This is a genomic window from Streptomyces tuirus, assembly GCF_014701095.1.
Lineage (GTDB): Bacteria > Actinomycetota > Actinomycetes > Streptomycetales > Streptomycetaceae > Streptomyces > Streptomyces tuirus.
Window position 1 is genome coordinate 1095344 of the sequence record NZ_AP023439.1, and the last position, 112058, is coordinate 1207401.

Here is a 112058-nt window from a genome sequence, read left to right on the forward strand (position 1 = left end):
GTGGGCGGGGCGGAAGCCGGTCCCGGTCCCGGTCCGGGCGGGGGCGCCGGATATCCGGGCGCCGGGGGCGGTGGGGGCACGGGCACGGGGCCCTGGTGCGCGCCCGCGTGCTGCGGGCCCGGGTGATGTGCGGCCGGCGACCAGCCCGTGGCCGGTCCGTGCCCCGGCTGATGGGGCGGCGGCAGCGGAGAACCCACTGCGTGCTGCATCCGGTGCCACTCCGTCTCGTACAGGCGATGGGCGCTGACAGCGGGGCGGAACCCGCTTGCTACCGAACGGTACCGCCCCCGGTCGTCGATGTGTGAACGGCCGGGGGCGGTCCGAAGTGCCCGGCCCCGTAAGGCGATTTCGGGCGGAAGGCGCGCCGGAGGACTTACTGCCCCACTTCGCCGTACGCGGCGAGCAGCACGGCCGGGTCGGGTCCCTCCAGGACGGTGGGCTTGGCCAGACCGTCGAGGACGATGAAGCGCAGCAGGTTGCCGCGCGACTTCTTGTCGACCTTCATGGTCTCCAGCAGCTTGGGCCACTGGTCGTACCGGTAGTGCAGGGGCAGCCCGACCGCTTCGAGGATCGTGCGGTGGCGGTCGGCCGTCGCGTCGTCCAACCGGCCCGCCAGGCGCCCCAGTTCGGCGGCGAAGTGCATGCCGACCGAGACCGCCGCGCCGTGGCGCCACTTGTAGCGCTCGTTCTTCTCGATGGCGTGGCCCAGCGTGTGGCCGTAGTTGAGGATCTCGCGCAGGCCCGACTCCTTGAGGTCGGACGACACGACGTCGGCCTTGACCCGGATGGAGCGCTCGATGAGCTCGGCCGTGTGCGGGCCGGCCGGGGTGCGGGCGCCCTGGACGTCGGACTCGATGAGGTCCAGGATCACCGGGTCGGCGATGAAGCCGGCCTTGATGACCTCGGCGAGGCCGGATACGTAGTCGTTGACCGGCAGGGAGTCCAGCGCGGCCAGGTCGCAGAGCACACCGGCGGGCGGGTGGAAGGCGCCGACGAGGTTCTTGCCCTCGGCGGTGTTGATGCCGGTCTTGCCGCCGACGGCCGCGTCCACCATGGCGAGCACGGTGGTGGGGATGGCGATCCAGCGCACCCCGCGCAGCCAGGTGGCCGCGACGAAGCCGGCCAGGTCGGTGGTCGCGCCGCCGCCGACGCCGACGATGACGTCGCTGCGCGTGAATCCGGACTGGCCGAGCGCCTTCCAGCAGTACGCGGCGACCTCGGCGGTCTTGGCCTCCTCCGCGTTGGGCACCTGGACGGCGACCACGTCGTAGCCCTGCTCGGCCAGGTCGGCGCGCAGCGCGTCACCGGTCTCGGCCAGCGCCTCGGGGTGGACGATCGCGACCCGCTGGGCCTTCTCGCCGATCAGCCCGCCGAGTTCACCCAGCAACTGCCGGCCCACCAGGACCTCGTACGGGTCGGTCCCCGCGGTGCCGCCGACCTGGATCCGCGTGACTGCCTCGCTCATGCTTTCTTCAACTCCAGTGCGTCCAGGGCGGCTTCGGTGACCTCTTCGGGGGTCCGGCCGTCGGTGGCGATCACGGCAGTGGCGACCCCCTCGTACAGGTGACGACGGGCCTCCATGAGCTCGCGCCACTGCTTGCGCGGGTTGACCGCGAGCAGCGGGCGGGCCGTGTTGAGGCCGGTGCGCTTGACCGCCTCCTCGACGTCCATCGACAGGTACGCCACGCGCTGCCCGGCGAGCAGGGCGCGCGTGTCGGTGTCGAGGATCGCTCCGCCGCCCAGGGCCAGGATGCCGTCGTGCTCGCCGAGCGCCCGCCGCACGGCCGCCTTCTCGATCGCCCGGAAGGCGGACTCGCCCTCGTCGACGAAGATCTCGGCGATGGTCCGGCCCTGCTCGGCGACGATGTCGTCGTCGGTGTCCCGGTAGGAGACGCCGAGCCGCTCGGCCAGCAGCTGTCCGACGGTGGACTTGCCCACGCCCATCGGACCGACCAGGACGACCAGCGGGCCGCTCATCGGATGGCGAGGTTGTCGAGGTACGACGTCACGTTGCGGCGCGTCTCGGCCACCGAGTCGCCGCCGAACTTCTCCGCCACCGCGTCCGCGAGCACCAGGGCCACCATGGCCTCGGCGACGATGCCGGCAGCCGGGACCGCGGACACGTCGGAGCGCTGGTGGTGGGCCTGCGTGGCCTCACCGGTGGTGACGTCCACGGTCCGCAGGGCGCGCGGCACGGTCGCGATCGGCTTCATCGCGGCACGCACGCGCAGCAGCTCACCGGTGGTCAGGCCGCCCTCGGTGCCGCCGGAGCGGCCGGTGGTGCGGCGGATGCCGTCGTCGGTCTTCACGATCTCGTCGTGCGCCTTGGAGCCGGGCACCCGCGCCAGTTCGAAGCCGTCACCGATCTCGACGCCCTTGATCGCCTGGATGCCCATGAGGGCACCGGCCAGGCGGGCGTCCAGCTTGCGGTCCCAGTGCACGTGCGAACCGAGGCCGACGGGCACGCCGTACGCCAGGATCTCGACCACGCCGCCGAGGGTGTCGCCGTCCTTGTGGGCCTGGTCGATCTCCGCGACCATCGCCTTCGAGGCGTCCGCGTCCAGGCACCGCACCGGGTCCGCGTCCAGCCTCTCGACATCGGCCGGGGTCGGGTGGACGCCCCGCGGGGCCTTCGCCGCCGCCAGCTCCACCACATGCGACACGATCTCGACGCCGGTGGTCTCCTTCAGGTACGACCGGGCCACGGCGCCCAGGGCGACGCGCGCGGCCGTCTCACGCGCCGAGGCACGCTCCAGGATCGGCCGGGCCTCGTCGAAGCCGTACTTCTGCATGCCCGCCAGGTCGGCGTGGCCGGGCCGGGGCCGGGTCAGCGGGGCGTTGCGGGCGAGCCCGTCGAGGATCTCCGGGTCGACCGGGTCGGCGGCCATGACCTGTTCCCACTTGGGCCACTCGGTGTTCCCGACCATGATCGCGACCGGGGAGCCGAGGGTCAGGCCGTGCCGGACGCCGCCGAGGAAGGTGACCTCGTCACGCTCGAACTTCATCCGGGCACCGCGCCCATAGCCCAGGCGCCGCCTCGCGAGATGGTCCGCCACCATGTCCGTGGTGATCGGCACGCCGGCGGGAAGACCCTCCAGCGTCGCCACGAGTGCGGGACCGTGGGACTCCCCCGCGGTCAGCCAGCGCAACCTGCTCAACGGTGCTCCTCAGTGCTCGCGCTCTGGTACTGCCCTGCGTACGCGCCTCGTCGCGTACGGCGACGGCGGGCCCGGGTGCGCGGCCCGGTCCGCCACCTCCGATCCTCCCACGCCGGGGCCGCTCGCCCGGCGGCCGGTCCATCAAGCGGACGCGTTCGCGGACGGGCCGTCGCCCTGACGCTGCTGCGGCGCGTACGCCCCGAGGAAGTCGGCACCGCTCGGCTGCTGTGCGGGCTCGGCCTGCCGCTGCGGGGCGTACGCCCCCAGGTGGTCGGCCCCGCTGCCCTGCTGCCGGTCGGGCTGTGTCTGCTGCGGCGCGTACTGGCCGAGGTAGTCCGCACCGCGCCCCTGCCCGTACTGGGCGGCGGCATGGACCGGCTGCCCGGTGCGCACGGCGCGCCGGTGGGCGATCTTGCGCTTGATCTTGACGACCCAGGACGCCACCACCGCGAGCACGATCAGGGCGAGCACCGTGATCTGCACCCAGTCGGGCAGGAATCCCAGGAGGGACTCGAATATCTGGGACTTGACGGATGCCTGAGGCAGGCCTGCGGACATGACGGACGTTCCCCTCCCCTGTTCCGCCCCCTGCGGAACCGAGAGCGGATCTTAGCGGGCCGCGAGAGCCCGCTCGCCCGCTTTTCGCATGGCGTCCAGGGGTGCCGGTGCCCGCCCCGTCATCTGCTCGACCTGGAGCACCGCCTGGTGCACCAGCAGGTCGAGGCCGCTGACGACGGCACCGCCGTACGCCGACCAGCGGGCGGCGAGGTCGGTCGGCCAGGGGTCGTAGAGGACGTCGAAGAGGGCCGCCGGGCGCTCCGGCACGGACCGGGCGAGGGCGTCGGTGACACCGGCCGGCGTCGTGCTGATCACCAGGGGGGCGTGCAGGGCCTCCTCGGCGTCGGCCCAGTCGGCGATCCGGACGGCGACGTCGAGCCGCTCGGCCCACTGCCGCATCTCGGTGGCCCGGGCCTCGCTGCGCACGTACACGGCGATCTCGCCCGGGCAGATCCGGGACAGCGCGGCCAGCGCGGAGGAGGCGGTGGCACCCGCGCCGAGGACGGCGGCGGCGTCGACGTTGTCGATGCCGTGCTCACGCAGCGCGGCCACCATGCCGGGGATGTCGGTGTTGTCGCCGATCCGGCGACCGTCGTCGGTGCGGACGACGGTGTTGACGGCGTCGACCGAGGCGGCGGTCTCGCTGATCTCGTCGAGCAGCGGGATCACGGCCCGCTTCAGCGGCATGGTCAGCGAGAGCCCGGCCCACTCGGGGCCGAGCGTCTCGAAGAACGCGGGCAGACCGGACTCGCCGACCTCGAACCTGTCGTACGTCCAGCCGGCCAGGCCCAACTCCTGGTAGGCGGTGCGGTGCAGGACCGGGGAGAGGGAGTGGGCGATCGGGGAGCCGAGTACGGCGGCCCGGCGTGGTGCGGCCATCAGGGTGTCCTCAGTTGTTCCGCGAGGCGTTGAACTGGTCGACCAGCTTCTGGTGTTCGGCGTTCGTCTTCGTGAACTTGCTGGTCTTGCCGTCGAGCGAGATGAAGTAGTACCAGCCGTCGTCCGTCGGCTTGAGGGCGCCCTTGATCGCGTCCTCGCCCGGGTTGTCGATCGGACCGGGCGGCAGGCCCTTGTGGAAGTACGTGTTGTACGGGTTGTCGTAGTTCCGCAGTTCGCTCAGGCTCAGGTCGATCTTGCTCTGGTTCTTGATGTAGTTGTAGGTGGAGTCGAACTCCAGCATGCCGTTGGTCTGCGGGTTGCCGGGCTTCATCCGGTTGTAGACGACCTCGGCCATCTTGCGGAAGTCGCTGTGGCTCGTGCCCTCGGCCTGGACCAGGCTTGCGATGGTGACCAGTTGCCACGGGTCCTCGAGTCCGAGGCTCGCGGCCTTCTTCTCGATGCCGAGCTTCTCGTACGTCGTGGTGGCCCTCTTGACCATCTGCTTCAGAACGTCCTCGGGCTTCTGCCCCTCGCTGACGCCGTAGCTGGAGGGGTAGAGGAAGCCTTCCAGCGGATCCTTGACGTTTGCGTGGTTCTGCGCCCAGGCAGGCAGACCGAGCTGCTTGTAGTCCTTCTTGGCCACGGCGGCAGTGGTGCCTTCCTTGACCTTGAGGCGCTTGTCGATGAGCCGGTAGATGTCGGCGTTGCGCCGGCCCTCGGCGATGATCAGGTTGTCGCGGCTCTTCGGACTGAGCATCAGTTCGACCGCGCTCGCGGCCGACATTTGCTTCTGCAGCGTGTACACGCCGTCCTGGATGCCCTTGCCGTTCGGGTTGTCCTCCTGGGCGGCGACGAACGCGTCGACGCTCTTGACGACCCCCGCGCTCTTCAGCACCTGGCCGATCTTGTAGCCGAGGGCTCCCTCGGGGATCTCGACGGACACCTGCTGCCCGTTTCCGTCACCCGCGAAGTCCGGGGCGTCGCCGAAACGATCCTGGTAGAACTGGTAGCCGAAGTAGCTGACGCCTGCCAGGCCGCCGCCGAGGATCACGACGACCAGCAGACAGGCCATGCCGTTGCGGCGCTTCTTCGGTTTGCCGCCGCCGCGCCCCCGCTTGTCCTCGCGCCCGCGGCGCTCCCCCGGGTCGTCGTCGTCATCGTCGTCGCCCGCGAAGAAGGCGTGCTCGCCCTGATCGGGGCCGGGATCCCAGTCGGTCACCGGTTCCTGGGCGGGCTCCTGAGCGGGCGGGACCCCTCGCCGGCCGGGCGGCTCCGGGGGCGGATACGCGTCGGGGGTGCCGTAGTAGTCCTGCTGGCCCCCGCCGTACGCCCCGGTCTGCTGCCCGTACGGGTCCGACGGGTCGCCGGGGTAGGAGACCTGCTGGTGCGGGTCGTTCACCCAGCCGCCGGTGTCGTACTGCTGCTGGTGGTAGCCCTGAGCCTGCTGGTGTCCGGGGTCCTGCCGGCCGGGGTACTGCTGATGGCCGTGGGCCTGTGCCGCGTAGTGCTGGTCGTACGGGTACTGCTGCTGCGCCTGACCGTATCCGGCCTGGTCACCCGTGCCCCAGTCGCCGTACTGCGGCTGCTGCGGCTGCTCTGGATAGTGCTGCGGCTGGCCGCCGTAGGGGGGCTGCTGACCCTGATGGGCCTGCTGCCCGCCCCATCCGCCGTCCCCGTACAACGGGTCCTCCGGATGCCACGGTTCGGAGCCTTGGCCCCGGCCATACTCAGTCATCGATCCCCTAGAGCCGCGAGGCGGCGGTCGCGCGGCTTCCGGCCCGGCTCCCGTCCCGCCTCTTGCTGTGCGGTGGCTGTTCGAATGCCGCCGCATCGCGCGGAACGTTACCGTATCGCGATCAGATGACCACTTCGACGCCTTCGCCGGGTGCTTTACCTGACACCCGTTCGGATTCGAGGGCTTGTTGCAGGATGACCACGGCCGCCGCCTGGTCGATGACGGACCGGCCCTTCTTGGATTTCACGCCCGAGGCGCGCAGTCCCTGGCTGGCCGTGACCGTCGTCATGCGCTCGTCGACGAGCCTCACCGGAACCGGTGAGATCATGCGGGCCAGGTCCTGGGTGAAGCCCCGGACCTTGACCGCGGCCGGGCCCTCGCCCCCCTTGAGGGAGCGCGGGAGACCGACCACGACCTCGAGGGGCTCGTACTCCTCGACGAGTTGCTTCAACCGTCTCTGAGCTGCCGGGATGTCACGCCCCGGGACCGTCTCCACCGGGGTGGCGAGGATCCCGTCGGGGTCGCACGAGGCGACCCCGATGCGGGCGTCCCCGACGTCGATCGCGAGTCGACGTCCTCTGCGCATGCTGTCCGACCCGTCTCTTACTTGGCCGTCTCGGCGACCAGACGCTCCACGGCGTCCACGGCGTCACCGATGGCGGCCGGGTTCTGGCCGCCGCCCTGGGCGACGTCCGGCTTGCCGCCACCGCCGCCGCCGAGGGTCTTGGCGGCCGTACGGACCAGTTCGCCGGCCTTCAGGCCGCGCTCGCGGGCGGCCTCGTTGGTGGCGATGACCGTGAGCGGCTTGCCGTTCGCCACCGTGAACAGGGCGACCACGGCGGCCCGCCCGCCCTGGATGCGTCCGCGCACGTCGAGGACCAGCTTGCGCAGGTCGTCGGCGGTCGTGCCGTCCGGGACCTGACCGGTCACGACAGCAACGCCACGGATGTCCTTGGCCGACTCGGCGAGACCGGCGGCGGCCTGGAGGACCTTCTCGGCGCGGAACTTCTCGATCTCCTTCTCGGCGTCCTTCAGCTTGCCGAGCATGGCGGAGACCTTCTCGGGGAGCTCCTCCGGGCGGCCCTTGATCAGCTCCTGGAGCTGGGCGACGACCGTGTGCTCCCGGGCGAGGAAGTTGTAGGCGTCCACGCCGACCAGGGCCTCGATCCGGCGGACACCGGAGCCGATGGAGGATTCGCCGAGCAGTTTGACCAGACCGAGCTGGGCGGTGTTGTGCACGTGGGTGCCGCCGCACAGCTCCTTGGAGAAGTCGCCGATGGTGACCACGCGGACGCGCTCGCCGTACTTCTCGCCGAACTCGGCGATGGCGCCCTGCTTCTTCGCCTCGTCGATGCCCATGACGTCGGCGCGGACGTCGAGGTCACGGGCGAGCACCTCGTTGATCTTCTGCTCGACGTCGGTCATCACGGCCGTCGGCACGGCGGACGGGGAGCCGAAGTCGAAGCGGAAGCGGCCGGGCTGGTTCTCGGAACCGGCCTGGGCGGCCGTCGGGCCGAGGGCGTCGCGCAGGGCCTGGTGGGTCAGGTGCGTGGCCGAGTGGGCGCGGGCGATGGCCTTGCGGCGGCGGTCGTCGATCGAGGCGTGGGCCTTGGCGCCCACGGTGACCTCGCCGACCTGGACGACGCCCTTGTGGACGTAGACCCCGGGGACCGGCTTCTGGCAGTCGCGGATCTCGATGACGGCACCGGTGTCGACCTTGATGCGGCCGGTGTCGCCGATCTGGCCACCGCCCTCGGCGTAGAACGGGGTGCGGTCGAGGACGATCTCCACCTCGTCACCCTCGGTGGCGGCCGGGGAGGAGGCGCCGTCGACGAGGATGCCGACGATCGTGGACTCGGACTCGGTGTCGGTGTAGCCGATGAAGTCGGTGGCACCGGCCTGGTCGGCGATCTCACGGTAGGCACCGGCTCCGGCGTGCCCGGTCTTCTTGGCCTGGGCGTCGGCCTTGGCGCGCTCCCGCTGCTCCTTCATCAGGCGCCGGAAGCCGTCCTCGTCCACGGAGAGGCCCTGCTCGGCGGCCATCTCCAGGGTGAGGTCGATCGGGAAGCCCCAGGTGTCGTGGAGCAGGAAGGCCTTGTCCCCGGGCAGGACGCTGCCGCCGGCGGCCTTGGTGTCGCTGACGGCCGTGTCGAGGATGTTGGTGCCGGCCTTCAGCGTCTTGAGGAAGGCGTTCTCCTCGGCGAGGGCGACCTTCTCGATGCGCTCGCGGTCGGTGATGAGCTCGGGGTACTGCTGGCCCATCATCTCGATCACAGTGTCGACCAGGTCCTTCACGACCGGACCGGTGGCGCCGAGCAGGCGCATGTTGCGGATGGCGCGGCGCATGATGCGGCGCAGCACGTAGCCGCGGCCCTCGTTGCCGGGGGTGACGCCGTCGCCGATGAGCATCACCGAGGTACGCATGTGGTCGGTGACCACGCGCAGGGAGACGTCCGAGTCGTGGGCGTCGCCGTAGGCCACGCCGGTCAGCTCGGTGGCCTTCTTGATGACGGCCATCGAGGTGTCGATCTCGTACATGTTCTGCACGCCCTGCAGAATCATGGCGAGGCGCTCGAGGCCGAGGCCCGTGTCGATGTTCTTGCTGGGGAGCTCGCCGAGGATCTCGAAGTTGTCCTTGCCGATGCCCTCGCCCCGCACGTACTGCATGAAGACGAGGTTCCAGATCTCCACGTACCGCTCGTCGTTGACGGCGGGGCCGCCCTCGACGCCGAACTCGGGGCCGCGGTCGTAGTTGATCTCGGAACACGGGCCGCAGGGGCCGGGGACGCCCATGGACCAGAAGTTGTCCTTCATGCCGAGGCGCTGGATGCGCTCCTTCGGCACACCGATGACCTCGTGCCAGATGCGCTCGGCCTCGTCGTCGTCCTTGTAGACGGTGATCCACAGGCGCTCGGGGTCGAGGCCGTAACCGCCCTTGTCCTGGGCGCTGGTGAGCAGCTCCCAAGCGTACTTGATGGCGCCTTCCTTGAAGTAGTCGCCGAAGGAGAAGTTGCCGCACATCTGGAAGAAGGTGCCGTGCCGGGTGGTCTTGCCGACCTCTTCGATGTCGGGCGTGCGCACGCACTTCTGCACGCTGGTGGCGCGGCTGAAGGGCGGCTTGACCTCACCCAGGAAGTAGGGCTTGAAGGGCACCATGCCGGCCGGGACGAGGAGCAGAGTCGGGTCGTCCGCGATGAGCGACGCCGAAGGGACGACGGTGTGACCGCGCTCCTCGAAGAAGCTCAACCAGCGGCGGCGAATCTCAGCCGACTCCATCAGTGGTCCTCATTCCGGTTGTACGGGTACGTCTGGTACGTCGAACCCTCGACGTACTTCGGGTTGTTGCGGTTCTCGATGGCGATGTGACGCCGGGGTGCGGGGAGCTCGGGATTCTCATTGATTCCGAGGGCGTCGCCCAGTTCGGCCTCCCGCACGGCCATGTTGTCCCGGACGTCGAGCGCGAAGCCCACGGCACGGTCCTTGATGCGGTGACCGGCCTCGATCGCCTTGTTCCCGGCGGTTCTGGCGAGGCTCTCGGGGGTCAGCTGCTTCAGCTTGCGATTGACCTTGGTGGTGGCCCACACACCGGCGGCGACGCCCGTGGTGAACCAGAAGGTGCGGCGGAACATCGCTGGCTCTCAGTCCCTCTTCCCTCGGGCGCTGCGCCGGGTGACCGTGCGGCCCACGATCACGGTACGCCTGGACGCCTTGGCGGGCACGTCCTCCTTGCGGCCGCCCAGGGCCCGGCGCACGCCGTAGCCGAAGGCCGCGACCTTGACCAGGGGGCCGCCGAAGGTGGAGGCGACGGTCGTCGACAGCGCCGAGGCGTTCGACGTGACCTCCTGGACGTCGGAGGCGATCGAGTCGACCCGGTCGATCTGGGTCTGCGCGGAGCGCACCGCCGCGGAGGCGTCGGCCAGCAGCGGGACGGCCTGGTCGGTCACGTCCGCCACGAGCTTGGTGGTCGCCTTGAGCGTCTGGGCCACCCTCGCCAGCGCGACGGCTAGGAAGGAGACCAGGATCGCCCAGAAGACGGCCACCAGGATCCCGGCAACCTCTCCACCGGACACTGTGTGCACCCGCTCCCTGAAACGTGCCTGAACATCAAAAAGTCGTGCGACGAGCCTATCGCGCCGGAGGTTGCGCTCCGTACCGGTTTCCCGCGCGGGAGCAGGGGAATCGCGAAGCCCGCCGGCTCGCCCACCCGGACGGGTGGGGAGACGACGGGCTGGGGTACCGCGTGCCTGCCGAGGATCAGCGGGCGTAGTACTCGACGACGAGCTGCTCGTCGCAGATCACCGGGATCTCCTTGCGGTTCGGCTCGCGGTCCAGGCGGAACGCCAGGCCCTTGAGGTTCACCTGGAGGTAGCGCGGGGTCTCACCGTCGGGGGCGAAGCCACCCTCACGAGCGATCGTGAAGAGGGTCTTCTCCTTGGAGCGCTCGCGGACCTGCACGACGTCGTCCGGACGGACACGGAAGGAGGGCTTGTCGACCTTCTTGCCGTTGACGGCGATGTGGCCGTGCACGACCATCTGGCGGGCCTGGTAGATCGTGCGGGCGATGCCCGAACGCAGGACCAGGGCGTCGAGACGGCGCTCGAGCTCGATGATCAGGGCCTCACCGGTCTTGCCCTGGACCTTGGAGGCACGCTCGTAGGCGCGGACGAGCTGGCGCTCGGACACGTCGTACTGCGCGCGCAGACGCTGCTTCTCGAGCAGACGGACCTTGTAGTCCGAGTTCTGCTTGCGGCCGCGGCCGTGCTCACCCGGCGGGTAGGGGCGGGCCTCGAAGTACTTGACGGCCTTCGGGGTCAGCGCGATGCCGAGGGCACGCGACTTCTTGACCTTGGGGCGGGACTGGTTCGCCACTGTTTTTCGCTTTCCTTGTATCGGCTTGTCAGGGTTGAGGGAGGTCGCATCCGCAGCCGGGGAAACCCGCCTGGGGCCCTGAGGGGCACCGGGTGGGCAGCCGCTCCCTGGTCTGGGCACATACGTGCAGCACGCGAGTGGCCCACCGACCGCTCCCGTCGTGCGACGGGTGGTGGTGGGCTGCCCGCGACACCGTTCGACGGTGCGCGACGCTCCTGGAGCCGGTCCCGGGGGACCGGGCTCCGGCCGACTGCCCCGTTCTGACTGCACGGGACGCGGCACTCCGGTCGAGTTTACAGGGTGCTCAGGACCGCTTTCGACCGAGGTTCTTCCGGGTCCACTCCACCGCGTCCGCGTAGCGGGCCTCCGCGCCGTGCCGGGTCGGCTCGTAGTACTCGCGGCCCTTCAGTTCGTCGGGGGCGTACTGCTGGGCCGCGATGCCCTCCGGCAGGTCGTGCGGATAGATGTAGCCCTGGCCGTGGCCGAGCTTGGTCGCGCCCTTGTAGTGGCTGTCGCGCAGGTGGGCGGGGACGGGTCCGGCCAGGCCCTTGCGGACATCCTCCAGGGCCGCGCCGATCGCGGTGGTCGCGGCGTTGGACTTGGGGGCCAGGGCGAGGGCGATCGTGGCGTGGCTGAGGGTGAGGGCGGCTTCGGGGAAGCCGATCATGGCGACGGCCTGCGCGGCGGCGACCGCCGTCTGCAGAGCGGTCGGGTCGGCCAGGCCGATGTCCTCGCTGGCGGAGATCATCAGGCGGCGGGCGATGAAGCGGGGGTCCTCGCCGGCCTCGATCATCCGGGCCAGGTAATGCAGGGCGGCGTCGACGTCGGAGCCGCGGATGGACTTGATCAGGGCGCTGGCCACGTCGTAGTGCTGGTCGCCGTCGCGGTCGTACTTCACGGCGGCCCGGTCGACCGTCTCCTCCAGGGTGGTCAGGCCGATCTCCGCCTCGCCCTTGTCGAGGGCGGCTCCGGCGGCCGCCTCCAGGGCGGTGAGGGCGCGGCGGGCGTCGCCGCCGGCGATGCGCAGGAGGTGGTCCTCGGTCTCCTCGGGGAGGGTGACGGCCTCCTTGAGGCCGCGCTCGTCGGTGAGGGCGCGGCGGATGAGGCTCCTGATGTCCTCGTCCGTGAGGGGTTCGAGGGTGAGCAGCAGGGAGCGGGACAGCAGGGGGGAGATCACCGAGAAGTACGGGTTCTCCGTCGTCGCCGCGATGAGCGTCACCCAGCGGTTCTCGACGGCCGGGAGCAGGGAGTCCTGCTGGGCCTTGCTGAAGCGGTGGATCTCGTCGAGGAAGAGGACGGTCTCCTTGCCGTAGCCGCCGGAGGCGCGGCGGGCGCCGTCGATGACCGCGCGGACCTCCTTGACGCCCGCGGTGATCGCGGACAGCTCCACGAAGCGGGCGTCGGTCGCCTTGGAGACGACGTAGGCCAGGGTGGTCTTGCCGGTGCCGGGCGGGCCCCAGAGGAGCACCGAGGAGGGGCCGGCCGGGCCGGACGCCTCCCCGACCAGTCTGCGCAGCGGTGAGCCCGGCTTCAGCAGATGCTGCTGCCCCACGACCTCGTCGAGGGTACGCGGGCGCATGCGCACGGCCAGGGGGCTGCTGGACGGCTCCTTCTCCTGGCGTTCTTCGGCTGCGGCAGTGAACAGGTCGGGCTCCACGTCAGAAACCCTAAATCACGGCACTGACAATCCGGCCGGGCCCCGGAACCAGGGGCTCAGCTCAGCCAGAAGTCCCACCAGCGGGTCAGGATCAGCATGCCGATGATGCCGATGTGCAGCACGGGCATGACCCAGGTGAACTCGCCGAAGAAGCTCTTGAGCCAGGTCGGGGCGGGCAGGAAACCCTTGCGGATGTTGAACGACGTCACGTACCAGAACATCAGGATCGTGGCGACCCAGGCGAGGCTGCACCACAGGCAGAGCGCGTTGATCCGGTACAGGGACTGGAACATCAGCCAGGCGCAGAAGACCACGCCGAAGAGGCAGCCTGCGTTGAAGGTGAGCCAGTACCAGCGCGGGAAGCGGGCGCGGGCGAGCAGCGCCACGCCGACGCCGATGACGATGCCGTAGCAGACGAGGCCGAGCATCGGGTTCGGGAAGCCGAAGACGGCGGCCTGCTTGCTCTCCATGACGCTGCCGCAGGAGACGACCGGGTTGAAGCTGCAGCCGGGCGTGAACGTCTTGCCCTCGACCTTGGCCTCGAGGATCTTGAACTTGTCGATCGTGATGACCCACGCGGCGAGCAGTCCGGCCGCGCCGGTGATCACCAGCAGCAGGGCGAGGGCCCGGCTGCCGCCCTCCGCGCGCGGTGCGACCGCGGCGCGCTCCGGCTCGGATTCCGTGGAGACGTCCCTGACTGTCGTCTTGCTCATCACGCCGATTCCGTCACTTGAGACCTGAACATCTTCGGGCAGGGCCATTGTGCCGCACAGGCGCCCGTGTCCACCGTTCAGTGAACATAAGGACGTCCGCCCGGTCGCCCCTGAGGGGTGCGTTCCGGCCGACGCTCGTCGCAGGGCGGCACAGGGGTACGAACGCGCCGTGGACCTGCGGGGCTGCGCAAAGGAGTTCCTGCTCGGGTCGGACCCGGCGACCGGCACGCGCGCGTGGCGCTCCCGTCCCGGAATCGTCCGGCAGGACGAATCGGCGCTCGCCGAGTTGACGTTCATGGAGACCGGGCGGCACTTCCCCCGCTGCCACCCCCGGCCGCGTGACGGCAAGATCTGGCCGGTTCTGTTCATCAACGGCCTCGGCCTCCACAGCCGCGTGGGCTGTGGAGGCCGAGGCCGTTCTCGTCCGGGCCGCTGATCAGCCCAAGCGCGCTTCCAGCTCCGCCACGATCTCGTTCACGCCCACCGCCGTCTGTTCGCCGGACTCCATGTCCTTGAGCTGGACGACGCCCTCGGCGAGGTCGCGTTCGCCGGCGACGACCGTGTACCGGGCTCCGCTGCGGTTGGCGTTCTTCATCGCGCCCTTGAGGCCCTTGCCGCCGTAGGCGAAGTCGGCCGCGATGCCGTTCTTGCGCAGTTCGGTGACCTTGGCGAACAGGACGCGGCGGGCCTCCTCGCCGAGCGGGACGGCGAACACGCTGGTGGTGGCGGGCAGTTCCAGCTCGACGCCCTCCGCCTGCAGGGCGAGGACCGTGCGGTCGACGCCGAGGGCCCAGCCGACGGACGGCAGCGCCGGGCCGCCGATCATCTCGGAGAGGCCGTCGTAGCGGCCGCCGCCGCCCACCGCGGACTGCGAGCCGAGACCGTCGTGGACGAACTCGAAGGTGGTGCGGGTGTAGTAGTCCAGGCCGCGGACCAGCTTCGGGTCGTCCTCGAAGGTCACGCCCGCCGCCGTGATCAGCTCGCGGACCTCCTCGTGGTACGCCTTGCACGCGTCGCACAGGTAGTCACGCAGCAGCGGCGCGTCCCCCAGCTGCTTCTGGACCGACTCGCGCTTGTCGTCCAGGACGCGCAGCGGGTTGATCTCGGCGCGGCGCAGGGTGTCCTCGTCCAGGTCCAGGCCGCGCAGGAACTCCTGCAGCGCCGACCGGTAGACGGGGCGGCACTCCTGGTCGCCGAGGCTGTTGAGGAGGATCCGGAAGTTGCGCAGGCCCAGCGAGCGGTACGCCTGGTCGGCCAGGATGAGCAGCTCGGCGTCCAGCGCCGGGTCCTCGGCGCCGATCGCCTCGGCGCCCACCTGGGAGAAGTGGCGGTAACGGCCCTTCTGCGGACGCTCGTAGCGGTAGTACGAGCCGGAGTACCAGAGCTTGACCGGGAGATTGCCGGCCTTGTGCAGGTTGGCCTCCAGCGCCGCGCGCAGGACGGAGGCCGTGCCCTCGGGGCGCAGGGCGAGCCGGTCGCCGCCCTTGGTCTCGAAGGCGTACATCTCCTTGGTCACGATGTCGGTGGACTCACCGACCCCGCGCGCGAAGAGTTCGACGCTCTCGAAGCCCGGCGTCTCGATGTAGCCGTAGCCGGAGTTGCGCAGCGGGGCGGCGATCGCCTCGCGGACGGCGAGGTAGGCGGCGCTGTCCGGGGGGATCAGGTCGTACGTGCCCTTGGGGGCCTTGAAGGTGCTCACGGAAGGTCTCGTCACATTCCTCGTCGGGGAGCCCGGGCGGGTCCCTGGCCGGCGGCCACCTGCCGCAGATACGGGTTGGTGGAGCGCTCCTGGCCGATGGTCGTCTGGGGGCCGTGGCCGGACAGCACCACGGTCGAGTCGTCGAGCGGCAGGCACACGCGGGCCAGCGAGTCGAGCATCTCGGCCATGTCACCGCCGGGCAGGTCGGTGCGTCCGATGGAGCCGGCGAACAGCAGGTCGCCCGAGAAGAGGATCGGCGGGATGTCCGCCGCCTCGGGCATGCCGAAGGTCACCGACCCCTTGGTATGGCCGGGTGCGTGCGCGACGGACAGCTCAAGGCCCGCCAGCTCCAGCTTCGCCCCGTCGGCGAGCTCCTTGACGTCGTCGGGCTCCCCCACGGTCAGCTCGCCCAGCAGCGGCATCCCGATGGACCGGCCGAGCGCCTTCTCGGGGTCGCTCATCATGTACCGGTCGTCGGGGTGGATCCAGGCCGGCACGTCATGCGCGCCGCACACCGGGACGACCGACGCCACGTGGTCGAGGTGGCCGTGGGTGAGGACGACGGCGACGGGCTTGAGCCGGTGCTTGCCGATCGCCTCCGCGACGCCGTCGGCGGCCTGATGGCCGGGGTCGATGATCACGCACTCCTCACCGGCGGCGGGGGCGACGAGGTAGCAGTTCGTCCCCCAGGCCCCGGCGGGGAACCCGGCAATGAGCACGATCGTCCTTCGTTGTGTCGATACGGGCGGCTACGGCTGCTCACAGAGCCTACCGGCGCTGCCGATTCCTCAGCGAACCCATATACGGTACGGGGCACACGCGGGCGCTCGTCACACAGGACGCACGCGTACCGGTCGACGTAACGGACCCATGAGGAGAGAACCCGGTGGTCAGCCAGGAACAGCGGCGGCGTCAGCTCGCCCGGGAGAAGTTCTTGCGGCAGCAGCAGCGACGCACTGACGCGCGACGCAAGGCCCGTATCCGCAACTCCGTGATCGCCTCGGTTCTCGGCGTGATCGTGGTCCTCTCGGTGACGGTCTTCCTGACCAAGCCGTTCGAGGACGACGGCAAGAAGGAGAACGCGAACGCGGAGGTCACGCCGAGCGCCACGCCCAGCAAGGTCCCGGACCCGTGCGAGAAGCCGGCCCCGGGCAAGGTCAAGTCGCAGACCTGGAAGAAGGAACCGGCGATGACCGTCGCCGAGTCGGCGAAGTACACGATGAAGCTGGACACGACCTGCGGCGAGATAGACGTCGCGCTGAAGGCGTCGGCGGCGCCGCACACCGTCAACTCGTTCAACTTCCTTCTCGGCAAGGGCTATCTGGACCACAGCAAGTGCCACCGGCTCACGGACCAGGGCATCTACGTCCTGCAGTGCGGCGACCCGCAGGGCACCGGCATGGGTGGACCGGGCTACACCATCCCGGACGAGAACCTCAAGGACAAGAGCCTCAAGGGCGGGACGTACCCGGCGGGCACGGTCGCGATGGCGAACCAGTACAACGCGCAGACGAAGCAGGGCCGCGACAGCGGCGGCAGCCAGTTCTTCCTCGTCTACCAGGACAGTCAGCTGCCGCCCGACTACACACCGTTCGGCACGGTGTCCGAGGCGGGCATGAAGGTCCTGAAGAAGATCGCGGACGCCGGGGCGCAGGCTCCCGACCCTCAGACGGGCAATACGGCGCCCAACGCGACGGTCGTGATCAACAAGGCCACGATCACGAAATCCTGACCCCCAACTGCGAAATTTCGGTCGCGCGGGATGCGGACACGCCCCCCGCCGGTCGCCTATGTTGGCCGTGACGAAACTGTGGACGATGCCCGGGGGAGCTTCAGGCCCCTCGCAGGCATCATGTGGAGGAGGCGCTGTGAGCAGCGACCCGTGGGGCCGCGTCGACGAGACGGGGACCGTGTACGTGCGTACGGCCGACGGCGAGCAGGTCGTCGGTTCCTGGCAGGCAGGCTCCCCCGAGGAGGCGCTGGCCTATTTCGAGCGCAAGTACGAGGGCCTGGTTGTCGAGATCGGCCTCCTCGAGAAGCGAGTGAAGACCACCGACCTGTCGGCCAAGGACGCCCAGGCCGCCATCGACCACATCCGCGAGCAGGTCGACGCGCATCACGTGGTGGGCGACCTGGACGCCCTGCGGGTCCGGCTGGACAAGCTCGTGGAGCTGGTGGAAGCGCGCCGTGAGGAGCGCAAGGCGCAGCGTGCGAAGCAGTCCGACGAGGCCCGGCACGCCAAGGAGGCGCTGGTCACCGAGGCGGAGGAGCTGTCGCAGTCCGACCAGTGGCGGGCGGCCGGTGAGCGGCTGCGGGCCCTGGTGGACACCTGGAAGGGTCTGCCGCGCCTGGACCGCAAGTCCGACGACGAGCTGTGGCACCGGTTCTCGCACGCGCGGTCGGCGTTCTCCAAGCGGCGCAAGCAGCACTTCGCGCAGCTGGACGCGCAGCGCGAGGAGGCCCGCAAGACCAAGGAGCGGCTGGTCTCCGAGGCCGAGGCGCTGTCGAACTCGACGGACTGGGGCGTGACGGCGGCGCGCTACCGCGAGCTGATGGCGGAGTGGAAGGCCGCGGGCCGCGCTCAGCGCGAGCACGAGGACGACCTGTGGAACCGCTTCCGCGGCGCCCAGGACGTCTTCTTCGCGGCCCGCAGCTCGGTCTTCGCCGAGCGGGACGCCGAGCAGTCGGAGAACCTCAAGCTCAAGGAGGAGCTGGCCGAGGAGGCCGAGAAGCTCCTGCCGGTCACGGACCTGAAGGCGGCCCGTGCCGCGTTCCGGAACGTGAACGAGCGCTGGGAGGCCATCGGCCATGTGCCGCGCGACGCCCGGCCGAAGGTCGAGGGCCGGATGCACGCGGTCGAGCGGGCCATCCAGGAGGCCGAGGAGGCCGAGTGGCGCCGGACGAACCCGGAGGCACGTGCGCGTGCCGAGGGTCTGACCGGCCAGCTCCAGGCGGCGGTGGACAAGCTGCGGGGCCAGGTCGAGCAGGCCCGTGCGCAGGGCAACAACGCCAAGGCGGACAAGCTCCAGCGTGAGCTCGACGGCCGCCAGGCGCTGCTGGACCAGGCGCTGAAGGGCCTGCAGGAGTTCGGGGGCTGAGCAGTCCGTCGAAAGGGGCTCCCGTACGAGGTGTACGGGAGCCCCTTTCGTGTGGTCGTGCGCGACGACCGGGTTACGACCTGCTGCGCGCCGACGTCACCCGGTACACGTCGTAGACGCCCTCCACGCCCCGGACCGCCTTGAGCACATGGCCGAGGTGCTTCGGGTCGCCCATCTCGAAGGTGAAGCGCGAGGTGGCGACGCGGTCGCGGGAGGTCTGGACGGCCGCGGAGAGGATGTTGACGTGCTGGTCGGACAGCACGCGGGTGACGTCCGAGAGGAGCCGGGAGCGGTCCAGGGCCTCGACCTGGATGGCGACCAGGAAGACCGAGGACTGGGTGGGCGCCCACTCGACGTCGAGGATGCGCTCGGGCTCGCGCGACAGCGAGTCGACGTTCACACAGTCGCTGCGGTGCACCGAGACGCCGCTGCCGCGGGTGACGAAGCCGATGATGGGGTCGCCCGGGACGGGGGTGCAGCAGCGGGCCAGCTTGACCCACACGTCCTCGACGCCCTTGACGACGACGCCCGGGTCGGCGCTGGAGCGGCGCTTGCGGCTGCGGCCACGGGCCGGCGGGACCGACTCGTCGATCTCCTCGGTGGCGGCCTCCTCACCGCCGAGGGCCTGGACCAGCTTCTGCACGATGTTCTGTGCGGAGACATGGCCCTCGCCGATCGCCGCGTACAGCGCGGAGATGTCGGCGTAGCGCATCTCGTGCGCGAGGGTCACCAGGGAGTCGCCGGTCAGGATGCGCTGGATCGGCAGGTTCTGCTTGCGCATCGCGCGGACGATGGCGTCCTTGCCCTGCTCGATGGCCTCGTCGCGGCGTTCCTTGGAGAACCAGGCGCGGATCTTGTTGCGGGCGCGCGGTGACTTGACGAAGCCGAGCCAGTCGCGGGAGGGGCCTGCGCCGGCCGCCTTTGAGGTGAAGACCTCCACCAGGTCGCCGTTGTCGAGGGTGGACTCCAGCGGGACCAGCCGGCCGTTGACGCGGGCTCCTATGGTGCGGTGCCCGACCTCGGTGTGCACGGCGTAGGCGAAGTCGACCGGGGTGGCGCCGGCCGGGAGCGCTATGACGTCGCCCTTGGGGGTGAAGACGAAGACCTCGTTGCGGGACAGGTCGAAGCGCAGGGACTCCAGGAACTCGCCCGGGTCCTCGGTCTCCTTCTGCCAGTCCAGGAGCTGGCGCAGCCACGCCATGTCGTTGAGGTGGTCGTCCTTGCCCTTGCCGGAGGACTTGGGGGCGTCACTGCGCACCTTTGAGGCGCCGGCGACGGCCTCCTGCTTGTACTTCCAGTGCGCGGCGATGCCGTACTCGGCGCGGCGGTGCATGTCGAACGTGCGGATCTGCAGCTCGACCGGCTTGCCGCCGGGGCCGATGACCGTGGTGTGCAGCGACTGGTACATGTTGAACTTGGGCATCGCGATGTAGTCCTTGAACCGGCCGGGGACCGGGTTCCATCGCGCGTGCACCGTGCCGAGGGCCGCGTAGCAGTCGCGGACGGTGTCCACGAGGACGCGGATGCCCACCAGATCATAGATCTCCGCGAAGTCCCGGCCGCGGACGATCATCTTCTGGTAGACGCTGTAGTAGTGCTTCGGGCGTCCGGTGACGGTCGCCTTGATGCGGGCCGCGCGCAGGTCCTGCTGGACCTCGTCGGTGACGATGGCCAGGTACTCGTCACGCTTCGGTGCCCGCTCGGCCACCAGCCGTACGATCTCGTCGTACATCTTGGGGTAGAGGATCGCGAAGGCGAGGTCCTCCAGCTCCCACTTGATGGTGTTCATGCCCAGGCGGTGGGCGAGGGGCGCGTAGATCTCGAGGGTCTCGCGCGCCTTCTTCTCCTGCTTCTCGCGCTTGAGGTAGCGCATGGTGCGCATGTTGTGCAGGCGGTCGGCGAGCTTGATGACCAGGACGCGCGGGTCCTTGGCCATGGCGACGACCATCTTGCGCACGGTCTCGGCCTGGGCGGCCTCGCCGAACTTGACCTTGTCCAGCTTGGTGACGCCGTCGACGAGCAGCGCGACGACGTCGCCGAAGTCGCGGCGCAGGTCGTCCAGGCCGTACTCGGTGTCCTCGACCGTGTCGTGCAGCAGGCCGGCCATCAGCGTGGCCGGATCCATGCCCAGCTCGGCGAGGATGGTGGTGACGGCGAGGGGGTGCGTGATGTACGGGTCGCCGCTCTTGCGCTTCTGGCCGCGGTGCCAGCGCTCGGCGACCTGGTAGGCGCGCTCGATCTGGCGGAGCGTGGCCGTCTCGATCTTCGGGTCGTTGCTGCGCACTATCCGCAGCAGCGGCTCCAGCACCGGGTTGTACGGGTTCGCGCGCTGCACACCGAGCCGGGCCAGACGGGCGCGGACGCGGTTGGAGGAGCCGGAGCGGGCCGGCTGTCCGGCTCCCTGACGTACCGCGGGCGGCGGGGTGGGCTTGGGCCGCGACTGCTCGGCGGGCTTGTCGACCGGTGCCGCCTGGGCATGCTCGACCGCCCCGCGGGTGTCGTTCTTCGCGTGGGGCGTGTTCGGCGCGGGCTTCGCCGCGGCTGCCGAGGCGGACTCGGGTTTGGCGGCGGTCAGGTGCTGGGCCTCGTCTGGCAAGAGGGCTCCTCGTGCGCGATCCGGGTCCCCCGGTCAGGTTCCGGAGACCCCATGGTAGCGATCCTGAGCTCCAGGATCGCCTTCAGGCCAATGTGAGGGCCGTCTACCGGCACAACGCGGGAGGCGGGCTCCGGATTCCTCCGGGCCCGCCTCCACGGTGTCGTGCCGGTGTCCGCCGGGACACCGCGGTCGCTACACGGTGAGCAGCGCCTCCAGCGTGGCGCCGTTCAGCACCGGCTCCAGGCGGGCGCGGCCGCTCAGGAAGCCGAGCTCCATGAGGACGGCGAGCCCCGCGACCTCGGCGCCGGCCCGGCGGATGAGCTGGACCGAGGCCTCGGCGGTGCCGCCGGTGGCGAGGACGTCGTCGACGATCAGCACACGGTCCTCGGCGGTGAGGTCCTCGGCGTGCACCTCGATCTCCGCCGAGCCGTACTCCAGGTCGTAGGACTGGGCGAGGGTCGCTCCGGGGAGCTTGCCCGCCTTGCGCACGGGGATGAAGCCGATACCGGCGCGGACGGCGACCGGGGCGCCGAGGATGAAGCCGCGGGCCTCCAGGCCGACGACCTTGGTGGCACGCGTACGCTCGGCGATCTCGGCGAGGGCGTCCGTCAGGGCCGTGAACGCCGCCGGGTCCGCCAGGAGCGGGGTGATGTCCTTGAACATCACGCCCGGCTCCGGGTAGTCGGCCACGTCGCGGATGCGGCTGAGCAGCAGCTCCTTGATGTCGGTCATCGGCGCTTCCCCGAGGGGCGGCCGCGGCCACGCGTGCGCGAGGCGGGCTGGTTGCGCGGCCCGACCACCGCGGGTGCGGCGTCCTCGGGCTCGTCCGCGTACGCCTCGTCGTCGCCCAGGACCTGGGTCTCGCCCGTGGCGGCGGTCTGGGCCCGCTTGGCGAGGACGCGCTTCTTCAGGGCCTTCATCGCCGGCTCGCGCTCCTTGAGGTCGGCGACGAGCGGCGTGGCGATGAAGATCGAGGAGTACGCACCGGCGGCCAGGCCGACGAACAGCGACAGCGAGATGTCGTTCAGCATGCCGGCGCCGAGGACGCCGCCACCGATGAACAGCAGGCCCGCGACCGGCAGCAGCGCGACCACCGTGGTGTTGATGGAGCGGACCAGGGTGCTGTTGATCGAGCGGTTGGCGACGTCGCTGTAGGTCCAGCGGGTCTGCTTGGTGAGGTCCTTCGTCTGTTCCTTGAGGCTGTCGAACACCACGACCGTGTCGTAGAGCGAGTAACCGAGGATGGTCAGCAGGCCGATCACCGTGCCCGGCGTGACCTCGAAGCCGACGAGGGCGTAGATGCCGACGGTGATGGTGATGTCGTGGATCAGCGCGATGAACGCGGCGACCGCCATGCGCCACTCGAACGCGATGGCCAGGTAGATCACCACGAGGATCAGGAAGATGCCGAGGCCCTGCCAGGCCTTGTTGGCGATCTGCTCGCCCCAGCTGGGACCGACCAGCTCGGCGTTGATCTGCTCCGCGTCGACGTTGAGGTCGTCCGAGAGCTGGTTCTTGATCTGGTTGGCCTTGTCGGTCTCGATGCCCGAGACCTGGATGCGCATGCTTCCGTCGCCGAGCTCCTGGACGATCGCGTCGTGACCGGAGGCCCTTTCCGCGTACTCCTCGGCCTGGGACACCGAGACGCTGACGTTCTTCGGGGTGGTGAAGACGGCACCGCCCTGGAACTCGATGCCCATGTTCAGGCCGCGCACCGCCAGGCCGACGATGGCCGTGATGGTGATCAGGATCGACAGGCCGTACCAGATCTTGCGGTTCTTGATGAAGTCGTAGCCGATCTCGCCACGGTGCAGCCGGGCGCCGAGGTTGCCGAGTTTCGACATCTCACGCCTCCTTCGTCTCGACGGGGGCGGAGGGACGGCGGGTGCGGCGCAGTGGCGGCTGGGCACCCAGGCTCTTCGGGTCGAGGCCGGACCACTTGTGGCCGTTCGCGAAGAAGGGCCGACGCGCCAGCAGGGTCAGCAGCGGCTTGGTGAAGAGGAAGACCACGACGACGTCGAGCAGCGTGGTCAGGCCGAGCGTGAAGGCGAAGCCGCGCACCTTGCCGACGGTGACGATGAAGAGCACCGCGGCGGCGAGGAAGGACACGAAGTCGGAGACCAGGATGGTGCGCCGGGCGCGAGGCCAGGCCCGCTCGACGGCGGGGCGCAGCGTACGGCCCTCGCGGATCTCGTCCCGGACGCGTTCGAAGTAGACGATGAACGAGTCCGCCGTGATGCCGATGGCGACGATGGCACCGCAGACGGCCGGCAGGTTCAGCGCGAAGCCGATGGCCGGGCCGAGCAGGGCCATGAGCGTGTAGGTGAGGGCGGCGGAGACCAGCAGCGAGAGGATCGCGACGAACGACAGACCGCGGTAGTAGGCCAGCAGGTAGATGACGACCAGGGCGAGACCGATGGCGCCGGCGATCAGACCGGCCTGCAGCTGGTCACCGCCCAGCGCGGCGGTCACGGTCGTCATGCTGTCCACCTTGAAGGTGAGCGGCAGCGCACCGTAGCTCAGCATGTTGGACAGGTCCTGGGCGGACTGCTGGTTGAAGTTGCCGGAGATCTCGGCGTTGCCGCCGGTCAGGGCCTGCCGGACGAACGGGTCGGAGACGACCTCGCCGTCCAGGACGATCGCGAACTGGTTCTGCGGGGACTGGTTCTGCGCCAGCTTGCCGGTGATGTCGGCGAACTTCTTGGCGCCGCCGTCGGTGAAGTCCATGGTGACGGTCCAGCCGGCACCGGTCTGCGTGTTCAGGACGGCCTGGGCCTTGTCGACGTCCGTGCCGTCGACCTCGGCGGGGCCGAGGATGTACTTCTGCCACTGGCCCTGCGCGTTCTTGCCGCAGGCCAGGGTGGGCTCGGAGGCCTTGACGCCGTCGCCCACGGTGGAGCGGGCCTTGGCGTCGGTGCAGTCGAGCTTGGCGTACTTCGCCTGCAGCGCGTTCGCGTCGGCCTCGGCGGAGCCGCCGCTCGCCGACGGGGACGGGCTGGCCCCGGGCTTGTCCGAGGCGCTCGCGGAGGGCGAGGCGTCGGCCTTCAGCCCGTCGGTGACCGCGCGGCCCTGGGTGGTGGGCGTGGCGGACGGCGAGGCGGAGTTCTTGTCGGTGGCCGAGGGCTTGTCGCCGGCCGCGCCGGACGGCTTGCCCGAGGGGCTGCCGGTGGGGCTCGGGGAGGGGCTGGCCGCGTCCTTGCCGCCGGAGACCTCGGTGGCGATGACCGGGCGGAAGTAGAGCTTGGCGGTGGTGCCGACCTGCTTGCGGGCCTGCTCGGAGTTGGTCCCCTTGGGGATGTTCACGACGATGTTGTCGCGGCCCTGCGTCTGGACCTCGGCCTCCGAGACGCCCAGACCATTGACTCGGCGCTCCATGATGGAGACGGCCGTGTCCATGTTGGTCTTGTTGATCGCCGACTCGTTGCCGGCCTCGGGGACCGCGCGGAGCGTGATGCTCGTACCGCCGGCGAGGTCGATGCCCAGTCGCGGCTTCGTGTGCCCCGAGGCGAACATCCCACCGGTGAGCGCCACGATGGCGATCAGGATCAGGGCCAGCGAGCGCCCCGGCTTGCTCCGGGCGCTCGCGCTCCTGCCCTTTTTAGGTGTGGCCACCTTCTCGTACTCCCTCTCGGGCCACCTCGCTCCGGATCGGCGGACGGGCGGCCATGACATGGTGTCGGGATTCCGTGCGAGCTGGGCGTGTCCCGGGGTGCGCGGGCCGGGCCCGCGCACCCCGGGACACGACTACTTCGCCTCGGAGTCGCCGTCGGTCTTCTTCGGCTCTGCGTCCGACTTCGCCTCGGCGGCCTCGTCGGCCGGCTCGTCGGCCGCGTCCTTCTTGCCGAGGTCGACGGCCTTGTCGTCACCGGGGGCGTCGGCGGCGGGCTCGTCGGTCGCGGTGAGGGAGGAGGCGTCGTCCGGGACGATGTCGGCGTCGGACTTCAGGTCGTGCTCGATGCCGTGAACGATGCGGTTGTACTCGTCGTCGGTGAGGACGGCGCCGATGGCGTTCTTGGCGAACAGGAGGTCGACGCCGGGACCGGCGTCGAGGAGGACGGTGTCCTCGTTCACTTCCTTGACCGTCGCGTACATGCCCCCGATGGTGCGGATACCGCTGCCGGGCTGCATCTGGTTCCGCATGTCGACGGCCTGCTGCTGCTTCTTCTTGGCCGACCGGGTCATCAGGAACATGGCCCCGATGAGCACGATGAACGGGAGGAGGGTCAGGAGACTCACGGGTCGGTACTTCCTTCACACGACCGCGCTGTGAGCGGCCAGCTGGTTGGGGGTATGTACGCCGCCGACAAAGGCGGCATCGGCGGAGTCTAAGCGAGTCCGCGCGCATGGAACAACGCTCAGCATGGCACCGGGGTTCCCCTTGCGGCCACTGACCTCGCCGCCCCGCGGGCGTGACGGAGGCGTCACGCCCCGAACAAGTCCCCTTGTCCGTTTCCGGCGCTCTGGGAGCGGGGCGGGGTGAGGCCGAGATGTGCCCATGCGGCGGGAGTGGCGACCCGGCCGCGGGGGGTCCGGGCCAGCAGGCCCTCCCTGACGAGGAAGGGCTCGGCGACCTCCTCCACGGTCTCACGTTCCTCCCCCACCGCGACAGCGAGCGTGGAGAGGCCGACCGGACCACCGCCGAACAGCTTGAGCAGGGCCTCCAGCACGCCCCGGTCGAGGCGGTCGAGGCCGCGCGCGTCCACCTCGTACACGGCGAGGGCCGCTGCGGCGATGTCCCTGGTGATCAGGCCGTCGGCCTTGACCTGCGCGTAGTCGCGGACGCGGCGCAGCAGGCGGTTGGCGATGCGGGGCGTGCCGCGGGAGCGTCCGGCGATCTCGGCGGCGCCCTCCGGCTCGACCTCGACCTCGAGGAGGTTCGCCGAGCGGTGGATCACCCGCTGCAGTTCGGCCGGTTCGTAGAACTCCATGTGCGCGGTGAAGCCGAAGCGGTCGCGCAGCGGGGGTGGCAGCAGGCCGGCCCGGGTGGTGGCGCCGACCAGGGTGAAGGGGGGCAGCTCCAGCGGGATGGCGGTGGCGCCTGGGCCCTTGCCGACGATGACGTCGACGCGGAAGTCCTCCATCGCCATGTACAGCATCTCCTCGGCGGGCCGGGACATGCGGTGGATCTCGTCGAGGAAGAGGACCTCGCCCTCCTGCAGGGAGGAGAGGATCGCGGCGAGGTCGCCGGCGTGCTGGATGGCGGGGCCCGAGGTGATGCGGATGGGGGCGCCCATCTCGGCCGCGATGATCATCGACAGGGTGGTCTTGCCGAGGCCGGGGGCGCCGGAGAGCAGCACGTGGTCGGCGGTGGCGCCACGCGCGCGTGCGGCGCGCAGCACGAGGTCGAGCTGCTCGCGCACCTTCTCCTGGCCGATGAACTCGTCCAGGTCCTTGGGGCGCAGGGCGGCCTCGACGGCCTGGTCCTCACGGTCGGCGACGGAGTCCACCAGCCGCTCTGCGGAGTCGGCGTCGGTGGTGTCGTCCCAGTTCATGGAGTGTGCCTCGGAATCTCGGTACGGACGTGCGGACGGCTCGGACTAGCGGGCGCGGTTCAGCGTCTGCAGGGCCACCTTCAGCAGCTGCCCCACCTGGGGCGTGCCCTCGGCGGCCTCGGCCTGCGGGGCCACGGCGGTCACGGCCTCGTCGGCCTCCCGGGTCGCGTACCCGAGGCCGATCAGGGCCGCGTGCAGCTGGTCACGCCAGCCGCTGCTGACGGGTGCGCCGACGGCGGGTGCACCGACCGGCGCGCCGAGGCGGTCCTTCAGCTCCAGGAGCAGTTTCTGCGCGCCCTTCTTGCCGATGCCGGGGACGGCGGTGAGGGCATTCTCGTCGGCGGTCGCGACGGCCCGGCGCAGGGCGTCCGGGCTGTGCACGGCGAGCATGGCCTGGGCGAGCCGGGGGCCGACGCCGCTGGCTGTCTGGAGCAGCTCGAAGACCTGCCGCTCGTCGTCGTCCGTGAAGCCGTACAGGGTGAGGGAGTCCTCGCGGACGACCAGGGAGGTGTGCAGCGTGGCCGGCCGGCCCACGCGGAGGGTGGACAGCGTGTTCGGCGTGCACTGGACGGCCATGCCGACGCCGCCGACCTCGACGACGGCGGCGTCCGGAGCGAGTGCGGCCACTGTGCCGCTGACGAAGGCGATCATGCCGTCCGGCCTTTCGGTGCTTTGGCTGTGTGCAGGGCGACGGCCTGCTGGAGTCGGTTCTGCGCGGGGGCGCGCCAGATGTGGCAGATGGCGAGGGCGAGGGCGTCGGCCGCGTCGGCGGGCTTGGGCGGGGCACTGAGCCGGAGCAGGCGGGTGACCATGGCGCCCACCTGTGCCTTGTCGGCGCGGCCGCTGCCGGTGACGGCGGCCTTGACCTCGCTCGGGGTGTGCAGCGCGACGGGGATGCCGCGGCGGGCGGCGCAGAGCATGGCGACGGCGCTGGCCTGGGCCGTGCCCATCACGGTACGGACGTTGTGCTGGCTGAAGACGCGCTCGACGGCGACGAACTCGGGGCGGTGCTCGTCGAGCCACTGCTCGATGCCCTGCTCGACGGCGACGAGGCGGTGGCCTAGGTCGGCGTCGGCGGGTGTGCGGACGACGCCGACGCCGATCATCGTGAGCGGCCGTCCGGCGACGCCCTCGACGACGCCGACACCACACCGGGTCAGTCCCGGGTCCACCCCCAGTACGCGCACGCGCCCTCCCCTTTTGCGGCTAAACCGCCGCCGCTCTCGCGGACCTCGCTGAGCACCGTCGTGGTTCCTCAATCGATGGTCGCGGTCCGTGGACGGTGATCTTTGGCTGTGCCAGGCTATCCGCTGCCACCGACAACGACAGCGGGCCGGAAGACGTGTGTCCCCCGGCCCGCCGAGTACGCAACATTCGCGGCGCGTTACGCGTCGACCTTCTCCATGACCTCGTCGCTCACGTCGAAGTTGGCGAAGACGTTCTGCACGTCGTCGCTGTCCTCCAGCGCGTCGATCAGCTTGAAGATCTTCTTGGCGCCCTCCTCGTCCAGCTCGACCTGCATGGTCGGGACGAAGTTGGCGTCGGCGGAGTCGTAGTCGATGCCGGCGTCCTGGAGGGCGGTGCGGACCGCGACCAGGTCGGTGGCCTCGCTGAGGACCTCGAAGCTCTCACCGAGGTCGTTGACCTCCTCGGCGCCCGCGTCGAGCACGGCGGCCAGCACGTCGTCCTCGGACAGCTCGCCCTTGGGGACGATCACGACGCCCTTGCGGTTGAACAGGTACGACACCGAACCCGGGTCGGCCATGGAGCCGCCGTTGCGGGTCATGGCGACGCGGACCTCGGAGGCGGCGCGGTTGCGGTTGTCGGTGAGGCACTCGATGAGCACCGCGACACCGTTGGGACCGTAGCCCTCGTACATGATCGTCTCGTAGTCGGCGCCGCCGGCCTCGAGGCCGCCGCCGCGCTTGACCGCGGAGTCGATGTTCTTGTTCGGGACCGACTGCTTCTTCGCCTTCTGGATGGCGTCGTAGAGGGTGGGGTTGCCCTCGATGTCGACGCCGCCCATCCGGGCAGCCACCTCGATGTTCTTGATCAGCTTCGCGAAGAGCTTGCCGCGCTTGGCGTCGATCACGGCCTTCTTGTGCTTCGTCGTAGCCCATTTAGAGTGGCCGGACATCTGCCTGTCTCCTTCGCGTAACCCATCTCAGCAACGAACGCAGGAATCCTACAAGGATCCGGCTGTCCGGTTCGCCCGCACCATGTCGACGAACAGGGCGTGGACGCGGTGGTCTCCGGTCAGTTCCGGGTGGAACGAGGTGGCCAGCGCGGTGCCCTGGCGGACCGCGACGATGTGGCCGTCGTGCTCGGCGAGCACCTCGGTCCGGGCTCCGACGGACTCCACCCAGGGGGCGCGGATGAACACGCCCTCCACCGGATCGCCCTCGATGCCCCGGACGCCGACGGCCGCCTCGAAGGACTCGTTCTGCCGGCCGAAGGCGTTGCGGCGCACGATCATGTCGATACCGCCGATGGTCTCCTGGCCCGAGCGCGGGTCCAGGATCTTGTCGGCGAGCATGATCATGCCGGCGCAGGTGCCGTAGACGGGCATGCCGTCCCGCACGCGCGCGCGGAGGGGCTCCAGCAGGCCGAACAGGACGGCCAGTTTGGAGATGGTGGTGGACTCGCCGCCGGGGATGACGAGACCGTCGACCTCGGCGAGTTCGTCGGGGCGCCGCACCGGCCTGGCCACGGCATCGGCCGCGGCCAGGGCGACGAGGTGCTCCCGTACGTCGCCCTGGAGAGCCAGGACGCCTATGACGGGGGTGTCGCTCATGGATTCCTGTGCCTTACCAGCCGCGATTGGCGTAGCGCTCGGCCTCGGGGAGGGTGTCGCAGTTGATGCCGACCATGGCCTCGCCGAGGTTGCGGGACGCGTCGGCGATGATCTTCGGGTCGTCGTAGAAGGTGGTGGCCTTCACGATGGCGGCGGCGCGCTTGGCCGGGTCGCCGGACTTGAAGATGCCGGAGCCGACGAAGACGCCCTCGGCGCCGAGCTGGCGCATCAGGGCCGCGTCGGCCGGGGTGGCCACGCCGCCGGCGGAGAACAGCACCACGGGGAGCTTGCCGAGCTCCGAGACTTCCTTGACCAGCTCGTACGGGGCGCGCAGCTCCTTGGCGGCGGCGTACAGCTCGTTGTTGTCGTAGCCGCGCAGGCGGGCGATCTCGTTCTTGATCTGGCGCAGGTGGCGGACGGCCTCGACGACGTTGCCGGTGCCGGCCTCGCCCTTGGAGCGGATCATCGCGGCGCCCTCGGCGATGCGGCGCAGGGCCTCGCCCAGGTTGGTGGCGCCGCAGACGAAGGGGGTGGTGAAGGCGAACTTGTCGCTGTGGTTGACCTCGTCGGCCGGGGTGAGGACCTCGGACTCGTCGATGTAGTCGACGCCGAGGGACTGCAGGACCTGGGCCTCGACGAAGTGGCCGATGCGGGACTTGGCCATGACCGGGATCGAGACGGCGTCGATGATGCCCTCGATCATGTCCGGGTCGGACATGCGGGCCACGCCGCCGTCCTTGCGGATGTCGGCGGGGACCCGCTCCAGGGCCATGACGGCCACGGCGCCCGCGTCCTCGGCGATCTTGGCCTGCTCCGGTGTGACGACGTCCATGATCACGCCGCCCTTGAGCTGCTCGGCCATGCCGCGCTTCACTCGGGCGGTACCGGTCTCGGGAGTCTGGATTTCGGAGATGGACACGGGTGACCTCGCTGATGGGAAAGACGGTTTCTGCAGCACTGAGGAAACGTGAGAGAACCAGGCCACAGCAAGGGCCAATAGGAACGCCGTGGATCCTTTTGCGACGGACGGCCCGAAAACGACAGGTGAACGGGGCCTAGGCGGCCCGGTCCACCAGGGCCACCGGAGGCTCGTCGTCCATTTCGAAGGCCATCGGGAAGGGGGCGTGGCCGGCCAGGCGGAACCAGCGGACCTTGCGATGCCGGCGCAGGGCACGGGCCGCTCGTACGGCGTCATTGTGGAAGCGCCGGGCCATCGGCACCCTGCGGACCGCCTCGGTGAGTTCCCGGGCCGCCTCCTCTCCCCCGGGCGCCTCCCGCACCGCCTCCACCTGCGGGGCCTCCCCGAAGACGGCACGCAGCGCCTGGCTCAGTTCGCTCTCGGCCACTTCCCGCTGCTCCTCCTCGGCCTGCCGGGCGGCGTGCGCGGCCTCGTACAGCACGATCGAGGCGGCCGGGTCGAGGACCCCTGACGTCGCCAGTTCCTGCGCGACCGAGGCACGCCGCAGCAGCTGGGCGTCCAGGGCCGCGCGGGCGGCGTCGATGCGGGCGTGCAGACGGTCGAGCCGGCCGGCGGTCCAGCTCAGGTAGAGCCCGATCGCGACCAGGGCGACGGCGATCCAGATGAGAGTGGTGGTCACGGGCGGCAAGGCTAGCGGCAGGAGGGTCCGTGCCGTTCGCCCCGCCCTGCCCGTGGTCAGCGGTTGCGCTCCTCCGCCAGGGGCGGGACGGACATCAGGGTCTTGAAGTGCCCCTTGGGATGGCCCTCGCCGACGAGAAGACCGGGCGCCCGCCCGTCAGTCCCGGGCGAACCCCAGCCGCCCCCACAGCCCGGTCGTCCGTTCGTCCTCGGCCACCGCCGCCGCTCCGGCCGTGACCGTCTCGTAGACGGACAGGATGTCCGCGCCGACGGTCGACCAGTCGAAGCGCCGCACGTGGGCGCTCCCCCGCTCACGCAGCTCCGCCAGCCGTTCCGGGTCCGCCAGGAGCCGTACCGCCGCGTCGGCGAGGGCGTCGGCGTCCTCGTTGGGGAACAGTTCGCCGGCCGCTCCCCGGTCCAGGACCTGGGCGAAGGCGTCCAGGTCGGAGGCGAGGACGGGGGCTCCGGCGGACATGGCCTCGACGAGGATGATGCCGAAGCTCTCGCCGCCGGTGTTGGGCGCGACGTACAGGTCGACGCTGCGCAGGAAGCGGGCCTTGTCCTCGTCGCTGACCATGCCGAGGAACTCGACGCGGGCGCGCAGCTCGGCCGGGAGGGACTGAACAGCCTCCTCCTCGTCGCCGCGCCCGGCGACCAGCAGCCGGGTCTGCGGACGCGCGGCGAGGATCTTCGGCAGGGCCCTCATCAGCACCGGGAGTCCCTTGCGGGGCTCGTCGATGCGCCCCATGAAGCCGATCGTGTCGCCCTGCCACTCGGCCTTGGGCTCGGCGTCGGCGAAGAAGTCGACGTCGACGCCGTTGGGGATCACGACCGCGTCGCCGCCGAGGTGCTCCACCAGCGTGCGGCGGGCGTACTCGCTCACCGCGATCCGGGCGCTGATCTTCTCCAGGGCGGCCTGGAGGATCGAGTAGGCGGCGATCATCGCGCGGGAGCGCGGGTTGGACGTGTGGAACGTCGCCACGATCGGCCCCTGGGCGGCCCAGCACGTCAGCAGGCCCAGCGACGGGGAGGTCGGCTCGTGGATGTGGATCACGTCGAACGCGCCGTCGTGCAGCCAGCGGCGCACCCGGGCGGCGCTCAGGAAGCCGAAGTTCAGCCGGGCCACCGACCCGTTGTACGGCACCGGCACCGCGCGCCCGGCCGAGACGACGTACGGCGGCAGCGGGGTGTCGTCGTCGGCGGGGGCCAGGACGGACACCTCGTGGCCGAGGCGGATGAAGTACTCGGCGAGGTCACGGATGTGGAACTGGACGCCACCCGGTACGTCCCAGGAGTACGGGCAGACGATGCCGATCCTCACGCGGATCCCTTCGCTGGATCGAGGTCGGCGAGCCACAGTCGCTGCAGCATGTGCCAGTCCTCCGGATGGTCGGCGATCCCGGTGGCGAAGGCGTCGGCCAGCGCCTGTGTCATGACGGACGTCTTCTCGGCGCGCGTGCCGGACCGGGGGACCTCCACGGGCGGGTGGACGCGGCCCCGCATCACGGGCGAGTCGTCGTACCAGAGGGTCACCGGCAGCAGCAGGGCGCCGGTCTGCTGGGCGAGCAGGGCCGGTCCGGCCGGCATCCGGGCCGTGTCGCCGAAGAAGTCCACCTCGACGCCCGACGCGGACAGATCGCGGTCGGCGACCAGGCAGACCAGGCCGCCCTCGCGCAGCCGCCGGGCCAGGGTGCCGAAGGCGGTGCCGCCGCTGTGCGGCAGGACCTCCATGCCGAGGCCCTCGCGATAGGCGACGAACCGGTCGTAGAGCGTCTCGGGCTTCAGGCGCTCGGCGACCGTGGTGAAGGGGATGCCGAGCTTGGTGGTGACCCAGGCGCCGGCGAGGTCCCAGTTGGCGAGGTGCGGCAGAGCGAGTATCACGCCCTTGCCGGCGGCCATGCCCTCGGTGAGGTGGTGCAGGTCCTTGGGGTCGAAGCCGGCCTCGATCCGCTGCTCGCTCCATGCCGGGAGACGGAAGGACTCCATCCAGTAGCGCAGGTAGGAGCGCATCCCCGCGCGGGACAGCTCGGCCAGGCGCTCGGGGCTCGCGTCCGGCACCACGCGCGCGTAGTTGCTCTCCAGGCGCCGCACGCCCTTGCCGCGCTGCTTCCAGGCCAGGTCGGCGATGGTCCGGCCGAGACGTACGGCGGCCGGCTCGGGGAGCTTCTTGACCGCGCCCCAGCCGAGGCCGTACAGCGCGTCCGTCAGACGGTCCTGTGCGCTCACGTGGCCGCCTCGCTCCCGTGAGAGGCGTTCTGCGGCTCGTCCGCGTCGTCCTGCTCGCCCTGTGCGGCGGCCTCCGCCTCCGCGGACTCCCTGCGGACCGTGACGACCCGCTGGATCAGCGTGACGAGGCTGCCCACGGCGACGATCCACAGGGCGACGGGCAGCAGGTACTGGATGCCGGGCACACCGAACTTGTGCAGGCCCGCGAAACCGGCCGCCACCAGCGAGATCACCAGGCGCTCGGCACGCTCGACGAGCCCGTTGACCGCGACCGGCAGGCCGATCGATTCGCCCCGGGCCTTGGTGTACGACACCACCTGGCCGCTGACCAGGCAGAAGATCGAGACGGCGCACAGGACGAGGTCGTCGCCCCCGCCGGCGTACCAGAGGATGAAGCCGCCGAAGATCGCGCCGTCGGCGACCCGGTCGAGCGTGGAGTCCAGGAAGGCGCCCCAGCGGCTGGAGCGGCCGAGCTGACGGGCCATGTTGCCGTCGACGAGGTCGGAGAACACGAACAGCGTGATCACGACCGTGCCCCAGAAGAACTCGCCCATGGGGTAGAAGACCAGCGCGCCCGCTACCACACCGGCGGTGCCGATGAGCGTGACCGTGTCGGGGCTGACGCCCCGGCGGATGAGAAACGCGGCGAACGGTGTGAGGACACGCGTGAAGAATGCACGCGCGTACTTGTTCAGCATGGCCTTCCCGAGGGTCGGTGTCGCCGTCTGGCCCCTGCTGGCCACCGGCTGGCCCATCGTAGTCACGCGCGCGCGTGGCCGAGGTGCGGGCACCCGGACCCCTTTCGGGGGAACCCGCGGGCCGCTGGTGGGGCGCGGGATCACGTCCTTCGTATGGACGCACCGTGACGGGAGTGGGAAGGTCGAATGACCGCGGGCGTCGCCGGAGCCGCACCGCACGCGGATTCCGCGTGTCCGCGCCCACAGTGACCTCACCGTGCACGGGAGGCAGGATCATGGGCGACAAGGCACAGACACACCCTGGGGCCGCCGGCAGGGCACAAGCGGCCGACCACCCTCAGTCCGTACGGAATGTGGTGCTGGTCGGCCACTCCGGATCGGGAAAGACCACGCTGGTCGAAGCCCTCGCACTGACGGCGGGGGCGGTGAACCGGGCGGGCCGCGTGGAGGACGGCGGCACCGTCTCCGACTACGACGACATCGAGCACCGGCAGCAGCGCTCGGTACAGCTCTCCCTGGTGCCCGTCGAGTGGGACGGCATCAAGGTCAATCTCCTCGACACCCCCGGATACGCCGACTTCGTCGGTGAGCTCAGGGCCGGTCTGCGCGCGGCGGACGCGGCCCTCTTCGTCGTCTCGGCCTCGGACGGGGTGGACGGCTCGACCCGCACGGTGTGGGAGGAGTGCGCGGCCGTGGGCATGCCCCGGGCCATCGTGGTCACGCACCTGGAGTCGGCGCGCGCCGACTTCGAGGAGATGACCCGCACCTGTGCCGAGGCCTTCGGCGCGGACGACCCGGACGCGGTCCTGCCGCTCTACCTGCCGCTGCGCGGCCCCCAGGCGCCCGACGGGCACGCGCCCGTGACCGGGCTGATCGGGCTGCTGTCGCAGAAGCTGTTCGACTATTCGGCCGGCGAGCGCAAGGAGTCCGAGCCGGGCGAGGAGCAGCTGCCGCTGATCGAGGAGGCCCGCAACCGGCTCATCGAGGGGATCATCGCCGAGAGCGAGGACGAGACCCTCATGGACCGCTACCTCGGCGGGGAGCCCGTCGACGTCAGGACGCTCATCGAGGACCTGGAGCGGGCCGTCGCGCGCGGGGTCTTCTTCCCCGTCCTGGCCGCCGCCCCCGCGGGTGCGGGCGCCCGGCAGGGGCTCGGCACCGTGGAGCTGCTGGAGCTGATCACGCGGGGCTTCCCGACGCCGCTGGAGCACGAGACGGTGCGGGTCACGACCATCGACGGCAAGCCGCGCGACCTGAAGCCGTGCGACCCGGACGCCCCGCTGGTGGCGGAGGTCGTGAAGACCTCCTCGGACCCGTACGTCGGCCGGCTGTCGCTGATCCGCCTGTTCTCCGGCACCCTGCGCGCCGACCAGACGGTCCACGTCTCCGGGCACGGGCTGGCCGACCGGGGACATGAGGACCACGACGTGGACGAGCGGATCGGCGCCCTGTCCACGCCGTTCGGCAAGCAGCAGCGCCCGGTGTCGCACGTCATCGCGGGCGACCTGGCCTGCGTGGCGAAGCTGGGCCGCGCCGAGACCGGCGACACTCTGTCCGCCAAGGACGACCCGCTGCTCATGGAGCCGTGGCGGATGCCCGACCCGCTGCTGCCGCTGGCCATCGAGGCGCACAGCAAACCGGACGAGGACAAGCTGTCCCAGGGCCTGGCCCGGCTGGTGGCCGAGGACCCGACGATGCGGCTGGAGCAGAACCAGGACACCCACCAGGTGGTCCTGTGGTGCCTGGGCGAGGCGCACGCCGACGTCGCCCTGGAGCGGTTGCGCAGCCGGTACGGCGTCCAGGTCGACGTCGTCCCCCACCGGGTGTCCCTGCGCGAGACGTTCGCCACCAAGTCGGCCGGCCGGGGCAGGCACGTCAAGCAGTCCGGCGGGCACGGGCAGTTCGCGATCTGTGAGATCGAGGTCGAGCCGCTGCCCGGCGGGTCCGGCATCGAGTTCGTCGACAAGGTCGTGGGCGGGGCGGTGCCCCGGCAGTTCATCCCGTCGGTGGAGAAGGGCGTACGGGCCCAGGCGGCCAAGGGGGTCGCGGCCGGGTACCCGCTCATCGACGTACGGGTGACCCTCCTGGACGGCAAGGCGCACTCGGTGGACTCCTCCGACGCCGCCTTCCAGACGGCCGGAGCGCTCGCACTGCGCGAGGCCGCGGCCGACGCGAAGATCCATCTGCTGGAGCCGGTGGCCGAGGTGTCGGTGCTGGTCGGTGACGACTTCGTGGGCGCCGTGATGAGTGACCTGTCGGGGCGGCGCGGCCGGGTGCTCGGCACGGAGCAGACACCGGGCGGGCGCACCCTGATCCGGGCCGAGGTTCCGGAGATCGAGATCGGCCGGTACGCCATCGATCTGCGGTCGATGTCGCACGGCACGGCGGGGTTCAGCCGCCGGTACGCGCGGCACGAACCGATGCCGCAGCAGGTCGCGGACCGGGTGCGTGAAGAGGAGCGCAAGGCCTCCTAGTTGGCGCCGGGCGCCACCAAGTGCCCTTGTGGGAGCTCCCCTACGCGGGGGCGGGCGGCTTGACGGGCCGCCCGCCCCCGCTCGACGGTGCGGACGGATACGCTGATGACCTGATCAACAGGTGTGCGGAGCGCGGAAGTCGGGAAGGCCGCAGATGCGGAAGCGGCAGCGATGGGGGCGGCAGTGATGGACGGATTCGACTTCAGCCCGGGAGCGCAGGTGCCCCTGGCGGGTGCGAGCGGCCAGACGGCGGCGACCTACGCGCTGGCCGCGGCGGCGTACCGGGACGACGAGGTCACCACGATCCTGAAGGCCGACAACGAGTGGCATCAGTCGAAGGTGACTCCCCCGCGCTCCTGGGCGAAGATCTTCCGGCCGAGGTTCGGCGAGGCGTTCTCCCGCGCGGTGATCGACCGGATGCTGGGGGCCGGGCGCAATCCGGTCATCCAGTCCTTCGGCATCGAGCCGCAGGTCGTCGTGGAGCACTGCCTGGCGGCCCACCGCATCCGCCGCGACCGCGACAACCGGCTCTCGGCGATCACGGTCGTCTGCGGGCTGCTGTTCCTGCCGGGCTTCCTCGTGTGGCTGCTGGTGTTCACGCTGCGCACCACCATGGCCAGGCGCGAGGACAAGCGCACCGGCGCCCTCGCCACGACGCTGCTGGTCGCGGTGGGTGCGCTGGCCGTGCTGTTCCTGATCCGGATGCCGTTCACGGGCTTCTGGGCCCTGTACGGGCGCGCGGCGGTGATCATGCCGGTGGTCGGCTGGTTCTGGGCCAAGCAGATCTGCGAGCGGACGGCCCGTGACCTGCGGGAGCGCTGGTCGAGTCTGCTGTCGGGCGGCGGTGTCGGCGCCAAGATCCCCGAGGCCGTGCCCGGCAACCCCGGTGACGCGGCCGAGCAGGTCCGCAAGGAGCTGGCCCGTCTCGCCGCCGAGCAGCGGTCCAACTCGGTCTTCTACGCGGGCCCCAAGGGGATACTCGGCATGGGCACACGGTGGGGCAGCTGGCAGCTGGCGGAGGAGCTGGTCTCCGCCGAGCCGGGCAAGGACTTCCACCCCTTCCGCAGCTGGGACGTCATCGTGGCGATCCAGGGCGGTCTCGGCATGCTGGAGCGCACGTCGATCAACACCGGCGGTTTCCCCAAGCCGTCCATCACGCACTGGATCGTCACACCGATCGGCGAGAAGGCGACGGAGGTGTCCCGGCCGAGCGGCACGGACGTCGACGCGTACACGGTCCGGACGCATGCCGTCCAGGACATCTGCAACAAGCAGCAGTTCGGCAGCGGCGACCGGCACTACCTGGGCGTGCAGTGGACCCTGTGGGACGGCCATCTGGTGATCACGATGCTGATCACGGTGACCGTGCTGCACGACACCCTGCGCATCGAGGTCACCGGACACGCGCTGGGGCCGGTCAACCCCCTGTTCAACGAGAAGCCGGCGGCCAAGGAGAAGTCGGTGCAGAAGGCTCTCCGGTTCTGGGAGACCCGCACCGTGAAGCTGCCGCTGATCGACGCCGACGAGGTGGTACGGCTGGCCGCGCGCGCCCCGCTGACCTGGTACCCGCCGCTGCTGAACTGGCTCGGCGGCAGTCTGACGCTGCCCGAGCCGTTCGGTCTGCGGCACGCGTGGGCCGACCAGCCGTGGCGGCACCGGTTCATGGCAGACGACGCGCTGCGGGCGGCCACGCCCGTGCTGCGGGTGGTGCATTCCGCGGCGCTGAAGGTGCTGCGGGAGAACGGGGTGGACGTGGAGAAGTTCGGGTCCCGGTCGGCGGCGCTCAGCGGGGCCGTGCAGGAGGCTTCGCCGAAGAAGGCCGACGTCTACGACGCCTAGCTGGTGAGGTGCCCGGCGTTGTTGCCGGGGCGCGGGCGGGTGCGCAGCCGGGCGCTGCGGGGTGCCGCCGCGCCCACCCGTGCCGCCCCGGGCGGCACGCATGCCCGCGGTTCATGACGGCCAGGCGTCCGCCAGCATCTTCCGCGTGTCCGCCAGCAGCTGCGGCAGCACCCGCGTGTGCCCGACCACCGGCATGAAGTTCGTGTCCCCGCCCCAGCGCGGCACGATGTGCTGGTGCAGATGCGCGGCGATGCCCGCCCCCGCGACCGTGCCCTGGTTCATGCCGATGTTGAAGCCGTGGGCGCCGGAGGCCGTGCGCAGGGCCGTCATGGCCTGCTTCGTGAGTTCGCCGAGCTCGGCGGTCTCCCCCGCCGTGAGGTCGGTGTAGTCGGCGACGTGCCGGTAGGGCACGGTCATCAGGTGCCCGCCGTTGTACGGGTAGAGGTTGAGCACCGCGTAGACCTGCTCGCCGCGCCGGACGACGAGCCCGTCCTCGTCGGACTTGGCCGGGATCGAGCAGAAGGGGCAGCCGTCGCCGGCGCCCGGGCCGGTCGGCTTGTTCTCGCCCTGGATGTAGGCCATCCGATGCGGCGTCCACAGACGCTGGAACGCGTCCTGCGTCCCCACTCCCAGCTGCTGCTCCGGCTCACTCGTCATGCAGTGCAGCATATGGCGTCGAGCTGGGGGGACGGCAAAGGCCCCCGGGATCTCCCCGGGGGCCCGTGCACCGTGTGATCAGACCTGAGCGCGCTCCTCGACGACCTTCTGGATCTTCGCGATGGCCTCGTCGAAGGGGATGCCGTTCTCCTGCGAGCCGTCGCGGTAGCGGAAGGACACGGACTCGTGGGACATGTCCTCGTCGCCCGCGATGACCATGAAGGGCACCTTCTGCTTCTGGGCGTTGCGGATCTTCTTCTGCATGCGGTCGGAGGAGGAGTCGACCTCGACGCGCAGGCCCTTCTTCTTGGCCGCGGCGGCGAACTTCTCCAGGTACTCCACGTGCGCGTCGCCGATCGGGATGCCGACCGCCTGGACCGGGGCCAGCCACGCCGGGAAGGCACCCGCGTAGTGCTCCAGGAGGACCGCGAAGAAGCGCTCGATGGAGCCGAACAGCGCGCGGTGGATCATGACCGGGCGGGTCTTGGAGCCGTCCGCGGCCGTGTACTCCAGGTCGAAGCGCTCCGGCAGGTTGAAGTCGAGCTGGATGGTCGACATCTGCCAGGTGCGGCCGATGGCGTCCTTGGTCTGGACGGAGATCTTCGGGCCGTAGAAGGCGGCGCCGCCCGGGTCGGGGACGAGGGGCAGGCCCTGCTTCTCGGCGACCTGGCGCAGCGTCTCCGTCGCCTCTTCCCAGGCCTCGTCCGAGCCGACGAACTTCTCCGGGTCCTTGGTGGACAGCTCCAGGTAGAAGTCGGTCAGACCGTAGTCGCGCAGCAGGCCGAGGACGAAGGTGAGCGTCTTGTCGAGCTCCTCCGACATCTGCTCACGGGTGCAGTAGATGTGCGCGTCGTCCTGGGTGAAGCCGCGGGCGCGGGTCAGACCGTGCACCACGCCGGACTTCTCGTACCGGTACACGGTTCCGAACTCGAAGAGGCGCAGCGGCAGTTCACGGTAGGAACGCCCGCGCGCGTCGAAGATCAGGTTGTGCATCGGGCAGTTCATGGGCTTGAGGTAGTAGTCCACGCCCTCGTCGAGCTGCATGGGCGGGTACATGCCGTCGGCGTACCAGTCCAGGTGGCCCGAGGTCTCGAAGAGCTTCCCCTTGGTGGCGTGCGGGGTGTAGACGAACTCGTAGCCCTCTTCCTCGTGGCGGCGGCGCGAGTAGTCCTCCATGACCCGGCGGATGATGCCGCCCTTGGGGTGGAAGACGGCGAGGCCGGAGCCGATCTGCTCCGGGACGGAGAACAGGTCGAGCTCGCTGCCGAGCTTGCGGTGGTCGCGCTTCTCGGCCTCGGCGAGGAACTCCAGGTGCGCCTTCAGTTCGTCCTTGGTGGGCCAGGCGGTGCCGTAGATGCGCTGGAGCATGGGGTTCTTCTCGCTGCCGCGCCAGTACGCGGCCGCGTTGCGCATCAGCTTGAACGCCGGGATGTTCCGGGTGGTGGGCAGGTGGGGACCGCGGCAGAGGTCCTTCCAGCACAGGTCACCGGTCTTGGCGTCCAGGTTGTCGTAGATCGTCAGCTCGCCGGCGCCGACCTCGACGTCCGCGCCGTCGTCGTGCGAAGCGGAGCCCTTGAGGCCGATCAGCTCCAGCTTGTACGGCTCGTCGGCCAGTTCCTCGCGGGCCTCGTCGTCGGTGACGACACGGCGGGAGAAGCGCTGGCCGCGCTTCTGGATCTCCTGCATCTTCTTCTCGATGGCCTTGAGGTCATCGGGGTGGAAGGGCTTCTCGACGTCGAAGTCGTAGTAGAAGCCGTCCTTGACGGGCGGGCCGATGCCGAGCTTGGCCTCGGGGAAGAGCTCCTGCACGGCCTGTGCCATGACGTGCGCGGTGGAGTGGCGCAGGATGTTCAGGCCGTCCTCGGAGGAGATCTCGACGCCCTCGACCTCGTCGCCGTCGGACAGGGCGTACGACAGGTCTCTGAGCTCGCCCGCCACGCGCGCGGCGATGACCGAGCGCTCGCCGGCGAAGAGCTCGGCGGCCGTAGTGCCCGTCGTCACCACGCGTTCTTCCCGCTCGGAATCGCGCTGGATGATCACACGGACGTCTGACACCGGTCTCTCCTGACTGAAGGGGGCTGCGGCGCCATACCCGAGCGCGCGCACGAGTAAGGATCGTACCGACCCGGGACCGCCCTACGCGAAATCATTGCCCGCGGTCCCCTCCGGAGGCCTCCCCGGTCCTCTCCCCAAGGCCCCTTCAGTCCCCTCCGCAGGCCTCCTCGAAGAAGTCGAGGTTCTCGTGGAGCTCCTTCATCAGCCGGTCCCGCTCGGCGTCGTCCACCTGGACGGGGACGACGCCGTGGGCGCCGGTGAGGCGGCGGAATCCGCCCCGGCTCTCCAGCCGCCCCTGCACCCGTACCGGAAGTCCGACGAGGTGGGCGTGCCCGGCGATCCGGTAGGCCTCCTCGTCGAGGGTGATCCGGACGTTCGGCACGTCGGCCCCGGCCAGCACGCGCAGCCGCACCGTGCCGTCGCCGCGCGGCCCGGACCTGCGCAGCCGTACCACCGCTCCCGTGATGCGCACCGGGACCGCGGGCTCCTCGCGCAGGTAGCGGGCGCCCGCCTCGCGCAGCGCGGCCAGGTCGCCGGGCGAGAACTCGACGGGCTCGGCGCGGGGCGCGCACCCCTCGGGCACACCGGCCGCCGGGGCCCACTCGACGGCGATCCGGGCGCCCTCCGTGCCCCGGACGAGGGCGACGAGGGCCTCGGTGAGCTCGTGGCTCACCCCCGCCTCGACGGCGGCGTCGAAGGCGTCCATCCCGCCGGTGGCGCGCTGGTAGTCGATGGCCTCCCGGGCGGCGAACAGGGCCTGGTGGAGGCGGACGGCGAGGGGGCGGCCGCCGGCGACCGGGACGAAGGCCGTGAGCCGCCCGTCGGTGGCGGAACCGACGAGCACGTTCTCCAGGGCCGCGGCGGCGGAGCGGCGGTGGCGGGCGCCGTGGTAGCCGGCCCGGGCGCGGGTGGCGAGGGCGGCCGCGAGCAGCATCCGGCGGGCGGCGCCGCGCAGGCGGTCCTCGACGGTCCAGGAGGCCGCGCCCGCGGGTCCGGCGGGGACGTCGTGCCACCAGCGGATCTCGTCGCTGGGCACGGCGAGGGAGACGAGGACCTCGCGGGCGGAGGGCGAGCCGCTGCGGGACAGGGCGAGCAGGGCCTCGCCGAGCAGGTCGTCGCTGTCGGGGAAGGCGCGGCTCTCGGGCACCAGGAGGCTGGTGCCGCTGCCGCCGGGGCCGGGCGGGGTCCAGCGGCCGTAGCGTCCGGGGGCGCCGCCGCGCCGCTGCCAGCCGTGCCGGCGCAGCAGGGCGCTCAGCACGGCCGGGTCGACGTCGACGGGCTCGGGCGGCGGGTCGCTCCAGGTGGTGTCGGCGGGGTGCGGCCGGACCTGCCTCAGTGGCTCCTCGGTCGGGCGGTGCGTCACGGTTTCCCTCCCGTCCCGACCCGCGTCATGATCTCGCAGAGGGCCCGGTCGTCGAAGATGCGCGAGGTCGGTATCCGCACGGTGGTGCGGCGGCGGCCGGTGATCGGCTGTCCGGCGAGGTTGGTCCAGTAGCAGCAGTGCCGGAGGTCGAGCCGGTCGTGGCTGGCGCGCAGCCAGTCGTCCTGGGAGCGCGGCACCAGCATCACCACCAGGATCTTGTGCACCGACACGGGGGTGCGGGCGAGCTTCGCCAGGTGGTCGTTGTCGAGCGTGAAGGAGAAGGTGCGGCCCGGTGGGCTGGGCGGCACCTGGTAGGTGGCCTTGAGCTGCACCTTGATGGTGACCTCGTCGTCGACCGTGTGCCCGGGGGCGCTGTGGCTGACGTGCCAGTCGATGCCGTTGTCGGGAAAGGGCTGGGACAGCGAGCAGCCGGCGGCCGCCGCGACGGCGTGCAGATAGCCGACCTGCAGTGTCTCCATGCAGGCGGTGGTGGCGAGAGTGCCGCGAGAGGGAGCCGTGCGCTCGGGCAGCAGCCCGCCCCGTTCGGGCTGCGCAATGGCCATGGCCAACAGCCTTCCAGAACAAGTGATTCCCCGCTGCGGGCCGCTGAACTGCACCAACCCGTACTCCTGTTGTCTCCTTCCGGCGTACGGCGCAAACAGCCCGGGTATCACCGGATCGGGCAGCGGACGGTGCGTCAACTGCCGAAGGTGAACGAGGGGTTGTGTGGCTATGACGACGTGCTGGTACGAGGGGCCGCTGGCCGCCTTCGACACGGAGACGACGGGCGTCGACGTCGAGACCGACCGGATCGTGTCGGCCGCCGTGGTCGTCCAGGATGCGCCGGGTGTCCGGCCCCGGGTGAGCCGTTGGCTGGTGAACCCGGGGGTGCCGGTCCCCGCCGAGGCGACGGCGGTGCACGGACTGACGGAGGAGCACCTGCAGCGCAACGGCCGGTGGCCGGCGCCGGTGATGCACGAGATAGCGCAGGCGCTGGCCGAGCAGGCGCACGCCGGGCGCGCGGTGGTGGTGATGAACGCGCCGTTCGATCTGACGCTGCTGGACCGGGAGTTGCGCCGTCATCGCGCCTCGGCGCTCGGGCGCTGGTTCGAGTCGGCGCCGCTCACCGTGCTGGACCCGCGGGTCCTGGACAAGCATCTGGACCGCTACCGCAAGGGCCGGCGCACCCTGACCGACCTGTGTGCGCACTACGGCGTCGCCTTGGAGGGCGCGCACGACGCGGCGGCCGACGCCGTGGCGGCGCTGGAGGTGACGCGGGCGGTGGGCCGCCGGTTCGCGTCCCGGCTGGAGCGTCTCGCGCCGGGTGAGCTGCACACCCTGCAGGCGGTGTGGCACGCGGCCCAGGCGCGGGGCCTGCAGGCGTGGTTCGCGCGCAGCGGTGTGGACGAGGCGGTCGACCCGGCGTGGCCGCTGCGTCCGGATCTGCCGGCGGCTGCCTGAGTTGCCGGCGCGGGGGTCCGCGAGGGCATGAAAAAACCGGTCCGTCTGTGACGGACCGGCTGTTTCCGGTGGGCGATACTGGGTTCGAACCAGTGACCTCTTCGGTGTGAACGAAGCGCTCTCCCACTGAGCTAATCGCCCGGGAACGCACTGAACCATACAGGTCCGGGCACGCTTCCTTCAAACCGCTTCGAGGTGCCTGCGCAGTCCGCGCCGCCCGGACCGCATCATCAGCGCGTGGTTGGCGCGGAAGACGGGCCGTCCCGGTACGGCGAGCCGCCGCAGCAGCGGCTTGGTCACGCTGACGACCTGGTCGTACCGCGCGAGGCTGCCCGTCCCGCGCGGCGTGACCGTCCAGCGTGCCCAGCCCTCGATGTCCCCGGACAGCGCGGTCTCCAGCACACCGGCGGCGCGGTCGCGCCGCACCTCGCGCGCCGTGAAGGTCATGTCGTACGGCAGGACGGAGCGGATGCGGATGACCCCCGTGGTGTCGTCGAGCCGGGTCACCTCCCGGACCTGGCGCCACCAGCTCGGGTAGTCCTCGGGGCGTTCCAGCACGTCGTAGACGGCGGCGGGGGATGCGGGCAGGCGCCACAGACTGCGGAAGCGGTAATGGTTCCAGTCCATCCCGGCAGTCTGCCCACGCGCGGCGGGGACTGTCTGAGTACGCGCCTGAGTACCCGCACTCATGCCGCGCCGGGTGACCCGGACCACACTGCGATCCATGACCCACCTTCCGCCCCCGGCCGAGGAACTGCGGCTCCTCGACGCCGAACTCCGGCAACTGGACGCCCGGCGCTCGCAGTTGCTGACCCGCCGCGCCTGGCTGATCGCGGCCCTGCAGCAGACGCAGCAGTCGCGGCCCTGGGCCTCGGCGCAGCCCCCGGTCACCGCAGCGCCGCGCCCCGAGACGGCGGCGCCCAGCGTGCAGAACGTGCTGCTGGTCCTCGGCGGTGTCCTGCTCACGCTCGCGGCGGCGGTGTTCACGCTGGTCAGCTGGGGGCAGATGGGGATCGCCGGGCGGGCCCTGGTGCTCGGCGCGGTCACGCTGGCCACGCTCGCCGCGCCCGTGGCCCTGCTGAAGCGGGGGCTGCGGTCGACGGCGGAGGCCGTGGCGGGCCTCGGGCTCGCCCTGACCGTCCTGGACGCCTACGCGCTGCACGCCGCGGCCCTCTCCGGGACGGACGGGACCGGGTACGCGGCCGCGGCGTCGGCGGTGCTGGCGGCGGCCTGGTCGGCGTACGGTCTGCTGCCGGTCATGTCCGCGCTGCGCCTGCCCCTGCCCTCCGCCCTGGCCGCGGCCCAGTTCCCGCTGCTGCTGTCGGCCCTGGCCGCCGACGCGGGTCCGTACACGATCACCGCCGCGCTGCTGGTGACGGCCGGGCTCGACGCGGTGGCGGTGGCGCGGCTGACGGCAGGGGCGGTGCGGATCACCGCCGTCGTCGGTGCCTGCGGCATGGGCGGCTGGGGTGTTCTGGCTGCGGGCTGGCTGTCGTTGACGGCCGGCGGTCCGGGTGCGGCCTCCCGCGCCGGGGCGCTGCTCCTGCTCGCGGCGGCGATCGCCCTGGGCGCGGCCTGGCGGGGTCCGGGCATCGGGCACGCCCTCGGCCTGGCGATGACGGCCGGTCTGCTGGTCGTGGCCGCGCTCGGCGGGGTGGCGCGCTCCGGGCTGCCGTCGCAGTGGGCGGTCCCTGCTCATCTGGCCGTCGGTGTGGCCCTGTTGGCGGTGGTGCGGGCCGGACGGCTGCCGGACGCGATACGGACGGGGTTCGCCTGGGCCTCCGGTGCCGTGCAGGCGCTGGCGGTGCTGTGGACGCTGCCCGTTGTCGCCGTGGTGCTGCTCGGCCCGGCCGGTTGGCTGGGCCGGGTGTGGCGTGGTGCGCCGGCGGATGCCCGTACGGCGGTGCTCGTCGAGGCCCCCTGGCCGCCGGGCGCGGTGATGGCCCCGGTCGTGCTGGTGGGTGTGGCGGCGGTGCTCGCCCTGGCGGTCCGTGCGCAGGTGTGGCGTTCGCGGGCCCGGCTCGGTGCTCTCGGTCTGCTGTGGGCCACGGCGCTGGTACTCCCGGCCGTGCTGGAGCTCCCGTACGCCGCCGGCCTGCTGCTCCTGGGCGTCGTGACGGCGGCGGCACTGTACGCGTGCGGGGTCACGGCGTCGGCCGCTCAGGTCACGGCCCTCGTTCTGGCCCTGGTCACGGCCGCCGGCCTCACCCTGGTCTCCCTCGCGTCCCAGTCCGCGACCCTGGCCGTCCTGTCCGGGCTGACGGTGCTCTTCGCCGCGGCCTCGTGGCGGTCGGGTGCCGCGCCCTTCACCGCTCCGGCCGCTCTCGTGTACGCCGCCGCGCTGGCCTCGGCGTCCGGTGCCGCCGCGGACTGGCCCGCGGCCCGAACGGCCCTGCTGGTGCTGCTGGTTCCCGCTGCCGCCGCCGTGCTGGCGGCGCGCCTGGGCTCTTCCCGGGCGACGGTGCCCGTCGAGGCCGTAGGGGCCGCGCTCGGGCTGTTCGCCGTGGCGCTCGCCGTCACCGACCCGCCGATGCTCGCGCTGGTGCTGGCCCTGTGCGGGGTGATCGCCGCGGGCACGGCCCTGCGCGCCGAGCGGCGGCCCGTCGGCTACGCGGCCACGGCCCTGTTCGTCCTGGCCGCGTGGGTGCGCCTGGCCGCCTGGGACGTCGGCACGCCCGAGGCGTACACGCTTCCGGTGACCGTCCCGGCGCTGCTCGTCGGAGGGCTGCGCCGGCGCCGTGACCCGCGGGCCTCCTCCTGGACGGCGTACGGCCCCGGGCTCGCCGCCACCCTCCTGCCCGGCCTCGTCGCGGCCTGGGCCGATCCGCACTGGACCCGCCCGCTGCTGCTGGGCGGCGCGGCGCTGCTGGTCACCCTGCTGGGTGCCCGGCACCACCTCGGGGCGCCGCTGGTGCTCGGCGGCTCGGTGCTGGCCCTGCTCACGCTGCACGAACTCGCCCCGTACGTCGTGCAGGTGACGGGGGCGCTCCCCCGCTGGGCGCCTCCCGCCCTCGCCGGACTCCTGCTGCTCGCACTCGGGGCGACGTACGAACAGCGGATCCGGGACGTCCGGCGGGTGCGGGAGGCTCTGGGGAGGATGGACTAGGCGCGTCGGGGCCGTATCGACTGCGGACAAGCCCCGTGATGTCATACGTTCTTCGATCGGCCGTGGCGACGGCGGCACGGTCGGGCCGGGGGGCGGGAGAGGCATCATGACGGACTTGGGAGAAGCGTACGGCCGGGGTGCGGGCGCCGCGGACGAGGGGACGTTGGAGCGCCTGCTGTCGGTGGTGGGGGTGGGAGCCGTGGAGTTGCACACGGCCCCGCGGGGACTGCGGACGCAGGTCTCCGGTGTGCATGTGCTGGACGCCCTGGAACCGGCCGTCAGGCCACGGGAGTTACTGCTGGCGATCGGCGTGGACCCGGGGTCGGCGCATGCGGTCGACGTGGTGCGCCGGTCCGGTGAGGCCGGTGCGGCGGGTGTGGTGTTCGGCCCGGGACGGCCGGAGCCCACGGCGCGGGCGTTGCAGACGGCAGCGGAGGAGAGCGGCACGGCGGTGCTCTTCCGCACCGCCTGGTGCACCTGGGCGCAGCTCGTTGGGGTGCTGAGGGCCGGGCTGGCCGCAGCGGGTGCTCCGCCGATGCCCGCCACCAGCGGCGTGCCCCTGGGCGATCTGGATGCGCTGGCCGATGCGGTGGCTGCCCTGGTGGGAGGCTCGGTGACGATCGAGGACACGGAGTCGCGGGTACTGGCGTACTCGTCCACCGAGGAGAACGTGGACGAGATGCGCCGGCTGACCATCCTCGGCCGCCGGGTGCCGCCCTGGCGGGTGGCGGCCATGCGGGAGGCGGGGTTCTTCCAGGCGCTGTGGGGTGCGGGCGACGTGCTGCACCGGCCCGCCCGCGGGCAGGATCCGGAGCGGCTGGTCGGCGCCGTGCTGGCGGGCGGGGAGGCGCTCGGGTCCATCTGGGTGGCGGCGGTGGCCGGCCGCCCGCTGTCGCCGAACGCCGCGGAGACGCTGCGCGCGGCGAGCCGGACCGCCGCCGCCCACCTGCTGCATCACCGCACCCATAGCTCGGACGGCCGGCTGGTGGAGGATGCGGCCCGGGCGCTGCTGGAGGACCGTGGATCGGTCGAGGTGCTCGCGGAGCGGGCCTCGCTGCCGCCCCGGGAGCCCTGTGCCGTACTGGCAGTGGGCACCGGGCCCGGCCGCTCCGCGGACGACGGCCCGTCGGGGCTGTACGGGCTGCTGACCTTGCACTGCGCGGCCCTCGGGCACCGCGTCGTGGTGGTCCCGGCGACCGGCGGGACCCTGGTGCTGCTCGGCGGGCTGGAGCGCGCCGCCGAGCGGGCCGACGGCCAGGTCAGACGGCTCGGGACCGCACTGGCCGATCAGCTGTCGGGGACGACCGGTGCGGCGGTGAAAGTGGGGCTCGGCGATGTGGTCCCCGGCCTGGCGGGGGCACCCGCGTCACGCCGTTCGGCCGAGCGGGCCCTGCGGGCGCTCGTCGCGGCCGCCGGACCGCACACCGTCGCGCGGTGCGAGGACGTCGCGGACACCGTGGGCATCCTCCAGGTCGTCGACGCCCTGCGCGAGGTGACGCTGCCGCCGCGCACCTCGGTGGCCCGGCTGAGGGAGTTCGACGCCGATCACGGCGGCAGTTGCCTGGTGGAGACCCTGCGCGCCTACCTCGACCACTTCGGAGACGTGTCCGCCGCCTCGCGCGCGCTGGGCGTGCACGCCAACAGTCTGCGCTACCGGCTGCGCCGGATCAGGCAGGTGTCGGGGCTGGACCTGGACAGTCCCGACGCCCGGCTGCTCGCCCAGGTGCAGTTGCGGCTGGGTGGACAGGCCGACGGCGCACACCGCTGAGTGTCCGGCACCGAGGCGCGAGCGGGCCTGTGCCTGCCGCCGTTCAGCCGGGGCCACCATCCAAGGGCCTCCCCGTTGTCGCATCGCACAACGCCGGTTCCCCGCAGAGGAGTTGTTGCGTCCAGCCGCCGTGGCCGGACCCCGTGTCTTTTGACGACTCGACGAAGACGCCGTGCCTGTGCGGGCCGCAGCCTGGTGTTCCACCCGGGGCGGTCCCGGGCGCCGCGCGTACGACACCGGAAGGCTCACCATGACCGGACTGACCCCCGCCGCAGAACGGCGCGAACGGATCCTCCAGGAAGCGGTGCGGCAGCAACTGCTGGACGCCGAGCGGTCCCAGCTGGCCGCCTTCGTCGACCTCGACGGCGTCGCCGCGACCGTCGCGTCCCTGCACCGGGCCTTCCCCGCCACGCCGTCCGTCCTCCACGCGTTCGCCGCCAAGGCGAACTGCCTGGTGCCGGTGCTGGCGGAGCTGAGGCGGCTCGGCATGGGCTGCGAGGTGGCCACCGCGGGTGAGCTGGCCCGCGCGCTGGCAGCCGGATTCGCACCGGACCGGATCGTCTTCGACTCCCCCGCCAAGACGGAGGCCGAACTGCGGCACGCCCTCGCCCTGGGTGTGACCGTCAACGCGGACAACTACCAGGAACTGGCGAGGATCGACCGGGTGCTGGACGGCCGCTTCCCGGTCTCGCGGATCGGAGTGCGGGTCAACTCCCAGCTGGGCGGCGGCAGCATCGCGGCGATGAGCACGGCGACGAGCACCTCGAAGTTCGGCGTCCCCCTGGCGGACCCGGGAAGCCGGCAGCGGCTGCTGCGCGCCTACCGGGACCACCCGTGGCTGACCTGGGTGCACACCCACGCCGGATCGCAGGGCTGCCCTCTCGATCTCATGGCCGGTGGGGTCGGGCAGGCCGTGGCGTTCGCCGAGGAGGTCAACGCTTCGCTCGGGCGGCGCCAGGTCGTCGGCATCGACATCGGCGGCGGACTGCCCGTCAACTTCGCCGACGACGAGACCACGCCGACCTTCGACATGTACGTCCGGCAGCTGCGCGCCCACGCTCCCGCCCTGTTCTCCGGCGGGTACGAGATCGTCACCGAGTTCGGGCGGTCCGTCCTCGCCAAGAACGGGTTCACGGCCGCGTACGTCGAGTACACCAAGAGCATGGGCGGCCGGCCGATCGCGGTCACCCACGCCGGTGTGCAGGTGGCCACCCGGACGGTGTTCAACCCCGATGCCTGGCCGCTGCGCATCGAGGCGCACGACGCGCGCGGCAGGGTCAAGCGGGGCGGGCCGGTCCGCCAGGACATCGCGGGACCGGCCTGCTTCGCCGGGGACCTGCTGGCACGGGACCGTGCCCTGCCGCTCCTGGAACCGGGTGACATCGTCACCGTCCCGGACACCGGCGCCTACTACTTCTCGACGCCGTTCCACTACAACAGCCTGCCCGAGCCCGCCGTGTACGGGGTCCGGACGAGTGGTGACGGCGGGGATGTCCGCTTCGAACTCCTGCGTCCCGCACAGGATCCGTGGGACGTGCCCGTGCTCGAGCCCGCTGTCGGAGTGAGGTAGGGAGCACGCAGGTGGCACAGGCCAACCGTCGGCGCACCGGCCGGGACGGCCCGCTCCTCACCCAGCGCGCCGCCATCGTCTTTCTGCTCGCGGCCCTGGTCGGCATCGGTGCCACCGTCCTGTCGGCACTGGCCGGCAACACATGGCCCGTCGCGGTGAGTGTGGGCGGCGGGGTGACGGCGCCGGCCGTGCTGTTCTTCCACCAGATCATCGACTAGCCGAGCGGGTTCCAGGGGGCGCCGCCCCGGAACCCGCCCGTGTCCGTGCCCGTTACGGCATCCGGTCGCCGAGCAGCGCCAGGTTCTCGATGGCGGCGAGGCCGTACAGCGCGGTGTCGTTCGTGGACACCCAGGTGGCCTCGGCGCCCGGCACCAGCGCGACCGGGCCGCTCAGCTTCTCCGTCTTCCAGGGCGCGGACTCCTTGTAGCCGTCGGAGTTGTAGAACTTCTCCCAGGCCCGCTCGGCGAGCTTCTCGTCGCCGGTCTTGACGGCCGCGTACGCGTCGAGGCGCGAGTGGCCCTGGAACAGCAGCAGGCTGCCGAAGTCGGAGCCGTAGCGGGCCTTCTGCTCGGCCTTGGTGGCGTTGAAGTAGCGGCAGTAGTCGAAGTACGCCTCGTGGAACTCCGGCATGTCGACCAGGTCGATGAGCTCGGCGCACAGCTCGTTCAGGCCGAAGACGGCCGAGAGGTGCGAGACCTCCACCTTTGCCGCCCCGGCGACGGCGAACGTGCCGGTGTCGAGGTCGTACAGGCCGCTGCCCTGGACGAAACCGTTGGGCTGGGCGGCGATGGTCTCCATCGTGGACAGCACGCGGGCCCTGGCCTTCTCCCACTTGGGGCCCTTGCGCTCCCACTCCGTCAGCCAGGCCGACACCAGGCCGCTCCAGTCCGTGCCGAAGCCGATCGACAGGGCGTGCCGGTCGGGGGTGTACGGCTCGGTGCGTATCTTGCGCAGCGGGTCGAGGGCGAGGAACGTCTCGTCGGAGTCGACGTTGGCGTGCATGAGGTCGCCGACGCGTTCGTCCGCCGTGAGGAAGTAGTAGTAGCGCCGGTAGGTGGTGTTGGCGATGCGCTGCTGCTTGGCGCTGTCGGCGAAGTGCTGCACACCGTGCCGGGTGCCGAGGCCCGCCCACTTGCCCAGGTGGTAGACGTCGACCTCGCCGGTGTGCCGGGTCATCGCCTCGGCGAAGCGGAAGATGTCGGAACGCCCGGAGCGTAGATAGGCGAACCAGAGCCACAGGTCCGGCGACAGTTCGGAGTTGTCCCAGGCGTAGCCGCCGATGTCGTACCGCCACTGGTGCCGGAACGTGTCGTAGGTGTGCATGATGTCGCCGTAGTCCCAGAAGCCGTACCAGCGGCGCTGCTCCACCTGGTCCTTGTAGTAGGTGAAGAGGAAGTCGAGGTGGTCCTCGATCTTGGCCTTGGCCGGGGTGGAGCGGTCGGGCTCGGAGTACAGGTTCGGCCCGAAGACCTGGGCCTTGATGAGCTGCCTGGGCGGGGCGGCCAGCTGTGGCAGCACGCGGACGGCCTCGACCTGCTCGGCGAACCGGTCGGGGCTCGGGGTCGTCTCGTTGGCCCAGAAGAGGAGTTCGCAGGTGCGGGCGATGCCGTACGGGGTGCCGAACTCCGGCTCGTAGTCCTCGTAGGTGATGTTGAGGCCTTCGAGTTGCTCCGGGAAGGTGTCCTGGCCCATGCCGTCGTGGTAGAAGCGCAGGTCCATGGGCTGCGCCTCGGGCGACCAGAGCCAGAGGGTCACCTCGGCCTCGTCGGTGTGGGCGTCCCGGATGTCGAGCTGGGCGGGGAACTTCTCCCAGAAGTCGCGCAGCCCGAAGGAGAAGCCGCCGCTCGCCCCGCCGACGTAGCCGAAGCCGGACGCGCGCCGGCCACCGCCCGCGGCGACCCAGCCGTGTCCCTTCTTGGTGCGCTTGCGCAGGGTGAAGCCGTCGGCGGACAGTTGCGCGAGGGTGTAGTCGCCCCACTCGGGGATGTACTGCAGCCGGGTCGTCACCCGCTGGTCCCAGGTGGCGGGGCCGGGCAGCTTCCTGCCCTCGAACTGGGCCGCCTGCACGGCAGCTCCGGGGTCCCGGCGCAGTCCGGTGATGCCTTTGACGGCCTCGCGCAGCAGCCCGGTGCCGTCGCCGCCGATGCGGATGTGACGGTCGTACGACTCGTCCCGCAGGGGCACGGTGAAGCGGACGCCGAGGCCGCGGATGAAGTCGCCACTCGCCTTGCCCGGCTCCTGCCTGCCGTCGTAGGTGATGGTGTGCACCATGCGGAAGGAGTCGGCGCCCGCGTAGAAGTAGAGCCTGATCGAGAAGGGCAGCCAACTGCGGCCGCCCTTGCGGTGCTTGCCGTCGATGCGGACGACGGCGCGGACCGGGCCCGCCTGCTCGACCTCGGCCTTGGAGATCGCGCCGTCGAAGCGTTCGGTCCTGACCGCGCCGTGGTCCTCGTCCTCGATCTCGGGCTGGCGGATCAGTACGAGCCGGCCGTTCTTGGCGATCTCGGTGGAGCCCCGGGTGACGGACTTGACGAGCGTGGAGCCGGACGTGCCGATCCTCGCGGTGATGACGCCGGTGGAGATGTCGATGGCGCCGCCGCGCTGCCGCACGGTGACCTTCTTCTCGGGGGCGGCGGGCGTTCCGGCGGCGAGGGTGAGCTTGCCGTCGCCCGAGGCGACCGCGTGCGCGGTCCACTTGAGGGAGCCGTCGGGCCAGTAGGCGATCGGCCAGGACTGCACGGGTACGGCCTTGCCGGCGGCGTCCGTCAGCGCGAAGGTCTGGTCCTTCCGGTACGCGCCCTTGGGCCAGGGCACGCCGACGGTGGAGCCGGGTGCGGCGCCGAGGCCGCCGTCCTCCAGCCAGTCCAGGGTCACCGGGCCGGCGTCGGCCGCCTCGGCACCGGGCGCGGCCTGGGCGTCCTGCGCGCCCAGCGCCCAGCTGACCTGGGCGGCGGCTCCGGTGACGGCGGCCGCCTTGAGGAGGGACCTGCGGGGGATGGGAGACATGGCGATGCTGCCTTTCCTCGTCCGTGCGGGAAGCGAATCCGTTCGCGGGTCAGGGGCATGACAGAGAGAGGTGCGGCGCCGGGGCGCCGACCTGGGACTTGGGGGCCCCGCCGTTCAGCGGTGCAGGTACCGCTCCTCCACGGCGACCGCCGCGGCCGCCACGGCCCCGAGGACGGGGAGCGCCAGCGGCGCGGAGAACCAGGCGGACACGGCCACCACGGCCAGCCCGCCGACGATCAGGAAGGACCCGGCCGGGTCGAGCACGGTGCGGCGCCCGGCACGCGCGAGGAGCGTCCGCCAGCGTGCGCCCGGCTCCCAGGCCGCCGCCGCACGCAGCCCGGCCACGACGAGCCCGATCAGCGCGACGACGCCGACGGCCCCGACGAGCGACCCGCCGGGAATCCCCGCCCGGGCCGCCCGCACATCCACCCAGACCGCGGCCACCGCCGCCCACCCGGCGACCCCGGCGAGCCACCCGCCGCGCAGGGCGGCGCGGAAGTCGGCGACGAACTCCCGCCGGTCACCGCTCTCATGGGCGGTACGGCGCCGCAGATGCCGCGCCCCGGCGGCGAACGCGGCGGGGTAGGTGACGACTCCCAGTGAGGCCACCGCGATCCACACACCGGTCAGCAGACACTCGGCGAACACCGCGAACCTCTCGGCGAACGCCGACTCACCCCGTGCCTTCACCCGTGTCCCGGCCATGCCGCCTCAGCCCTTCAGACCCGACGTGGCCATGCCGTCGATCAGATGGCGCTGGAAGGCCAGGAAGAAGGCGAGCACCGGCAGCAGCGCGACCAGCGACATGGCGATCATGCCGCCGTAGTTGGCCAGCCCCTCCTGGTCGACGAACATCTTCAGGCCCAGCGAGACCGTGTACTTGTCGGGTTCGTTGAGATAGATCAGCGGGCCCATGAAGTCGTTCCAGGAGTTGATGAACGTGAAGATCGCGCTGGTGATCAGGGCCGGCCGGCTCAGCGGCAGCACGATCGACCAGTAGATGCGGAAGTGCCCGCAGCCGTCGAGCCGGGCCGCCTCGTCCAGCCCCTTGGGCATGGTGCGCATGAACTGCACCATCAGGAAGACGAAGAACGCCTCGGTGGCCAGGTACTTCCCGAGCAGCAGCGGCGTGTAGGTGTTGATCAGCTCCAGGTTGCGGAACAGCACGTACTGCGGGATCAGCAGCACGTGGTACGGCAGCAGGAGCGTGCCGATCATCAGCGTGAAGAGCAGATTCCGCCCGGCGAACCTGATCCTGGCGAAGGCGTAGGCCGTCAGCGAGCAGGACACCAGGATGCCGATGACGGAACCGACCGCGAGGAAGAGCGAGTTGAGGAAGAACGTGGAGATGGAGATGTCGGCGATGCCGTCGGCGAGGCTCGTGTAGTTGGCGATGACCGGGTCGCCCGGGAAGAGGTCCAGGCTGCCGACGATGTCCTCGCTCCTCTTGAAGGACCCGCCGACGACCCAGATCACCGGGTAGAGGATCACCGCGAGGATCAGCAACGACCCGATGTGCCATGCGAGGGAGCCGGGCAGCTTGCGGCGGAGCCTCCCGGTGGGCTTGATCTCGGTGAGCTGCGCACTCATCGGGCGCCCTCCTCGTAGTGCACCCAGCGCTTCTGGGACCAGAACAGCACCGCCGTCACCAGGGCGACCGAGACGAGCAGCAGCCAGGCCATGGCGGAGGCCAGACCCATCCGGCTGTTCTCGAAGCCCTGGACGTAGAGGTAGCAGGTGTAGACCATCGAGCCGTCGGCGGGACCGCAGGCGTTGCCGCCCGCGCCGCCGCCGACGATGTACGCCGAGCTGAAGATCTGGAAGGAGTGGATCGTCTCCAGCAGGACGTTGAAGAAGAGGACCGGGGAGATCATCGGCAGCGTGATGTTCCAGAACCGGCGCAGCGTGCCCGCCCCGTCGACCTCGGCCGCCTCGTAGAGCTCGCGCGGGACCTGCTTGAGGCCGGCCAGGAAGATGACCATGGGGGCGCCGAACTGCCAGACGGTGAGCGCCACCAGGCTGTAGATGATCATGTCCGGGTCGCCGGTCCAGCCGCCGGCGTCGATGCCGAGGATCTTCTGCGTACGGTCGACGATCGCGTCGTCCGAGAAGATCGCCTTCCAGACGATCGCGACGGAGACACTCGCACCGATGAGCGAGGGCGCGTAGAAGGCGGCCCGGTAGAAGGCCTGCCCGCGCCTGCTCTGGGCGAGCAGCAGGGCCACGCCGAGGGCGGCGATCAGCTTGAGCGGCGTGCCGACGGCGACGTACCAGAGCGTCACCTGCACCGAGTGGCGCCAGCGCGGATCGCCGAACATCTCGGAGAAGTTGTCGAGGCCGATCCACCGGGGCGCGTCGAACAGGTTGTAGTCGGTGAAGGCGAAGTAGAGCGAGGCGATCATCGGGCCCGCTGTGAGCAGCAGGAACCCGGCGATCCACGGGGACATGAAGAGATAGCCGGCCAGGTTCTCCCGGCGCCGCCGCCGTGTGAGGGCGGCGGGGCGCCCGGGCTTCACCGGACCGTGCCGCGGCTCGGAGTCCTGGGACAGGCCCTCCATCGCAGGGGCGTGTGTCACGGTGGTTCCCATCAGGTGCCGAGAGCCGTCTTCGACTCGGTGAAGAACTGCTTGACGGCTTCCGCCACGGACCTCTTGCCCAGACCCATCTCCTCGGCGATGCGCAGGAACGCCGACTCGCAGATGTCCGCGCCGTTCGGGTGCGGGGTGATGGGCTCGAGGACGCCGGACGTGACGAGGGACTGCTCGTAGGCGGCTATCGCCTGGTTGACCGGGTCGGTCGGCTTGTACGCGTCGAACTGGGCCTGCGTCGCGGGCACGCCCCGGTCGTAGCCCATGATCCTGGCGACCTCGGGGTCGTGCACCATGAAGTCGATGAACTGGGCGACCTCCTTGGGGTGCTGGGTGCGCCTGGAGGCGCTCAGCATCAGGGAGCCCAGGTACTGGCCGGTCTTCTTGCCGTCCGTCGTCGGGATGGGAGCCAGGCCGTACTCGCTCTTGCCCTCGGCGGTGTAACGGACGGTGAAGTTGTCCCAGGTGAACTCGCCACCGGCGAGCTCCGCGGCGACCGCCGACTTGGGCTTGATCTGGGCGACCTTCTTGGGGTCGGAGTAGAGGCCCTCCTCGACGCCCTTCCTGGCCTTCGTCCACCAGTCCGTCAGATCGGCCTCGGTGAAGCCGAGTCCGTCCTCGGTGAAGAACGCCTTGCCGTTCTGGCGCAGGTAGAGGTCGTAGAGGTACATGACGCCGTACATGCCGCTGTCGCCGGCACGGCCCGTCCTGTCGCGGATCCTCTTCATCGCCGCGTCGAAGTCGTCCCAGGTCCAGCCCTGCTCCGGCTTGACGCCGGCGCGCGTGTAGACGGGCTTGTCGATGACCAGAGACATGGAGTTCGAACCGACCGGGACGCCGAGGAGTTTGCCGTCGATCTCCCCGAACTTGTCGAGACCCGCGCGGAATCCCTCCATCCGGAGGTGGCCGGCCTCGGCCTGCTCGCTGAGATCGAGCAGGACGTTCTTCGCGTCGTATTTCCGGAGGAAGCCGATCGCATTCTGGAACACGTCCGGCGGATTTCCGCCGGAGGCTTGGGTGTTGAACTTCTTCCAGAAGTCGAGATAAGGCTGGAAGTCCGTTTTCACCTTGATCTTCGGATACTTCTTGTGGAAGAGCTCGATCGTCTTGTTGATTCTCTCGGCGCGATCCTCCGCACCCCACCACGCATAACGGATCGTCACCGTCCCGTCCGCGGAGGCCCCTCCGTCGCCCCCGCACCCGGTCGTCGCGACCAACCCAAGCGTGGCTGCCGTGGCTCCGGCCGCCTTCAGGACGGTACGTCTCTCAACATTCCTGCCGTTCACCACGGTTGGACCTCCCCGCACGTCGTCCCGCTCGCATGAATCGTTTCAAGTAAGCGCTTGCTGGCACAAGGTACGGAGGGGCTGAGAGTGCGTCAATGATTCGGACAAGATTTTCTTACCGAAGCGGTGGGTGACCGAGCGGGCCCAGGGGGTGAGCACCGGGGCAGGTCCGGCGATGCCCCTGGTGGCGGCAGGCTGACCGGAGCACCGAACCGGGAGGGGCGAGCCGACCGGTTCCGTGCGCGGCCGGAACTCGACGGTCGGGGTGGCGGGAGGGGCTGCGGCGACGAGGGTTCGTTTCAGCCATGGGGCGCCGGGGCGGGCCGTTGCGGGTGGGGTGGCGGCACGAACGGGGCGGGGGCTTGAGCGGCCTTCTCGGGTCCTGGGCGGCCCGAGGAGGCGGATCTCGGCCCCGGCCCCCGTCCGCGCCGCTGGGGCACCCCTCAGCGCGCGGGGGACCTGGGCGATCACACCGCCAGTCAGTCCGATGCGGCCTGTCACGCAAAGCTCCGCCAAGACCCGCTCGGCAGGGCCCCGGCAGCCCTCGGCGGCCGGGACTCCTCGTCACCGAGGCGGTCGCGAGCGCCCGGCGGACCACCACCGCCGGAGACCTTGAAGCGCCGGCCCGGACGGAGCCCGGCGCGCGGCGCCCCGGCAGGCACAACGACGGCGGCCCACCTGCGCTTGAGCAGGTGGGCCGCCGGTCCGGGTGGGCGATACTGGGTTCGAACCAGTGACCTCTTCGGTGTGAACGAAGCGCTCTCCCACTGAGCTAATCGCCCGGACGCAGGAAGAAGATTACCCCATGTCAGGGGGTGCCTGTGACGCTCACTGGTCCTTGATCTTCCACGGCATCATGACGCCGAACTTCCACAGGTAGAAGCCGGCCAGTACGCCCACGATCACCAGCCCGATCGACGTCAGGATGATGTTGCGGCGCCGCACCCTGGGATCGAGGGCGCGCTGGGCCGCCTCGGTGACCTTGCGCTTGGTCCAGCGGAGCACCAGCTGGGCCCAGACGAACTCCGTCGCCCAGATCGCCATGCCGCCGAAGATCACGACCCAGCCCGGACCGGGAAGGGGCAGCATGATGACGCCGGCCACGACCACCGCGAGCCCGATGATGAAAACGCCGACCTGCCAGCTCACGTGCAGCGCCCGACGGGCCTTGATGAATTCCGGCGCCCGTGAGCCGAGCCCGCGGTCCTGCTCGCCGTGCACCTCGCCCGTCCCCGTCTCGTCCGACGCCACGGCCACCTCGCCCGGCTCGTTACTCCCCGTATTCATACGGACAAACACTACCCGAGCGAAACCAGTCACCGGAATGGACGCACGACGCGGACGATCTCTCGGCCGGAAGAGTTACGTAAAGGCACGCAAAACACTCAGAGGGGTTTACAACGGCACCGTAGGTGGCATGTCGATTTCGCCGACGTGCGAATCCCCGAGCGCACACTGAGCGAAAGGCCCTGGCGCTTATGAACACCACGGTCAGCTGCGAGCTGCACCTGCGCCTCGTTGTGTCGAGCGAGTCCTCCCTGCCTGTCCCCGCAGGCCTGCGGTACGACACGGCCGACCCCTACGCCGTGCACGCCACCTTCCACACCGGAGCCGAGGAAACCGTCGAGTGGGTGTTCGCCCGCGACCTCCTCGCCGAGGGGCTTCACCGCCCTACGGGCACCGGCGACGTCCGCGTCTGGCCGTCGCGCAGTCACGGTCAGGGCGTCGTGTGCATCGCCCTGAGCTCACCGGAGGGCGAGGCCCTGCTGGAGGCCCCGGCGCGGGCCCTGGAGTCCTTCCTGAAGCGGACCGACGCCGCCGTGCCGCCCGGCACGGAACACCGGCACTTCGACCTCGACCAGGAGCTCTCGCACATCCTGGCGGAAAGCTAGGGCGAGGCCCCCACAAAGCCGCCCGGCGCCGTCGACTCGGGGAGACGGCTCGGGCCTGGACAACCGCACATGGGATGACACCGGCGCCGGTACCGCGGCTCAACGCGGCACGGCGCCGGTTCGCGTCCCGGGCCCCTCCCCCGCTGCCGCGGCGCGGGAACCCTGGCGGGCCCGGCGCCGTTGTATTCGAAGCCATGTGCGGGCATGAGGGCGGTCCGGCGGTGGGCGGAGCCGTTACCATCGGCCAGCATCGGCGGGCGCCCGCCCGACCCTCAGGCCAGGGAGCAAATCGTGCTGATCACCCACGACACCCGGTGCGCCCTCGACACCGTGGTCGATCTGGTGAACACCGCACCGGAGGACGACACGGCGTCGGACGGGCTGCCGGACGTGCCGGCCCTCCTGGACTTCGTGCGGAACCACGAGATCAGCGATGTCGGGGTGCTCTCGGAGTTCGACCTCTCCGCGGTGCGCAAGATCCGCGAACGCTTCGCCGCCGTCTTCGCCGCCCCGGACGCCCGGGCCGCGGCCGGCCAGATCAACGAGCTCGTCGCGGCCGCCGGCACCACGCCCCGGCTCACGGACCACGACGGCTACGACTGGCATGTGCACTACTTCGCGCCCGGCGCCTCCGTCGCGGACCATCTGGCCGCCGACTGCGGCATGGCGCTGGCGTTCTTCGTGGTCGCCGGGGAGCAGGAGCGGCTGCGGCGGTGCGAGGCGCCCGACTGCCGGCGCGCCTTCGTCGACCTGTCCCGCAACCGCTCACGGCGCTACTGCGACAGCCGCACCTGCGGAAACCGGCTGCACGTGGCCGCGTACCGGGCGCGCCGCAAGGAGGCGGCGGGCTGACGCCGTCGCGTGGTCGGGGGGCGCACAGGGGGTCGATGCCGACGCGGCCCCGGCGGATGGCGCCGGGGACCGCGGGTACGGCTCACAGCAACAGCAGATCGTGCAACGAGGCCATGAGCAGCAGGCTCCCGATCACCGCCAGGAAGATCATCAGCGGTGGCTGGGACAGGGCGAAGAGGCAACCACGCGGCTCGTCCCGCCGGGGACATGGCTGGTCCTGCGGCGGTGCGGGGTCCCTCTGTTTCGTCGTGTCGAGCATCTCGCGGCGATGATGACGCAGTCGGCCCGCCGGACGCGATCAGTGCCCTCGTACCGTGCGGGAGTGCGCCGATTCCGTGAGGTCCGGGTCGGGTTGTGATCATTTCCGCGCGCCCGCGGACGCACTGTGACGATTCAGCCCCGGGCGGGCTGCCCCGTCATATGCCGTGCTTCTTGAGGATGGCCTCGATGTCGCTGAAGTCGTCGTCGCCGCGGGAGGCGGGCGCGGGCCGGGTCGCCGGGCGGGTGCCCTGGCCCAGGGAGGGCGCCGCGGCGGCGGGGGCCACCGCATCGGGCCGGCCGGCCTCGCGGGCCGCCGCCCGGCGCTCCTTGCGGGTGCCGCCGCGGCGGCGCTCCACGGCCCGGGTGGTCATGAAGAGCACCCAGGCGAGACCGAGCACGCCGAACCCGGCCCAGGCCGTCGGGCTGAACGCGGTGTCGGCCAGCCACTCGACGACTCCCGTCATCACCAGGCCGATCGGCACGAGGGAGTAGGCCGCGATACGGACCGCCGCGAGGTACCGCTTGCGGTACGCCGTGACGATCGCAATGCCCAGGCCTGCCGCGGACACGGCGGAGCAGACGGTCTCGGCAATCATCCGGTCCTCCAGGCGTGGCGCGGTCGGGTCGGGGGACTTCGTCCCTTCCATCCTGCACCCGCCGTACCCCGGGGGGCCATGCCACGGCCCGACATCAGGGACATCTCCGGGTCACCTCCCGCGCAGGTGCCGGTGCGGGCTGCGCCCCCGGTCCGCACTGCTGGGAGACTGTCGGCATGAGCGACTCCTCCTCCGACCGTTCCGCCGCCCCCGTCCTCGAGGTCTGGTGCGACCTCCAGTGCCCGGACTGCCGTACCGCGCTGGACGATCTCCATGCCCTGCGCGCCCGCTACGGCGACCGCCTGGAGGTGCGGCTGCGGCACTTCCCGCTGGAGAAGAACAAGCACGCCTTCGCCGCCGCCCAGGCCGCGGAGGAGGCGTGGGAGCAGGGCCGCGGCTGGCCGTATGCGGAGGCTCTGCTGGGGCGGGTGGAGGAGCTGTCCCGTAAGGGGGAACCCTTCCTGGTCGAGCTGGCCCGCGAACTGGGCCTGGACGCCGAGGAGTTCGACACCGCGCTGGTCGACGGCCGGCACATCCTGATCGTGGACGCCGACCAGGCCGAGGGCAAGGCGATCGGCGTGAGCGGTACCCCGACGTATGTCATCGGCGGTGAGCGGCTCGACGGCGGCAAGAGCCAGGAGGGCCTGCGCGCGCGCATCGAGGAGATCGCGGACCGGCTGCTGGCCGGGCAGGAGCACTGACCGCACCCGCGCCCGGCTCCTGGGCTGCTACAGCAGCGGCTTGTACATGGCGTACTGCTCGGTCTCGTAGCCGAGGGAGGCGTAGAGCCGTTCGGCGGGGGCGTTGCCGGCGAAGACGTTGAGGCCGAGGGTCCGCCTGCCCTCGGCGATCGTCTGGGCCTCGGCGAGCAGCATCAGCGTGCGGCCGTGGCCCTTGCCCCGGTGGGCGGCGTCGGCTTCGACGTCGTAGACGAACGCGCTGTTCTCGCGCACCGCCAGCCACAGGGTGCCCACCGGTGTGCCCAGGTGCTCGACGACGCTGATGAGCACGCCGGGGGTGGCGAGGCCCTCGGGCAGCAGGGCGGCGTGGTCGCGCTCCGACTTGGCCCGGGCCTCGGCTTCCGGGACGCCCCGTTCCGTCCAGCTGCGCGCGTAGTCCTCCAGGCCCTTCTCCAGCCAGGGCCCGAACTCCGCGTCCGTCATGGGCCGGGCGCGACTGCCCTCCGGCAGGTCGGGCGGGGTGTCGCCGAGCCGCTTCTCCATGCCGCGGTTGCGGACGACGTAGCCGAGCGCCGTGGCGAGCCGGACTCCCGCCTCGGACGCGGCGGGGACCCCGGCCTCGATGCGGCGGCACCCCCAGCCGCGCGCCACCTCCTCCGCGGCGAGTGCGGCGACCGTGCCCCGTCCGCGTCTGCGGTCCGGTTCGTCGATGTGCAGCTTCGTGATCCGGGCCACCCCGGTGCCGAAGACGGGGTGCGTGCCGAGGTGTATCGCCCCCACGGGACGGCTGTTCACACACACCTGGAAGCGGCGTGAGCGCGTCCCGTCGGCGTTCTGCTGAAGCGGCTCGATCGGCCGCAGGGTCGTGGTCATCAGGGGTGTTCTACCCGCAACCACGGCCCTGGTCAGCCGAATTTCCGGGGCTTTCAGGGGTCGAGGTCGTTCCCGGCCCGCTCGTCGAAGATCCGCATGGCCTTGGCGGTCACCGGGCCGGGGGCGCCGGGCAGCTCACGGCCGTCGACGCGGTGCACCGCCTGCACGTCCCGCAGGGTGGACGTCAGGAAGATCTCGTCGGCCCGCTCCAGGACGTCCAGCGGCAGGTCGGTCTCCTTGGCGCCGGTCCATTCGACCGTCAGCGCACGGGTGATGCCGGCGAGGCAGCCCGAGGCGAGCGGCGGCGTGTGGATCTCGCCGTCGAGGACGACGAAGACGTTCGACCCGGTGCCCTCGCACAGCTGCCCCACCGTGTTGCCGAACAGGGCCTCGGACGCGCCTTGTTCGCGGGCGCGGGCGAGAGCGACGACATTCTCGGCGTACGAGGTGGTCTTCAGGCCGGTGAGCGCGCCGCGCTCGTTGCGGGTCCAGGGGACGGTGATCACGGCGGTGGAGTCGGGGCGGCGGGTGGTCTCGCCGAGGGCGACGACCAGGGTCGGGCCGTGCTCGCCGCGGTCGGAACCGAGGGGGCCGTGCCCGCCGGTGTAGGTGATGCGGAGGCGGCCGAGCGGCACGGGGTTGGCGCCGAGGACGGCGGCGCAGGCGCGGCGCACCTCGTCGTGGTCCGGGTCCGGCAGGCCGAGGCCGCGCGCGGACCGGGTCAGCCGGTCCAGGTGCCGGGTGAGCGCGAACACCCGGCCGTCCACGGCCTTCACCGTCTCGAAGATGCCGTCGCCCACGGTCAGCCCGTGGTCGAAGACGGAGACGCGGGCGGACTCGATGTCCTGCAGACCGCCGTCGAGCCAGATCTTCACGTCAGGTCCTCTCCACTCACCTCGTACGCTCCCGACGCTATCGCGAGCAGCCGGGACGCCTTCAGCTCGGTCTCCCGCCACTCCCCCTCGGGGTCGGAGCCCCAGGTGATGCCGGCGCCGGTGCCGAAGCGCAGCATGCCGTCGGCCCGGTCGATCCAGAAGGTTCGGATGCCGACGGCCAGCTCTCCGGCCCCCCGGTCGGCGTCGACCCAGCCGATGCCGCCGCAGTACGGCCCCCTGGGCGCCGTCTCCAGCGCGTCGATGATCCGCAGCGCGCTGGACTTGGGCGCGCCGGTGACCGAGCCGGGCGGGAAGGCGGCGCCGAGCAGCTCCGCCCAGCCTGCGCCCTCGCCCAGCTCGCCGCGGACCGTCGACACGAGGTGGACCAGCCCGGGGTGCTTCTCGACGGCGCACAGGTCGGGCACCGTGACACTGCCCGTGGCGCACACCCGGCCGATGTCGTTGCGGACAAGATCCACGATCATCACGTTCTCGGCGTAGTCCTTCTCCAGCAGGTCCGCCTCGGTGCGGCCGGTCCCCTTGATCGGCCCGGACTCGACGGTCCGGCCGTCGCGCCGCAGGAACAGCTCGGGGGACGCGGTGGCGATCTCCACACCGTGCCCGGGCAGGCGGATCGTTCCTGCGTACGGTGCCGGGTTGCCGCGGGCCAGCAGCGCGGTGAGCGCGTCCACGTCGGCGTCGGCCGGGACGGGCGCGGACAGCACCCGGCACAGATTGGCCTGGTAGACCTCGCCGGCCGCGATGTGCTCGCGGATCCGCCGCACCCCGGCCGTGTACGCGGCGCGGTCGAGCGAGGACGTCCAGTCACCGGCAGCGGGTCCGCGCCATGCGCCGGGCACGGGAACGGGCACGTCCGCCGTCCGGACCTCCGCGAAGCGGGCGCAGGTCAGACGGCCCTCGAAGTCCGCGCAGACGGCCCAGAAGCCGCTGGACTCCAGGGCCTCGGGATCGTCGGTGACGTCGAGGAGCCCGGTGGCGACACGGTCACCGAAGCGGGCGAGAGCAGGGAGGTCGAGCACGCCGTCGAGTCTAGGGCGGGTGTCCTGCGGGTGGCCGGGGGATGTCCCGTCGGGCGGCCCTGTGACCTCACTGAGCAGGGGAAGCGCAGCACGCTGCACAAACGCGTTTTTGTACTGGCCCCGGTATCCGCTAGAGTTCAACACGTCGCCGGGCCGCGAGAGCGGTCCGAACCGACAGGCGGACGTAGCTCAGTTGGTAGAGCGCAACCTTGCCAAGGTTGAGGTCGCGAGTTCGAACCTCGTCGTCCGCTCGAAGGAAGAGGGGGCTTCCCGGCCCCCTACACTCCTGGTGGAGTGGCCGAGAGGCGAGGCAACGGCCTGCAAAGCCGTCTACACGGGTTCAAATCCCGTCTCCACCTCCAAGGACGATTAGCTCAGCGGGAGAGCGCTTCCCTGACACGGAAGAGGTCACTGGTTCAATCCCAGTATCGTCCACTGGATCTTTCAAGATCCCGACCCGCGCGATTAGCTCAGCGGGAGAGCGCTTCCCTGACACGGAAGAGGTCACTGGTTCAATCCCAGTATCGCGCACGCAGTGCCCATGATCCGATGCGCTCGGTCATGGTCCCGAGGACGATTAGCTCAGCGGGAGAGCGCTTCCCTGACACGGAAGAGGCCACTGGTTCAATCCCAGTATCGTCCACAGCACCGAGGAGCCCCCGGCCGTTCGCGGCCGGGGGCTCCTGTCGTGTCACGACATCACGTCACGACGAGAACAGCATGTGGCCGAAGCTCTTGTTGCGGTGGTGACCGTGGTGGCCGTGGTGCCCGTGGCCGCCGTGCGGGGCGCCCCAGGCGGGGGCCGGTGGGGCCGGGTAGGCCTGCGGGGCGGGCGGGGGCGGCGGGGCGGCCTGGGACCACTGCGCTTCCAGGCGGGTCAGCGACTCCAGCTCGCCGTAGTCGAGAAAGATCCCGCGACAGCCGCTGCACTGCTCGATCTGGACACCGTTGCGGTTGTACGTGTGCATCGGCGCACGGCACTTCGGACACTGCATGGTCGTTCAACTCCTCGCCGGTGGGTCCTGCTTCACATCTCGCCAGGACAGACTCCGTCCCGCTGTGGTCGGTTGCACCCTACTTCGCGTGGTCCCGCCCCAACTCCGGCGGGACGGTAGCCATTCGGTCACAGGCGTCCACGACCGACTGCTCCACCTCGTCCAGCGGGCGGCCGGCCGCGAGTGCCTTGGTGACGGCCCGGGCGGCGGTCTGTGCGGTGAGGGCGCGGGCGGGGATGTCGAGGGCCGGCCACGGGTCGCCGTCGGCGGGGACGGCGGGGCCGCCGGCCTCCCGGTAGGCGGTGAGGAACCGGGTCCATTCGTCGGGCGGGAGCAGGCCGCAGGCGTACCAGGCGGCCGGGCGGGCGAGGTCCCAGGCGGGGACGCCGACGCCGAGGTCGTCCACGTCTATCAGCAGCCAGGGGCCGTCGGGGGCGGGGTGACGGACGAGCTGTCCCAGATGGAGGTCGCCGTGGCAGAGCGTGCCGCCGTCGGGCATCGGGGCTTCGGCGCGGGCCCAGGGCGGGAGGGTGGCCCAGGCGCGCAGGACGGGGGCGGCCGCGGGGTGCGGACCGGCCTCGCGGAGCCGGCCGATGGCCTGAGCCGCTTTGACGGGGCCGCGCATGGCGGGCAGGTCCACGGGGGCCGGGGTGCGGTGCAGGCGGGCGAGGAGCGTGGCGGCCGCTTCCCAGGGGGCGGCGTCCGGGTCGTCGGGATCGACGGGGGTGCCGTACGGCCAGAACGTCGTGAGGCGGCCGTGCAGGTCGGCCGGGGCCTGGTCCAGTGGGGGCAGGAGGATGTCGGGGTGGTGGGTGGCGAGGGTGAGGCGGCCGGTCAGTTCGGCCGGGTCGGTGCCCGGGGCGTGGGCCTTCGCGACGGTGTCCGCGTGCCGCACCACCAGGCCGTCGGGGCGGTCGCCGAGCGTGGTCGCGCCGCAGGGGCAGGGAGAGGAGCGTGCGTGGGCGGTGGCTCGGGCCTTGGCGGTGAGGTCGGCTATGAGCGGGCCGGGGGCGGAGGTCACCGGCCGAGAGTACGTGCAGTCAGGGACCCGGCCATGCGGAACGGTTCGTTCCGGATGCTCGGCGCTTGCGGGACAAAAACAATGCCGGCGCAGCTCCCCAGCTGCGCCGGCATTTGTGCCGTCCGCCGCACCCCCGTCCCCACGGGGTTTCATGGGTGTGATGTCCCCGCCCGGACCGCTCTTCCGGGCCTGGGGGTCGCCGCTCAGCGCCCCAGCATCTCTCCCACGGACGACGCCTGTGTGGCCACTGTCTCCCACCCGTCGAAGACGAGGAGGAGCAGGACCGCGAGGGGAAGGGCCATCAGCGTCGCCACCACCGGGTGGCGACGGCCCTGGCGGCGGCGGAACGCGGCGGCGTACACCTTGCGTCCCTCTTCGCGGAGCAGCGTCCGCGGAGCCGTCTGGGCCATGGTCCCTCTCCTGCCCGTTATCGGTTGTCGTTTGCAGCGGCGGGCGTCTGACCTCGGGGGACGAGTGCTGTCACCCGCCGCTTGACCTCAAATCTAGGCGTCCGGCCCTGCCCCGGCGTCATGCCCTCGTACCGATTGCCGGGCCTCCCGGAGGATGAGCCGCCACCTGCGGTGTACTCCCCTGGGTGGAGACGGGGACGCGGGTCTCAGGGTCTTCCCCGACGGGGCGACCCTGATCATCCCTCTTTGTCCGGGCTCTCCTCCCGCGGAACCGGCTGTTCCACCAGCGCCAGCACCCGATTCGCCATGAAGCGGGCGGTACGCACGACCGTCCCGCTTCGGGTGACTTCGCTCACTTCCACGACACCTCGGCGTACCGCCGTCTCCACCCTGCGGCCCGCTCTGCTCGCCACCACCTCGTAGGTGCGCGTCGTGTCCCCCGCGTCCACGACTATCTCCACGCGATCACCCTTCACAGGACCAATCCCCCTTCTGCGACGGGTGGTTGGGATCCCCTGCAGCGCGAAGTCCGCCTCTTCGCGCCCTCCCTGACCACCTTTCAAGTCTCCCACCCACCACTGACAATCCATCACGCCGAGAGGGCGCGGCCTCTGCGCGCGGGCGGCCGTGGAAACGTAAGCTGTGGCTCGTCACAGGACCGGGCAGCGGGGATGAACATGGCGATGATGCGCCTGAGGCGCGAGGACCCGCGCGTCGTCGGCTCGTTCAAGCTTCACAGACGGCTCGGCGCGGGCGGGATGGGCGTGGTCTACCTGGGCTCCGACAAGAAGGGGCAGCGGGTCGCGCTCAAGGTCATCCGTCCCGACCTGGCGGAGGATCAGGAGTTCCGCTCCCGCTTTGCCCGTGAGGTCTCGGCAGCCCGGCGGATCCGCGGCGGCTGCACGGCGCGGCTGGTGGCCGCCGACCTCGACGCGGACCGGCCCTGGTTCGCCACCCAGTACGTGCCGGGCCCGTCCCTGCACGACAAGGTCGCGGCCGAGGGACCGCTCGGCGCGGCCGATGTCGCGGCCGTGGGCGCCGCCTTGTCCGAGGGCCTGGTCGCGGTGCACGAGGCCGGGGTGGTGCACCGGGACCTGAAGCCGTCCAACATCCTGCTGTCCCCGAAGGGGCCGCGGATCATCGACTTCGGCATCGCCTGGGCCACCGGCGCCTCGACGCTCACCCATGTCGGTACGGCGGTCGGCTCGCCCGGCTTCCTCGCGCCGGAGCAGGTGCGCGGGGCCGCGGTCACCCCGGCCACGGACGTGTTCTCGCTCGGTGCCACCCTCGCGTACTCCTCGATGGGCGACTCGCCCTTCGGGCACGGCAGTTCCGAGGTGATGCTGTACCGCGTGGTGCACGAGGAGCCGCAGCTGCACGGCGTGCCCGACGCGCTGGCCCCGCTCGTGCGTGCGTGTCTGGCGAAGGACCCCGAGGAGCGGCCGAGCACGCTGCAACTGTCGCTGCGGCTCAAGGAGATCGCGGCCCGGGAGTCGCAGGACCTCGCCGGCGTCCGGCCGCCCGCGCCACGCGGCGCCGAGGGCGACCGGCCCGTCGACACCTACCCCGAGCGCACCCGGCGTCCGCAGGGGCAGCAGGGCGGCGGGGTCTCCGGGGCGCAGCGGAGCCGGGGCACTCCCCCGCCGCGGGGTTCCGCCCCGTCCCGGGACGGCCATCCGTCGCCGGACGGTCCGCCCTCCCAGAGCGGGACGGGTGGGCGCGGCGGGGCCCGGGCGACCGGAGGCGGCAACCGCGGCAGGACTCCGGGGCGCGGGGCGGGCGCCTCGCGGGGCGGCACCTCGTCGCGGTCCGGGTCACGGCCGACGCCCACCGGCCGCAACGGCACGCGGTCGGGCAGCGGCAGCCGCCCCGCCCCGCACAGCGGCACCGGGCGCCCGGCGCCCAGGAACACGGGGACGAAACTGCGGCCCGCCAATCCGCGGTTGCTGCGGCAACGGCTGTTCGTGTTCGTCGTGGTGACGCTGCTGGTGGCGGTGGGCATCGCCCTGGTGCAGGGCTGCCAGGGCCCGGCGCGGGGACTCGGCGGTGACAGCGGCGGGGTGCTGCGGGAGCGCGTCCAGCAGGACGATCACCCGCGGGGCTTCTAGCCGGGGCCGCCGGCCGGGAGACGACGGCCGCTGTCCGGCGCGGCGTCAGAGCTCCGGCAGGATCCGCTCGAAGAACTCCCGGTCCCCGTCGAAGACCGGGTCCAGGGCCAGGAACTCCCGCGGAGTGACCCAGCGGGCCTCGGCGACCTCGCGCGGGTCGGGGACCACCTCACCCGTGTCGGCGCGCGCGATCCACCAGTGGAGGCGGAAGCGCAGGTCGTCGGTCTCCGACTCCCAGACCTTCGCCTCCGGTACGACGGTGAGGCCGGCCTCCTCGCGCACCTCCCGGACGACCGCCTGCTCCTGGGTCTCGCCCGGCTCGACCTTGCCGCTGAGCGGCTGCCAGTAGCCGGGGCGGGCGACCCCCGGTCCGCGCCGGACGGCGAGGAGGCGGTCGCCGCGCAGGAGCACGGCGACGACGGCCTGGCGCTGCTCCACGTGACGTCCTCAGACCTGGGGCCGGCCGGTGGCCACGGCGTAGAAGGCCACGGCGGCCGCCGCGCCCACGTTGAGGGAGTCGACGCCGTGGGACATGGGGATGCGGACCCACTCGTCGGCGGCGACCAGGGCCTGGGTGGACAGGCCGTCGCCCTCGGCGCCGAGCATCAGGGCCACGCGGTCCATGGCGTGCGGGGCGGCCTCGTCGAGGGGCCGGGCCTTCTCGTCGGGAGTGAGGGCGAGCAGGGTGAAGCCCGCCTCGCGGACCGACTCCAGGCCCTTGGGCCAGGTGTCCAGCCGGGCGTACGGGACGGAGAAGACCGCGCCCATGGAGACCTTCACGCTGCGGCGGTAGAGGGGGTCGGCGCAGTCCGGGGAGAGCAGGACGGCGTCCATGCCGAGGGCGGCGGCCGAGCGGAAGATCGCGCCGATGTTGGTGTGGTCGTTGACCGACTCCATGACGACGACGCGGCGGGCGGTCCGCAGCAGGCCGGCTGCCGTGGGCAGGGGTTTGCGCTGCATGGACGCGAGCGCGCCGCGGTGCACGTGGTAGCCGGTGACCTGCTCGGCGAGCTCCGGGCTGACGGCGTAGACCGGGGCGGGGAGTTCGTCGATGACGTCGCGCATGACGTCGACCCACTTGGCCGAGAGCAGCATGGACCGCATCTCGTAGCCGGTTTCCTTGGCCCTTCGGATGACCTTCTCGCCCTCGGCTATGAACAGGCCCTCGGCGGGTTCGCGCTTGCGGCGCAGCTCCACGTCGGTCAGGCCGGTGTAGTCGCGCAGACGCGGGTCGTCGGGGTCCTCGACGGTGATGAGATCGGCCACAGGGTGATACTGCCTTGTCCTGGGTGTGGTGCCAACGGCTCGGTACGGTTGTGTTACCCGGGGTTACTTGCGGGGTGCGGGGGCCTCGGGGCCGACTTTGACGACGTCGCCGATGACGATGACCGCCGGGGGCTTAACGTCCTCGGTCCGCACGGTCTGCGCGACCGTGGCGAGCGTGGCGTCGACGCGGCGCTGAGCGGCGGTCGTGCCCTCCTGGACGAGAGCGACGGGGGTGTCGGCCGGCTTTCCGTGGGCGACGAGCGTCTCGGCGATCTTCCCGATCTTGTCGACGCCCATGAGGATCACGAGGGTGCCGGTGAGCCGGGCCAGGGACGGCCAGTCCACCAGGGAGCGCTCGTCGTCGGGCGCGACATGCCCGCTGACCACGGTGAACTCGTGGGCGACGCCACGATGGGTGACGGGGATGCCGGCCGCGCCCGGGACCGAGATCGAGCTGGAGATCCCGGGGACGACCGTGCAGGGGATGCCGGCCTCGGCGAGGGCCTGGAGCTCCTCCATGCCGCGGCCGAAGACGTACGGGTCGCCGCCCTTCAGCCGGACGACCGACTTGCCCTGCTTGGCGTGCTCGATCAGCGCGTTGTTGATGGCCTCCTGGGCCATGAACCGGCCGTAGGGGATCTTCGCCGCGTCGATCACCTCGACGTGCGACGGGAGTTCGGCGAGCAGGTCACGCGGGCCGAGGCGGTCCGCGATGACCACGTCGGCCTCGGCGAGCAGACGGCGGCCGCGCACGGTGATCAGGTCCGGGTCGCCGGGGCCGCCGCCGACCAGGGCGACGCCGGGTGTGCGGGTGCGGTGGTGCGGGGCGACGAGCGTGCCGTCGCGCAGGCCCTCGACGACCGCGTCGCGGATGGCGGCGGTGTGGCGGGGGTCGCGCCCCTTGGCGTCGGTGGTGAGGACGGCGACCGTGACGCCCTCGCTGTGGCCGGTGGCCGGGGTCCACGCCGTCGCCCGGTCGGCGTCGTCGGAGCGGACGCACCAGACGCGGTGCCGCTCGGCCTCGGCCGAGGCGGCGGTGTTGGTCTCGGGGTCGCTGGTGGCGATGAGGGCGTACCAGGCGTCCGCGAGGTCGCCCTGCGCGTACGGGCGCCGCTGCCAGGCGATCTCGCCGGCGTCCGCCATGGCCTCGACCGAGGGGGTGGCCTCGGGCGACACGAGGAGGACGTCCGCGCCCGCCGCGATCAGTGCCGGGAGGCGGCGCTGGGCGACCTGGCCGCCGCCGAGGACGACCACGCGACGGCCGGTGAGGCGGAGGCCTACGGGGTAGGCGGGGTGTTCGGCCATGAGGGTGCGGCTCCTGTTGCGGCGGTGTTCAGTGCCCTGACGTGCGGATTTTAATGCGCGGGCGGAAGAGCGGCTCGGGTGGTCCAGTGGCTGGGCACCGGGGCCGCCCGTCGGCGGGTGGTCCGGGGGCTGGGCACCCGGCCGTGCCGACGGCGCATGGTACGGGGGCTCAGCACCCCGGCCGTGCCGACGGCGGATGCTCCGGGGGCTCAGCACCCCGGCCGTGCCGACGGCGGGTGGTCCGGGGGCGGGCGTCCCGGCCTGCGGAACGCCCGCCCCGGCCCGAGCCACGTCGACGACGGCAGCCCTACTTCTCCGTCACTCCTGCGGAGTCGAACGTCGCCACTTCGTGCATCGCCCTGGCCGTGCTCTGGACCAGCGGGAGGGCGAGCAGGGCGCCGGTGCCCTCGCCGAGGCGGAGGTCGAGGTCCACCAGGGGGCGCAGGCCCAGCTTGTTGAGGGCGGCGACATGGCCCGGCTCGGCGCTGCGGTGGCCCGCGATACAAGCGGCCAGCACCTCAGGGGCGATCGCCCGGGCGACCAGGGCGGCGGCGCCGGCACTGACGCCGTCCAGGATCACCGGCGTACGCAGGGAGGCGCCGCCGAGGAGGAGGCCGACGATGGCGGCGTGCTCGAAGCCGCCGATCGCGGCGAGCACGCCGATCGGATCGGCCGGGTCCGGCTGGTGGAGCTCCAGGGCGCGGCGCACGACCTCGGTCTTGCGGGCGAGGGTCTCGTCGTTGATGCCGGTGCCCCGGCCGGTGACCTCGGCCGGGTCCGCGCCCGTGAAGACGGAGATCAGGGCGGCGGACGCGGTGGTGTTCGCGATGCCCATCTCACCGGTCAGCAGGGCCTTGTTGCCGGCGGCGACCAGGTCGCGGGCGGTCTCGATGCCGACCTCGATGGCCTGCCTGGCCTCCTCGCGGGTCATCGCGGGGCCGGTCGTCATGTCGGACGTGCCGGCACGGATCTTGCGGGGCAGCAGACCCGGGGTGGCCGGCAGGTCGGCGGCGACACCGACGTCCACGATGCACACCTCGGCACCGACCTGGGTGGCGAAGGCGTTGCACACGGCACCGCCGCCGAGGAAGTTGGCCACCATCTGGGCCGTGACCTCCTGCGGCCAGGGGGTGACGCCCTGGCCGTGCACACCGTGGTCGCCCGCGAAGATCGCCACGGCCGCGGGCTCCGGGATGGGCGGCGGGCACTGGCGGGACAGGCCGGACAGCTGCGCGGAGATGATCTCCAGCATGCCCAGCGCACCGGCCGGCTTGGTCATTCGCTTCTGGCGCTCCCACGCCTCGCCGAGCGCCTTGGCGTCCAGCGGGCGGATCTGCGCGACGGTCTCGGCGAGCAGGTCGTGGGGTTCCTCTCCGGGCAGGGCACGGCGGCCGTATGTCTCTTCGTGCACGACCCAGGACAGCGGGCGGCGCTTGGACCAGCCGGCCTGCAACAGCTCGGGCTCGTCCGGGAATTCGTCGACGTAGCCGACGCACAGGTAGGCGATGGTCTCCAGGTGCTCGGGCAGGCCGAGGGCGCGGACCATCTCGCGCTCGTCGAAGAAGCTGACCCAGCCGACGCCGAGGCCTTCGGCGCGGGCGGCTAGCCAGAGGTTCTCCACGGCCAGGGCGGCCGAGTAGGGGGCCATCTGGGGCTGGGTGTGGCGGCCGAGGGTGTGGCGGCCGCCACGGGTGGGGTCGGCGGTGACGACGATGTTCACCGGCGTGTCGAGGATGGCCTCGATCTTCAGTTCCTTGAACTGCTTGGCCCGGCCCTTGGGGAGGGACTTGGCGTAGGCGTCGCGCTGGCGCATGGCCAGTTCGTGCATCGCGCGCCGGGTGTCGGCGGAGCGGATGACGACGAAGTCCCAGGGCTGCGAGTGGCCGACGGACGGGGCGTGGTGGGCGGCCTCCAGGACGCGCAGCAGCACCTCGTGCGGGATCGGGTCGCTGCGGAAGCCGTTGCGGATGTCGCGGCGTTCGCGCATGACCTTCAGGACGGCCTCGCGCTCGGCGGGGTCGTAGCCGGGGGCCGCGGGGCCGGTGGACTGTCGGGCTTCTGCCACTGCGGCCGCACTCTCTTCTCGGCGTTCCTGGTCGGCCAGATCTTCCTGCTCGGCGGCCCGGGTGTCCAGGTCGTCGGCGTTCTGAGCGAGTTCGGCGTCGCCGTCGCGGGGTGCCGGGACGGTGACCGCGGGGGCGGGGGGCTCCAGCGTCTCGGGCGCCGCCGGCTGGGACTGCTGGGGGCCCTGCATGTGCTGCTCGGGCTGCTCGTCCGCGGCCGGGGTGGGGAGTACGACGGTGACGTCCTCGGCGGGTGCCGGGGTGTCCGGGGTCTGGTCGGGCTCGACGGCTTCGGCTGCGGCCTCGGCTTCGGGAGCGGGGGTGGGGGTGGGGGTGGGGGTGGGTGTGACGGGCTCGGGGGCCGGGGAAGGGGCCGGCGCCTCGGAGGTCTCGGGTGCTTGGGGCGCGGGGGGTGTTTCCGGTGCGTGGGGTGCTTCCGGTGTCCCGGGTGCTTGGGGTGCCCCCGGTGCTTGGGGTGCCCCCGGTGCTTCCGGTGCCTGCGCGGTGGCAGCGGGCGCGGGTGCGTCGGCGGGTACGGCGGCGGCCTGGGCCACCGGCTCGGGGGCGGCCGGCTCCGGGACCACCGGCTCCGGGGCGGCCGGAGTAGCGACGGCCTCGGGCGCCGGGGTCGGCTCGGTGTTGGCGACGGCTTCGGCGGCCGGGGTGACAGCGGGCTGGCCGGGGGTTTCAGGGCCGGATGTGGTGGGTTGCGGAACCATCGGCTCGGGCTCCTGCGCGACTGGCGCGGCGTCAGTTGCCGCCGACGGCTGGGGTTGCGGGTGGGGCGCGGCCTCTTCGGCGGCGGGGGCCGGCTCCGGTGCGGTGGCCTCGGGAGCGGGAGCGACGCCAGTCTGCGGGGCTGTCGCCTCGGGCGCCTGGGCCGCGGCGTCAGGAACCTGAGCGGGAGTGTCGGCACCCTGAACGGAAGCGGCAGGAACCTGGGAGGGAGCCTGTGCACCGGGGGCCTCGGGCGGCACCACGGCTGCCGGTTCCGGGGCAACGACTGTCTCGGGGAACGGGGCGGCTTCTGGGGCCTGGACCGCATCGGGCGCAGGGGCCGCCTCAGGGGCCTGGAGCTCATCGGGGGCAGGGGCCGATGCCGCGGCCTGCTCGGGAGCGAGCGCCGGGGCCTGTTCCGCTACGGCGTCCGGGACTTGTTCGGCGGAGAAGTCCGGAACGTGTTCGGCCACGACCGGCTCGGGAGCCGGAGCCGGCTGCGCAACGGCCTCCGGGGCGGCGACGGCCCCGGCGGGGTCGCCCGCTACGGCCACGCCCTGCTCGGGAGCCGCATGCCCGGCCTCGGCCACCTGGGCCTCGACCGCGGTCGCGAGGTCAACGGCAGCTGCAGGACCGGCCTGGGCGGCGGCCACCTGGCCCGCCAACCCGTCCACGCCCGGCTCCCCGGGGTCGACCTGCGCGGACATGACCTGCTCCGTGACGGCGACTTGGGCTCCCTCGGGGCCGACGCCCGCACCAGCGAGGTGCCCCGCCGGGGGCTGACCGGCCTCGGCCACAGGCAGCTGGCCTCCGCCCACGGGGGCCTGACCGCCCACGGGGGCCTGACCGGCCTCGGGGGTGACCGACGGCTCGCTCGCGGGCTGCTCGGCGGGAGCGGCCTGCTCCGCCTCGGCCGGTGCCGGTGCCGGCGTCGGCGGGGTGGTGTGCCTGGTCTCCGCCGTCACAGCCGTCGCCCCATCCGCCGCCACAGCCGTCGCCCCCTCCGCCGTAACGCCGGTCGCGACCGCCTGGGCCGTGCCCATCGGTTCCGTTGCCGGAACAACCGTTTCGGCAGTCGCCACCCCGGCGCTCACCGGCGCCGGGTTCATGACCGGTGCGCCCGGTGCGCCCCACGGCGCGGCGGGCGGCGAGGCCGCCACCTCGGGGGCGCGAGGGCCGTCGAGGTACTCGGGGCCCGACGGGGCGGGCACCGGCTGGCGAACGGGCGCGTCCGCGGGACCGCGGTCCGCGAGGGAGCGGACCGGGCTGGCGGAGCTGTCGGGCAGCGGCGGGCCGAGGTGCAGGGGCCGGCGCGGGGTGACCGGCGGGATCGGCGGCGGGTCGGGCAGACGGACCGCGCTGAGGTCGACCGAGCCGCTGTCGCGCCCGGAGATCTCGTGCGGACCCGGCTGGTGCACGGCTTCCAGGACCGGCTCCGGCGCGGGCGGCGGGACCTCGTTGCCCCAGGCACCCTGGGCGCCCGGCAGCAGCAGGTCTTCGTCCTCGGTCTCGGTCTCGGCGGTGGTCTCGGAGAGGTAGGTGTACGCATCGGGCGCGGAGGTGCCCGGCTGCTCCACCATGCCTGCGCTCTCCGGCAGTCCCTCGCCCGGGACCTGGCCGGTGTCCGTCATGCGTACCCCTCGCCCATCGGTTAGTGCTCCTACGACCTGCTCGCCCGGAACGGCGCACCGACCGCCCCGCAGTGAAGAACGAGCGGGCGTCCCCAGCGGCACGAACGGTCCGCCCGGAAAAGGCGACAAAGCCATTCACTGGCATTGTTGCGGCCGTAGCACCCTCACGGCAGCTTGATCCGCGACGGTTTCGCTGTGGACTGCGCCACGTTGCGCGTCCTCCGGTTCTGCCGTACCACACACAGCCCAAAACGGGCGGGTTTTCCGGACATTGACCGACGAAGCGCCGGGCGTCCTTGTGCGGTGCAGCGATCGGCCAGCCTACCGCGCGCAGTACGACAACCCGATCACGGGGACGGTGGCGGGATCAGGCGCCGCGCCGCGGCAGCACGCCGCTGAGCAGGAACGCGACGCTCCGCTCCTTCTCCGCCCAGGCCCGGGTGTCGAGTTCGACGGACTGCAGCAGGGCGCACTCGACGCCGTAGCCGTGCTCGGTCAGGTCGCGGCCGATGAGTTCGGCGGCATCGCGGGTCGCGGCGTGCGTGACGATGCGCTGCGGGCGGCGGTCGGCGACCGCCGAGACGACGGCCGCTCCCCCGCCGCCGACCCGGACGACGTCCGGTTCGGGGAGGTTCTCCAGGATGTGCGGGGCGGTGCCGTGGACGATCTGGAGTTGGACGCCGAGACGGCGGGCGGCGGCGTCGGTGCGGGCGCAGGCGGGCAGGTCGCTGTCGACGGCGAGGACGGCGGCACCGGCGCGGGCGGCCTCGATGGCGAACGCGCCGCTGCCGCAGCCGATGTCCCACACCAGGTCGCCGACGCGGGGCCCGAGGTGGGCGAGTTGGGAGGCGCGCAGCAGCTGGGTCTCGCCCTCGCCGAGGTCCGCGCCGTACGCGTCGGCGGGCAGGGTCCAGCCGCGCGGCCCGGTGGACGGGTCGCGGCCGGAGATCCAGCCCCCGGTCTCCCCCGCGGTGCCGGGCCCGGCCGGGCCGCCGAGGACGATGACGACGTTGGGGTCGCGCCAGGTGTGGTCGGCGGCCTTGTCGGAGGTGACGACGGAGACGCGTTCGCGGACGGTGCCGAGTTCCTCGCAGACGACGAAGGAGCGGTGGACTCCTTCGAGGAGCAGGCCGAGTTCCGCGGGGCCGGCGCCCGGCGAGGTGAGGACGGCGACCTTGGTGTGGGCGCGGCATACATTCACCGCGCGGCGCAGGGTGCGGGGGTGTGCGACGACCACCTGTGCGTCGTCCCAGGGCATGCCGGCGCGGGCGAAGGCCGCGGCGACCGAGGAGACGGCGGGGACGACCTCCACCTCCAGGCCGAACTCGGGGGCGCGCAGGGTGCGTACGACGCCGAAGAAGCCGGGGTCGCCGTCGGCGAGCACGACGGCCGTGCCGCGGTGGGCGGCGATGCGGCGGGCGGCCAGGGCCACGCTGCCGAGGCGGATGCGCTCGGCCCGGGCGGGTACCTCGGGGAGCACCAGGTGGTGGGCGGCACCGGCCACGAGCGTGGCGGCGCCCAGGGCGGCGCTCGCCGCCGCGGTCAACGGCGAACCGTCCCAGCCGATCACCGTGACCCGGTCGGCCATCGTCGTCAGTCTCCAGGGGTTTTCGCAGGTCGTCTGCGTGGCGTGGTGAGGAGCAGCCCGGTGGCGGGCTCCGTGAGGGTACCCGGTGGAGGTGCCGGAGGGAGTTTCGGTGTCGTCGTCACCGTCGTCCTCCGGGGTGGTTCCGGTCAGTTCCAGTCGCCGAAGGACGTGAAGCCGTCGCGGAGCTGCTCGCCGACGCCTTCCAGGTCCTCGGGGAGCAGGCTCCAGACGATGAAGTCGGTACGTACGTCGGTCCATGTGCCGTCCTCGGCACGGGCCCGGGCTATGCAGGCGTTGCGCAGTACGCCCTCGCTGATGCAGCCGATCTTCTGGGCGACCTGCTGGGAGGCGGTGTTGTCGGCCGCCGTGCGCAGTTCGATGCGCTCGAACTTCTGGTCCGTGAAGAGCCACCGGGCGGTGACGAGGGCGGCCTCGGAGGCGTAGCCCTCGCCGCGGGCCCAGGGGGCGATGATGTACGACAGTTCGGTCGAGCGTACGTGCCAGTTGGTCCTGGAGAGCTGGATGACACCGACCAGGCGCTGGGTGAGGAACTCGGTGACCGCGAAGTCGAGTCCGCGTCCCTCGGTGCGTTCGGTGGGGGCGTACTCGGTGATCCAGTCGCGGGCGCCGTCCTCGGTGAAGGGCTGGGGGACGGAGGTCCAGGCCGCCACCTGTTCGTCGTTCATCATGGCGGCCAGGGAGGCGACGTCGTCTTCGTCGAGGGGACGCAGCACCAACCGCTCCGTGCTGATGGAGATGTTGGGGAAGGTGCTCGTCATGCGCCGCTCCGTAACCTTCGGTGAACCTTCAGGGCATGCTGAACTGCCCAGCATGCAGCATGAAAGCACTGATCCGCACCACGGGGCCCTTCCCACCGGGCGGGGGAAGGGCCCCGTGTGCGCGGGTGCCGGGCGTGGGGTCAGAAGGAGGCGAGCACCGAGCCGGCGTACTTGTCCTTGATGAACTTCTTGACCTCGGGCGAGGTGAGGAGCTTGGCGAGCTTCTTCACGCGCGGGTCGTCCTCGTTCCCCTTCTTCACGGCGAGGAAGTTGCCGTAGGGGTTGTTCTCCGGGGACTCCAGGACGAGGGCGTCCTTGGAGGGCTCGAGGTCGGACTCGATGGCGTAGTTGCCGTTGACCACGGCGGCGTCCACGTCGTCGAGGGAGCGCGGGGTCTGGGCCGCCTCCAGCTCCTTGAACGTGAGGTTCTTGGGGTTCTTGGTGATGTCGGAGGGGGTCGCCTCGTTGCCGACGCCGGCCTTGAGGGTGATGAGCCCGTTGGCGGCGAGGAGCTTGAGGGCGCGTGCCTCGTTGACCGTGTCGTTGGGGATGGCGACGGTCGCACCGCTCTTCAGGTCGTCGGCCTTCTTGACCTTGTGGGAGTAGAGGCCGAGCGGCTCCAGGTGGACCGTGACGACGGGCACGATGTCGGTGCCGTTCTTCTTGTTGAAGTCGTCGAGGTACGGCTTGTTCTGGAAGTAGTTGGCGCCGACGGAGCCGTCCTGCGTCGCCGTGTTCGGCGTGACGTAGTCGGTGAACTCCTTGACCTGCAGGTCGAGGCCCTCCTTCTTCGCCAGGTTGTCCTTGACGAAGGTGAGGATCTCGGCGTGCGGGACGGGGCTGGCGGCGACGATCAGGGGTCCGTCGGTGTCGGAGCTGTCCGCGCCGCAGGCGCTGAGCCCGAGGGTGAGGGCTCCGGCGGCGAGAACGGCGGTGGTGATCTTGGCGGTGTTACGCACGAAAAGTGCCTTTCCTTATGACCTTGCGAGTGGTGCGACCTCGTCGTGGGTGGACGAGGAGATCAGGAAGCGGCTTTGAGCAGCCGCAGTTTGGGGGCGGGGCCGGAGTGGGCGCCGCGGCGGTGCAGGGAGCGGGCCGCGTAGTCGCCGGCGAACTGGATGACGGAGATGACGACGGCGAGGATCGCGACGGTGATCCACATCAGCTGGGTCTCGAAGCGCTGGTAGCCGTAGCGGATGGCGATGTCTCCGAGGCCTCCGGCGCCGACTGTGCCCGCCATGGCGGAGTAGCCGATGAGGGCGACGATCGTGGTGGTGGTGCTGGAGATCAGCGACGGCAGGGACTCGGGGACGAGCACCTTGCGGACGATGGTCCAGGTGTTGCCGCCCATGGACTGCACGGCCTCGACGAGCCCGTGGTCCACTTCGCGGACGGCCGTCTCGACCAGGCGCGCGAAGAACGGGATGGCGCCGACGGCGAGCGGCACGATGGCCGCCTCGACGCCGATGGTCGTGCCGGTGATCGAGCGGGTGAAGCCCATCAGCGCGACCATCAGGATGATGAACGGCAGCGAGCGGGCGATGTTCACGACCTGCCCGATGATCTTGTTGGCGGCGAGGTTCTGGAGCAGGCCGCCGCGGTCGGTCAGGACCAGCAGGACGCCGAGCGGCAGTCCGCCGACGACGGCGATGAGCGTGGACCAGCCGACCATGTAGAGGGTGTCCCAACACGCCTGCTCCAGCAGGGGCTGCATCTCGGACCAGGTCACTTCGCACCTTCCTTCACCAGTTCGGACTCGTGGCCCGGGAGGTCGATCTGGAGGCCCTGCTCACGCAGGAAGCCGATGGGCACCACGTTGTCCTCGTAGCGGCCGGGCAGTTCGATGCGCATCCGGCCGACCTGGAGGCCGCCGACGGTGTCGATGGCGGCGCCGAGGATCGATATGTCGATGTTGTAGGTGCGGGCGAGCTGCGAGATGACGGGCTGGGTGGCGCTCTCGCCCTGGAAGGTGACGTCGACGACCGTGCGGTCCTCGCCGGAGGCCTCGCCGCCGAGCGGGAACAGCGCCGAGGCGAGTTCGGAGCCTGGAGTCGCGAGGAGCTCGCTGACCGTGCCGGACTCGACGATGCGCCCGTTCTCCATCAGCGCGGCCGAGTCGCAGACCGACTTCACGACGTCCATCTCGTGGGTGATGAGCAGGACGGTCAGGCCGAGCTGGCGGTTGAGGTCGCGCAGCAGCGCCAGGATCGAGCGGGTGGTCTCGGGGTCGAGGGCGCTGGTGGCCTCGTCGGAGAGCAGCACCTTGGGGTCGCCGGCGAGGGCGCGGGCGATGCCGACGCGCTGCTTCTGGCCGCCGGAGAGCTGCGCGGGGTAGGAGGAGGCCTTGTCGGCGAGGCCGACCAGGTCGAGCAGCTCCAGCGCCTTGCGGGAGCGTTCCCGCCCTGACTTCCCGAGGATCTCCAGTGGCAGCTCGACGTTGTCCTGGACGGTCCGGGAGGACAGCAGGTTGAAGTGCTGGAAGACCATGCCGATGCGGCTGCGTGCCCGGCGCAGTTCCTTCCCGGCGCGCGGGCCGCGGCCGGCCAGGGCGGTGAGGTCCTGCCCGGCGACGGTCACGGTGCCGGAGGTGGGGCGCTCCAGCAGGTTGACGCAGCGGATGAGCGAGGACTTGCCGGCGCCGGACTGGCCGATGACGCCGTACACCTCGCCTTCGCGGACGTGCAGGTCGACGCCGTCCAGGGCGGTGACCTCGCGGCCGCGTGCACGGTAGACCTTGGTCAGGCCCGAGGTGGTGATCACTGGGATTCCGTCACTGTCGAGTGCGCGGGCGTGGGTGTGCCCGGGCACAGGTGCATTCGGTCAGGGACGCGACACGGTTCTCGCTGGAGGGGTGGAACCGGGGAGAACATGTGCGCGGGGCGGCTTCGGGTCACGCGGCGCTCAGGGCGTGCGGACGGGCCGCGTCTCGCTTCGGGGCGCGAGCTCAGGGGTGGTGCAGGGGCCCTCTAGAAGGCGCACATTCGACACATACAACGAGCACCGGGCGTCGTGGTCGCCTCGGTCGCGGGGATGCGGTCGCTCGTCGTGGTCATGCCGTCAGTAAAACATGCGTACGGTCCTGACCGGCCCTCCGCTGTCCGGATGCTGGACAGCGGTGGACGGTATCGCGGCCCGTCAGCGGCGCGGGGAGATCTCCACGCCCTGGTCGGTGACCAGTGCGGACAGGGCCGACAGGTTCTCGACGATGAGATCGGCGCGCAGTTCGTGGGCCTGGTGGGTTGTGGTCAACGCCACGGTGGTCATGCCGGCGGCGCGTCCGGCCGCGAGGCCCGCGGGGGCGTCCTCGAACACGACGCAGTGCGCGGGGTCGACGCCGAGCGCGCGGGCGGCGAGCAGGTAGGGCTCGGGGTCGGGCTTGCCGCGCGTGATGTCGTCCGCGGCGACGAGGGTCTTGGGCAGGATGCCCACGGCGTCGAGCCGGGCCTCGGCCAGCCGCCGGGTGGCGGAGGTGACCACGGCCCAGCGCTCGGCGGGCAGCACGTCGAGGAAGGCCCGGGTGCCCGGCAGCAGGCGCACCCCGTCGTTCGGTACGTCGTCCACCTCCAGGTCCTCGATCCGCGCGACGGCCTCGGGCACGAGCTCGGCGGGCAGCAGGTCGGCGGCTATCTCGGCGGCCGGCCGGCCGTGCAGCTCGACCTTCGCGAACTCCTCGGCCGTGATCCCGTACTCCCCGGCCCACCGCGTCCAGCAGCGGTCCACCGAGGCGAGGGAGGAGACGAGGGTTCCGTCGTTGTCGAAGAGCAGGGCCTGGGCGTGGATCGTCATGCCCCCGACCCTACGGTGCAGGCCAGGGCCGGAAGCATCGGGCCTTTTCGGCCGTAATAAGGTCGCAGCATGCTTGATGCCCTGACGCTGGTGACCGGCGTCGCCGCGCTGCTGCTCGCCGCCTGGTGCGGCTGGGCGGCCTACCGCGACCAGCCGACGAAGGACTGGCACTTCACCGGGATGGCCGCAGTGACGCTGCTGTCGCTGATCCAGCTGGTGGTGGGGATCGTGCTGCTCGCGCAGGGCGAGAAGCCGGAGCAGGGCACGACGATCTTCGTGGCGTATCTGCTGGGGGCGTTCGCGTGCGTCCCGGCCGCCGGGTTCATGTCGCTGGCCGAGCGGAGCCGCTGGGGTTCGGTGACGGTCGCCGCCGGCGGTGTCGTGCTGGCGGTGCTGGAGGTGCGCCTCCATGACATCTGGGGAGGCTGAGGTGAACCGGCGCCGGCTGATCAGCGGTCCGGGCACGCTGCTGGTGTGGCTGTACGGCGTGATGGTCGTGGGGGCGGTGTCGCGGTCCGCGTATCAGATCGCGACGGAGTTCGACCGGGCGCCGCTCGCGTACGCGCTGTCGGCGGTGGCCGGTGTCGTGTACGGGTTCATCACGTACACGCTGGTGCGGGGTGGGGAGACGGCACGCAGGGTCGCCCTGGCGTGCTGTGTCGCCGAGTTGGTGGGGGTGCTGACGGTGGGGACCTGGACCCTGGTCGAGCCGTCCGCCTTCCCGGACGCGACCGTGTGGTCGGACTTCGGGATGGGGTATCTCTTCATTCCGGTGATCTTGCCGGTTTCCGCCATTTTCTGGCTGCGCAAGGGTGCGCCGGAGGATCGCTAGGGTGCGCCCGAGGAGGATGCCGCCTGAGACGCGTCAGGCGGCCGCGGGCCGGATGTGGTTGCTCGCGCCCACGCGGCGGAGCCGCATATGGACACAGTCCCGCGCCCCTAGTGGGGGCCGATCCTCACGCCGTCGCCGCGTACGTGCTCGCCGGCTTCTCGAGGACGATCATCGGTACGCCGTCGGCGCCCTGGGACGTGCCCACCGTCTCGTAGCCGACCTTGCGGTAGAGGCGGAGGTTGCCCTCGCTGCGGTGACCGGTGTGGAGGCGGAAGCGGGTGGCGCCGTGCTGGCCGGCGAGGGCGGATTCGGCTGCCCGCAGGAGTCGGGCACCGATGCCGTGGCCCTGGAGGCGGGGGTGGACGCAGAGCTTGCCGATCGCGGCGGCGCCGTCCTCGGTGGCCGCGCCGCGGACCGAGCCGACGACCTCCTCGCCGAGCCGGGCCACGAAGACACAGTCGCGCGCGACCTCTTCGCGGACCGAGTCGAGGGTTTGGACGAGCGGGTCGATGCGGTAGTTCCCGTACAGCGCCGCCTCCGACTGGAAGCACAGGTACTGCAGTCTGAAGATCTGCTCCGCGTCCTGCTCGGTCGCCGCAGAGATGGTCACGCTCATGCCCATGTGCGCACGCCTCCCGCTCATCTGATCACCTGTCGTTCCCCACTCCTATCCCCGTCCTCAGCGGGCCGCAACCTCCGGTGAGAGCAATCTCCGGAGACATCCCAGGCATCTGGAACGTTCCGGGCCAAGACTCCCCTGTGAGATACCCAACTCCCCTGCGATTTCCCGGTATGTCAGGTCCTCCGGCGAGAGCAGGGCCTCCATCAGCCGGGGACAGCGGCCCGGGAGGCGGCGCACGGCCTCGCGCAGGGCCCGGCCGCGGGCCGCGGCGAGGGCGAGCTGTTCGGGATCGCACTCCCCGGCGTCGACCGGTTCGGCGGCGTACGGCCGTTCGAGGCGGCTGGTACGGCGGGTGCGGCGCGCCTCGGAGCGGACGGCACGGCGGAGCCACTGCTCGGGGTCGGTCGGCGGATCCTCGGCGTCGAGGCGCTCCAGGAGCCGGAGCCAGACCGCCTGCTCCAGGTCGCCCGGCTCGGTCCCGGTGGAATATGCCTCCGCGGAGGCCTCGGCGGTGAGGAGCGGGCGCAGGGCGGTGACCAGGTCGTGCGTCATATGCGGAGCGACGCGGCCGCCCGGGCGGCGGGTTGCCCGGGCGGCCGAATCTCACTCGACCGGGCGGTGTGAGCCCGGATGTTGACGGTGCTCAGCCGTTGAAGTCCTGGCGGGCCAGCAGACCCGTGTCGGGCTGGTCGGTGAAGACGCCGTCGATGCCGGTCGCGAAGTACGCCTTGTACGCGCCGAAGACGTCACCGTAGGCGTCCGCGTCCGTGCCCCTGCGGAAGTTCGCGGGCAGGAACGGGTTCTCGTTGCGCATGGTGTAGGGGTGCAGGATCAGGCCCACCTTGTGCGCGTCGGAGACGAGGGTCGTCGGCCGGGTCAGGTTGCCCTGCGCGTCGCGCGGAATGACCAGGTCCAGGGTCGGGCCGATGCCCTGCGCGTAGGAGGCGATCTCCCTGAGGCCGGCCGGCTTGACCAGATCGGCGACCGTGCGCGGGTCGCCGGTCTCGACGAAGTCCCAGGGGCGGGAGTTCGCCGAGGACAGCAGGACGACCAGCGGATTGTCGACGAGCTTGTGCAGGCGCTGGACGCTGGTCGGCTCGAAGGACTGGAGGATGACCGGGGAGGTGCGCCGGTCCTTGCGGTGCTTGTGCAGCAGCTTGGCGACACGCTCCTCGAGCGGGAGACCCAGCTTGCGGAAGTAGGTGGGGTGCTTGAGCTCAGGGTAGATCCACACCTGCTTGCCCCGCTCGCGGGTCTGCTCGTCCTGCCACCTGAGGACCTCTTCGAAGGTGGGGATCTCCCAGCGGCCGTTGTAGAGGGTGTTGTGCGGGCGGTTGGCCGGGATGCGCTCGACCGCTCGCAGCGTCTTCAGCTCGGCGAGGGTGAAGTCCTCGGTGAACCAGCCGGTGGTGGAGACCCCGTCGAGCAGTGTGGTCTTCTTGCGGCCGGCGAACTCGGGGTGGTCGGCGACGTCCGTGGTGCCGCCGATCTCCGGCTCGTGGCGGCAGACCAGGTGACCGTCCTTCGTCGGGACCAGGTCGCCCGCCTCGACGATGTCGGCGCCCAGGTCGAGGGCCAGCTGGTACGAGCCGAAGGTGTGCTCCGGGCGGTAGCCGCTGGCGCCGCGGTGGCCGATGATCGTCGGCTTGGGCAGGCTCCGCACGCCGCCCCCGTGCCGGGCGGCGTCGGCACGCGCCGTGCCGCCCATGCCGAGGACCGCTCCCCCGGCGCCGAGCACCGCCGCGCCGAGCAGGGCCCGCCGTCCGGTACGGCTCGTTTCTTCGTTCGACTCCTGCGTTCCCATGAGCGCCCTCCCTGGCCGTTCGGCTCGTCAGTGCGGGCCGATCGTAGGGGCGCGTACATGACGAGTGGGAGACCCCGGGCCGAACACGCGGGTGATGTCGGATGTCGTAGTGGCTGGTGAGCAGGACGAGTTGACGGTCCATCGCCTCTGTTCGATTCGGTCCGGCCGTTCTGGGAACGCGTCCGGTGAGCCCCGGGGCGAGGTGCGTCACATCGTGTCGGACGTGTTTCGCCTCATCGGCGGTGCGCCACCGCAGGTAAACACGCGTCAACAGTGCGTAAGGCCTCGGTGAAGTGGCCGTGCCCGATGTGCGCGATGCCCGGGGCCACGAGTATCGTCCTCACCTGCACAGACTCATACAGAATCCCTTGACACCGGAGGGCCCGTTGTCCCGCTTCGCGTTCATCAAGGCAGTGCTCGGCCCGGCCATGCGCCTGATGTTCCGCCCACAGGTGGAGGGTGCGGAGCACGTTCCCGGCGATGGCCCGGTCATCCTGGCCGGCAACCACCTGACGTTCATCGACTCGATGATCCTGCCGCTGGTCTGCGACCGTCAGGTCGTCTTCATCGGCAAGGACGAGTACGTGACCGGCAAGGGCCTCAAGGGCAGGCTGATGGCGTGGTTCTTCACCGGCGTCGGCATGATCCCGGTGGACCGCGACGGTGGCCGGGGTGGTGTCGCCGCGCTGATGACCGGGCGTCGGGTGCTGGAGGAAGGCCGGATGTTCGGCATCTACCCGGAGGGGACGCGGTCGCCCGACGGGCGGCTGTACCGGGGGCGGACGGGTATCGCCCGGCTGACCCTGATGACGGGTGCGCCTGTGGTGCCGTTCGCGATGATCGGCACGGACAAGCTGCAGCCGGGTGGGGCGGGGTTGCCGCGGCCGGGGAAGGTCACCGTGCGGTTCGGTGAGGCGATGGAGTTCTCCCGGTACGAGGGGATGGACCGGGACCGGTATGTGCTGCGGGCCGTGACCGACTCGGTGATGGCCGAGGTCATGCGGTTGTCCGGGCAGGAGTATGTGGACATGTACGCGAGCAAGGCGAAGGAAGCGGCGTAGGTTTTTCCGGGGCGCGGCTGCTGGGTCGGGCTGCCGGGATCGTGGCGGCTGCGGGTGAGTGGGGGCTTGTCGCGCAGTTCCCCGCGCCCCTTAAGGCGTGACCTCAAGGGCGTGGCCCTGTGGAACCCCGTGTTCGTTTTGCGCAGTTCCCCGCGCCCCTGGGGGCGTGACCCCTCGGGCGTCGCCATGCAGGACCACGTCCCCGTTTTGCGCAGTTCCCCGCGCCCCTGGGGGCGTGACCCCTCGGGCGTCGCCATGCAGGACCACGTGCCTGTTTTGCGCAGTTCCCCGCGCCCCTGAGAGGGCGTGGTTCTTATGCGTGTTCCGTTCCGCTGTCCTCCAGCCGCTGGCCCCTCAGCAGGAACCACGCTGCCGCCGCCGCTGCCAGGAGGACTGCCGCGCCCACGCCCGCCGCGAGGGCCAGGCCGTCGACGAAGGATGTGCGGGCCGCGTCCAGCATGGTCGCGGCGCTGTGGGCGGGCATCCGCGTGGCCGCCTCGACGGCACCGCCCAGTGACTCGTGGGCCGCGGCCGGTGTGCCCGCGGGGCCGGTGAAGTCGCGGTAGACGCCGGTCACGATCGAGCCGAGCGCGGCGATACCGAGCGCGGCACCCAGTTCGTACGCCGTCTCGGACACGGCGGAGGCCGAGCCCGCCTGCTCCTTGGGCACGCTGGAGAGGATCACGTCCGCCGTCACGGTGAACGAGAAGCCGGCGCCCACGCCGACCACCAGCAGCGCCGTCCCGAGCAGCGGATAGCCCGTGGACTGGTCGAGCACCGTCAGCGCGGCCAGAGCCAGGCCTATCGCCGCGAGGCCGCCGGAGACCACCGCCCGCACCGAGAAGCGCCGGGCCACACGCCCCGCGACCAGTCCGGCCACCACCGCGCCGACCGCCGCGGGCAGTTCGGCCAGCCCGGCCTCCAACGGGCGCCTGCCCTGGACGAGTTGCAGATACTGGGAGAGGAAGAACACCAGCCCGGACAGGCCGAGGATGGTCAGCAGGTCGGCCAGCACGGCCCCGCTGAAGCCGCGGTGCCGGAACAGCCGCATGTCGAGCAGTGGCGTCGGCAGCCTGAGCTGGCGGCGGACGAACCCGTACAGGGCGGCCGCGCCCAGCAGACCCGCGGCCAGGGCGCTCCACGCGAAGCCGTGGGTGGCGGCCTCCTTGATGGCGTAGACGACGCCGATCATGCCGACCAGCGACAGCACCACGCTGACCAGGTCCCACGGGCCGGGATGCGCGGTGCGCGACTCGGGCAGCAGCTTGATCCCGACGAGGACCAGGACGATCATCACGGGCAGGTTGATCAGGAAGACCGAGCCCCACCAGAAGTGCTCCAGCAGGAACCCGCCGGCGATCGGGCCGACGGCCGTACCGGCGGAGGCGGTGGCGCCCCAGATGCCGACGGCGAGGCTGCGCTCACGCGGGTCGTGGAAGAGGTTGCGGATCAGGGCGAGCGTGGCCGGCATCAGGGTCGCGCCCGCGACACCGAGGAGCGCCCGGGCGACGATCAGCATCTCTGGTGTCGTGGCGTAGGCGTTGAACACGGATATCGCGCCGAACGCCGTCGCGCCGATCAGCAGGATCCGCTTGCGGCCGATCCGGTCGCCGAGGCTACCCATGGAGACGAGCAGACCGGCGATGACGAACGAGTAGACGTCGCCGATCCACAGCAACTGCGTGCCGGAGGGCTTCAGGTCCTCGCTGATGTAGGGGGTCGCGAGACCGAGGACGGTCGCGTCGACCGCCACCAGCAGCACGGCGAGCACGAGAACGCCGAGCGCGAGCCAGCGGCCCGGGCGCTTCACCGCCTCCGTCGTCATCGCCGGCTGCAGGGTGCTGGTCATGATTCCTCTCTCCTGAGTGCGCCGCCGAGCAGCAGCTCGACGATCATGTGCTGGAAGTCCTTGGGTGCGCCCTTGCCGCTGTGCACCATCCAGGCGCCGGAGGCCATCAGGCCGTACAGCGCCTCGGTGAGCCAGGCGGGCGTGAGGTCGATACGGAACTCTCCGCTGAGCTGGCCGCGGCGAAACAGCGCGGAGATCCGGTCGTCGATCAGGGCCCAGCCCGCGTTCTGCTCTGCGCCCTCGAACAGCTGGTTCTCGGTGTAGAGAAACGCGAGCAGTCCGGCGGCGGGCTCCATGGCGCCGACCAGCCGGCGCACGGCCTCGCTCGCCGGGCCCTCATCGAGCCGGGCCGCGTCCAGGGCGGCCTCGCACTCCGCGATGCCGAGCGCCTCCAGGGCCCGGACGAGGGCGTCCCGCCCGGCGAAGTGGCGGTGCAGCGTGGCCCGGCTGATACCGGCGGCCTTGGCGACCTCGTCCATGGTCGCGGTGGATTTGCGGGTCAGCAGGGCCGCGGCGGCGCGCAGCACCTGCTCAGGATCGACAGCCATGAGACAACGATACTCCATGTGAGACATGAATGTCTCACATGGGGCGTGCGTGCCTCATGGCTGGCGTGTCGGTGCCAAAGCGGCGGTGATCAGTGCCAGGGCAGCTGCGCGCGGCGCTCCCAGTACACGGACGGTTCCTCCACCAGCGTGGCGAGGCGGGTCAGCTGGTCGTCGTCGAGGTCGACCACGGCCGCGTGCAGGTTCGAGGCGAGCTGGTTGGTGGTGGCCGCTCCGGAGAGGACGACACCGGCCCAGGGCTGGCGGAGGATCACGGCGAGGGCGACGGCGTCGCAGCCCAGCCCGGTCCGCTCGGCGATGTCCTTGACGACGTCCGGGGCGTGCGGCCCGGCGAGCCGGCCGTTGGCCATGCCCTCCTTGACGATCACGGTGAGCCCGGCGTCGTGCGCCTCGGCGAGGGCCGGGGCGGCGGAGGTCTCCAGCGCGTTGTACGTGGACTGCACGGTACGGAAGAGGGGTTCGCCGTCGACCGTCACCGCGAGGGCGGCACGGATCGCGTCCGCCTGGGCGGGGCCGCTGGTGGAGAAGCCGACGGTCAGGCCCTGCGCGGCGGCTTCCGCGAGCTTCGCGTGCAGTTCCTTGTCGGTGAGGGCCGGGCTGTCCGGCGTCACCGAGTGGATCTGGTAGAGGTCGAGCCGGTCGCCGAGCAGCGCGTCGCTCTCCGCGCGCTGCCGTTCGTAGGTGGCGAGGGTGTGGTCCTTGACCTCGTGCTGCTCGGCGTCGGTGGACCAGTCGGCGGTGTAGGTGTAGCCCCACTTGCTGCCCACGACGATGTCGTCGAGGCCGGGCCTGTCCCTCAGCCAGTCGGCGAGGAACTCCTCGGAGCGGCCGTAGGAGCGGGCGGCGTCGAAGTAGCGGACGCCCTGGGCGTAGGCGGCGTCGAGGAGTTCATGGGTGCGGGTGCGCAGCGCTTGCGCGCTGCGGTCCTCTCCGAGATCCTCGTCCCGGCCGAGGTTGATATAGCCGGGGCGCCCTACGGCGGCGAGGCCCAGTCCGATGTGGCAGGTGGGGGTCGTTGCGGTTGCCAGTCGAGCGAAGGGCATCGCGGGCTCCGTTCGGTCGGGTCCGGTACGGCTTCCGACCAACGTACCCGCGATGACCTTCGGCGCTCGCGATCAGTGCTCGGTTCGAGCGGTGGTTGGCGCGTGCGGGTTCGGCGTGGCTTGTCGCGCCCACGCGGCGGAGCCGCACATCAATACAGCCCGGCGCCCCTAGAGGGCGCTTCCCTTGGCCACCGCCCACTCGTGCTGGGCCGCCACGTCCGCCTTCACCTCCGCCAGCTGGACGGCGACCGCGCTCGGGGCCGTGCCGCCCCTGCCGTCGCGGGAGGCCAGGGCGCCCGGGACGTTCAGCACCGTCCGCACCTCGGGAGTGAGGTGCGCGGAGATCTTCGCGAACTCCTCGTCCGTCAGGGCGTCCAGTTCCTTGCCCTGCGACTCGGCGACCTTCACGCACTCGCCGGCGACCTCGTGGGCCACGCGGAACGGGACGCCCTGCTTGACCAGCCACTCGGCGATGTCGGTGGCGAGGGAGAAGCCGGCCGGGGCCAGTTCCTCCATGCGCTCGCGGTGGACGGTGAGGGTGGCCATCATGCCGGTGAAGGCCGGGAGCAGGACCTCCAGCTGGTCGATGGAGTCGAAGACCGGCTCCTTGTCCTCCTGGAGGTCGCGGTTGTACGCGAGCGGCAGGGCCTTGAGCGTGGCCATCAGGCCCGTCAGGTTGCCGATGAGGCGGCCCGACTTGCCGCGGGCCAGTTCGGCGATGTCCGGGTTCTTCTTCTGCGGCATGATCGAGGAGCCCGTGGAGAACGCGTCGTGCAGGGTCACGAAGGAGAACTCCTTCGTGTTCCAGATGATGACCTCCTCGGCGATCCGGGAGAGGTTCACCCCGATCATCGCCGTGATGAAGGCGAACTCCGCGACGAAGTCCCGGGAGGCCGTGCCGTCGATGGAGTTGCCGGCCGAGCCGTGTTCAAAGCCCAGGTCCTTCGCCACCGCCTCCGGGTCCAGCCCGAGGGACGAACCCGCCAGGGCGCCCGAGCCGTAGGGAGAGACCGCCGTGCGCGCGTCCCACTGGCGCAGCCGCTCCGCGTCCCGGGAGAGCGACTGGACGTGGGCCAGGACGTGGTGGGCGAAGAGGACTGGCTGGGCGTGCTGGAGGTGCGTGCGGCCGGGCATGGCCACGTCCGGGTGGGCTTCGGCGAGGCCGATCAGCGCGTCCTGGAGCTCGGCGATCAGGCCGCCGACGATCCGGGCGTGGTCGCGCAGGTACATGCGGAAGAGCGTCGCGACCTGGTCGTTGCGGGAGCGGCCGGCGCGCAGCTTGCCGCCGAGGTCGGGACCGAGGCGCTCCAGCAGGCCGCGCTCCAGGGCGGTGTGGACGTCCTCGTCGGCGATGGTGCCCACGAAGGAACCGTGGGCCACGTCCGCCTCCAGCTGGTCCAGCCCGGCGATCATGCGGGTCAGCTCGTCGGCCGTGAGCAGGCCGGCCTTGTGCAGCACGCGCGCGTGGGCACGCGAACCGGCGATGTCGTAGGGCGCGAGGCGCCAGTCGAAGTGGACGGACGCGGACAGCTTCGCCAGGGCCTCGGCGGGACCGTCGGCGAAACGGCCGCCCCAGAGCCGGACATCACCGCTGTTGCTGCTCACCTGCTGCGCTCCTCAATGGGTGTGGATGTGCCACCGCCTTCCCGCCCGGGGGCGTGGAGACGGTCATCACGCTACTGCTCAGGGCAGATCACCGACATGCATGAGTATGCAGAGCTCTGCATGATTCGTCAATCCGGCGCGGATCAGCGCACAACCCCCGGTTGGGTGTAGCGGCTCAGGTCGGGCGACCGGCCGGCCGGCCGCTTCCGGTCGGGCGAGAGGAATTTGAAGATTCCTTGAACGCGGGAAACCGCTTACCCGTACCTCTCGCCGAACGCAGGCGCCGCGTGACGACACCGACGACACCCCCGACCCCTAGTGAGGCATCCGCATGTCCAGGGCTCTTCCGAAGTACAACAAGCGTCGCGTCACGTTCATCGGCGGCGCCGCCGCGGTGGCTCTGTCCGGCACGGTGATCGCCGGCTTCGCCCTCGCCGGGGAGACGCCCGACAGCGGCGCCACGAACGCCCGGACGCTGGCCGGCCCCGGCACCATCTCGTGCCCGGACGTCACCGGCCGGCTGCCCGCGGTCCCCGGCTCGGCGAAGGCGGAGGTCGACAGCAACCTCGCCCAGCTGAACACCCAGATCCAGGAGGCCAACAAGCGCCTGGTCGACACGGTCGGCCAGGGCGGGCCCGACTTCGTCCAGAACGCCATCCTCGGCCCGCTGGAGGACAAGCGGATCTCCACCGTCAACCGCATCGCCACGGCCATCGGCCGCACGGCCGAGAAGCCGGCCGGCCTGGACTCCCTGGCCGCCTGCACACTCACCAAGTGAGGTGACAGGCGCTGTGGCCGCCCCGTGTGAGCGCCGGCCGGGGCGGCCACGCGGACGCCTGCCCGCGGGGTCCGGCAGAGGTGACCGGACCCCGCCCCGTAGCCGCAGGTGTCGCGGACGAGTGCGGCGGTGACCACGATGACCGCCCGCACACCGTGCGGCGTCGGGTCGATGTGATCCGCCCGTTCTCCCGCAGATGGGCGATGGTCGCTTCGCCTGCCGAGGACGACGCGTCCCTGAGCGCCTGCTTCACCGAGAAGGACGCATCGCCAGCAGCCTGGACGGACGACCCGGGCTGCCGCTGCCGCTGCCTCCCTCTACCGTCTGAGGCATGCGTCCCGGTGCCGTCGCCCTCGCCCTCTGTGCCCTGGTCGTGCTCGGCGCCGGGCCGCCCGCCCCCGCGCCGCCGCTGCCGGCCCGGATGGCGGACACCGGGGGCGGCACCCAGCTGATCACCGCGGTGGCCCCGGAACGGGCCTCGACGACGGGCACGGTCACCTGGTGGAACCGCGAGGGCGGGCGCTGGGTGAAGAGGGGTTCCGCACCCGCCCGGTTCGGGGCGAAGGGGCTCGCCGCCGGCGCCTCGCGCAAGCAGGGGACGAACACCACACCCACCGGCGTCTACGGCCTGCCGTACGCCTTCGGCATCAAGGCGGCGCCGACCGGGACGGCCTACCCCTACCGCCGGGTGCACCAGGCCTCCTGGTGGTGCCAGGACAACGACTCCCGCTCCTACAACCGCTGGACCGAGCCGCGCGCGGCCGACTGCCGGGCCGCCGAGTCCGAGCACCTGATCACGTACCGCGCGCAGTACGCGCACGCGCTCGTCATCGGCTTCAACTACGAGCGTCCCGTGCGGGGGCGGGGCGCGGGCATCTTCCTCCATGTGAACGGACGGGGAGCGACGGCCGGTTGTGTCTCCGTCTCCGAGGACGCGATGCGGCGGATCCTGCGCTGGGCCGACCCCGCGCGGCGGCCGCACATCGCCGTGGGGACGCGGAGCGGGAGCACGGCCGTCACCCGCCTCTGACGGGCCGGCGACCGGCCGCGAGTGTTACCGGCGGTCACTCCTGTCCGCATCCGACTCGGCACGCGGCTGAACACTCCCGTGTCGCGGCACGTATGTGTGGGCCAAGGGTCAAGTCCCCACGGAGGAACCGTGACCACCACGCTCGCAGGCGGACGTGCCGCCCGCCGCCAGACGATGCGCCGCATCCGCCCGCGCCGCTCCCCGGCCGTCCCGCTGCTGATCGCCCTGTGGGCCGGTGCCGCGGCCGTGCTGTGGCTGTGGTGGGACAACACACCGTCCCTCGCGGACAACACGAGCAAGATCCTGGCCGCGGGCCGGATCACCGGTCTGCTCGCCGGCTACCTCATGGCGCTGGTGGTGCTCCAGATGGCCCGGGTGCCCGCGCTGGAGCGCCGCGTGGGCACCGACCGGGTCGCACGCTGGCACGCCATGACCGGCCGGTACACGCTCTGCCTGGTCCTCGCCCATGTCTTCCTCATCATGTGGGGCTACGCCCTCCAGGCGGGCAAGGGACTCGGCGACATCGTCCAGCAGACGACCGACTCCATCAACCAGCTGCCGGACATGGGCAAGGCCGCCATCGGCACGGGCCTGCTGTTCCTCATCGGGATCCTGTCGATCGGCGGGGTCCGCCGCCTGATCGGCTACGACACCTGGTACCACGTGCACCTGCTCACGTACGCGGCCGTCTACCTGACGTTCTGGCACCAGATCACCACGGGCAACGAGTTCGCCGTCGAGCCCGCCGCGAAGACCTTCTGGTACGGGCTGTACGGCGTGGTGACCGCGCTGGTCGTCTGGTACCGGATCCTCACCCCGATCCGGCTCAACCTGCGGCACCGGATGCGGGTCGCGGCGGTCATCGAGGAGACCCCGGGGATCGTGTCCGTGCTGATCAGCGGGCGCAAGCTGCACCGGATGGGCGCGGAGGCCGGGCACTTCTTCCGCTGGCGGTTCAAGGCGCCGGGCATGCGCTTCAGCTCCCACCCCTACTCGCTTTCGGCGGCGCCCCGCCCGGACATGCTGCGGATCACGGTCAAGGCGATCGGCGACCACACCTCCCGGCTGCGTGATCTCGAGCCCGGCACCAAGGTGTGGGCCGAGGGCCCGTACGGTGCGATGACCGCGCAGCGGCGCAGCCGGGGCAAGGTGCTGCTGGTCGCGGGCGGGGTCGGCATCACTCCGATGCGGGCGCTGTTCGAGACGCTGCCGGGCGCGTCCGGTGACATCACCCTTCTCTACCGGGCCAACACGACCCAGGACCTGGCCCTGTGGGGCGAGCTCGCCAAGATCGCCGACGAGCGCGGTGCCCGGCTGATGTACGCGGTCAACAGCCCGGACGGGGAACGCCCCGACATCTCGGCGGAGTCCCTCCAGCGCAAGATCCCGGACATCGACGACCACGACGTCTTCATGTGCGGGCCGCCCGGCTTCGCCCAGTCGGTCTACGAGGCACTGCGCGACGCGGGCGTGCCCGCCCGCCGTATCCATCACGAGTCGTTCGAGATGTGAGCGACGGGACACCAACAGCCCTTCAGGAGTTTGGGAAACGATGAGGAAGTCTCACCCCGTCCGGCGTGCCGTGCTCGCCGGCGCAGCCACCGTCTCCGGGATCGTGCTGCTGCTGTCGCTGAAGCCGGCCTCCGACCCGGGCTCCGCCCAGGCGGCGGGTCAGGCGCCGCCCGCGGCGGCCGGGCAGGCCCCGCAGGGCGGCGTGAACGGCGCGGTCACCGGTGACGCGGCGCAGACGCAGTACGGCGCCGTGCAGGTCCGACTGACGATGAGCAACGGCAAGATCACCAAGGCGGAGGCGGTCCAGGCCCCCAAGGGCGGCCGCAGCGACCAGATCACCTCCTCGTCCGTCCCCCGGCTCAACCAGGCCGTGGTCGCGGCCCAGGGCGCGGACATCGACGCGGTCTCGGGCGCCACGTACACCAGCGCCGGGTACAAGAAGTCGCTCCAGTCCGCGCTGGACAAGGCGAAGGCGTCCGCAGGGGCGCAGCAGGGCTCGGGTGGCGCGCAGACGCTGACCGGCGATGTCGCGCAGACGCAGTACGGGCCGGTCCAGGTGCGCGTGACCGTCGCGGGCGGGAAGATCACCAAGGCGGAGGCGGTCCAGGCGCCCAAGGGCGGCCGCAGCGACCAGATCACCTCCTCGTCCGTGCCCCGCCTCAACCAGGCGGCCGTGGCGGCCGGGAACGCGCAGATCGACGCCGTGTCCGGTGCGACGTACACCAGTGCCGGGTACAAGAAGTCCCTTCAGTCCGCGCTGGACAAGGCTCCGGCCGGGGGCGGTTCCTCCCAGGCCGCGGGCTCGGGCGGCGGCCAGGGCGCGACGCGGACCCTCACCGGCAAGGCGGCGCAGACGCAGTACGGGCCGGTCCAGGTGCGGGTGACCGTCACCGGCGGGAAGATCACCAAGGCGGAGGCGGTCCAGGCGCCCAAGGGCGGCCGCAGCGACCAGATCACCTCCTCGTCCGTCCCCCGCCTCAACCAGGCGGCCGTGGCGGCCGGGAACGCGCAGATCGACGCCGTGTCCGGTGCGACGTACACCAGCGCCGGCTACAAGCAGTCCCTCCAGTCGGCGCTGGACCAGGCCGGTGGCTGACACGGTGGCCGACTCCGCACAGGCTCCCGCCGCGGTACGTCATGCCGAGGAGACGATGGGGACCGTCTTCTCCTTCGACGTCCGCGGCGGGGAACCGGCCGCCGTGCGCGCGGCCCTCGACGAGGCCGTCGCCGGGCTGCACCGGGTCGACGAGGTGTTCAGCACGTACCGCGAGGACAGCCAGATCTCACGGCTGCAGCGCGGGGAGGTGACCGTCGCGGAGTGCGATCCCGAGGTCGCCGAGGTGCTGGAACTGGCCGCCGAGGCGGAGCATCTGAGCGAGGGCTGGTTCAGCACGTCCTACCAGGGCCGCCTCGATCCGACCGGCATCGTCAAGGGCTGGGCGGTCGAGCGGGCGGCGCGGCTGCTGGCGGAGGTGCCCGGGGTGTGCGGGGTGAGTCTCAACGGCGGCGGGGACGTGCAGTTGCTCGGGACGCCGGGCGGGCAGCGGCCGTGGCGCGTGGGGGTGTCCGACCCGTTGCGGCCGGGGGGCCTGGCGGCGGTCGTCTCCGCGGCGGGGGTGTCGGAACTGTCCGTGGCCACGTCCGGTACGGCGGAGCGGGGGGACCACATCGTCGATCCCCGGACCGGGCGTTCAGCCGTGACCGACCTGGTGTCCGTCACGGTGGTGGGCCCTCGGCTGACGTGGGTGGACTGCTGGGCCACGGCGGCGTTCGCGATGGGCTCGCGGGAGGGGCTGGCGTGGCTGGAGTCCCTGCCGGGTGTCGAGGCCCTGCTGATCACGGCCGGCGACGAGGTGCGCTGCACCGGGGGGTTGGCGGCGAGGCTGGGGTGAGCTGTGGCTGGGTGCGGGGCGTTTCGCACCCCGGCGTAGCGGGGTGCCGCTCTCCTTGGGACGGGTGCCGCCCTTAGCGTCACGCATGCCCGCAGCTGAGCCGACCCAGGGGCGCGGGGAACTGCGCGACAAGCCACACACCATCCGCACGCAGCCACCCGCGCAACCGCTACGGCGCTCAGGGGCGCGGGGAACTGCGCGATCAGCCACACACGGCCCGCACACGGACACCCTCCCGCACCCCTACGGCCCTCAATGCCCGTTCTGCGCCAGCCTCAGCAGATGATCGGCCAGGGCCTGTCCCCCCTCGGGATCCCTGCTGATCAGCATCAGCGTGTCGTCACCCGCGATCGTCCCCAGGATGTCGTGCAGCTCGGCCTGATCGATGGCCGAGGCCAGGAACTGCGCCGCCCCGGGAGGGGTCCGCAGGACCACGAGATTCGCCGAGGCCTCCGCGGAGATCAGCAGCTCCTGCGAGAGCCGCCGCATCCGCTCCTCCTTCGCCGACCCGCCCAGCGGCGCCCGCGGCGTGCGGAACCCGCCCTCGCTGGGCACCGCGTAGATCAGGTCACCGTCGGCGTTGCGGATCTTCACCGCGTTCAGCTCGTCCAGGTCCCGGCTGAGCGTCGCCTGCGTGACGTTCAGCCCGTCGTCGGCGAGCAGCTTCGCCAGCTGGCTCTGCGAGCGGACCGGCTGCCGGTTGAGGATGTCCACGATCCGGCGGTGGCGGGCGGTGCGGGTCTGCGGCACGGCGGGCCCGTTCGCCCCCGGCTGCTCGTGGTCCTGCGCCTGGCTCATCGTCGTCTCATTCCCCGGATCGTCCGTCCCCGCTCACTGCCTGGAGGATGCCGGGCAGCGCCCCGAGGAACGCGTCCACCTCATCGTCGCCGAGGTTCAGCGGCGGCATCAGCCGGACGACGTCGGGGGCGGGCACGTTCACCAGGAATCCGGCCTCCTGAGCCGCCTGGCGCACCTGGGGCGCGAGCGGCTCGGTGAGCACGATACCCAGGAGGAGTCCGGTACCCCGGACGAAATCGATCAACGGATGGCCGAGGCCCTCGATTCCGTCCCGCAGCCTCTCGCTCTGCCGCTTGACGTTCTCCAGCAACCCCTCGTTCTCGATGGTGTCGAGGACGGCGAGCCCGGCGGCGCAGGCGACCGGGTTGCCGCCGAAGGTCGTGCCGTGCTGGCCGGGCTGGAGCAGGTCGGCGGCCCGCCCGAAGGCGACGGTCGCCCCGAGCGGCAGTCCGCCGCCGAGCTGCTTGGCGAGGGTGACGACGTCCGGCAGGACGCCCTCGTGGGCCTGGTACTCGAACCAGTGCCCGGTCCGGCCGATACCGGTCTGCACCTCGTCGAGGACGAGGAGTGCCCCGGTCGCGGCGGTGATGGCCCGGGCGGCCTTGAGGTAGCCGGCCGGCGGGACGACGACGCCGAGCTCGCCCTGGATCGGCTCCAGGATGACGAGCGCGGTCTCGTCGGTGACCGCGGCGGCCAGGGCCTGCGCGTCACCGAACGGCACGTGGGTGACATCGCCGGGCAGCGGCAGGAACGGTTCGCGCTTGCCGGCCTGGCCGGTCAGGGCCAGGGCGCCCATGGTCCGCCCGTGGAAGGCGCCCTCGGTGGCGACGATGTGGGAGCGGCCGGTCAGCCGGCCGATCTTGAAGGCGGCCTCGTTGGCCTCGGCGCCGGAGTTGCAGAAGAAGACCTTGCCGTCCCGGCCGAAGAGGCGCAGCAGCCGCTCGGCGAGGGCGACGGTGGGCTCGGCCATGAAGAAGTTGGAGATGTGGCCGAGGGAGCCGATCTGCCGGGTGACGGCCTCGACGACGGCCGGGTGGGCGTGGCCGAGGGCGTTGGTGGCGATGCCGCCGACGAAGTCGAGGTACGCGTTGCCGTCGGCGTCCCACACCTTGGTGCCCTCGCCGCGTGCCAGGGGCAGCAGCGGGGTGCCGTAGTTGTTCATGAGCGCGCCCTGCCACCGCTCGGCGTACTCCTGGTGGGCGGTCATACGGCTTCCCCCTCGTGCTCGTCGGGCACGACCATCGTGCCGATGCCCTCGTCGGTGAAGATCTCCAGCAGGATCGAGTGCTGGACCCGGCCGTCGATGACGCGGGCGGTGGTCACGCCGCCCCGTACGGCGTGCAGGCAGCCCTCCATCTTCGGCACCATGCCGGACGACAGGTCCGGCAGCAGCCGTTCCAGTTCGGTGGCGGTGAGGCGGCTGATCACCTCGTCGCTGTGCGGCCAGTCCTCGTAGAGGCCCTCGACGTCCGTGAGGACCATGAGGGTTTCGGCGCCCAGTGCAGCAGCGAGTGCCGCAGCCGCCGTATCAGCATTGACGTTGTAGACATGTCCGTCGTCCTGGGAGCGGGCGATCGACGAGACGACCGGGATGCGGCCGTCGGCGAGCAGGGCCTCGATGGCGCCGGTGTCGATCGCGGTGATCTCGCCCACGCGCCCGATGTCGACCAGCTGGCCGTCGATCTCGGGCTGGTGCTTGGTCGCGGTGATGGTGTGCGCGTCCTCGCCGGTCAGGCCGACGGCGAGGGGCCCGTGCCGGTTGAGCAGCCCGACCAGTTCGCGCTGGACCTGCCCGGCCAGCACCATCCGTACGACGTCCATGGCGTCCTCGGTGGTCACCCTCAGGCCGGCCTTGAACTCGCTGACGATGCCGTGCTGGTCGAGGGCGGCGCTGATCTGCGGGCCGCCGCCGTGCACGACGACGGGCTTGAGGCCGGCGTGGTGCAGGAACACCACGTCCTGGGCGAAGGCGGCCTTGAGGTCCTCGTCGATCATGGCGTTGCCGCCGAACTTGATGACGACCGTCTTGCCGTTGTGCCGGACCAGCCAGGGCAGGGCCTCGATGAGGATCTGTGCCTTGGGCAGCGCGGTGTGTTTGCGCGTCGCTCCACCGCTCATGACGAGTACGCGCTGTTCTCGTGGACGTAGTCGGCGGTGAGGTCGTTGGTCCAGATGGTGGCGGTCTCGGACCCGGCGGCGAGGTCGGCGACGATGTGCACCTCGCGGTAGCGCATGTCGACCTTGTCGCGGTCCTCGCCGACGCCGCCGTTCTTGCAGACCCAGACGTCGTTGATGGCGACGTTCAGCCGGTCGGGCTCGAAGGCGGCGCTGGTGGTGCCGATCGCGGAGAGCACGCGGCCCCAGTTGGGGTCCTCGCCGTGGATGGCGCACTTGAGGAGGTTGTTGCGGGCGATGGAGCGGCCCACCTCGACGGCGTCGTCCTCGGACGCGGCGTTGATCACCTCGACCTTGATGTCCTTGCTGGCGCCCTCGGCGTCCCGGATGAGCTGCTGGCCGAGGTCGTCGCAGACCTGCCGTACGGCCTCGGCGAACTCCTCGTACTCCGGGGTGACTTCGGCGGAGCCGGAGGCGAGCAGCAGCACGGTGTCGTTGGTGGACATGCAGCCGTCGGAGTCGACCCGGTCGAAGGTCGTCCGGGTGGCGGCGCGCAGGGCCTTGTCGAGGACGTCGTTGTCCAGGGCCGCGTCGGTGGTGAGGACGACGAGCATGGTGGCGAGGCCGGGGGCGAGCATGCCCGCGCCCTTGGCCATGCCGCCGACGGTCCAGCCGTCCTTGGTGACGACGGACGTCTTGTGGACGGTGTCGGTGGTCTTGATGGCGATGGCGGCCTTCTCACCGCCGTGCTCGCTCAGGGACCCGGCGGCCGTCTCGATGCCCGGGAGCAGCTTGTCCATGGGGAGCAGGACGCCGATGAGGCCGGTCGAGCAGACGGCCACCTCGATGGCGCCGCGGCCGAGGACCTCGGCGGCCTTCTCGGCCGTCGCGTGCGCGTCCTGGAAGCCCTTCGGCCCCGTGCAGGCGTTGGCGCCACCGGAGTTGAGGACGACGGCGGACACCTGGCCGCTCTTCAGCACCTGCTCGGACCACAGGACCGGCGCGGCCTTCACACGGTTGGAGGTGAACACGGCCGCGGCGGCGCGGCGGGGGCCGGTGTTGACCACGAGGGCCAGGTCGGGGTTGCCGTTCTCCTTGATCCCGGCGGCGATGCCCGCCGCCGTGAATCCCTTTGCTGCCGTCACACTCACGGCGCAACTCCGATCGTCGTCAGTCCGGTGGTCTCGTCGAGACCCAGGGCGATGTTCATGCTCTGGACGGCACCGCCCGCGGTGCCCTTGGTGAGGTTGTCGATGGCGCTGATCACGATGATCCGGCCGGCGTCCGCGTCGTACGCGACCTGCACCTGAACGGCGTTCGAACCGTAGACGGACGCCGTGGCGGGCCACTGGCCCTCGGGGAGCAGATGCACGAACGGCTCGTCGGCGAAGGCCTTCTCGTAGACGGCGCGCAGGGAGTCGCCCGTGACGCCGTCGGCGGCCTTGGCGCTGCACGTGGCGAGGATGCCGCGGGGCATCGGCGCGAGGGTCGGCGTGAAGGACACGGAGACCGTCTCCCCCGCCGCCGCGCTGAGGTTCTGGGTGATCTCCGGGGTGTGCCGGTGCCCGCCGCCGACGCCGTAGGGGGACATCGAGCCCATGACCTCGCTGCCGAGCAGGTGCGGTTTGGGGGCCTTGCCCGCGCCGGACGTGCCGGACGCGGCGACGATCACGGCCTCGGGCTCGGCGAGGCCCGCCGCGTAGGCCGGGAAGAGGGCGAGGGAGACGGCGGTGGGGTAGCAACCGGGCACCGCGACGCGCTTGGACCCCTCCAGCGCGGCGCGGGCACCCGGCAGTTCGGGAAGGCCGTAGGGCCACGTTCCGGCGTGCGGTGAGCCGTAGAACCGCTCCCAGGCGGCGGCGTCCGTCAGCCGGAAGTCGGCGCCCATGTCGACGACGAGCACGTCCGGGCCGAGCTGCTCGGCGACGGCGGCGGACTGCCCGTGCGGCAGGGCGAGGAAGACGACGTCGTGACCGGCGAGGACCTCGGGAGTGGTCTCCTGGAGCACTCGGCCGGCCAGGGGCAGCAGGTGCGGCTGGAGCGCACCGAGCTTTTGCCCCGCGTTCGAGTTGCCGGTCAGGGCGCCGATCTCGACCTCGGGGTGTGCCAGGAGCAGACGCAGCAGTTCCCCGCCCGCGTACCCACTCGCTCCGGCCACTGCCGCACGTACCGCCATGGATCCTCCTCCTTCGAGAGCATGACTATACGTTTCGCTGCACGTTTATGCAATCCCATGCATGAGCGCCGCGGCGGCCGGAACGACGGCCCAGGAAACCGGCTTTGTCCTGGCCATGACCACAGGGTAAGGTCCCCGGGCACATTTCAGAGGATCATGGCGGGTGGGGGACATGGCCGAGGAAAACGACGCGCCCATGAAGAGCGCGAGCGCGTGGCGGCAGGCGCTCGCGGCGGTGGCGCTGGTGGGGGCGCTCAGCGGGGGCTTCTGGGTGCTCGCGAAGACGTCGGCTGCGGAGAGCGAGCCGAAGCCCGCCACCTGCTCCGACGGGGAGAGTCCGGCCCCGAAGGGCAAGCGCCTGACCGGCGCGCGGCTGTGCGAGGCGCTGAACCGGCCCGACCTGGCGGCGCTGCTGGGCACGCCGACGGAGATCGCGAAGACTGCCTCCGGCAGCGACAGTTCCTTCGGGTCCCCCGGCGGCAAGCAGATCGCCACCCCGCAGGCCCAGGTCGAGTTCGAGACGTACACCGTCACGCTCTCGGCGACCTACGACGGCCTTCCGGTGGCCGGGTCGCAGGCGCTGCTGGGAAGCGACGCCCGCCCGCAGAAGGTGCTGGGCCGCCCGGGCGTCCTGTACTCGGACCGCACCATCAGGATCAGCTTCCGGCTCGACGGCGGCGACGCCGACAGCGGCCCCGGCGTTCCGGCCCGGGCCCTCACCGTCGCCCAGGACCCGAAGGACCGCGGCGGGTCCGTCGACGTCACCCTGTGGCGCGCGGACGGAGCCGTGCCGGACGACGCGGTACTGCTGCGGGTCGCGGAGCGGGTGCTGCAGACGCTCCCGGGGTGGACGTCGCACGGGTGAGCATCCGGATGGCCGTCGCGCGGGCGGGCATCCAGGTGGCCGTCGCGCGGGTGTGGGCCGCCGTCCGCGGACGGCGGCCCACTCACGCGGGTCCTACCTCTGCTTGATCCGCAGGAACGTCACCGAGTTCGCCGGGAACGTGTAGGTGAACTTCTCGGCCACGCCCCGGAAGGTGGACGTCACCGGTGTCACCGGTGTGTCCGTCTCGGTGTTCACGGCCGTCTCGTCGGCGGCCAGCGTGGTGACGCGGGCCGTGGAGGCGACCTTGGCGCCGCCGAGGTCGACGGCCGTGCGGGCCTCGGCCGACTGGGCGTTGACGACCTTGACGATCAGGTCCCCGGTCCGGGCGTCCTTGGTGACGACCTGGCGGAACGGCTCGGCCGGCTTGTCGTCCTTGAAGCTGCCCCACTCCTTTCCGTCGAGGAGCAAGGTGACCTGGCGGCCGCGCACCTTGATGTCGATGTCGTAGGCCCGGCCCGTCTCGATCGACCCGGCCTTCGTCATCAGGGTGCCCTTGCCGCCGTCCACGGCCTGCTCGATCGCGGACTGGGTGTTGTTCCAGCCGCCCAGGTTCCACCAGTAGTAGGTGCCGGTGTCCTTGACGCCGAAGGCGACGAGGAAGCCCTCCTTGCCGGACTTCTTGGTGGCCTTCACATGCAGGTCGTAGTCCTTCCAGGCCGGGTCGCCCGCCGTGACCATGGTGTTCTCGGCGGCGGTGTCGGACTGGACGTAGGCCCCGTCCTGGATGCTCCAGCTGCCGGTGCCGGCGTGCTTCCACTTCGAGGCGTCACCGGAGAAGTCGTCGCTGAGCAGGGTCGCGCCGTCGGCGGAGGTGACCTCCACGTCGTCGTACGCGGCGCTGGTCGCCCATGTCGACAGGCCGACGGCGCCGGTGATGGGACCGCTGACGTTCGGGGTCCCGGTGGCCCGGGAGGGGACCACGCGGTCGCCGACGTTGTTCATGAACAGCTTCTGGACCTCGTAGTTCGCCGAGTTCCAGGAGGTCCGGTTGTTGAACCAGATCATGTCCGGCCGCCACTGGACGTAGTCCTCGTTGGCGAGCAGCGGGGCGTACGAGGCGAGCTTGACGACGTCCGCGTTGCGCTCCAGGCCGGTCATGAAGGCGGCTTCGGACAGGCCGTTCTTCCAGGCGTTGCCCTGCGAGGCGTACTCGCCCAGGAAGACCCTGGGGCCCTTGCGGTCGTAGGAGTCGTAGCGGTCGTTGTTCTGCAGGAACCAGTTCGGGCTGTTGTAGTAGTGCTCGTCGACCATGTCGACCTTGCCCTCGCGGTTCAACTGCCAGGCGGTGTCGAAGGTCGGGCCGGCGTCGTCCGGGCCCGAGTTGGAGATGACGGTGATGTCCGGGTACTTCGCCTTGATGGCTGCCCGGAACTGCTCGAAGCGGGCGAAGAACTCCCTGGGGAGGTTCTCCTCGTTGCCGACCCCGAGGTGGGTGAGGTGGAAGGGCTTGGGGTGGCCCATCGTCGCCCGGACCCTGCCCCACGTCGAGGTCGCCGGGCCGTTCGCGAACTCGATGAGGTCGAGGGTGTCCTGGATGTGCCGCTCGAGCAGTGCCTCGTCGTCGGTGGCCTTGTTCTGGCCGCAGCCGGTCACCAGGGCGGGGACGACGGGCAGTGGCATGGCTCCGATGTCCTCGGAGAAGCGGAAGTACTCGTAGTAGCCGAGGCCGTAGCTCTGGTTGTAGCCCCAGAAGTTGGCGTTGGTGGCGCGCTCCTCGACCGGGCCGATGGTGTCCTTCCACTGGTAGCTGCGCTTGCGCTGCCAGTCCGAGGCCTCGCTGTAGTCCTCCATGGAGCCGGTGTTGACCAGGCAGCCGCCGGGGAAGCGCACGAAGCCCGGCTTGAGGGCCGCGATCTTCTCGGCGAGGTCCTTGCGCAGGCCGTTCGGCTGGTTCTTGTACGTCTCGCGCGGGAACAGCGACACCTCGTCGAGCGCGGCGGCGTCCGCCGAGGCGACGGCGAGCCGGCCGCGGTTGCTCGTGCGGGTCGCCGTGAAGGTGGCCCGGTGCTTGGCCCAGCCGCCCTTGACGGCGACCTGGCGGACGGTGGCCAGGCTGCCCGCGGCGTCCTTCAGCGAGACGGTGAGCGTGCTGCCGCTCGCGGCGCGGGCCCACACGGAGAAGTCGTAGCGCTTGCCCTGCTCGACCCTGATGCCGGTGTTGTAGCCGGAGTTCGTGACGGACGAACCGGCGCCCAGGGAAAGGTAGTTGCGGTTGCGTTCGTTGAGCCGCCCGCCGTCGTCGGCGACCTGGGCCGTGCCGCCCACCGACCAGGAGGTCAGGGGCGTGTAGGAGCCGTTGTCGGCGGTGGAGTACTCGAAGGACCGGTTCTGCACGAGCTCGGCGTACAGACCGCCGTCGGCGGCCCGGTTGATGTCCTCGAAGAAGACGCCGTACATCGTGTCGTCGATCTTCGCGCCCTGGGCGGACGGGTCGACGGTGATCGCGTAGTCGGTGACGTCCTCGGCCTGCGCGGGGGCCGGTACGAGGGCTGCTGCCGTCAGGAGGGCGGTGGTCGTGAGACCCAGTCTCCATCGGGTGCGGGCGGCGGTGCGTGGCATGGATACTCCGCGGCTCTCTGGTAGAGGAGTGTTCGAAATATCGGACTATGGTCAGCACTTCGAACGGCAAGATAGGGAGGGGGCGGATGCGCGTCAATGGGTCGCGCAGGAACAGCCGGGACGGAGAGCGGGGCAGGATGGGCGAGTTCTGGCCAGTGCCGGACGCGCTGGCGTATCTGGCCGGGCGCTGGCGGGTCTCACGGTCGGTGCGGGATCTCGCGAGCGGCGCGGAAGGCGAGTTCACCGGTGTGACCGAGTTCGGCCCGCTGCCCGACGCGGCCACCGGCCCCGGCGCACGGGAGGCCGGCGGGCTGCTGCACCACGAGTCGGGCACCTTCGTCTGGCAGGGCGTCGCCCGGCCCGCCGAGCGGACGCTGCGGTTCCTGCGGGGCCCGGGCGGCACGGCCCAGGTGCGGTTCGCCGACGGGCGGCCGTTCCACGACCTCGATCTGACGTCCGGCCGGCATGTCGCGGCCCACCCCTGTGCGGCGGATCTCTACCGCGGCGAGTTCACCGTCCACGACGGCGACCGCTGGCGGACGGTGTGGCACGTCGGCGGCCCCGCCAAGGACCTGGTCCTGCGGACCGACTACGCGCGCGAGGGCTGAGCGGACGCCCCGTCGAAGCGCAGGTTCCAGCGCCCCGCCCGGCCCGTCACGGCGGTCGTCGACAGCGGGCGGACGTCGATGTTCCAGTACGTCGAGGGCGGCGCGTTCAGGGCGTACACCAAGGCGGCCCGGATCACGGACGGCTCGGCCACCGCCACCACCCGGCAGCCGTCCTCGACGGGCCGGGTGTCGAGCCAGCCACCGACGCGGGTGATGAAGTCGACCAGCGACTCACCGCCGTGCGGTGTGGCGCGGGGGTCGGCGAGCCAGGCGTCCACGGCGTCCGGCTCCCGGGCCATCGCCTCGCCGAGGGTCAGCCCACGCCACCGGCCCATGTCGCAGTCGCGCAGGCCCAGCTGGACCAGCGGCGCGTACCCGAGCCCCTCCCCCGTCGACCGGCTGCGCGGAGTCGGCGAGCAGTAGCGCAGTTCCGCCGCGGCGAGCGGCAGCAGCTCCTGGGCGAGGCGCTCCACCTCACCCCAGCCGGCCTGGTCCAGCGGCCGGTCGTCCTCGAACCGCTCGGCGAGCAGCGGAGAGCTGCGCGCGGAGGCGACGAACGTGACCCGAAGTGGCATGCCGCGATCGTCGGCGCAGCAAGTGCGCAGGTCAAGAGGTGTTACCTACGAGTTACCGAGGGTATGCCGGCCTTCACTCGCCGAAGATGAGCGCCATCCAGTGCTCGGGCCGTTCCAGCTGCGCGAACCCGAGTTTCGCGTACACCCCGTGCGCGTCGTGCGTGGCGAGGAGAACGCGCCGCACCCCGTACTTCCGCATCTCGTCCCGTACGGCGGCCACGAGCGCGCTTCCTACACCCTTGCCGCGCACCGATGGATCGACGTACACGTCACACAGCCATGCGAAGGTCGCCCGGTCGGTGATCACCCGGGCGTACGCGACCTGCTCCCCCGACACCGTCTCGTGGACGCCGAAGTTGAGCGAGCCCTCGATCGCCCGGTCCTGCTTCTCCCGGGTCCGCCCCAGCGCCCAGTACGCGTCGGTGGACAGCCAGTGGTGCACGCGCTCGCGGTCGACGCGGCCGGGGTCGGTGGAGATCTCGTAGCCCTCGGGCAGGCTCGCCGTGTCGGTCATGTCCGTGATGCTCGCAGTCCGCCGGCAGGTTCGTCGAGCGGTTATCCCAGCACCTCGTCGCATGCCTTGCGCAGCCGTCGGACGCCCTCCGCGATCTCTCCGGTCCCGGCGACCGCCGCGAAGCTGAGCCTGAGGTGCGCGGCCGGTGGCTCGGCGCTGAAGTAGGGGCGGCCGGGGGTGAGGGCGACGCCGGCGCGCAGGGCCGCGGAGGTCAGGGCCGACTCGTCCGTGCCGTCGGGCAGGCGGGGCCAGAGGTGGTAGCCGCCGGCGGGGACGTACGGCAGGGCCAGCTCGGGCAGGTGCAGGGCGAGGGCGCCGGTCATCGCGTCCCGCCGGGTCTTCAACTCCGCGGAGAGGGCCCGCAGATGACGGGGCCAGGCGGGCGAGCCGACGAGTTCGAGTGCGGCCTCCTGGAGCGGGCGCGGCACGAAGAAGGTGTCGACGACCTGGATGGCGCGCAGTCTCTCCAGCACCGGCCCGCGCGCGGCCAGGGCGCTCACCCGGAAGCTCGGCGAGGTCGCCTTGGTCAGCGAGCAGACGTGGACGACGACGCCGTCGGGGTCGTCGGCGGCCAGCGGGCGCGGCAGGGGCCCCGCGTCCTCGTGCACGAGCCGCCGCACGAAGTCGTCCTCGACGACGAACGCGCCCGCCTGGCGGGCGATGCGCAGCACCTCGGCGCGCCGGTCGGGGGCGAGCACCGCGCCGGTGGGGTTCTGGAAGAGCGGCTGGCAGACGAGGGCCGGGGCGCCGGTGGCGCGGAAGGCGTCGGCGAGCAGCGCCGGTTTCACGCCGTCTGCGTCCACCGGGACGGGCACCGGGCGCAGACCGGCGGCCCGGGCGATGGCGAGCATGCCGGGGTAGGTGGGCGACTCGACCAGGACGGGGGCGCCGGGCGGGGCGAGGGCGCGCAGGGCGGTGGTGAGCGCGGACTGTCCGCCCGCGGTGACCAGCACTTCGGCGGCGGTGAAGGACCCGCCGATGCCGCGCGCGAACCACTCGCGCAACTCCGGCAGCCCCTCCATGGGCGGGCGCCCCCAGGCACCGGGACGGCGTCCGGCGCGCGAGAGGGCCGCGGCCATCGCCCGCTCCGGTTGCAGGGACGGGTGCAGATAGCCGCCGTTGAACTCGATCACGCCGGGCGGCGGGGCGGCCAGCGACACCAGCACCCCGGAGGCGTCGACCGAGCGCGGGACGAGGTCGGCCGCGCCGTCGGCACTGAGGGCGACCTCCTGCCAGGAGGTGTCCCCGGCGGGGGCCGGTGCCGTCCGGGCCTGTGCGCGGAACGCGCCCGCCCCGGGCCGGGTGACCACGAGCCCCTCGGCGGCGAGCTGGGCCAGGGCCCGCGACACCGTCACGGGACTCACCCGGAACCGCTCGACCAGAGCACGGCTCGACGGCAGCTTTCCACCGGGAGAGTAGCGGTCGAGCTCCCGCTTCAGCTGTTCCGCCAGTTCACCTACGCTGCTACGCTCGTGCATGAGAGCACAGAGTAGCGCTACTGCCACGCCTTCGATAGCAGTCGCCACCTCGGAGCCGGAGCATCCCGGCTTCGGCACCCTCCAGGCCGCCCTCGGCGTCGTCGCCTTCTCCCTCACGTTCCCGGCCACCGCCTGGGGACTGGAGGGCTTCGGGCCCTGGTCGCTGGTCGCCGTGCGGAGCGTGCTGGCCGCGCTGATCGCGGGCGGCTGTCTGCTGGCCCTGCGCGTGCCGCTGCCCGCCCGCCGCCACTGGGCCGGGCTCGCGGTCGTCGGGGCCGGTGTCGTCCTCGGCTTCCCCCTGCTGACCACGCTGGCGCTGGAGACCTCCACCACCGCGCACGCCGCCGTCGTGGTCGGACTGCTCCCGCTGACCACCGCGCTCTTCTCCGCGCTGCGGGTCGGCACCCGGCCCTCGCGCACCTTCTGGATCGCGGCCCTGGCGGGCGCGGCGGCCGTGCTCGCCTTCACCGTGCAGCAGAGCGGCGGCGCCCTGTCCACCGCCGACCTGTACCTCTTCGCCGCGCTGCTGGTCTGCGCGGCCGGCTACACCGAGGGCGGCCGGCTGGCCCGGGTCATGCCGGGCTGGCAGGTGATCGGCTGGGCGCTGGTGCTGTGCCTGCCGCTGACCGTGCCCGTCGCCGCGCTCGCCCTGGCGCACGAACCCGTGCATCTGACCGCGCACAGCGTCACCGGCCTGCTGTGGGTGGCGGCGGGCTCGCAGTTCGTCGGGCTGGTCGTCTGGTACCGCGGCATGGCGGCCATCGGCATCCCCAAGGCCAGCCAGTTGCAGCTCGCCCAGCCGCTGCTCACACTGGTGTGGTCGGTGCTGCTGCTGGGCGAGCACCTCACGGTCGCCGCCCCGCTGACGGCCGCGGCGGTGCTGGTCTGCATCGCCGTCACACAGCGATCACGCGGCTGAGCGGGAGCGCGCACGGCCACTGCCGACCGGCGCCCCCCGCCGTAGACTCGGAGGCCACGGACCGCTGCTCCGCACACCGTGAGGGAGGCCCAGAATGCGCGCAACCGTGGGCGACCATCTTGTCCAGCACGGCAGGGTGGTCGGTCAGCACGACAAGATCGGCGAGATCGTCGAAGTGCTCGGCCAGAAGGGCAACCCCCCGTACCGCGTCCGCTTCGAGGACGGGCACGAGGGCGTGTGCTCCCCGGGACCCGACACCGAGATCCGGCACCGGGAGACCACCACCGGGCCATGAATCAGCGCGGGGGCGGCGCCGGCTGCCCGTAGTGGTCGGCGACGACCCGCGCCATCGCCCCGATCCGGTCGGTCGCCACGTCCTTGGCGGCGAAGTAGACATGCCCACGCACCTGTGTGTGCTCCCCGGCCAGCGTCAGGTGCCGGGACAGCTCGCCCGTCTGCTGCCACGCCGCGGGCTGCGCCGGGTCGCCCGCCTTGTACAGCGCCTCCCCGATGTAGAGCTGCGTCGAGCTGCCGCGCGCGACCTCCGCCCACCAGGGCACCAGCTTCGCGTAGTCGGCGGCGGCGAAGCCGATGTTCCAGTACAGCTGCGGGACGATGTAGTCGATCCAGCCCTCGCGCACCCACTTCCGGGTGTCCGCGTGCAGATCGTCGTACGTCTCCACGCCCGCCTTGGTGTCCGAGCCGAGCGGGTCGGTCCCGGCGTTGCGCCACACGCCGAAGGGGCTGATGCCGAAGCGTGCGCCGGGCCGGACCTCCTTGACGCGGTCCGCCGTCTCCCGCACCAGCAGGTCGATGTTGTCCCGGCGCCAGGCGGCCCGGTCCGGGAAGCCGCCGCCGTGCTCGTCGTAGGCGTCGTCGTCGTCGAAGGTCTGCCCGGCCACGGGGTACGGGTAGAAGTAGTCGTCGAAGTGGACGCCGTCCACGGGGTACTTCGCCACCGCGTCGAGCATCGCGTCCTCGACGAAGGCGCGGACCTCGGGCAGTCCCGGGTTGTAGAAGAGCTTCCCGCCGTACGTCACCGCCCAGTGGGGGTTCTGGCGGGCGGGGTGGGAGGCGGCCAGGCGGGACGGGTCGGCGTGCACGGCGATCCGGTACGGGTTGAACCAGGCGTGCAGCTGAAGACCCCGGGCATGGGCCTCCTCGACGGCCGTGCCCAGCGGGTCCCATCCGGGATCCTTGCCCTGGGTGCCGGTGAGGTACTGCGACCAGGGCTCGTACGGCGAGGGCCACATCGCGTCCGCCGTGGGCCGGACCTGGAAGAACACGGTGTTGAGGCGGTGGTCGGCCGCCGTGTCGAGATGGGTGAGCAGTTCGGCGCGCTGCTGCGACGCGCTCAGCCCGGACTTCGACGGCCAGTCGCGGTTGGCCACGGACGCGATCCAGACGCCCCGCATCTCGGACTCCGCCGCCCCGCCCCGGTGTCCGGTCGCGGCCGACGCGCGAGGCATCATCGTGAAAGCCGACAGCGCCGCCACCGCGAACGCCCTGCGTGAGACTCGTCCCATCCGCATGCCCCAAACAGCCGCGGATCCGCCCGGTCGCGGATCGCTCCGGGCCCAGCATGCCCGAAGCCGGCCCTCCCCCCGCGATCGATCATCGATACTTCGGAGTAACGTGCTCGAACGGAGCAGGCGCCGGGACCCGGCGAGCCTGCCCGGACGTGGATCAGCAGCGAAAGGGACGATGTGACGGAGACCCCAGCGGGAGACATTGCACGCGTCGGAGTCGTGGGCTGCGGTCAGATGGGCGCGGGCATCGCCGAGGTGTGCGCCCGGGCCGGCCTGGACGTCATGGTCGCCGAGACCACCGGCGAGGCCCTGGAGATCGGCCGCACCCGGCTGTTCGGCTCCCTGGCCAAGGCAGCCGAGCGCGGCAAGATCACCGAGGAGGAGCAGGAGGCCACGCTGGCCCGCCTGAGCTTCACCACGGACCTCGGCGAGTTCGCCGACCGTGACCTGGTGATCGAGGCCGTCGTCGAGAACGAGCAGGTCAAGACCGAGATCTTCCAGGTGCTCGACCAGGTCGTGACCCGGCCTGACGCGATCCTGGCCTCCAACACCTCCTCGATCCCGCTGGTGAAGCTCGCGGTGGCGACCTCGCGGCCCGACCAGGTCATCGGCATCCACTTCTTCAACCCGGCCCCGGTGCAAAAGCTCGTCGAGCTGATCCCGGCGCTCACCACGTCCGAGGGCACGATCAGCCGCGCCCAGCTGTTCACCGAGAAGCTGCTCGGCAAGCACGCCATCCGCGCCCAGGACCGCTCCGGCTTCGTCGTCAACGCGCTGCTGATCCCGTATCTGCTCTCCGCGATCCGGATGTTCGAGACGGGCATCGCCAGCCGCGAGGACATCGACAACGGCATGGAGATGGGCTGCGCCCACCCGATGGGCCCCCTGAAGCTCTCCGACCTGATCGGTCTGGACACGGTCGCCTCGGTCGCCCAGTCCATGTACGAGGAGTACAAGGAGCCCCTGTACGCCGCTCCCCCGCTCCTGCAGCGCATGGTCGACGCGGGCCGGCTGGGCCGCAAGACGGGCTCGGGCTTCTACACGTACGCCTGACCGCCGTACGCCGGACCGTCGACGAGGCCGGTTACGGACGGTCAGATTTCGGCCAGGCCGCGGGCCCGGCACCTGAAAGGGTGCCGGGCCCGCGGCATTCACACACCGTGTGCGCGCCGGGCTCGCATATGCCCCTCGCACACTCTCCCCAGGCGCCCACCAGGCGAGTTGACTCCTCATGCGCATGCAAGGGATGTGCAACGACTACGGAAAGGAGCGGACTCGTGACCGCCGATCCCGAGCATCCCGTCGTCCAAGGAGAACTCGCAGAGTTACGACGCCGCCTCGACGTGGCCTACGCCCGTGTCGAGGGCGGACTGGCTCTGCTCAGTCACCGCACCGAGGAGACCGCCAAGGAGATCGACGAGCTCAACACCCGGATCCACTCGCTCGAACACGCGCGCTGGCCGCTGCCCGCGGTCGCCGCCCTCACCGCCGTGGGTGCCCTCGTCGTGGCGATCTGGCAGGCGCTGGGACATTAGCTCAGGGCAACGTGTCCTGACCGAGCCTGAGATGGTGCAGCAGAAGTAACGCGGCCGCCATGTTGGCGGCCGGGACCTCGCCGCGGGCGACC

The 112058-nt window shown here is 71.5% G+C and carries 105 protein-coding genes, 7 tRNA genes and 3 pseudogenes (2 of these 115 running past the window's edge); 33 read left to right on the plus strand and 82 right to left on the minus strand.

The window, feature by feature from the left end:
• The 16 genes from IGS69_RS05125 to IGS69_RS05200 all read right to left on the minus strand — a co-directional run.
• A protein-coding gene (locus IGS69_RS05125) for a Pro-rich N-terminal domain-containing protein (protein ID WP_190897381.1) crosses the window boundary here: on the minus strand, nt 1-209 show its beginning. Its footprint begins 649 nt before the window's first position; the window shows 209 of its 858 coding nt (coding positions 1-209); its start codon is at nt 207-209; its stop codon lies beyond the left edge, outside the window.
• Between the two features lie 164 nt (nt 210-373).
• Complete coding sequence (gene aroB / locus IGS69_RS05130) at nt 374-1465, minus strand: 3-dehydroquinate synthase (RefSeq protein WP_190897382.1); 1092 nt, start codon at nt 1463-1465, stop codon at nt 374-376.
• On the minus strand, nt 1462-1977 hold the full coding sequence (locus tag IGS69_RS05135; RefSeq protein WP_190897383.1) for a shikimate kinase: 516 nt from the start codon (nt 1975-1977) through the stop codon (nt 1462-1464). The genes aroB and IGS69_RS05135 overlap by 4 nt, the downstream gene beginning before the upstream one ends.
• A complete protein-coding gene (gene aroC / locus IGS69_RS05140; RefSeq protein ID WP_190897384.1) occupies nt 1974-3158 on the minus strand; it encodes a chorismate synthase in 1185 nt (394 codons plus the stop codon). Before aroC ends, IGS69_RS05135 begins: the two co-directional genes overlap by 4 nt.
• A 141-nt stretch (nt 3159-3299) precedes the next feature.
• The gene (locus IGS69_RS05145) at nt 3300-3716 is read right to left on the minus strand and encodes a hypothetical protein (RefSeq protein WP_190897385.1); all 417 of its coding nucleotides are present in this window, start codon (nt 3714-3716) and stop codon (nt 3300-3302) included.
• A 51-nt stretch (nt 3717-3767) separates the two neighbouring features.
• Entirely contained in the window at nt 3768-4595 is an 828-nt protein-coding gene (locus IGS69_RS05150) for a shikimate dehydrogenase (protein WP_190897386.1), read from the minus strand.
• Between the two features lie 10 nt (nt 4596-4605).
• Nucleotides 4606-6330: an endolytic transglycosylase MltG gene (gene mltG / locus IGS69_RS05155; protein ID WP_190897387.1), complete on the minus strand. Its 1725-nt coding sequence runs from the start codon at nt 6328-6330 to the stop codon at nt 4606-4608.
• Between the two features lie 121 nt (nt 6331-6451).
• Nucleotides 6452-6916 carry a Holliday junction resolvase RuvX gene (ruvX, locus tag IGS69_RS05160; protein ID WP_190897388.1) on the minus strand — a complete coding sequence of 155 codons (465 nt, stop codon included), beginning with the start codon at nt 6914-6916 and terminating at the stop codon, nt 6452-6454.
• A 17-nt stretch (nt 6917-6933) separates the two neighbouring features.
• Nucleotides 6934-9606 carry an alanine--tRNA ligase gene (alaS, locus tag IGS69_RS05165; RefSeq protein ID WP_190897389.1) on the minus strand — a complete coding sequence of 891 codons (2673 nt, stop codon included), beginning with the start codon at nt 9604-9606 and terminating at the stop codon, nt 6934-6936.
• Nucleotides 9606-9959: a hypothetical protein gene (locus IGS69_RS05170; RefSeq protein WP_031104242.1), complete on the minus strand. Its 354-nt coding sequence runs from the start codon at nt 9957-9959 to the stop codon at nt 9606-9608. Before IGS69_RS05170 ends, alaS begins: the two co-directional genes overlap by 1 nt.
• 9 nt (nt 9960-9968) lie before the next feature.
• Nucleotides 9969-10409, minus strand: coding sequence for a DUF948 domain-containing protein (locus tag IGS69_RS05175; RefSeq protein ID WP_079128891.1), 441 nt, complete (start codon nt 10407-10409; stop codon nt 9969-9971).
• Between the two features lie 175 nt (nt 10410-10584).
• Complete coding sequence (gene rpsD / locus IGS69_RS05180; RefSeq protein ID WP_031104240.1) at nt 10585-11199, minus strand: 30S ribosomal protein S4; 615 nt, start codon at nt 11197-11199, stop codon at nt 10585-10587.
• 304 nt (nt 11200-11503) lie between these two features.
• The gene (locus tag IGS69_RS05185) at nt 11504-12856 is read right to left on the minus strand and encodes a replication-associated recombination protein A (RefSeq protein WP_190897390.1); all 1353 of its coding nucleotides are present in this window, start codon (nt 12854-12856) and stop codon (nt 11504-11506) included.
• Nucleotides 12857-12912: 56 nt separating this feature from the next.
• Nucleotides 12913-13569 carry a vitamin K epoxide reductase family protein gene (locus tag IGS69_RS05190; protein WP_190897391.1) on the minus strand — a complete coding sequence of 219 codons (657 nt, stop codon included), beginning with the start codon at nt 13567-13569 and terminating at the stop codon, nt 12913-12915.
• Between the two features lie 436 nt (nt 13570-14005).
• A complete protein-coding gene (hisS, locus tag IGS69_RS05195) occupies nt 14006-15268 on the minus strand; it encodes a histidine--tRNA ligase (protein ID WP_190897392.1) in 1263 nt (420 codons plus the stop codon).
• An 11-nt stretch (nt 15269-15279) separates the two neighbouring features.
• The gene (locus tag IGS69_RS05200; protein ID WP_190897393.1) at nt 15280-15987 is read right to left on the minus strand and encodes an MBL fold metallo-hydrolase; all 708 of its coding nucleotides are present in this window, start codon (nt 15985-15987) and stop codon (nt 15280-15282) included.
• A 167-nt stretch (nt 15988-16154) separates the two neighbouring features.
• On the opposite strand from IGS69_RS05200, the gene IGS69_RS05205 reads away from it, so the two are divergent.
• The gene (locus IGS69_RS05205) at nt 16155-17000 is read left to right on the plus strand and encodes a peptidylprolyl isomerase (RefSeq protein ID WP_190897394.1); all 846 of its coding nucleotides are present in this window, start codon (nt 16155-16157) and stop codon (nt 16998-17000) included.
• Between the two features lie 136 nt (nt 17001-17136).
• Nucleotides 17137-18366, plus strand: coding sequence for a DUF349 domain-containing protein (locus IGS69_RS05210; protein WP_190897395.1), 1230 nt, complete (start codon nt 17137-17139; stop codon nt 18364-18366).
• Nucleotides 18367-18439: 73 nt separating this feature from the next.
• On the opposite strand, the gene relA is transcribed toward IGS69_RS05210, so the two are convergent.
• The 15 genes from relA to pgsA all read right to left on the minus strand — a co-directional run bounded on the left by relA (nt 18440) and on the right by pgsA (nt 33826).
• The gene (gene relA, locus IGS69_RS05215) at nt 18440-20962 is read right to left on the minus strand and encodes a GTP pyrophosphokinase (RefSeq protein ID WP_190897396.1); all 2523 of its coding nucleotides are present in this window, start codon (nt 20960-20962) and stop codon (nt 18440-18442) included.
• Between the two features lie 192 nt (nt 20963-21154).
• Nucleotides 21155-21694, minus strand: coding sequence for an adenine phosphoribosyltransferase (locus IGS69_RS05220; RefSeq protein WP_190897397.1), 540 nt, complete (start codon nt 21692-21694; stop codon nt 21155-21157).
• Nucleotides 21691-22806 (minus strand): protein translocase subunit SecF, encoded by a 1116-nt coding sequence (secF, locus tag IGS69_RS05225; protein ID WP_190897398.1) that lies wholly within the window; start codon nt 22804-22806, stop codon nt 21691-21693. Before secF ends, IGS69_RS05220 begins: the two co-directional genes overlap by 4 nt.
• Nucleotide 22807: 1 nt before the next feature.
• A complete protein-coding gene (gene secD, locus IGS69_RS05230; protein WP_190897399.1) occupies nt 22808-24574 on the minus strand; it encodes a protein translocase subunit SecD in 1767 nt (588 codons plus the stop codon).
• A gap of 132 nt (nt 24575-24706) precedes the next feature.
• A complete protein-coding gene (yajC, locus tag IGS69_RS05235) occupies nt 24707-25198 on the minus strand; it encodes a preprotein translocase subunit YajC (RefSeq protein WP_190897400.1) in 492 nt (163 codons plus the stop codon).
• 185 nt (nt 25199-25383) lie between these two features.
• Nucleotides 25384-26454 carry a Holliday junction branch migration DNA helicase RuvB gene (gene ruvB, locus IGS69_RS05240; RefSeq protein WP_190897401.1) on the minus strand — a complete coding sequence of 357 codons (1071 nt, stop codon included), beginning with the start codon at nt 26452-26454 and terminating at the stop codon, nt 25384-25386.
• 45 nt (nt 26455-26499) lie between these two features.
• Nucleotides 26500-27105 (minus strand): Holliday junction branch migration protein RuvA, encoded by a 606-nt coding sequence (gene ruvA / locus IGS69_RS05245; RefSeq protein WP_190897402.1) that lies wholly within the window; start codon nt 27103-27105, stop codon nt 26500-26502.
• On the minus strand, nt 27102-27641 hold the full coding sequence (gene ruvC / locus IGS69_RS05250; protein ID WP_175431467.1) for a crossover junction endodeoxyribonuclease RuvC: 540 nt from the start codon (nt 27639-27641) through the stop codon (nt 27102-27104). The genes ruvA and ruvC overlap by 4 nt, the downstream gene beginning before the upstream one ends.
• Nucleotides 27642-27838: 197 nt before the next feature.
• On the minus strand, nt 27839-28591 hold the full coding sequence (locus IGS69_RS05255) for a YebC/PmpR family DNA-binding transcriptional regulator (RefSeq protein WP_097215555.1): 753 nt from the start codon (nt 28589-28591) through the stop codon (nt 27839-27841).
• A 48-nt stretch (nt 28592-28639) separates the two neighbouring features.
• Nucleotides 28640-29248 (minus strand): pyridoxal 5'-phosphate synthase glutaminase subunit PdxT, encoded by a 609-nt coding sequence (pdxT, locus tag IGS69_RS05260; protein ID WP_190897403.1) that lies wholly within the window; start codon nt 29246-29248, stop codon nt 28640-28642.
• A gap of 13 nt (nt 29249-29261) precedes the next feature.
• Nucleotides 29262-30167: a pyridoxal 5'-phosphate synthase lyase subunit PdxS gene (gene pdxS / locus IGS69_RS05265; protein ID WP_190897404.1), complete on the minus strand. Its 906-nt coding sequence runs from the start codon at nt 30165-30167 to the stop codon at nt 29262-29264.
• Between the two features lie 136 nt (nt 30168-30303).
• On the minus strand, nt 30304-30846 hold the full coding sequence (locus IGS69_RS05270; RefSeq protein WP_190897405.1) for a LemA family protein: 543 nt from the start codon (nt 30844-30846) through the stop codon (nt 30304-30306).
• Between the two features lie 156 nt (nt 30847-31002).
• On the minus strand, nt 31003-32166 hold the full coding sequence (locus IGS69_RS05275) for a glycosyltransferase family 4 protein (RefSeq protein WP_190897406.1): 1164 nt from the start codon (nt 32164-32166) through the stop codon (nt 31003-31005).
• On the minus strand, nt 32163-33071 hold the full coding sequence (locus tag IGS69_RS05280; protein ID WP_190897407.1) for a phosphatidylinositol mannoside acyltransferase: 909 nt from the start codon (nt 33069-33071) through the stop codon (nt 32163-32165). Before IGS69_RS05280 ends, IGS69_RS05275 begins: the two co-directional genes overlap by 4 nt.
• Nucleotides 33068-33826, minus strand: coding sequence for a phosphatidylinositol phosphate synthase (gene pgsA / locus IGS69_RS05285; protein ID WP_232543436.1), 759 nt, complete (start codon nt 33824-33826; stop codon nt 33068-33070). Before pgsA ends, IGS69_RS05280 begins: the two co-directional genes overlap by 4 nt.
• Nucleotides 33827-34044: 218 nt before the next feature.
• Here pgsA and IGS69_RS05290 point away from each other — a divergent pair, with 218 nt between their 5' ends.
• Entirely contained in the window at nt 34045-36243 is a 2199-nt protein-coding gene (locus IGS69_RS05290) for an elongation factor G-like protein EF-G2 (protein ID WP_190897408.1), read from the plus strand.
• A 171-nt stretch (nt 36244-36414) separates the two neighbouring features.
• Complete coding sequence (locus tag IGS69_RS05295; RefSeq protein ID WP_190897409.1) at nt 36415-38082, plus strand: hypothetical protein; 1668 nt, start codon at nt 36415-36417, stop codon at nt 38080-38082.
• Nucleotides 38083-38193: 111 nt separating this feature from the next.
• Here the strand turns inward: IGS69_RS05295 and IGS69_RS05300 are convergent, their stop codons facing one another.
• From IGS69_RS05300 to IGS69_RS05315, 4 genes are all read right to left on the minus strand, one after another.
• Nucleotides 38194-38751, minus strand: a complete 558-nt coding sequence (locus IGS69_RS05300; RefSeq protein WP_053668280.1) for an HIT family protein — start codon at nt 38749-38751, stop codon at nt 38194-38196.
• A gap of 66 nt (nt 38752-38817) precedes the next feature.
• Nucleotides 38818-40794, minus strand: coding sequence for a threonine--tRNA ligase (gene thrS / locus IGS69_RS05305; RefSeq protein WP_190897410.1), 1977 nt, complete (start codon nt 40792-40794; stop codon nt 38818-38820).
• A gap of 145 nt (nt 40795-40939) precedes the next feature.
• The gene (locus tag IGS69_RS05310; RefSeq protein ID WP_190897411.1) at nt 40940-42157 is read right to left on the minus strand and encodes a hypothetical protein; all 1218 of its coding nucleotides are present in this window, start codon (nt 42155-42157) and stop codon (nt 40940-40942) included.
• Nucleotides 42154-42720, minus strand: coding sequence for a DUF4365 domain-containing protein (locus tag IGS69_RS05315; RefSeq protein WP_190897412.1), 567 nt, complete (start codon nt 42718-42720; stop codon nt 42154-42156). Before IGS69_RS05315 ends, IGS69_RS05310 begins: the two co-directional genes overlap by 4 nt.
• 169 nt (nt 42721-42889) lie before the next feature.
• Between IGS69_RS05315 and IGS69_RS05320 the strand changes: the two genes are divergently transcribed.
• The gene (locus IGS69_RS05320) at nt 42890-43618 is read left to right on the plus strand and encodes a 3'-5' exonuclease (protein WP_190904384.1); all 729 of its coding nucleotides are present in this window, start codon (nt 42890-42892) and stop codon (nt 43616-43618) included.
• A 69-nt stretch (nt 43619-43687) separates the two neighbouring features.
• Here IGS69_RS05320 and IGS69_RS05325 read toward each other — a convergent pair.
• A tRNA-Val gene (locus tag IGS69_RS05325) sits at nt 43688-43759 on the minus strand.
• A 39-nt stretch (nt 43760-43798) separates the two neighbouring features.
• Nucleotides 43799-44245 (minus strand): SRPBCC family protein, encoded by a 447-nt coding sequence (locus tag IGS69_RS05330; RefSeq protein ID WP_190897413.1) that lies wholly within the window; start codon nt 44243-44245, stop codon nt 43799-43801.
• 61 nt (nt 44246-44306) lie between these two features.
• On the opposite strand from IGS69_RS05330, the gene IGS69_RS05335 reads away from it, so the two are divergent.
• The 4 genes from IGS69_RS05335 to IGS69_RS05350 all read left to right on the plus strand — a co-directional run bounded on the left by IGS69_RS05335 (nt 44307) and on the right by IGS69_RS05350 (nt 50280).
• On the plus strand, nt 44307-46724 hold the full coding sequence (locus tag IGS69_RS05335) for an SCO7613 C-terminal domain-containing membrane protein (RefSeq protein WP_190897414.1): 2418 nt from the start codon (nt 44307-44309) through the stop codon (nt 46722-46724).
• A gap of 106 nt (nt 46725-46830) precedes the next feature.
• A complete protein-coding gene (locus IGS69_RS05340) occupies nt 46831-48492 on the plus strand; it encodes a helix-turn-helix domain-containing protein (RefSeq protein WP_190897415.1) in 1662 nt (553 codons plus the stop codon).
• A 250-nt stretch (nt 48493-48742) separates the two neighbouring features.
• On the plus strand, nt 48743-50062 hold the full coding sequence (locus IGS69_RS05345) for a type III PLP-dependent enzyme domain-containing protein (RefSeq protein ID WP_190897416.1): 1320 nt from the start codon (nt 48743-48745) through the stop codon (nt 50060-50062).
• An 11-nt stretch (nt 50063-50073) separates the two neighbouring features.
• Entirely contained in the window at nt 50074-50280 is a 207-nt protein-coding gene (locus tag IGS69_RS05350; RefSeq protein ID WP_053668272.1) for a hypothetical protein, read from the plus strand.
• Nucleotides 50281-50332: 52 nt separating this feature from the next.
• Here the strand turns inward: IGS69_RS05350 and IGS69_RS05355 are convergent, their stop codons facing one another.
• From IGS69_RS05355 to IGS69_RS05385, 7 genes are all read right to left on the minus strand, one after another.
• Nucleotides 50333-53068 (minus strand): exo-rhamnogalacturonan lyase family protein, encoded by a 2736-nt coding sequence (locus IGS69_RS05355; RefSeq protein ID WP_190897417.1) that lies wholly within the window; start codon nt 53066-53068, stop codon nt 50333-50335.
• Nucleotides 53069-53182: 114 nt separating this feature from the next.
• Entirely contained in the window at nt 53183-53773 is a 591-nt protein-coding gene (locus IGS69_RS05360; RefSeq protein WP_190897418.1) for a hypothetical protein, read from the minus strand.
• Nucleotides 53774-53779: 6 nt separating this feature from the next.
• The gene (locus IGS69_RS05365; RefSeq protein ID WP_190897419.1) at nt 53780-54658 is read right to left on the minus strand and encodes a carbohydrate ABC transporter permease; all 879 of its coding nucleotides are present in this window, start codon (nt 54656-54658) and stop codon (nt 53780-53782) included.
• Nucleotides 54655-55656 carry a carbohydrate ABC transporter permease gene (locus IGS69_RS05370; RefSeq protein ID WP_190897420.1) on the minus strand — a complete coding sequence of 334 codons (1002 nt, stop codon included), beginning with the start codon at nt 55654-55656 and terminating at the stop codon, nt 54655-54657. The genes IGS69_RS05365 and IGS69_RS05370 overlap by 4 nt, the downstream gene beginning before the upstream one ends.
• The gene (locus IGS69_RS05375) at nt 55656-56945 is read right to left on the minus strand and encodes an ABC transporter substrate-binding protein (RefSeq protein ID WP_190897421.1); all 1290 of its coding nucleotides are present in this window, start codon (nt 56943-56945) and stop codon (nt 55656-55658) included. The genes IGS69_RS05370 and IGS69_RS05375 overlap by 1 nt, the downstream gene beginning before the upstream one ends.
• A 707-nt stretch (nt 56946-57652) precedes the next feature.
• Nucleotides 57653-57724, minus strand: a tRNA-Val gene (locus tag IGS69_RS05380).
• A gap of 46 nt (nt 57725-57770) precedes the next feature.
• The gene (locus IGS69_RS05385; RefSeq protein WP_190897422.1) at nt 57771-58229 is read right to left on the minus strand and encodes a TIGR02611 family protein; all 459 of its coding nucleotides are present in this window, start codon (nt 58227-58229) and stop codon (nt 57771-57773) included.
• Nucleotides 58230-58420: 191 nt separating this feature from the next.
• Here IGS69_RS05385 and IGS69_RS05390 point away from each other — a divergent pair, with 191 nt between their 5' ends.
• Nucleotides 58421-58834: an SsgA family sporulation/cell division regulator gene (locus IGS69_RS05390; RefSeq protein WP_004002642.1), complete on the plus strand. Its 414-nt coding sequence runs from the start codon at nt 58421-58423 to the stop codon at nt 58832-58834.
• 291 nt (nt 58835-59125) lie between these two features.
• Complete coding sequence (locus tag IGS69_RS05395; RefSeq protein WP_190897423.1) at nt 59126-59686, plus strand: CGNR zinc finger domain-containing protein; 561 nt, start codon at nt 59126-59128, stop codon at nt 59684-59686.
• An 82-nt stretch (nt 59687-59768) separates the two neighbouring features.
• On the opposite strand, the gene IGS69_RS05400 is transcribed toward IGS69_RS05395, so the two are convergent.
• Together IGS69_RS05400 and IGS69_RS05405 are read right to left on the minus strand one after the other, a co-directional pair.
• On the minus strand, nt 59769-59945 hold the full coding sequence (locus IGS69_RS05400) for a hypothetical protein (RefSeq protein ID WP_190897424.1): 177 nt from the start codon (nt 59943-59945) through the stop codon (nt 59769-59771).
• 157 nt (nt 59946-60102) lie between these two features.
• Nucleotides 60103-60543: a hypothetical protein gene (locus tag IGS69_RS05405; RefSeq protein WP_190897425.1), complete on the minus strand. Its 441-nt coding sequence runs from the start codon at nt 60541-60543 to the stop codon at nt 60103-60105.
• Between the two features lie 176 nt (nt 60544-60719).
• Here IGS69_RS05405 and IGS69_RS05410 point away from each other — a divergent pair, with 176 nt between their 5' ends.
• Entirely contained in the window at nt 60720-61244 is a 525-nt protein-coding gene (locus IGS69_RS05410; RefSeq protein ID WP_190897426.1) for a DsbA family protein, read from the plus strand.
• A 27-nt stretch (nt 61245-61271) separates the two neighbouring features.
• Here IGS69_RS05410 and IGS69_RS05415 read toward each other — a convergent pair whose 3' ends face one another.
• Genes IGS69_RS05415 through IGS69_RS05425 form a run of 3 tightly spaced genes read right to left on the minus strand, consistent with a single transcriptional unit; the run spans nt 61272 to nt 64011 of the window.
• A complete protein-coding gene (locus tag IGS69_RS05415) occupies nt 61272-62096 on the minus strand; it encodes a GNAT family N-acetyltransferase (protein WP_190897427.1) in 825 nt (274 codons plus the stop codon).
• 53 nt (nt 62097-62149) lie between these two features.
• Entirely contained in the window at nt 62150-62971 is an 822-nt protein-coding gene (locus IGS69_RS05420) for an aminotransferase class IV (protein WP_190897428.1), read from the minus strand.
• A complete protein-coding gene (locus IGS69_RS05425; RefSeq protein ID WP_190897429.1) occupies nt 62968-64011 on the minus strand; it encodes a chorismate-binding protein in 1044 nt (347 codons plus the stop codon). The genes IGS69_RS05420 and IGS69_RS05425 overlap by 4 nt, the downstream gene beginning before the upstream one ends.
• A 178-nt stretch (nt 64012-64189) precedes the next feature.
• On the opposite strand from IGS69_RS05425, the gene IGS69_RS05430 reads away from it, so the two are divergent.
• From IGS69_RS05430 to IGS69_RS05450, 5 genes are all read left to right on the plus strand, one after another.
• Nucleotides 64190-64262, plus strand: a tRNA-Gly gene (locus IGS69_RS05430).
• A gap of 37 nt (nt 64263-64299) precedes the next feature.
• Nucleotides 64300-64373, plus strand: a tRNA-Cys gene (locus IGS69_RS05435).
• Nucleotide 64374: 1 nt separating this feature from the next.
• Nucleotides 64375-64446, plus strand: a tRNA-Val gene (locus IGS69_RS05440).
• A gap of 24 nt (nt 64447-64470) precedes the next feature.
• Nucleotides 64471-64542: transfer RNA gene (locus tag IGS69_RS05445), tRNA-Val, on the plus strand.
• Between the two features lie 40 nt (nt 64543-64582).
• A tRNA-Val gene (locus tag IGS69_RS05450) sits at nt 64583-64654 on the plus strand.
• Nucleotides 64655-64715: 61 nt separating this feature from the next.
• Here IGS69_RS05450 and IGS69_RS05455 read toward each other — a convergent pair.
• The 4 genes and pseudogenes from IGS69_RS05455 to IGS69_RS05470 all read right to left on the minus strand — a co-directional run.
• Nucleotides 64716-65006, minus strand: a complete 291-nt coding sequence (locus tag IGS69_RS05455) for a TFIIB-type zinc ribbon-containing protein (RefSeq protein ID WP_107458274.1) — start codon at nt 65004-65006, stop codon at nt 64716-64718.
• Between the two features lie 79 nt (nt 65007-65085).
• The gene (locus IGS69_RS05460) at nt 65086-66027 is read right to left on the minus strand and encodes a phosphotransferase family protein (RefSeq protein WP_232543438.1); all 942 of its coding nucleotides are present in this window, start codon (nt 66025-66027) and stop codon (nt 65086-65088) included.
• A gap of 203 nt (nt 66028-66230) precedes the next feature.
• A complete protein-coding gene (locus IGS69_RS05465) occupies nt 66231-66437 on the minus strand; it encodes a hypothetical protein (protein ID WP_030842984.1) in 207 nt (68 codons plus the stop codon).
• Nucleotides 66438-66639: 202 nt separating this feature from the next.
• Nucleotides 66640-66913, minus strand: a pseudogene (locus IGS69_RS05470) (hypothetical protein); the annotation flags it as partial.
• Between the two features lie 195 nt (nt 66914-67108).
• Here IGS69_RS05470 and IGS69_RS05475 point away from each other — a divergent pair.
• Nucleotides 67109-68545 (plus strand): serine/threonine-protein kinase, encoded by a 1437-nt coding sequence (locus IGS69_RS05475; RefSeq protein ID WP_190897431.1) that lies wholly within the window; start codon nt 67109-67111, stop codon nt 68543-68545.
• A gap of 45 nt (nt 68546-68590) precedes the next feature.
• Here the strand turns inward: IGS69_RS05475 and IGS69_RS05480 are convergent, their stop codons facing one another.
• The 10 genes from IGS69_RS05480 to IGS69_RS05525 all read right to left on the minus strand — a co-directional run bounded on the left by IGS69_RS05480 (nt 68591) and on the right by IGS69_RS05525 (nt 81680).
• A complete protein-coding gene (locus IGS69_RS05480; RefSeq protein ID WP_190897432.1) occupies nt 68591-68983 on the minus strand; it encodes an NUDIX domain-containing protein in 393 nt (130 codons plus the stop codon).
• Between the two features lie 9 nt (nt 68984-68992).
• On the minus strand, nt 68993-69811 hold the full coding sequence (locus tag IGS69_RS05485; RefSeq protein WP_190897433.1) for a TrmH family RNA methyltransferase: 819 nt from the start codon (nt 69809-69811) through the stop codon (nt 68993-68995).
• 63 nt (nt 69812-69874) lie between these two features.
• Nucleotides 69875-71116 carry a uroporphyrinogen-III C-methyltransferase gene (gene cobA / locus IGS69_RS05490; RefSeq protein WP_190897434.1) on the minus strand — a complete coding sequence of 414 codons (1242 nt, stop codon included), beginning with the start codon at nt 71114-71116 and terminating at the stop codon, nt 69875-69877.
• A gap of 307 nt (nt 71117-71423) precedes the next feature.
• Entirely contained in the window at nt 71424-75527 is a 4104-nt protein-coding gene (gene cobT / locus IGS69_RS05495) for a nicotinate-nucleotide--dimethylbenzimidazole phosphoribosyltransferase (RefSeq protein ID WP_190897435.1), read from the minus strand.
• Between the two features lie 367 nt (nt 75528-75894).
• The gene (gene cbiE, locus IGS69_RS05500) at nt 75895-77115 is read right to left on the minus strand and encodes a precorrin-6y C5,15-methyltransferase (decarboxylating) subunit CbiE (RefSeq protein WP_190897436.1); all 1221 of its coding nucleotides are present in this window, start codon (nt 77113-77115) and stop codon (nt 75895-75897) included.
• A 146-nt stretch (nt 77116-77261) separates the two neighbouring features.
• Complete coding sequence (locus tag IGS69_RS05505) at nt 77262-77894, minus strand: GNAT family N-acetyltransferase (RefSeq protein WP_190897437.1); 633 nt, start codon at nt 77892-77894, stop codon at nt 77262-77264.
• Nucleotides 77895-78034: 140 nt separating this feature from the next.
• On the minus strand, nt 78035-78853 hold the full coding sequence (locus IGS69_RS05510) for a MetQ/NlpA family ABC transporter substrate-binding protein (protein ID WP_190897438.1): 819 nt from the start codon (nt 78851-78853) through the stop codon (nt 78035-78037).
• A gap of 62 nt (nt 78854-78915) precedes the next feature.
• Entirely contained in the window at nt 78916-79623 is a 708-nt protein-coding gene (locus tag IGS69_RS05515; protein ID WP_190897439.1) for a methionine ABC transporter permease, read from the minus strand.
• Nucleotides 79620-80654: a methionine ABC transporter ATP-binding protein gene (locus IGS69_RS05520; RefSeq protein ID WP_190897440.1), complete on the minus strand. Its 1035-nt coding sequence runs from the start codon at nt 80652-80654 to the stop codon at nt 79620-79622. The genes IGS69_RS05515 and IGS69_RS05520 overlap by 4 nt, the downstream gene beginning before the upstream one ends.
• A gap of 375 nt (nt 80655-81029) precedes the next feature.
• Nucleotides 81030-81680 carry an HAD-IA family hydrolase gene (locus IGS69_RS05525; protein ID WP_190897441.1) on the minus strand — a complete coding sequence of 217 codons (651 nt, stop codon included), beginning with the start codon at nt 81678-81680 and terminating at the stop codon, nt 81030-81032.
• Nucleotides 81681-81749: 69 nt separating this feature from the next.
• Here IGS69_RS05525 and IGS69_RS05530 point away from each other — a divergent pair, with 69 nt between their 5' ends.
• Nucleotides 81750-82109, plus strand: a complete 360-nt coding sequence (locus IGS69_RS05530) for a hypothetical protein (protein WP_190897442.1) — start codon at nt 81750-81752, stop codon at nt 82107-82109.
• Nucleotides 82090-82512, plus strand: coding sequence for a hypothetical protein (locus IGS69_RS05535; RefSeq protein WP_190897443.1), 423 nt, complete (start codon nt 82090-82092; stop codon nt 82510-82512). Before IGS69_RS05530 ends, IGS69_RS05535 begins: the two co-directional genes overlap by 20 nt.
• A 124-nt stretch (nt 82513-82636) precedes the next feature.
• Here IGS69_RS05535 and IGS69_RS05540 read toward each other — a convergent pair whose 3' ends face one another.
• The 3 genes from IGS69_RS05540 to IGS69_RS05550 form a co-directional block, all read right to left on the minus strand.
• Nucleotides 82637-83134: a GNAT family N-acetyltransferase gene (locus IGS69_RS05540; RefSeq protein WP_190904385.1), complete on the minus strand. Its 498-nt coding sequence runs from the start codon at nt 83132-83134 to the stop codon at nt 82637-82639.
• Nucleotides 83135-83191: 57 nt separating this feature from the next.
• A complete protein-coding gene (locus IGS69_RS05545) occupies nt 83192-83686 on the minus strand; it encodes an RNA polymerase sigma factor (RefSeq protein ID WP_190897444.1) in 495 nt (164 codons plus the stop codon).
• Between the two features lie 91 nt (nt 83687-83777).
• Nucleotides 83778-84938, minus strand: a complete 1161-nt coding sequence (locus IGS69_RS05550; protein WP_190897445.1) for a glycerophosphodiester phosphodiesterase — start codon at nt 84936-84938, stop codon at nt 83778-83780.
• Nucleotides 84939-85324: 386 nt separating this feature from the next.
• Here IGS69_RS05550 and IGS69_RS05555 point away from each other — a divergent pair, with 386 nt between their 5' ends.
• Nucleotides 85325-85999 carry a lysophospholipid acyltransferase family protein gene (locus IGS69_RS05555; protein ID WP_190897446.1) on the plus strand — a complete coding sequence of 225 codons (675 nt, stop codon included), beginning with the start codon at nt 85325-85327 and terminating at the stop codon, nt 85997-85999.
• Between the two features lie 313 nt (nt 86000-86312).
• Here the strand turns inward: IGS69_RS05555 and IGS69_RS05560 are convergent, their stop codons facing one another.
• From IGS69_RS05560 to argH, 4 genes are all read right to left on the minus strand, one after another.
• Nucleotides 86313-87848, minus strand: a complete 1536-nt coding sequence (locus tag IGS69_RS05560; protein WP_190897447.1) for an MFS transporter — start codon at nt 87846-87848, stop codon at nt 86313-86315.
• Nucleotides 87845-88396, minus strand: a complete 552-nt coding sequence (locus IGS69_RS05565) for a TetR/AcrR family transcriptional regulator (protein WP_232543440.1) — start codon at nt 88394-88396, stop codon at nt 87845-87847. Before IGS69_RS05565 ends, IGS69_RS05560 begins: the two co-directional genes overlap by 4 nt.
• 89 nt (nt 88397-88485) lie before the next feature.
• Entirely contained in the window at nt 88486-89457 is a 972-nt protein-coding gene (locus IGS69_RS05570) for an aldo/keto reductase (RefSeq protein ID WP_190897449.1), read from the minus strand.
• Nucleotides 89458-89625: 168 nt separating this feature from the next.
• A complete protein-coding gene (argH, locus tag IGS69_RS05575; protein WP_190897450.1) occupies nt 89626-91062 on the minus strand; it encodes an argininosuccinate lyase in 1437 nt (478 codons plus the stop codon).
• A 331-nt stretch (nt 91063-91393) separates the two neighbouring features.
• Here argH and IGS69_RS05580 point away from each other — a divergent pair, with 331 nt between their 5' ends.
• Nucleotides 91394-91840, plus strand: a complete 447-nt coding sequence (locus IGS69_RS05580) for a hypothetical protein (protein WP_190897451.1) — start codon at nt 91394-91396, stop codon at nt 91838-91840.
• A 98-nt stretch (nt 91841-91938) separates the two neighbouring features.
• On the opposite strand, the pseudogene IGS69_RS35170 reads toward IGS69_RS05580, so the two are convergent.
• Nucleotides 91939-92040: pseudogene (locus IGS69_RS35170) on the minus strand (pyridoxamine 5'-phosphate oxidase family protein); the annotation flags it as partial.
• Between the two features lie 21 nt (nt 92041-92061).
• Here IGS69_RS35170 and IGS69_RS34535 point away from each other — a divergent pair.
• The 5 genes and pseudogenes from IGS69_RS34535 to IGS69_RS05600 form a co-directional block, all read left to right on the plus strand.
• Nucleotides 92062-92168 (plus strand): annotated as a pseudogene (locus tag IGS69_RS34535) (pyridoxamine 5'-phosphate oxidase family protein); the annotation flags it as partial.
• A gap of 3 nt (nt 92169-92171) precedes the next feature.
• Nucleotides 92172-92870 carry a L,D-transpeptidase family protein gene (locus IGS69_RS05585; protein ID WP_190897452.1) on the plus strand — a complete coding sequence of 233 codons (699 nt, stop codon included), beginning with the start codon at nt 92172-92174 and terminating at the stop codon, nt 92868-92870.
• 129 nt (nt 92871-92999) lie between these two features.
• Nucleotides 93000-94382, plus strand: a complete 1383-nt coding sequence (locus IGS69_RS05590; RefSeq protein WP_190897453.1) for a ferredoxin reductase family protein — start codon at nt 93000-93002, stop codon at nt 94380-94382.
• 40 nt (nt 94383-94422) lie between these two features.
• Nucleotides 94423-95478, plus strand: coding sequence for an FMN-binding protein (locus IGS69_RS05595; protein WP_190897454.1), 1056 nt, complete (start codon nt 94423-94425; stop codon nt 95476-95478).
• Nucleotides 95471-96274 (plus strand): FAD:protein FMN transferase, encoded by an 804-nt coding sequence (locus tag IGS69_RS05600; protein WP_232543441.1) that lies wholly within the window; start codon nt 95471-95473, stop codon nt 96272-96274. The genes IGS69_RS05595 and IGS69_RS05600 overlap by 8 nt, the downstream gene beginning before the upstream one ends.
• Before the next feature lie 252 nt (nt 96275-96526).
• Here the strand turns inward: IGS69_RS05600 and IGS69_RS05605 are convergent, their stop codons facing one another.
• The 5 genes from IGS69_RS05605 to argC are packed head-to-tail and all read right to left on the minus strand — an operon-like array spanning nt 96527 to nt 101363.
• Complete coding sequence (locus IGS69_RS05605; RefSeq protein ID WP_190897455.1) at nt 96527-97072, minus strand: arginine repressor; 546 nt, start codon at nt 97070-97072, stop codon at nt 96527-96529.
• Nucleotides 97073-97079: 7 nt separating this feature from the next.
• Nucleotides 97080-98279 carry an acetylornithine transaminase gene (locus IGS69_RS05610; RefSeq protein WP_190897456.1) on the minus strand — a complete coding sequence of 400 codons (1200 nt, stop codon included), beginning with the start codon at nt 98277-98279 and terminating at the stop codon, nt 97080-97082.
• A complete protein-coding gene (gene argB, locus IGS69_RS05615) occupies nt 98276-99190 on the minus strand; it encodes an acetylglutamate kinase (RefSeq protein WP_190897457.1) in 915 nt (304 codons plus the stop codon). Before argB ends, IGS69_RS05610 begins: the two co-directional genes overlap by 4 nt.
• Nucleotides 99187-100338: a bifunctional glutamate N-acetyltransferase/amino-acid acetyltransferase ArgJ gene (gene argJ / locus IGS69_RS05620; protein ID WP_190897458.1), complete on the minus strand. Its 1152-nt coding sequence runs from the start codon at nt 100336-100338 to the stop codon at nt 99187-99189. Before argJ ends, argB begins: the two co-directional genes overlap by 4 nt.
• Entirely contained in the window at nt 100335-101363 is a 1029-nt protein-coding gene (gene argC, locus IGS69_RS05625; protein WP_190897459.1) for an N-acetyl-gamma-glutamyl-phosphate reductase, read from the minus strand. Before argC ends, argJ begins: the two co-directional genes overlap by 4 nt.
• A 172-nt stretch (nt 101364-101535) precedes the next feature.
• On the opposite strand from argC, the gene IGS69_RS05630 reads away from it, so the two are divergent.
• Complete coding sequence (locus IGS69_RS05630) at nt 101536-102228, plus strand: DUF6215 domain-containing protein (protein ID WP_232543442.1); 693 nt, start codon at nt 101536-101538, stop codon at nt 102226-102228.
• 93 nt (nt 102229-102321) lie between these two features.
• Here IGS69_RS05630 and IGS69_RS05635 read toward each other — a convergent pair whose 3' ends face one another.
• On the minus strand, nt 102322-104808 hold the full coding sequence (locus tag IGS69_RS05635; RefSeq protein WP_190897460.1) for an alpha-L-arabinofuranosidase C-terminal domain-containing protein: 2487 nt from the start codon (nt 104806-104808) through the stop codon (nt 102322-102324).
• Nucleotides 104809-104945: 137 nt separating this feature from the next.
• Between IGS69_RS05635 and IGS69_RS05640 the strand changes: the two genes are divergently transcribed.
• Entirely contained in the window at nt 104946-105416 is a 471-nt protein-coding gene (locus IGS69_RS05640; protein ID WP_190904388.1) for a DUF6314 family protein, read from the plus strand.
• On the opposite strand, the gene IGS69_RS05645 is transcribed toward IGS69_RS05640, so the two are convergent.
• The 3 genes from IGS69_RS05645 to IGS69_RS05655 form a co-directional block, all read right to left on the minus strand.
• Nucleotides 105398-105991, minus strand: coding sequence for a histidine phosphatase family protein (locus tag IGS69_RS05645; RefSeq protein ID WP_190897461.1), 594 nt, complete (start codon nt 105989-105991; stop codon nt 105398-105400). The genes IGS69_RS05640 and IGS69_RS05645 overlap by 19 nt on opposite strands.
• A 73-nt stretch (nt 105992-106064) precedes the next feature.
• Nucleotides 106065-106505 carry a GNAT family N-acetyltransferase gene (locus IGS69_RS05650; RefSeq protein ID WP_190897462.1) on the minus strand — a complete coding sequence of 147 codons (441 nt, stop codon included), beginning with the start codon at nt 106503-106505 and terminating at the stop codon, nt 106065-106067.
• A 41-nt stretch (nt 106506-106546) separates the two neighbouring features.
• Nucleotides 106547-107983: an aminotransferase-like domain-containing protein gene (locus tag IGS69_RS05655; protein ID WP_190897463.1), complete on the minus strand. Its 1437-nt coding sequence runs from the start codon at nt 107981-107983 to the stop codon at nt 106547-106549.
• Between IGS69_RS05655 and IGS69_RS05660 the strand changes: the two genes are divergently transcribed.
• Together IGS69_RS05660 and IGS69_RS05665 are read left to right on the plus strand one after the other, a co-directional pair.
• A complete protein-coding gene (locus IGS69_RS05660) occupies nt 107982-108902 on the plus strand; it encodes a DMT family transporter (protein WP_190897464.1) in 921 nt (306 codons plus the stop codon). The two genes, IGS69_RS05655 and IGS69_RS05660, sit on opposite strands and share 2 nt — an antisense overlap.
• Nucleotides 108903-108996: 94 nt before the next feature.
• Complete coding sequence (locus IGS69_RS05665) at nt 108997-109197, plus strand: DUF1918 domain-containing protein (protein WP_190897465.1); 201 nt, start codon at nt 108997-108999, stop codon at nt 109195-109197.
• A 1-nt stretch (nt 109198) separates the two neighbouring features.
• Here IGS69_RS05665 and IGS69_RS05670 read toward each other — a convergent pair whose 3' ends face one another.
• Nucleotides 109199-110428, minus strand: a complete 1230-nt coding sequence (locus tag IGS69_RS05670) for a glycoside hydrolase family 10 protein (RefSeq protein ID WP_190897466.1) — start codon at nt 110426-110428, stop codon at nt 109199-109201.
• A gap of 180 nt (nt 110429-110608) precedes the next feature.
• On the opposite strand from IGS69_RS05670, the gene IGS69_RS05675 reads away from it, so the two are divergent.
• Both IGS69_RS05675 and IGS69_RS05680 read left to right on the plus strand, forming a co-directional pair.
• Nucleotides 110609-111484 carry a 3-hydroxybutyryl-CoA dehydrogenase gene (locus tag IGS69_RS05675; RefSeq protein ID WP_190897467.1) on the plus strand — a complete coding sequence of 292 codons (876 nt, stop codon included), beginning with the start codon at nt 110609-110611 and terminating at the stop codon, nt 111482-111484.
• 224 nt (nt 111485-111708) lie between these two features.
• A complete protein-coding gene (locus IGS69_RS05680) occupies nt 111709-111966 on the plus strand; it encodes a hypothetical protein (RefSeq protein ID WP_190897468.1) in 258 nt (85 codons plus the stop codon).
• Nucleotide 111967: 1 nt separating this feature from the next.
• Here the strand turns inward: IGS69_RS05680 and IGS69_RS05685 are convergent, their stop codons facing one another.
• Nucleotides 111968-112058, minus strand: the 3' portion of a protein-coding gene (locus tag IGS69_RS05685) for an NUDIX hydrolase (RefSeq protein ID WP_190897469.1). 455 nt of this gene lie beyond the right edge of the window; only the last 91 of its 546 coding nucleotides appear in the window; its start codon lies off the right edge, out of view; the stop codon is at nt 111968-111970.

Bases quoted from the DNA above. Each gene is read 5' to 3' on its own strand.
- aroB (WP_190897382.1), bottom strand. From the start codon at position 1,465: ATGAGCGAGGCAGTCACGCGGATCCAGGTCGGCGGCACCGCGGGGACC.
- IGS69_RS05135 (WP_190897383.1), bottom strand. From the start codon at position 1,977: ATGAGCGGCCCGCTGGTCGTCCTGGTCGGTCCGATGGGCGTGGGCAAG.
- IGS69_RS05145 (WP_190897385.1), bottom strand. From the start codon at position 3,716: ATGTCCGCAGGCCTGCCTCAGGCATCCGTCAAGTCCCAGATATTCGAG.
- IGS69_RS05150 (WP_190897386.1), bottom strand. From the start codon at position 4,595: ATGGCCGCACCACGCCGGGCCGCCGTACTCGGCTCCCCGATCGCCCAC.
- mltG (WP_190897387.1), bottom strand. From the start codon at position 6,330: ATGACTGAGTATGGCCGGGGCCAAGGCTCCGAACCGTGGCATCCGGAG.
- ruvX (WP_190897388.1), bottom strand. From the start codon at position 6,916: ATGCGCAGAGGACGTCGACTCGCGATCGACGTCGGGGACGCCCGCATC.
- alaS (WP_190897389.1), bottom strand. From the start codon at position 9,606: ATGGAGTCGGCTGAGATTCGCCGCCGCTGGTTGAGCTTCTTCGAGGAG.
- IGS69_RS05170 (WP_031104242.1), bottom strand. From the start codon at position 9,959: ATGTTCCGCCGCACCTTCTGGTTCACCACGGGCGTCGCCGCCGGTGTG.
- IGS69_RS05190 (WP_190897391.1), bottom strand. From the start codon at position 13,569: ATGAGCAAGACGACAGTCAGGGACGTCTCCACGGAATCCGAGCCGGAG.
- IGS69_RS05220 (WP_190897397.1), bottom strand. From the start codon at position 21,694: ATGACCGACATCAAGGAGCTGCTGCTCAGCCGCATCCGCGACGTGGCC.
- secF (WP_190897398.1), bottom strand. From the start codon at position 22,806: ATGTCGAAACTCGGCAACCTCGGCGCCCGGCTGCACCGTGGCGAGATC.
- ruvB (WP_190897401.1), bottom strand. From the start codon at position 26,454: ATGAACTGGGACGACACCACCGACGCCGACTCCGCAGAGCGGCTGGTG.
- ruvA (WP_190897402.1), bottom strand. From the start codon at position 27,105: ATGATCGCCTTCGTCAGCGGCACAGTGGCCGCACTCGCTCCGGACGCC.
- IGS69_RS05255 (WP_097215555.1), bottom strand. From the start codon at position 28,591: ATGTCCGGCCACTCTAAATGGGCTACGACGAAGCACAAGAAGGCCGTG.
- pdxT (WP_190897403.1), bottom strand. From the start codon at position 29,248: ATGAGCGACACCCCCGTCATAGGCGTCCTGGCTCTCCAGGGCGACGTA.
- pgsA (WP_232543436.1), bottom strand. From the start codon at position 33,826: ATGGGCCAGCCGGTGGCCAGCAGGGGCCAGACGGCGACACCGACCCTC.
- IGS69_RS05290 (WP_190897408.1), top strand. From the start codon at position 34,045: ATGGGCGACAAGGCACAGACACACCCTGGGGCCGCCGGCAGGGCACAA.
- IGS69_RS05295 (WP_190897409.1), top strand. From the start codon at position 36,415: ATGGGGGCGGCAGTGATGGACGGATTCGACTTCAGCCCGGGAGCGCAG.
- IGS69_RS05300 (WP_053668280.1), bottom strand. From the start codon at position 38,751: ATGCTGCACTGCATGACGAGTGAGCCGGAGCAGCAGCTGGGAGTGGGG.
- IGS69_RS05315 (WP_190897412.1), bottom strand. From the start codon at position 42,720: ATGGCCATTGCGCAGCCCGAACGGGGCGGGCTGCTGCCCGAGCGCACG.
- IGS69_RS05320 (WP_190904384.1), top strand. From the start codon at position 42,890: ATGACGACGTGCTGGTACGAGGGGCCGCTGGCCGCCTTCGACACGGAG.
- IGS69_RS05330 (WP_190897413.1), bottom strand. From the start codon at position 44,245: ATGGACTGGAACCATTACCGCTTCCGCAGTCTGTGGCGCCTGCCCGCA.
- IGS69_RS05335 (WP_190897414.1), top strand. From the start codon at position 44,307: ATGCCGCGCCGGGTGACCCGGACCACACTGCGATCCATGACCCACCTT.
- IGS69_RS05340 (WP_190897415.1), top strand. From the start codon at position 46,831: ATGACGGACTTGGGAGAAGCGTACGGCCGGGGTGCGGGCGCCGCGGAC.
- IGS69_RS05345 (WP_190897416.1), top strand. From the start codon at position 48,743: ATGACCGGACTGACCCCCGCCGCAGAACGGCGCGAACGGATCCTCCAG.
- IGS69_RS05355 (WP_190897417.1), bottom strand. From the start codon at position 53,068: ATGTCTCCCATCCCCCGCAGGTCCCTCCTCAAGGCGGCCGCCGTCACC.
- IGS69_RS05360 (WP_190897418.1), bottom strand. From the start codon at position 53,773: ATGGCCGGGACACGGGTGAAGGCACGGGGTGAGTCGGCGTTCGCCGAG.
- IGS69_RS05365 (WP_190897419.1), bottom strand. From the start codon at position 54,658: ATGAGTGCGCAGCTCACCGAGATCAAGCCCACCGGGAGGCTCCGCCGC.
- IGS69_RS05370 (WP_190897420.1), bottom strand. From the start codon at position 55,656: ATGGGAACCACCGTGACACACGCCCCTGCGATGGAGGGCCTGTCCCAG.
- IGS69_RS05385 (WP_190897422.1), bottom strand. From the start codon at position 58,229: ATGAATACGGGGAGTAACGAGCCGGGCGAGGTGGCCGTGGCGTCGGAC.
- IGS69_RS05390 (WP_004002642.1), top strand. From the start codon at position 58,421: ATGAACACCACGGTCAGCTGCGAGCTGCACCTGCGCCTCGTTGTGTCG.
- IGS69_RS05400 (WP_190897424.1), bottom strand. From the start codon at position 59,945: ATGCTCGACACGACGAAACAGAGGGACCCCGCACCGCCGCAGGACCAG.
- IGS69_RS05405 (WP_190897425.1), bottom strand. From the start codon at position 60,543: ATGATTGCCGAGACCGTCTGCTCCGCCGTGTCCGCGGCAGGCCTGGGC.
- IGS69_RS05410 (WP_190897426.1), top strand. From the start codon at position 60,720: ATGAGCGACTCCTCCTCCGACCGTTCCGCCGCCCCCGTCCTCGAGGTC.
- IGS69_RS05415 (WP_190897427.1), bottom strand. From the start codon at position 62,096: ATGACCACGACCCTGCGGCCGATCGAGCCGCTTCAGCAGAACGCCGAC.
- IGS69_RS05455 (WP_107458274.1), bottom strand. From the start codon at position 65,006: ATGCAGTGTCCGAAGTGCCGTGCGCCGATGCACACGTACAACCGCAAC.
- IGS69_RS05465 (WP_030842984.1), bottom strand. From the start codon at position 66,437: ATGGCCCAGACGGCTCCGCGGACGCTGCTCCGCGAAGAGGGACGCAAG.
- IGS69_RS05475 (WP_190897431.1), top strand. From the start codon at position 67,109: ATGAACATGGCGATGATGCGCCTGAGGCGCGAGGACCCGCGCGTCGTC.
- cobA (WP_190897434.1), bottom strand. From the start codon at position 71,116: ATGGCCGAACACCCCGCCTACCCCGTAGGCCTCCGCCTCACCGGCCGT.
- cobT (WP_190897435.1), bottom strand. From the start codon at position 75,527: ATGACGGACACCGGCCAGGTCCCGGGCGAGGGACTGCCGGAGAGCGCA.
- cbiE (WP_190897436.1), bottom strand. From the start codon at position 77,115: ATGGCCGACCGGGTCACGGTGATCGGCTGGGACGGTTCGCCGTTGACC.
- IGS69_RS05505 (WP_190897437.1), bottom strand. From the start codon at position 77,894: ATGACGAGCACCTTCCCCAACATCTCCATCAGCACGGAGCGGTTGGTG.
- IGS69_RS05525 (WP_190897441.1), bottom strand. From the start codon at position 81,680: ATGACGATCCACGCCCAGGCCCTGCTCTTCGACAACGACGGAACCCTC.
- IGS69_RS05530 (WP_190897442.1), top strand. From the start codon at position 81,750: ATGCTTGATGCCCTGACGCTGGTGACCGGCGTCGCCGCGCTGCTGCTC.
- IGS69_RS05535 (WP_190897443.1), top strand. From the start codon at position 82,090: ATGACATCTGGGGAGGCTGAGGTGAACCGGCGCCGGCTGATCAGCGGT.
- IGS69_RS05540 (WP_190904385.1), bottom strand. From the start codon at position 83,134: ATGGGCATGAGCGTGACCATCTCTGCGGCGACCGAGCAGGACGCGGAG.
- IGS69_RS05545 (WP_190897444.1), bottom strand. From the start codon at position 83,686: ATGACGCACGACCTGGTCACCGCCCTGCGCCCGCTCCTCACCGCCGAG.
- IGS69_RS05550 (WP_190897445.1), bottom strand. From the start codon at position 84,938: ATGGGAACGCAGGAGTCGAACGAAGAAACGAGCCGTACCGGACGGCGG.
- IGS69_RS05560 (WP_190897447.1), bottom strand. From the start codon at position 87,848: ATGACCAGCACCCTGCAGCCGGCGATGACGACGGAGGCGGTGAAGCGC.
- IGS69_RS05565 (WP_232543440.1), bottom strand. From the start codon at position 88,396: ATGGCTGTCGATCCTGAGCAGGTGCTGCGCGCCGCCGCGGCCCTGCTG.
- IGS69_RS05570 (WP_190897449.1), bottom strand. From the start codon at position 89,457: ATGCCCTTCGCTCGACTGGCAACCGCAACGACCCCCACCTGCCACATC.
- IGS69_RS05580 (WP_190897451.1), top strand. From the start codon at position 91,394: ATGTCCAGGGCTCTTCCGAAGTACAACAAGCGTCGCGTCACGTTCATC.
- IGS69_RS05585 (WP_190897452.1), top strand. From the start codon at position 92,172: ATGCGTCCCGGTGCCGTCGCCCTCGCCCTCTGTGCCCTGGTCGTGCTC.
- IGS69_RS05595 (WP_190897454.1), top strand. From the start codon at position 94,423: ATGAGGAAGTCTCACCCCGTCCGGCGTGCCGTGCTCGCCGGCGCAGCC.
- IGS69_RS05605 (WP_190897455.1), bottom strand. From the start codon at position 97,072: ATGAGCCAGGCGCAGGACCACGAGCAGCCGGGGGCGAACGGGCCCGCC.
- IGS69_RS05610 (WP_190897456.1), bottom strand. From the start codon at position 98,279: ATGACCGCCCACCAGGAGTACGCCGAGCGGTGGCAGGGCGCGCTCATG.
- argB (WP_190897457.1), bottom strand. From the start codon at position 99,190: ATGAGCGGTGGAGCGACGCGCAAACACACCGCGCTGCCCAAGGCACAG.
- argC (WP_190897459.1), bottom strand. From the start codon at position 101,363: ATGGCGGTACGTGCGGCAGTGGCCGGAGCGAGTGGGTACGCGGGCGGG.
- IGS69_RS05630 (WP_232543442.1), top strand. From the start codon at position 101,536: ATGGCCGAGGAAAACGACGCGCCCATGAAGAGCGCGAGCGCGTGGCGG.
- IGS69_RS05635 (WP_190897460.1), bottom strand. From the start codon at position 104,808: ATGCCACGCACCGCCGCCCGCACCCGATGGAGACTGGGTCTCACGACC.
- IGS69_RS05640 (WP_190904388.1), top strand. From the start codon at position 104,946: ATGGGCGAGTTCTGGCCAGTGCCGGACGCGCTGGCGTATCTGGCCGGG.
- IGS69_RS05645 (WP_190897461.1), bottom strand. From the start codon at position 105,991: ATGCCACTTCGGGTCACGTTCGTCGCCTCCGCGCGCAGCTCTCCGCTG.
- IGS69_RS05650 (WP_190897462.1), bottom strand. From the start codon at position 106,505: ATGACCGACACGGCGAGCCTGCCCGAGGGCTACGAGATCTCCACCGAC.
- IGS69_RS05660 (WP_190897464.1), top strand. From the start codon at position 107,982: ATGAGAGCACAGAGTAGCGCTACTGCCACGCCTTCGATAGCAGTCGCC.
- IGS69_RS05655 (WP_190897463.1), bottom strand. From the start codon at position 107,983: ATGCACGAGCGTAGCAGCGTAGGTGAACTGGCGGAACAGCTGAAGCGG.
- IGS69_RS05665 (WP_190897465.1), top strand. From the start codon at position 108,997: ATGCGCGCAACCGTGGGCGACCATCTTGTCCAGCACGGCAGGGTGGTC.
- IGS69_RS05670 (WP_190897466.1), bottom strand. From the start codon at position 110,428: ATGGGACGAGTCTCACGCAGGGCGTTCGCGGTGGCGGCGCTGTCGGCT.